Raw genomic sequence first — 92,553 nt, forward strand, 5'->3', positions numbered from 1 at the left:
CCTGGTCAGCCAAGCTAGGGCCCGGGCCTGCGTCCGTCTCAAGATCCACAAACCGCAGGCTACCGGCCCTGTCACAACCTAACCGACCAGCATTGGGGCTATGCCGTCCACAAGGACACCACGAACGACGACTCGTGCCCGTCCGGGTACAACTCGTCGTTCACGGCGCTGTCGACGTTCCTCGGCGCACAGAGTGACGGCGTGACGCTGTCACTGATCACCGGCTGAGAATCGCGGCCGGCCAGGTGCGATCCACCTGGCCGGCCGCGGGCTCCGGTCGCCCGACAGTCGGGCGGTCCGACGTCACGGGCGGCAGGTGATCGAGCCGGTCTGTCCACTGTATTCCGTCCATTGTGGACGAGCTGAAGGATGTCAGGTCGAGTGTCGTGTGTCGGACGTGCACTTCGTCGCGGTGCGGTGGTCGGCACGCGACAGAGCCGGTGCCGTGCGTGCCGGGTCGGCTTGTCCGAGAGCCGCCGCGATGCGTAGGCGCAGCAGGGCCGCCCGTGGGGTCGGTGTGGTCTCGGCGACCGATTCGCGGACCAGGTCGTGGATGAACCGGAACGAGAACGGGTCGGCGGGAGCCGAGCAGACAGAGTGCGTCGCCTGGGTTCCAGGCGGGCCAGACAGGTCCCGATGTCCAGGCCCGCGGCACGGGCGAGCAGGTCGAGGTCGACCTCGCGGCCGATGGACGCGGCGAGCCGGAGGAGCTCCCTGGAGTCGTGGTCGAGGCCTGCCATGCGGTCGCGGACGACGTCGTGCACGGTGGATGGCACGCCTGTGCTCGCGGCTTCCTCGGTGAGCACGGCGCGGCCCGCGAGCAGCCTGGACAGCTCCCGGACGAAGAACGGGTTGCCCGCGGTACGGGCGTGGATGGTGCGGGCGACGTCCGCACCTGGGTCCTTGCCGGTCTCGAGGCGAACGAGTTCGGCCACCTCGGCCTCGCACAGCGGCCCGAGCCGGATGCGGCAGTGGCCGGGCACCCGGCTGGCCGTGGCGAGCGTCCGCGACAGGTCGCCGCCGTGGGCGCTCACCCGGTCGCGGAGCACGCCGACGATCACGGTGCCGCGGAGCATCCTGGCTGCCAGACGATCGAACAGCCGCAGTGACGCCACGTCGGCCCGCTGCAGGTCGTCGATGACGAGAACCACCGGCCGCTCGGCCGAGACCTGGCCGATGAAGGTGACGACCTGCTCGAACAGGTCGAACCGCGTGCGGCGGGTGTCGTCGTCCGCTGGCGCCGGCGCGGTCAGGCCCATCGCGCGTTGGTCGAAGAGGTGGCGGAGCTCGCCGTCCTGCCACCTCTCCCGCGTGGTGGCGGGCAGGTCGTCGAGGACCGTGCCGAGCGCCTGCATCCACGGCCACATCGGCGGTGCCTCGTCGTCGTCGAGGCAGTGACCCCACGCGACGAGCGCGCCGCGCCGGTCCGCTTCGGCGGTGGCCTCCTCCAACAGGCGGGTCTTTCCCACCCCGGGTTCCCCCTCGACGATGACGAGTCCGGTGCCGCCGTCGAGCGCTTGGCTCGACAGCTGGTGAAGCACCGTGAGCTCCCGTGCCCGGCCGACCAGGGCGCTGACGGGCGGTGTCCTGGGGTCAGGGCACGGGCACCGCCGTCTGGCGCAGCACCCGCTGGTGCGCTGCCCGGAGTGCGTGGCCGGGTTCGATACCGAGGTCCTCGGCAAGGCGCGTGCGGATCGCGCAGAACACCGCGAGTGCTTCCGCTCGTTGCCCGGCGGCAGCCAGCGTGGCGACGAGGCTCGCCTGGACCGGCTCGTGCAACGGTGCCATCGAGCTGGCCAGGCGAAGCGCGGGCAGTACTCGATGTGGCTGTCTCAGGGAGATCGCGAGTTCCGCCGCGGCCTGGCATGCGTCGAGGAACTCGCCGTTGAGGGCGGTGAAAAGGGGCATCGCCGCTGATCCGTAGGTGAGTCCGTGGCCCGCGGGGCCGTGCCACAGGCCGAGGGCCGCGGTGTAGTGGTCGACGGCGGTGTTGGCGTCGGGGCGGGTCCTGGCGGTCTCGATGTGTTCGCGGAAGGTGATCAGGTCGAGCATGCCTCGGGTGGTGGTGAGCCGATAGCCGTTGCCGTGCCGGTGCAGGTACGAACCGGCTTCGCGGGGTAGGACCGTTGGTTCGAACACCCGGCGTAGGGCGCCGACGTACTTCTGGAGGACGTTGGTGGCGCTGGCCGGGGCGCCGTCGTCCCAGATCAGCTCGATCAGTTCGCTCGCACTGGTCGGACGGCCGCCGCGGGCCAGGAGCAGGGCGAGCAGGTAGGCCTGCTGGCGTGGGCCGGGGTCGAGCTCGACGCCGTCGCGGGAAAGTCGGAGGGGACCGAGAATCCGGAGATGTAGGGAGCTGTTCACGACCCGGGCCGAGCCGTCGTTGCCGGCGGTGGCGACGCGGGTGCTGTCCGAGCTGAACGCCAGCCGCCACACCGGGCCGCGATGACCACGCGACCGAGGAGATATGGATTCACTGACGCCGAACGGCGAAGTTCCATGATGCCAACGAGTTGAAGAACGGAGACGAACCACAGTGTGACTACTGCGGCGCGGACGTAGTGCGGCGCCTGTCTGAAGGGATATCTGTGGGCGGTGGACGTGGTAGCGGAAGTTGACTACAAGGCGTTGAGAAGTGCATCCTCGCAGGAGGTGTCCAACGGTCTTGTCGGTGTCGAAGAGGCGGGGTGGCTGTCGGGGGTGATGCCGGTGGTGTGCGCCGTCGGTGTTCGAGTGGCGCGACAGGTACCGAGGTTCCCGACCGGATTGGGTCATTGCGGCTGGGCGAGGGGCATGACCGTCAGCTGGGACAGGCACACGTGGGCGGGACGGCTTACCGCGTAACAGATCGCGTCGGCCACGTCGTCGGCGTTGAGCAGTCGCCCGTTCCTTGCCGCGGTCATCATCCCTTCGCGGAGGTCGGGATGGGTCGCGTGGTCGAACAGTTCGGTGGCCACGCCACCGGGTTTGACGTCGGTGATCCGCACGCCGGTCGGGGCGAGTTCCGCTCGGAGCGCCCGGGACAGGTAGCTGACCGCGGCCTTGGTCGCGCCGTAGACGGCGAACGCGGGGACGGCGGCATCGGCGCCGGTGCTGGAAAGGTTGACGATGTCCGCTGTCCGGCCTTCCGTCGCTGCCACAAGCAGGCCGGGGAGCAGGGCACGGGTGACGTGGAGCAGCGCGATCAGGTTGAGGTCGAGCATGTGCTGCCATTCCGTGCCGCGCCGGTCGGCGATCGGGTTGGGCAGCATGACGCCGGCATTGTTGACCAGCAGATCCACGGCACCCAGCCGGGCCGTGACGTCCTCGGCGATCCGGTCGATCGAGTCGGGTCGGGTGAGGTCGGCCGGCACCGCGAGGGCCTGTTCGCCGATCTCGCTGGCCAGTGCCGCCAGGCGGTCGGCCCGGCGCGCGACGAGGGCGACACACGCGCCGTCGGCGGCCAGGCGGCGGGCGGTGGCCGCGCCGATCCCGGAGGCCGCGCCGGTGACCAGAGCGACGCGGCCGGTCAGGGGCGCGGTGGAGGTCGTTGTCATGGCCCGGACTCTGGGCGTGACCGGCGCGACCAGCCAGAGGTCAGGCTTTCCTAGGTCGAATCGGACCACCCACCTGTTGCTACTCATCGGGCATGCTGGTGCCATGGCATCTGAGCTGGGACGTTTCCTGCATGCCCGGCGTGCCCGAACGCAGCCGGCCGACTTTGGCCTGCCCGCGGCCGGCGTGCGCCGCGTCCCAGGGCTGCGGCGTGAGGAGCTGGCGTCGTTGGCCGGGATCAGCCCGGACTACTACACCCGCATCGAGCAGGGCCGGGTCAGGCCACCGCAGCACACACTCGAGGCGCTGGCCGTCGCCCTGCGGCTCGACGACGTCGAACGCGAGCATCTGCGGCGGCTCGGCACCGTCGACCGCAAGCCGGTCACGACATCCCGTCGCCAGCCTCGACCCCGCGACGAGTCGGTGCGGGACGGTGTGCGCGCGATCCTCGACCGTTTCGCGGACCTTCCCGCCGTCGTCCTCGGGCGCCACCTGGACGCGCTGGCCTGGACCCCGGTCGGCGGTGCGCTGCTTGGCCTGCACGAAGCCGGCGAACGCAACATGGCTCGCCGGGTGTTCCTGCTGCCGGAGGCTCGAAGTCTGTATCCGGACTGGGACAGCGTCGCGGTGGAGATGGTCGGGCATCTCCGCCGAGTGTCCGTAGCACGTGCCGGTGAAATCGTTCTGGCACAACTCATCGGCGAACTGGCCATGGTTTCGGCCGACTTCGCGCGGCTGTGGTCGCGGCACGACGTGCACGCGGGTGTCAGCGACCACAAGCTGTTCCGCCATGCCCAGGCCGGAACATTCGAACTCGAGCCGGAAGTCCTCACGTTGCCCCGGGACCAGCAAACTCTGTGCGTCTACCGGGCCGAACCGGGCTCGACCGGCGCCGAGGCGTTGACGTTGCTGAACACGCTGGTCGCCTCGGGTCTGACTACCACAGGAGCCGGCGACGTACTGTCCTGTTTGGATGGATAGTCATAGTGGACGGTGGTAGATCGGCGACACCGCCGGTGCCTCGACCCGCCGGCCGGAGTCCGACCGTCCTGCTCCTCCTCGACCTGGCGGTCCACCTGCGTTTGGTGGCCTGCCGGAGCGGTCCTCGTCGTGGCCGGCCTGAAACAGTCGAGAAGGCCATGGACAAGCTGATCGGCCCGGTCAACCGGCGAAGGCGACGCCCGGCGTGCCGGTCACACCCAGGCCCGTCACGCGCAACACCGATCCGTCCGGTGTGTCGGCCGGGATGTCGAGGTCCTCCGAGGCCGACGTGACGAACAGGTTCGCGCCACCGAAGGCGCATGACGACGGTTGTTCGACCGGGACGGGGACGTGGGTCAGAGTTCGGCCGTGGCGGTCGATCCGCCGGAGCTCGTGGCCGCCCCACATGGCGATCCACAGCGTGCCTTCGGCGTCCACGCACATGCCGTCCGGTAGGCCGGCGTCGCCCGGGAAGGTGGTCACCACCCGGCGTGCACCCAGCTCGGCCGTGTCGAGGTCCACGTCGAATGCCAGGACCTGCCTCTCGATCGAGTCGATCAGGTAGAATTCCCTGCCGTCCTGGCTCCAGCCCATGCCGTTGGGCAGCGTGAGTCCGTCGAGGACGACGTGGGTGCGCCAGTCGGTGTCGAGGACGTGCAGCGCGCCACGTCCCGCCTCGAAGTCCACGTGCGTGCTGCCCGCCCACAGTCGGCCGCGCGGGTCGCACTTCGCGTCGTTCATCCGGTGGTGCTCGCTCAGGAGGTCGTGCCGTGGGCGGTAGGTGCCGTCGGTGTCGACCTCGGCGAACCCGCTCGCCGTCGCCGCTACGAAGCCGCCCCGCAGGCGGGGGACCGCGGCGCCGACCAGGGTCGGCAACCGGACCGTGCGGGTGACCCCGTCCGACAGGGTCGTCGTGTGGATGTGGCCGGCCAGGATGTCCACCCAGTACAGGCAGTTCTCCCGCTCGTCCCAGTGCGGGCCCTCGCCCACCCGCGCCCGGGCTGGGACGGCCACCTCGACGGTCACCAGCTGACCCCCGTTTCGTCGGTCGGGTCGGCCCAGTCGGTGTTGGGCACGAGGGGGTACCAGCCCGGTCGGCCCGGGTCGCGGTCGTACGGGTAGCCGCCCTCCTCGCGGTACCGCTCGGCGTACTCGGCGACCTTGTCGTGGTCGAGCCGCACGCCGAGGCCGGGGCCGCAGGGCACCTCGATCGCGCCGTCCGTGTACGGGAGCTTCCCGCCGGCGATGACGTCGTCGGTGAGGTGGTGGTAGTGGGCGTCCGCGGCGAAGGTGAGGCCGGGCACCACCGCACCGAGGTGCAGCATCGACGCGAGCTGGATGCCCAGCTCACCGGAGGAGTGCACGGCGACCGGGAGCTGGAACGTCTCACAGATCCCCGCGGCCTTCACACAAGCCCGGATGCCGCCCCAGAACGTGGTGTCCAGCAGGATGACGTCGACCGCGGGGGCGAGGACGTTGGCCGCGAGCTGTTCGAAGTTCACGACCAGGGTGTTCGTCGCGAGCAGCGGGCCTTTGCCACGCAGTGCGCGCATGCCGCCCATGCCCCAGGTCGGGTCCTCGAGGTAGTCGTTGTCGACGTCCGCGATCGCGTCGATCACCCGCATGCTCTGCCGCAGCGACAGCGCGCAGTTCGGGTCGTACCGGAACGTGTCGCCCGGCAGCGCCGCCGCGAGCGCGCGGTAGCACTCGACCTCGTAGCCGGGCTCGAACACGCCGCCCTTCAGCTTGTGCGACCGGAAACCGTGACGCGCCCTGAGTTCGAGCGCGTGTGCCACCAGCTGGTCCACGGTCCGCACCTCGCCGCTGCCGGTGGCCGGGTCGGCGTAGCGGTAGAACAGGTAGCTCGCGAACTCGACCCGGTCGCGGACCCGGCCACCGAGCAGGTCGTGCACTGGCACGCCGATCCGCAGCCCGATCAGGTCGAGGCAGGCGAACTCGACCGCGGCGTGCAGCTGGGTCCTGTTGTTGTACAGCGACGCGGTCGGGTTGCAGATCTTGAACCGCAACGCCTCGAGGTCGAAGGGGCTGTGGCCGACGAGATAGGACTCGAGGTCGCGGACCGCGGCGGCCGCCGACTCGCCCCCGCCGCCGAGCTCGCCGAGGCCGACGAGGCCGTCGGCCGTCTCGACCTCGACCAGGGTGCGGACGAAGCGCCCCCAGTGCGCGCCCGCGGCGTGCCGCAGCGGGGCCACCAGGGGTACCGACACCGTGGTCGCGCGGACGGCGCGAATGGTGAAGTCGTGGAACTCGCGCTGTGTCGACGGTTCGCTCACTCCGGCAACACCACGCCGGCGCTCGCCAGCAGACCACCGTCGACCGGAATGGCCGCGCCGGTCACGAAACTCGCCCGATCGCCGGCGAGGAACGCCACCACCTCGGCGACCTCCTCGGCGCGCGCGACCCTGCCGAGGGGATGGGCCGCCCCCCACCGCCCGATCAGCTCGGCCGCGCTCGCCGCGTCGCCCGCGAACAGCCGCGCGGCGTCGCGCAGCATCGTCGTGTCCACCGAGCCGGGACAGACGGCGTTCACCCGGATCCCGTTGGCCGCCTCGTCGACGGCGAGCGAGCGGACGAACCCCAGCAGGCCCGCCTTGCTGGCCACGTACGCCGCCACCGCCCGCTGCGAGACGAAGGCCTGCACCGAGGACACCACCACCACCGAACCTCCGCCCCTGGCACGCAGGTGCGGAACGGCGAACCTGGCGGTCAGGAAGCACCCGCGCAGGTTGACGTCGAGCACCTCGTCCCACTCCTCGGTCGTGGTGTCCGCCGCGGCGCCGTACCGCTGGACACCGGCTGACGCCACGACCACGTCGAGCCCGCCGCCGGGGCGCGCCGCCCGATCCACCAGCGCGCGGACCTCGGGCTCGGACCGGACGTCGACGGCGAACCCGGCCACCGTCCCGCGTGCCACCAGCGTGAGGTCGGCGACGGCGGCGTCGACCTCGGCCTGGTCGAGGCCGGCGATCGTGACGTCCGCGCCGCGCTCGGCCAGCATCGAACCGACCGCGCGGCCGATCCCGCTCGACCCGCCTGTCACCAGGACGGATTTGCCGGCGAACTCCATGTGTCCTCCGCGTCGATCTCGTGTTGGCATACTTGCATACAAGCCGCTGTGCTGTGACGATGTGCCGCATGGCGGGTTCGGACAGGCCGGGTGGCGAAGCGTGGTCCGCGACGGGTCTCGCGCCGATCGTGCGCGGCAGGGGTGCCAACCGCACGTCGGACCGCATCTTCGCCGAGCTCGAGGCCGCGATCTGCGACCTGCGCCTCGAGCCGGGCCGGCTGCTGTCCGAGACCGAGCTCGCCGGCAGGCTCGGGGTCAGCCGCACGCCGCTGCGCGAGGCCATCGGCAGGCTGGTCGACGTCGGTCTCGTCGACGTCACGCCCCAGGTCGGTACCCGGGTGGCGATGATCCGGGCGAGCGCGGTCGAGGAGGCGCGGTTCATCCGGGAGGCACTCGAGATCGCGGCCTACCGCGACGCCGCCGCGCTGCCACACCGTGACGTCGGCCGCATGCGGGGCCTGGTCCAGCTCCAGGAGTCGGCCGCCCGCACGCGGGACCTGGAGGCGTTCTTCGCCGCGGACGAGGCCATGCACGAGCAGGTGTACGTGCTGGGCGGCCATTTCGGCGCGTGGCAGGCGGTCCGGCGGATCAAACCCCAGCTCGACCGGGTCCGCAGGCTCGGCCTGACCGATGCCGGCCTGCTCGACACGCTGATCGCCGAGCACGCCGGCATCGTCGACGGTCTCGAGTCCGGCGACACCGAGGCCGGGGTGGCGCACCTCCGGACGCACTGCCGCCGCGTGCTCACCACGTTGCCCGCGTTGCGCGTGAGCCACGAGCACTACTTCACCGGCACCTGAGCCGCGGTCGGGGGACCGCCGCGGCACCGAACCACCGGAAGGGGCATCATGTCGCGCTTCGCCGACCAGACAGCCATCGTCACCGGGGCGGGCTCCGGCATCGGGCACGCCATCGCGGACTGGCTCCGGGACGAGGGCGCGACGGTGTTCAGCGCGGACCTCGACCCCTCGGGCGTCCCCGACGGCCCCCGTCCCGTCCGGCTCGACGTGTCGCGCGAGGAGGACTGGCCCGCGCTGGTCCCCGACGTGCTCAGGGCGACGGGCCGGATCGACCTGCTGTTCGACAACGCGGGCATCGGCTCGACCGCCGACCCGGTGAGCTGCGGCGTGCGGGAGTGGGACAGGCTCTTCGCCGTGAACGCGCGCGGCCCGTTCCTCGGTACCCGGGCGGTGCTGCCCACCATGCTCGCGCAGGGCCGAGGCGCGCTCGTGCACACCGCGTCCGTCGCAGGCTCGGTCGGGCTCGCCAACCGCACCGCCCACTGCGCGAGCAAGGGCGCGGTCATCGCGTTCAGCAGGCAGGTCGCCATCCAGTACGCCGGCACCGGCGTCCGCGGCAACTGCGTCTGCCCCGGGACCGTCGACTCGCCGTGGGTGGCGCGGCTGCTCGACGGCGGCCTGCTCGCGGGCTGACGGCCGGTCCCCGCATCCGCGGTCCGGCATCACAGGTTGGACCGGACGCCGGCCCGGAAGAAACGCTGGAACGCGAAGAACACGACCACGGTCGGCACGGAGACGAGCAGCGCCGCCGCCATCAGGACCGGGGGACTCGCCGCCGTGCCGTCGGTCTGCAGCCGCGCGAGCGCGGCCATCACCGGCTGCACCTGCGGCGAGATCGTCAGCGTGATGCCGAAGAAGAGCTCGTTCCACACCCAGACGAACTGGAACACGAACGCCGCCGCCATCGCGGGCCTGGCCAGCGGCAGGTGGATCGATGCGAACATCCGCGACCAGCTCGCACCGTCGAGGCGCGCCGCCTCGACGAGCTCCGGCGGCATGGTCACCAGGAAGTTGCGCACCACGAAGAACGCGAACGGGACGCAGATCGCGATGTAGACGACCGTGAGCACCGTCCAGGTGTCGTACAGCTCGACCGCCACCGCGCCGAGGAACAGCGGCCTGGCGAACACCTGCAGCGGCAGCAGGGTCCCGGCGTAGACGAACCAGAACCACAGCACGGGCCGCCGGATCGGCATGATCGTCACCGCGAACGCGGCGAGCGTGGCGACCAGCACGGCGACGCCCGCGCAGAAGATCGCGTAGTACAGGCTGTTGCGCATCGACGGGCCGAACCCGCCTACCTCCCACGCGGTCGCGACGTTGTCGAACAACGCGAAGCTGTGGGGCAGCCACAGCGGCGTCCCGGTGTAGTCCTCGGTCGCGGTCATCGCGTTCACGACGAGGAGGTAGGCCGGCACCAGCCAGAGCAGGGCCAGGACGACCAACGTCACGCCGCGCGCCCACGCCCCGAACGTCGAACGCCTCATCGGGGGCTCCTCAACTGCGAGCGCAGGTAGATCCACGAGCTGAGCAGGACGATGACGGTCAGCACGACCGCGAGGGCCGCGCCCGTCCCGGGGTTGTTCAGCAGGAAGGTCTCGCGGTACATCGACAGGGCGAGGGTTTCCGAGCTGCGGGCCGGTCCGCCCGCGGTGAGGACCCAGACCACGTCGAAGGCACGCAGCGCGTTGGCGAGGGTGATGCCGACGACCACCGCGGTCGCGGCGCGCAGCTGGGGGAAGGTCACGTACCAGAACCGCCGCCAGCCGACGGCGCCGTCCAGCGCGGCGGCCTCCAGCGTGTCGGGCGGTACCGCCCGCAGGCCGACGAGGAAGAGGATCACCGCGACGCCGGTGCTCTGCCACGTGTTCACCAGGATGGCGCTGATGGTGTTCAACGGCCATTCCAGAAGCCACGACTGCCGCCACCCGTCGAGCCCGAGCCCGCCGAGCGCGGAGTTCACCGCCCCGTCGGTGCGCAGCAGGAACGAGCCGATCACGGCGACCGCGGAGCCGGACAGCGCGTAAGGCAGCACGACCGCGAACTGAGCGACCCGACCCCACCGCGCGGTCGAGGTCAGCACCGCGACCGCGAGCCCGACCCCGACCGGCAGCAGGAGCGAGCCGACCACCCAGATCAGCGTGTTGAGCAGCGACCTCGCGAGGACCTCGTCGGCGTAGATGTTCCGGTACCCGTCCACGCCGGCGAACTCCGCGGCGGCCGTGTCGCCGAACAGGCTGCGCCACACGGTGACGCCCATGGGCACCAGGAGGACGACGGCCACGAGGCCGACCGCGAGGAACAGGTAGGCGGCGGTGGTGGCGCGGGGAACCGCGAGCCCCGCCCGCCCGTCCCGAGGGCGGGTCGGCGGTTTCGTCGTCTTCCGCGTCAGGACGGCGGAGCTCACCGTCCTTCGTCCTCCCACGCGGCCCATTCGGTCCTGGCGCGGTCCTGCATCTTCGACAGCAGGCCGTCGATGTCGCCCGGGTGCACCATGAACCCGCCGAGATCCTGCACGTTGCCCTCGACGAGGGCGGGCGGGCTCGCTTCCCAGTACCTGTTGAGCAGCACGGGGTCGGCCGTCGCGATCTGCTCCCTGACCGAGGCGAGCACCGCGTCGTCGGGGACCACGTCGGGGTTGGGTGAGTTGTCGCCGATCTGTTCCGCCCACACCTCCTGGACCTCGGGGGACAGCCAGTGCCGCAGCTGCTCGACCGCCGCGTCCCGGTTCGGCGCGTTCGCCGGGACGGCGAGCACGCCGCCCTCGACGAAGACCGACTGCGTGCCGCCCGGCTCGACCGTTGGCAGCAGGAACGCGCCGTAGTCCTTGCCCGGCACCAGCTTCGCCGTCTTCATGACGCCGTTCTGCCACGTGCCGGCGGTCAGGTGGGCCAGCTTGCCGGTTCTCATCAACGCGGCGGCGTCGCTCATGGCCGAGTCGGCCGGTGTCATCCACCCCGCGTCGATCCACCGCTTCCAGATCGTCATGGCCTCGTGGACCGTGGGATCGGTGTAGGACGCCTTGCCGGTGGCGAGCTTCTCGTAGAAGGCGGGATCCTGTTTGGCGACGAGGTCCTGGAACGGGATGAGCGGCGTCCAGCCGTCGGACTGCCCCGACCACATGGGGGTCACCCCGTTACCCTCGAGCACCTGTGCGTTGTGCTCGAACTCGGCGAACGTGGTCGGTGGCTTGAGCTTGTACTTTTCATACAACGGGATGCTGTAGAAGACGACCCAGTTGGACTGGTACGCGGGCAGCCCGTAGACCTTGCCGTCGTACTCGTACGCCTCGCGCAGCCGCGGGTCGACCCACCCGTTCTTCTCGGCCTGTTCCCACACCTCGGTGAGGTCGGTCAGATGGCCGTCGCGCGCGATGTCCTGGAGGCGGTAGCCGCTCCACCACTTGATGATGTCGGTGATGCTCGACGTCGGCAGCGCCGTGCGGACCTGCTGCTCGTAGTTGGTGGTCAGGGGGATGGCCCGCGGCTCGAACCCCCGCCCGGTGGTCTCGGCCAGCTTGTCGCCCACCGTGACGAACGCGCCCTCCCAGTAGGAGTTGTCGCTGTACACGGTGAGCGGGCCGTCGGCGCTGGAGCCTCCGCTCGACGGACTGGAACAGGCGGTGGCCACCAGGGCGAGGGCGGCGATAGCGGCGATGCGCTTGTCGTGCACGACGTCACACTCCTTCGGGCGCGTGGATGGTAACGATACCATCTGTCAAGTAACCCTCTGAGGAGCAAAATTCCCTGTCTGATCGCATTGTTGGTGGTGAGATCGATTCGGCATGCGGTGATATCGTTATCAATACGATCGAGGCCGAAGGAGACGCGGTGGCACCCGAGGAAGGCTCGTCGCGTACTCCGCGGCCGAGGATGGCCGACGTGGCCCGGCTCGCGGGCGTGAGCCCGATGACCGTCTCGCGGGTGCTCAAGGACCCGTCGAAGGTGTCGCAGGACGCCGTCGGCGCCGTGCTCGACGCGGTCGAGACCCTCGGCTACCGGCGCAACGAGAACGCCCGCAACCTGCGGCTCGGCCGGGAACGTGGGCTCATCGGCCTGATCGTCACCAACCTGACGAACCCGTTCTACGCCCAGCTCGCGGTCGGGGTGGAGTCCTTCGCGGGTGAGCTCGGCATGCGGGTGATCATCGGCAACTCGGCGGGCTCGGTGGCCAAGGAACGCCAGCTGGTCCACGACTTCGCCTCGCGAGGGCTGGGTGGCATCGTCGCCGCGCCGTGCAGCAGCGACCACCGGCACTTCGAGCCCAGCCTGCTCGCCGCGATGCCGGTGGTGTTCGTCGCGAGCCCCGGTCTCAAGGTCGCTGTCGACGAGGTGCTGCTCGACGACTTCGGCGGCACGTGGGAGATCGTCCGCCGCCTGGTGGACAAGGGGCACCGCAAGATCGCCTTCGTCGGGTTCTCCGGCGCGATGTGGACCGGCTCGGAGCGCTTCCGCGGCTACTGCATGGCGCTGGAGGAGGCCGGGATCCCCATCGACCCCCGGTACGTCGCCCGTCAGCCGGGCGACGAGCAGGCCGCAGCCGCCACGATCACCCGCGAGCTGCTCGACCTCGACGACCCGCCCACCGCGGTGTTCGCGGCGAACAACCGCAACACGGTCGGCGCCTACCGCACGATCGTCGAACGCGGCGCCGACGTCGAACTGGCCGGGTTCGACGACTTCGAGCTGGCCGACCTGCTGGCCCGACCCGTCACGGTCGTCCGCTACGACGCACACGAACTGGGCCGCTCGGCCGCGCGGATACTCCACGAACGCGGCGAGAACCCCCACGTCGACGACCGTTTCGGCGTGCGGCGGCTGGTGCTGCCCACCGAGGTCGTCGAGCACGGAGCCGTGCGGCGCTGAGCCGGCGTCAGCGTCCTGCCGGCCACAGCCCCACCGCGCCGGCGAACCGGGCCCTGGTGCCCAGGTCCTCCTCGATGCGCGGCATCTCGTTCCACTTCGCGGTGCGTTCGCCGCGGGTCAGCGAGCCGACCTTGACCCCGTCGGCACCCCAACCGACCGCCAGGTGGGCGATGGTGACGTCCTCCGTCTCGCCGGAGCGGGTCGAGACGACGGCGGTGAGACCGTGGGCCCGCGCCGCCTCCCTGGCCGCGTCGGTGACGAGGAAGTCGTCGCCGACGACCTGCACCCGCGAGCCGATCTCGGTGACGAGCATGGCCATGCCCTCGGCGTCGTCCTCGGCGAACGGGTCCTCGATGGACACGATCGGGAACCGGTGGGTCCACCCGACGAGCCGGGCGCACCACCGGTCCCTGGTCAGGGTCGCGCCGTCGTGCCGGAGGGGGTAGCCGCCGTCGGTCGCCAGCTGGGTGGCGGCCACGTCGATCGCGATACCGACCTCGGTGCCGGACCGCAGGCCGGTGGTGTCGCCACTCGCCACCACGCAGGTGGATCTCGGAGACCCAGTCCAGGGTCTCGGCGAACGACGACGCGCCGAACGGGACCACGAGCAGGTCCTGCAGGTCGATGCGTCCGGCCGCGTGCGCACCGCCGCCGAACACCTGCACCTCCGGTGTCGGGAGCCGGTCCGCCCCGGGGTCCAGAAGTGTCCACAGTGGCCGGTCGGTCGCGTCGGCCGCCGCGGCGACCGCCATCGATGTGGCGACGACCTCCACGGTGGGCACACCGCGGGAGTCCCACCGCCGATGCCCCCGGACGGCGACGATCTCGGTCCGGTCACCCACGGGGCCTTCTCGCGTCGAGGGCCGCGAGCCACCGGCGGCACGCGGTGTCGAGACCCGGCGCCGGTTCGACGACGCCGGCCAACGCGGTGGCACGGACGAACTCCTGGTCCGCCGGATCCGTCAGGTACTCGACGGGCGACAGTCCGTCGACTCGGGCGAGGCCGAGTGCCGGCAGGATCCGGGCCGCCCGCCCGTCCACGTCATCGGGCGGTTCCCATGCGACACCGGCGAGGTAGGCCGCCGCGAACCGGCCGGCGGCGGCGACCAGCCGCCCGGCCGTCGCGGCCCCGGCGATCACGGCCTTCAGCAGCAGGTGGTTCACGCAGAACGCCACGTCGAACGCGGGGTCGCCCGGCGAGGCGCACTCGGCGTCCACGAGCACCGGACCATCCGCACCCACCAGCACGTTCTTCGGGCTCACGTCACCGTGGACGAGGGTCACCGCCGAGGCGGCGAGGTCGTCGGCGATCGCCAGCAGGCGGTCGGCCACCTCGCCGTGCCGTGCCGCGGTGGCGCGCAGGTACGGCGCGATCCGCAGCGCCTCGAACAGGGGCCGCGCGTCCGACCACTCCGCACGGTCGTGGTCCACCGCGCCGGCGTGCAGCCGCACCAGCCGTTCGCCCAGCAGGCGCGCCGTCGAGTCGTCGACCTCGCCGGCCAGGAGCCGGCTCTTCCACACCCGCGCGTCGATCCACTCGAGGACGAGCACCCCCCGCTCCTCGTCGAACGCCAGCACGTGTCCCGCCGCGGCGGGGTCGATGGTCGCGGCCAGCCGCAGCCACGCCGCCTCCCTGCCCGCACGCGCGGTCGAGACGCGCCAGTCGCGGGCGACCTTCAGCTTCGACAGCGCTCGCTTCACGCACACGGGGCCCGAAGGCAGCTCCACCCGCCAGACGTCCGAGGACACACCGCCAGTCACCGGGACCCCCAGCACCGGGCCGGCCGGGTCACCCAGGCCGTGCGCGTCCAGTGCCTCGGCGAGCGGCCGGGGGAGCGGCCGGGCCGAGTCGTCCGCCTCGATGGTGGCGTGGTGGAGCATCGCGGTGGACAGCGTGCTTCCCGACACCAGCAGGTAGCAGTTCCCGTTGAAGAAGCTCGCCTTGCGGGCCGGCGCCGCGGGGTCGCGTCCGTCGATCCCGGTCCAGTGCGCCTGGCCGAACGGGCCCTCCCACGTCACCGCGCTGATGCGGCGCAACCAGTCGACGGTCGCGGCGCCGTCGCCGAAGCGGAACCGCACCTCGGCCGACAGCCCCGGCCAGCCGTCGTAGGCGCCGGTGGACTGGTGGTCGGCGCGGTAGGTCTGGAACTCCGGCAGCGCGGAGGTGAGGCTGTCCGCGTCCTTGGGCGACAGGGCCCGCATCCAGTCCGGGGTCTCGAGCTCCGCGACGAAGAAACGCAGCATCGCGCGCTTGTGCTCGTCGTCGAGCCGCTCGCCCAGATAGTGTCCGACGTACATGAAGTCCAGGCACGTCCGCACGACCCGCTCCCCGGTGGGGGTGACGCAGCGGAAAACGCCGTCGTCGAACAGGTCGAGGACCGCCCGCTCGACGGTGTCCGCCCTGGCCCGGTGCGTGCCCGCGTGTTCGGGGTCGAGCACGTCGGCGGCGTAGCGGTAGCACCAGGCGGCCAATGCGTTGAACGACGCGAGCCGGTGCTCGTAGGAGCTGACGCACTCGAGCACGTGGTGTGCCTCGCCGTAGTCCGCGAGCGCCTCGCCGTCCGCCAGCTCCTCGTGCCGCGCCACGTGGCGCAGCAGGTGTGCGCGCACGGTGGTGTCGCCGACGACGGTGTCCAGCCAGGACCGGTCGCCGGTGTGGTCGAGGTAGGCGGCCGCCGCGGTCACCACGGCGCCGTCGTTGATGCCGTACCACATGCCGACCCCGCGCCCGGTCAGGATGTCGATGCCCCAGTGCCGGTCGGTGCCGGCGACCAGGAACGCCTCCAGCTGGCGGCGCAGTACGTCGGGATCCAGCCGCGCCAGCAGGGGAGCGACGAGGTGGAGCTCCCACAGGAAGCTGGTCGTGGCCGCGCCCTCGGTCGCCCCGGTCGTGTACGCGGTGGTGAGCGGCGCGAGGTCGCTCGTCCAGATCGCCTGGCCACCGGTGGCGAACCGGGCCCTCGGTCCAGTGGGCGCGGGGGTCCGCCTGCCGTGCAGGAGCGCCAGCACGCCCATGTAGTACAGCCGGTCGAGGGCGCCGTTGCCGAACCGCAGCGCGGGCAGCGAGCCGGAGAAGTGCTCGTTGCCGGGGGTGAACGCGGCGGCCCACACCCGTGACCACGTCTCCTCGGCGTCGGCGTCGTCACCGCGTGGCACGAGCCCGGGGTCGGTGCCCTGCACGCCGGTCCACGCGACCTCCTCGCCCTCGGCCGCGTCGAACGACACCACGGCGAGGCGGCCGACGTGGCTGTCCTGGCGACCCGCGAGGAAGTCCTCGTGGCGGGTGTGGACCCGGACCCGTCCGCCGTCGGGCACGAAGAACCTCGCCAGCCCGAACGTCTTGTTGTCGCCCGTGCACACGGCCCCGTGCTCGAACCGGACGTTGAGCTGGGGGACGTCCTCCGGCGGCAGGTTCCAGTAGTCGGTGAAGCTCCACGTCCGGCACAGTCCCGTGAACACCAACGCGTAGCGCCCGGCGCGGTGGAAGGTCAGCCGCTCGGTCACCGCGGTGTCACCGCTGTGCAGCCGGGTCCTGGCCGACACGACCGGATGGCGCCTGCGGATCTCCCACGGCGACACCTGGTAGGAGGTTCCGGCTGGATCCACCTCGGCGGGCCTGCCGAGGCCGTCGAGCGCGTAGAGGCGCCCGGTCGGGGTCGGCAGGCCGGTCGGCGGTGCCAGCCAGTTCTGGATGCCGGCGGGACCCCAGCAGCACTGCACCGATCCGACGAAGTTCTGCACGACCGGGAGGGCGAACCGGTCCTCCTCGGTCGGAGCGAGCCAGCGGCTGGTGAGCTCACCGAGTGGTGGGGGAGTGCCGACCCTGGCGGACAGCCGATCCGGTGAGTTCACTGTGGACACCCCTCAGAACGTGGTGCCGCGGCGCGGCACGAGGTCGGCGTGCGGCGTGGCCTCGCCGGTCCGGGCAGCATCTCCGCCGCGGGTGGTCGAGGAGCACGGGCGCTCCAGGCGTCGGGGGAAGGGCTGGTGCTGGCTGGTGGCGAATACTAATATACTAGTATGGCGACTTCCCAACCGATCAACCGCGGACTTCGTGGCGATCTGGCTCGCAACCAGGTCTACGAGGTACTGCGGGAACAGATCGTGTCGCTGCGTCTCCTGCCGGGTGAGCGCGTGTCCGACGCCGCGATCGCCACGAGCCTCGGTGTCAGCCGCACCCCGGTTCGCGAAGCCGTGCTGCAGCTGGAGGACGAGGGACTGCTCCGGGTCGTGCCGCAGCTCGGCACGTTCGTCGCCCGCATCAGCGTGGCGGCCGTGCACGACGCCCAGTTCGTCCGCGAGGCACTCGAGACCGCCGCGCTCGCGCGTGCCATGGGCAACGTCACCGAGCACGACGCCGACCGGCTCACCGCCAACATCGCCGAGCAGCGGCGTGCGGAGGCGGCGGGCGACAACGAACGGTTCTACCGGCTCGACCAGGAGTTCCACCGGCTCATCATGGAGCTGAGCGGGCATCCCAGGGCCTGGCGGATCACGCAGCGGATCCGCGCCGACATGGACCGGGTCCGGCGGCTGAGCCTGCCGGAGCCCGCCGTGCTGTCGCACCTGATCGACCAGCACGAGGTCATCGCCGTCGGGCTGATCGACGGCGACCGCGAGAAGTCCGAGGCCATGCTGCGTGACCACGTCCGGCTGGTCGCGGTGACGCTGCCGCGGCTCATGGCGCGGTACCCCGACTACTTCGAGGAGTCGTCCGGACCGGACGCACCCTGACCTCCAGGAGGACCCGTGACATCGACGTCCGTCCGCGCCCACCTGCTCGCCGTGCTCGCCGTGGTGTCGCTCACCAGCAGCACCACGGCGGTGGCGGAGCAGACGCCGCCGGGAGCGCCCGTGCTCCAGAGCACCGGGGTGAGCGTGCTCCGGCCGGTGGAGGTGACGGCCTCGTCCGGCGACCGGGACGCCGGCGCGGCCAACGCCGTCGACCAGAGCCTCGACTCGGTGTGGCGGGCGACCACGGCAGACGCGTGGCTCGCGATCGACCTCGGCGGCCCGCGGAACGTGGTCAAGGTCCAGCAGACGTTCGCCGACGACGACGTGTGGCGGTTCGTCGTCGAGGGTTCCGTGGACGGTGGGGACTGGGCGGTGCTGGTTGACCGCGCGGCTGGGCGCGCAGGGCGGACGTTCGGCGACGGTGTCACCGGCGTCTACCGCCACCTCCGCCTGCACGTGCTGGGTTCGGCCGGTGGGCACGATCCGTCCAGTGTGGACTTCCGCGCGGTCGGGGCCCCACCGTCGACCGACCTCACGGCCGCCGCGACGGCCACCGCGTCCACCGCGCTCGCCGGTTACACGCCCGCCGATGCCATTGACGGCAACGTCTCCTCCTACTGGGTGGCCGCAAGCGGCAGCACCCCGCAGTGGCTGAAGGTCGATCTCGGCAGCCCTCGGAACCTGTCCGCCGTTCAGCAGAACTTCAAGGACGTCGACACGTGGCGGTTCGTCGTCGAGGGGTCGGTGGACGACCGGACCTGGACGCCGCTCGCCGACTACCGCGCCGGCGTGCGGGGGCAGTTCTTCCACCTGCCGGTCAGCGGTCAGTTCCGCTACGTCCGCCTCACCATCACCGCGTCCGCCTCGGGATTCTGGGCCGACAGCACGGAGTTCCGCGTGTTCGGCCCCGGCGGCGCCCCGACCGCCCGCGAACTCGCGGCGGGGACGAAGGCGCAGTCGTCGTCCCTGCGGCCGGGGCACGAGCCGTTCACCGCGGTGGACGACGACCCGCGCACGTCGTGGCAGGCGCTGGACACGACCTCGCCGCAGACCCTCACCGTCGACCTCGGCAACTCGAGCGTGCTCAGCAGGATCGAGCAGTCGTTCCCCGCGGCGGACACCTGGTCGTTCGTCATGCAGGTGTCCAACGACGCCGCGGCGTGGACGACCGTGCTGGACCGCTCGGGTGGCGCCACGGGACGGACGTTCACGGCCGACGTCGACGGCGCCTACCGGTACGTCCGGCTCACCGTGCCGCGGCCGTCGGCGGGCGGGCAACCGGCAGCCAGCCAGGACCTGACGGTCTACGGCATCGGCTCGCCGCTGCGGACCCGGTGGTGGGAGGACCGCTCCGGCGTCGCGCGGTTCTTCCCCGTCTGGCAGGGCATCACCCTCGACGAGATCCGCGCACAGCTCGACACCCTGAAGGCGGAGGGCCACAACGCGATCGAGCTCGCCCCGATCTTCGAGGGCAATCGGGACGTGTGGGCCGGCCTCGGCGTCACCAACCTGTACAACGTCCACCCCGACGTCGGCACCTTCACCGACCTCCAGGAGCTGCTGACCGCGGCGCACGCCCGCGACATGAAGATCCTCTTCTTCGCCAACCCCGGTTACGCGCACGAGTCCGCGCCGTTCTTCCAGAAGGCGCTGCGTGACTTCGCCGCCGGCGTCGACAGCAAGGAGCGCTGCTGGTTCGACATCCGTGCCACGCCAGGGGAGTACGACCGCTGGGTCTACAACGCGACCTACCACGCCTACTACTGGGCCCGCTGGGACGACGCCGCGCCGTCGTTCCACTTCGCGAAGCAGTGCTGGCGCGACGAGGTCCGGCGCTACGTGACGTTCTGGATGGACAAGGGCTTCGACGGCATGATCTTCGACGCACCGAACGTCTACCACCAGACGACGCTGGAGTACAACAACGTGGCCATCACCGACGTGATGCGCAACTACGACACGTTCATGAACGCCGAGGGCGCCGCGGAGCGCGGCTTCATCACCGACTGGCACTACAACAGCCTGCAGGACTACTCGATCACCCAGTGGGCGATCCCACCCGAGCCGGGTTCGAGCAGCGTTCTCAACGCGATCGACAGCGCCAACCCGAACGGCCTGGAGAACGTGCTCAAGGGCTACCGGGACGAGATGGTCGAGGCGGGCGGCATCACGCAGACCCCACCCAACTGGGGCCGCAGGAACTACCCGGTGAACAAGCGGCTGCTCGAGATCGCGACACTCACCACGATGGGCACGCTGTTCTACGTCCACAACGACTACTTCACGGTCAACCCCGTCGAACAGGAGTTCCCGCACTGGACCCAGGCCCAGCGCGACATGCTCCACACCCTCATGAAGGCCCAGAGCGGCTACGCCGCACTGGCGCCGTCCGGACTGCGGGTGAAGCTGGCGACCAACGACAACGCCAGGTACTACGCCTTCCTGCGCACGAACAAGGACGGCACGGTCAAAGCCGTGGTGGTACTCAACTTCCAGGCGTCGGCCGCCGACATCACCGTGGACCTCACCAACGTGGGCATCAGCACGAACCAGACGCCGATCAACCTCGTCACCGGCACGGCGGCGAGGCCGATCACCGCACCGTCCTACACCATCCCCGTCCCCGCCTACGGCGTCGCGATCCTGACCGTCGACTGACCCAGGAGGACAGTGGCCGAGAGGTGGTCGCGCACCGGAGCAGGCGGCTCACCCGCTCCAGCAACATCAGCCGGAGAGGCCCCTGATCTGGGCCCTGGACCTGGGACGCCTGGGGCTTTCGGCGCACGGCGATGGGCGAGATTGGGTACTGGTCTGCAGCTTGACCTTGACACAGGTGTCAGGGTGCTAGCTTCCGGTCATGCCTGTCGACATTCGGGAATGGAACCGTCGGATCGTGACGGAGTTTCGATCGAACGGGGGATTCGTCCGGTGGAGCACCGAGCAGGACCTGGCCCAAGGTCGTCCGATACCGCCTCTGTTGCCCGGTTTCGATCCGGACCAGACTGTTCCGATCATCCTGGTCAGCCACATCGGTGCGGTGACCAGTCGCCGACGTACGAACCCGTTGATGTACCAGGCGGTGGACGACGCCTTCGCGGTCTTCGCGACCTTCGGCGGGAGCCCGCGACCGCCCGCCTGGTACCGCAACGTCGAGACGAACCCCGAGGTGACCATCGAGGTGGGCTCCGACCTGACGCGGGCCATCGCCCGCGTCGCCCACGGCTCCGAACGTGACGCCATCTGGGATAAGCAGGTTCGCCTCATGCCCGCGTTCGCTGATTTCGAGAAAGCCGCCGGCCGGCAGGTACCGGTCGTCGTCCTCGATCGGGTCCAGAGTTCAGCCACTGCGGACCAAGTCGAAACACCGGAGTGACATGACACCTGCTGCCGATCATCGCGACGGGCTCCGCATCGGTGAACTCTCGCGCCGGACCGCGACCAGCGCTCGGTCTCTGCGCTACTACGAGCAACGCGGACTGATCACCGCCGACCGGGAACAAAACGGTTACCGCCGCTACGGGCCCGACGTCGTCAACGTGGTCAACAACATCCGCGTCCTGCTCAGCGCTGGCCTGTCCGTCGACGACATCGACCAGTTCGGCTCCTGCGTACGATCACCTGACCTGAACGCGGCACCCTGCACAGCGGCGCTCGACATCTACGAGCAACGCCTGACAACCCTGCGGACCAAGATCGACGCTCTTGAGCACCTTCACGCCACACTCGTCGAGCACACAAGTCGTCTTCGCGCACAGCTACGTGACTAGTGCGGTGAGCATCAACGTTCGCCGGGTCCGTCGGTCGCGGCGGAATGCAAGGAAGGCGTCCTTCACTGCACCCATGAGGGACTGCCGCAAACCCGCGACCGCCTGCTCGCCACCATCCGCCTCCCAGCAACCCGCCGCCGCCCTGAACGTAGTCGCCACTCTCGTCGAACAATTCCTCCTTACCCGACAACGACCCGGTATCGCCGACTGGTGACGCCGAGTGTTCACCTGCCGCGTCGTGGAGGTCATCAACACCAACCAGCTCCCGGACGACAGGCACCCGGCATCGCGCACGCTGGCCTACATCCCGGCGAGCGGCTCGCAGATGCAGGTCGCCCTCGCCAAGTGGGTCACCGCCGACTCCGGTGGTACGGGACGCGTGCTGATCAACCAGGGCACCGACTGCCCGGCCCCGGCCGCGTTCGTGGCCGCGGGCAAGGAGACCTACGAGACGGACTGCCCGGGCTGCGAGATCACGATCAACGAGATCTCGTCGGCGGACTTCGCCCTCATCCCGTCTTCCACCAGTGCCGCGCTGCTCAAGAACCCGAGTTCGGTTGGGAGCCGCGCGGCACGCACGCGGAGTGCGGCCTTGGTCTGCGGGTCAGGGCTCTGTGTTCGTCGCCTCGGGACTTGCGCAACGGGCCGGGACCGTCGACGTGTCGGAGCGCGATGCGGTCCGCCGTTCGCTCATCGCACGAGACCACGACACCGAAGTCGCGGACGACCTGGAACGCAACGCGGTCGAAGCAGTCGCTCGCCTGCGGCTCGACGCGGACGGGACCGTCAGGCTCGTGCCCGGCTCGGCGGGAATCCCCGCGCTCGTCGAGCGCGTGCTGACAGTGGTCTACGACGCACGACATGCCGGTGCCTGGCGACGCCTGAAGCTGTGCCGCAACCGGGCTGACGAACCCGAACCCCAACCTCCTCGTGCACCTGGCACGCACCGCTGTCGAAGCGGGGCGTGTCCGGTGCTGCGGAGCAGCGCGCGCTCAGCCAGCCCACCGTGTCGGCAGCGCTGCTCCGCCTGCGCAGGCACTCCGGTGATCCACGTCCCATGCGTGCAGGCAACCGCTACAGCATGACGCCCCTGGGCGGTGCTCCTGCGGTCTATCGTGTCGGACGCGATCGCCGGAACGGAGCGCGGTTTCCAGGCCGGCGATTGTGGATGCGGCAGGCCGTGCAACGCGCCCTCGGGGCGCGAGAGCACCGGATCTCCGGCGTACGGAGTGACGCCGCGTCGTCGGCGACGACAACGCCCGCGTCGGGAACGTCTCGCAATGTTCAGGCGCGCTGGAACTGACGAGTGGCCAGTGACACGACGAGCCCACCCAGAGCAAACCAGGGATTCCAGAGGATCAGGCTCCACTGCGTTTGCGATGGGCCCACCGCCGAGGCAACGCCGCCGGCCCCAGTCAACAGAACAACCTCGAGCAGTAGTCCACGGGCGAGCAGACCGATCCCACCCAACCAACCGAGGATCACCATCGCGCGGCGCAGGCGGCCAGTCAGCCGCCAGCACGTCGTTCCGACACTGAAAGCCGCCCCGGCGAGGAGCAGCAGTGCCACGCCCCACAGCCCGAGGAGCACGAACCATGGCGGTCGGTGAGCCGCGAGGTCGGCTCCCGCCGACGAAGCCAGCCCAACGGCCCCTCCTGCCGCCCAGTAGATGTGGAGCACCGCGAAGAGCACACACCACACGCAGGCGAGATATCCCCACATTCGCACAGCGGGGAGCGGGTGCGGCCGATCTGCTGACATCACATCGTGGGCAACGACGAACCAGACGACTGGGTTCCCCACCATCGATATGGCTCCGCGCAATGGGTCAGAGTTCGTCGATCCATCCGGCGATCGCGGCACGAGCGAAGGCCGAGGGTGGGGTGGTGGTGTGGGCTGATCAGACCGGGCTGCGATCGGACGCCGCCCCGCCTGGCCGGTCGTGGGCGCCGAAAGGACGCACGCCGGTTGTGCGGGTGACCGGCAAACGGCTACGCATCAACGTGATGTCCGCGGCCTCCGCGCAGGGCGCGTTGTGGTTCACCGTCTTCCTCGGCCGGTTCACCGCGCCGGTGTTTACCGCGTTCCTGGACCGCCTGGGCCGACAAGCTGGACGGAAGGTGCACGTGATCGTCGACCGACACCCGGTCCACCGCAGCAAGAACGTCCGCGACTGGCTCAACCAGCACAGCGGGCGGGTCGAACTGCACCTGATGCCCAGCTACAGCTCCGTGAGCAGACTGGTGAACGGACCGGGACGATCGGTCGGGTCGCTGACCAGTTCGGGGTGCATCGGGAGGCGTTGCGAACGTGGGTTCGGTGGGCTGAGGTCGATGGCGGGAAACGGGTCGGCACGTCGACCAGCGATGTTCAGCGGATCGCTGAGCTGGAGCGGGAAATCGTGAGCTGCGGCGTGCGAACGAGACTTTGAAGGCCGCGTCTGCGTTTTCGCCCGGGAACTCGACCCGAAACCGCCGCGCTGGTCGGGTTCATCGACACCCATCGCGAACGGTTCGGTGTCGAGCCGATCTGTGCCGTGCTGGACACTCATTGATCACGTGGGATGGACCCGCGACCCGTGCGTCGCGCGGCTGCTCGGCGAATTCGGCTGCTATGGAACAAGAGTACTCGCCGCGCTGCGCGTCCCGACGCTGTTCTCCCTGTGGCCGGCCGACCACCGCCTGCGGTTGTGAACTGCTCGACACCGCGGGCGTTCGACCACGGTTTGTCGGGATGGCCGTAGCCAGGTGACCAGAGCCTGCCACGCACTTCGTGGACCTCGGGATCACCACGGCATAGCCGAGGCGTGGACGGGTGAGGGACGCCACCAGCGCATCAGGCTTGCGCTGATCGACATGCCGCCGCCGAAGCCGGCGAGTACGACCAGGTCGCCGTCGGCGACCGCGTCGGAGCGGTTGGCCTCGTCGAGGGACACGGGGATGGCCGCGCTGCCCGTGTTGCCGTACTTGTGCACCGTGCGGTGCAGTCGCGCGTTGGTCAGGCCGCAACGCTCGGCGAGCTCGTCGATGAGCCGGCCGTTCGCCTGGTGGGGTACGACATGCGCATCCTGTTCACGACGATCTCGGAACACTCCCACATCCTGGCGCAGACGCCGATGGCGTGGGCGCTCGCCACGGCGGGGCACGACGTCCGCCTGGCCAGCGCCCCGGCCATGACCGACGTGATCACCTCGGCCGGCCTGACCGCGGTGCCGGTCGGGACCGACCACAACATGCACGAGATGCTCGCGCAGCTCAGCCAGCAGGGCGCCGGCTCGATCGAGAACGAGCTGTCCGACTGGAGCGAGCCGTCCGTGGACAAGCAGACCTGGCAGGGGATCCTGTTCAAGTACCAGGTGACCGTCCCGATGGCGCTGGCGCCCTACAACGACCCGATCGTCGAGGAGCTCGTCGAGTTCGCCAAGTCCTGGCGTCCCGACCTCATCGTGTGGGACCCGCTGACCTACGCGGGCGCGGTCGCCGCCACCGTCATCGGGGTGCCCCACGCCCGTCTGCTGTGGACGGTCGACATCTACGCCGCCATGCGCGAGGCGTTCCTGGAGCTGCGTGACCAACAGGCGCCCGCCATGCGGCAGGACCCGCTGGCCGACTGGTTGGGCAACCAGCTCGCGGCCCACGGCAAGGAGTTCACCGAGGAGGTCGTCACGGGGCACTTCACCCTCGACCCGATCCCCGACAGCATCCAGCTCCCGCCGACGGGCAACCGCGTCCCGCTGCGCTACACCCCGTACAACGGCCGGTCCGTGGTGCCGAGGTGGGCGTGGGAGGAGAACGACCGGCCCAGGGTCGTCGTGACCTCCGGCTCGTCCTTCGAGGCCGCGCTCGGCGCCACCTTCCTGCCGTTCTCCGACGTGCTCGCCGGGCTGGCGGACCTGGACGTCGACGTCGTCACCACGCTGAGCGAGGCGGAGAAGGACAAGCTCGGCACGCTGCCGGACAACGTGCGCGCGGTCGGCTTCGTGCCGATGCAGGTGCTGCTGCCGACGTGCTCGGCGGTCGTGCACCACGGCGGGTTCGGCACCTGGAGCACAGCGGCCCTCGCCGGCGTGCCCCAGCTCGTCACGACCATCCGGCACGGCGACCTGTGGCTGCGCGCGCAGCGCACCGAGGAGATCGGCGCGGGGCTGAGGCTGCACGGCCCGTCGGTGACGCCGGAGAGCGCCCGCGCCGCCGTCGTCCGGCTGCTCGAGGAGCCGGGATTCCAGGCGGGCGCGGCAAAGCTGCGTGAGGAGGTCCTCGCCATGCCGACCACCGCCAGCGCCGTGGCCGACGTCGAGCGGCTGACCAACGAGCACAGAGCGGTCCTGGTGTGAAGGCGCGCCGGCTCGCCGTCGAAGGGGCGTTCGAGTTCACCCCGGACGTGCACTGCGACAACCGCGGCCACTTCGCGTCTCCGTTCCAGGAGCCCGCGTTCGTCGAGGCCACCGGGCACACGTTCACCGTCGCGCAGACCAACCACAGCAAGTCCGCGCGTGACGTCGTCCGGGGCGTGCACTTCACCACGACACCGCCCGGGCAGGCCAAGTACGTCTACTGTCCCAAGGGCAGGGTGCGCGACCTGGTGCTCGACGTCCGGGTGGGGTCGCCGACGTTCGGCGTGTGGGACGTGGTGGAGCTCGACGAGGACTCCCTGCGCGCCGTGTACTTCCCGCTGGGGGTCGGCCACGCGTTCCACGTGATCGAGGACGGCTCCGTCATGGCCTACATGGTCTCCACCGGTTACGTGCCCGCGCGGGAGATCTCCATCAACCCGTTCGACCCGGCGCTGGACCTGCCGTGGCCGATCGGTGCCGACCTGGTCGTGTCCGACCGGGACCGCGTCGCACCCACGCTCGCGCAGGCACGGGAGAAGGGCCTGCTGCCGGTGTACTCCGACTGCGTGGCCGACTGATTGGAACACCATGCCCATCCACAGCGCCATACCAACCCAGACCGAGAAGGACGTTCCCCGTGTCGCCGTCGTCGGCGGCACGGGGAGCGTGGGCCGCCACGTCTGCGCGGCCTTCGCCGACGAGGGCCACGATGTCGTGGTGATAGCCCGAAACCCGTCGGCCGAGAGCGCGGGCCACGGGTTCGTGGCCATGGACGTCGCCGCGTGCGATCCGGCCGACCTCACCGCGGTGCTGGCGGAGAACCGGATCTCGGTCGTCGTCAACGCGGCCGGCAGCTGGTCCAACGACGAGGACGAGCTGACCACCGCGCACGTCCGGCTGCTCGTGAACCTCGTCGCGGCGGTGTCGGCGACGCCGGGGAGGCCGAGGCTGGTGCACGTGGGCACCGTGCACGAGTACGGCCCGCAGCCTCCCGGCACCTCGGTCACCGAGACCACGGTGCCCGCCCCGATCACCGCCTTCGCGCGGACCAAGCTGGCGAGCTCGCAGCTGGTCCTCGGCGCGGCGGGCCGGGGCCAGGTCAACGCCGTCGTCCTCCGGGTGTCCAATGTGTACGGACCGGATCCGGCGAAGGGCAGCTTCCTCGGGTTCCTGACCGAGAAGCTGCGTGACATCGATCCCCGCGATCCGGACGCGCGACTCGAGCTGACCATCGCCGACGCCCGCCGCGACTACGTCGACAGCCGCGACGTGGCCAGGGCGGTGCTGCAGGCCGCGCGCCTGCCGGTGTCCGGTCAGGTGTTCAACATCGGCAGCGGCACCGCGGTGAGCATGCGCGAACTGGTGTTCGCGATGGTGCGGGCCGCCGGCCTGTCCCATTCGGTCGTGCGGGAGAAGGCGGCCGCCGTGCGGAGCAAGGGCGGTGACTGGACGAGGGTCGACGCGAGCATCGCCCGCGTCGCTCTTGGCTGGCGCCCGAGACACACGCTGGCGGAGTCCGTGCGGGCGATGGTCCCGTCGAGGGAGATCGTATGACCGACGTGTCCGGCCTGGTGCGCACCAGCGACGTCACCCTGCCGATCCGGATCGCCGGGGCGGCGCTCGCCGCATCTCCCCGCCTCGAACAGATCGCCGAGTTCGACAAGTGGTTCGCCGACAGCGCCGCCCGCAACCTGACCACGGTCACCCCCGTGCCGCTCGAGGAGCTGGCTGGCTGGTCCTTCGACGAGCGCACCGGCAACCTCGCTCACGAGAGCGGGAAGTTCTTCACCGTCGAGGGCCTGGACGTGCGGCAGCCGGGCGGACGGGTACCGCACTGGACGCAGCCGATCATCAACCAACCCGAGATCGGCATACTCGGCATCCTGGTGAAGGACTTCGGCGGTGTGCTGCACTGCCTGATGCAGGCCAAGGTGGAACCGGGGAACTGCAACGGAGTGCAGATCTCCCCGACGGTCCAGGCGACGCGGAGCAACTACACCAGGGTGCACAGGGGGAAGCCGGTGCCGTACCTGGCGTACTTCACCGACACCGCGCGCCACCGGGTCATCGCCGACGTGCTGCAGTCCGAGCAGGGGTCGTGGTTCTACCAGAAACGCAACCGCAACATGATCGTCGAGGTCCGCGAGGACGTGGAGGTGCTGGAGGACTTCGCCTGGGTGCCGCTCAACCTGGTGCACTGGTTGCTGTCACACGAGAACGTGGTCAACATGGACGCGCGCACCGTGTTGTCCTGCCTGCCGTTCTCCGGCATGGACCTGGTGGGCCTGTTGCCTTCCGGCGACGACGACTTCCGCGCGTCCCTGGTGCGTTCGTGCAGTGAGCTGTCCGGGAGCCGGCACGGCACGGACACGATCCTGAGCTGGATCACCGAAGCCCGTGCCCGCGCGGACACCAGCGCGTCACGCATCCCGCTGCGCGACGTCCGTCGGTGGGTCCGCTCGCCGACCGGTATCGCCCACGAGACGGGGCTGTACTTCGGCATCATGGGCGTGGACGTGCACGCCTCCGGTCGCGAGGTGGCGCGGTGGTCCCAGCCGATGCTGCGCCCGTCAGGCGACAGCCTCGCGGCGTTCCTGGTCAGGCGGATCGACGGCGTGCTGCACGTGCTCGCCAACGCCCGCGTCGAACCCGGCTACTTCGACGCGGTCGAGCTGGCGCCAACGGTGCAGTGCACGGTCGGCAACTACGCCGACGTGCCACCGGCGGACCGCCTGCCGTTCCTCGACGAGGTGTTGACCGCCGACCCGTCACGGATCCGGTTCGACGCCACCCACTCGGAGGAGGGCGGCCGCTTCTACCACGCGAGAACCCGTTACGTCGTCGTCGAGACCGACGCCGAGCTGGCACCGCGCGAGTACCCGGACCACCGGTGGCTGACGTTGAACCAGCTCGTCGGCCTGCTGCGGCACAGCCACTACGTCAACGTGCAGGCACGCAGCCTCGTGGCGTGCCTGCACAGCATGTTCGGGCGCGAGTGGCAGCGCCCGAACGTCATCGTACGGTGAACGACACCACGGGGGCGGCCGCGTCGCCCAGCTCCGGCAGCCGGACCTCGACGTCGTCGCAGGAGACCCGCCAGCTCACCTCGTCGCCGGTGCCGAGCACCGTGGCGCGGGCGCCTGCCGGCGGGCGGCACTTCACGCGCGAGTGCGGTGGCTCCTCTACGTCAGGCTGTCGGGGTCCAGTGCTCGGAAGGGTGCGGCCACACCTGCCTCGCCACCGCGTGGGCGTCCCACTCGGCCTCGGCGTGGAGGATCAGGCCGTCGGCGGCGAACGTGAAGGTCTCGGTGCCGGAGAACCTCGCCGGCGTGTTCATGTGCGAGACCGCACTCATCCGCCAGGTCACCTTGGCGTGCCCGATCTCCATCCGGTCCACCGTGTAGCTCGGCTCGATTTCGTGGAAGGAGTCGAACAGTGAGTTGACGAAGATCGCCAGCTTCTTTCGCCCGACGACGGGCCGGGTCCCGTTGATGTCGACCAGCACCCCGTTCGCGGGGTCGAACAGTGCCGTCCACGCCGAGGCGTCGCGGTCCCTGAACGCCTGGAAGTACGCGTCGATCCGGGTTCGCACCGTCTCGTCCGGACAGCGCTGGGGTGTGGCCCGCGGCGGGTAGGGATGCAGCCCGGCGTCACGTTCACCGTCGAGAACCATCCTCCCGGACACCGCCCCGTAACGGATGCCGGCGATCAGGGCGAGGTCATGACGTGCCTGGTCGAGCTCGGGCAGCAGCGGCCTGACGGCGTGGGTCGCCAGTCGTTGGACCTCGTTGCCCAGAGTTCCTCTCGTGTTCGTGCCGAGCACCTCGAGCACGAGCTGGTAGTGGTGCAGGAGAAACGTCTGGCACCGCTTGGCCAGGCTCGCGACGGCACGGAGGTACCGGTAGGCGACCGGATCCGTGCCGGGATTGTCGAGAAGGGCCACCAGCGGCAGGTCCTTGCCGGCAAGGAACTCCCGCAGGGCGGAGAGCAGTGTCACCGGTCGGCGGAACATCTCGTGCACCGCCCTGGAGTGGGCGGCCGTGCCGTCCCGGAGGCGAACCCGCAGCGGGTGGAAGTCGGCGGGAACCATCAGCTCCAGCATGTCGTTGTTGAAGATCACGAGCTCGACGGCACGGGTGGCCAGGTCGACGTCGCGTGCCGCTTCGACAAAGCCGCCGGCCGCCGCCTTCACCGCCGCGTCGTCGATCTGGTGCAGAGCGATGCGCAGCCAACATTCGGTGAACTGGTGCACCGTCCGGAACAGTGCGTCCTCCGGCTCCTGCCAGGGATTCGCCCGCAGTCCGAGAACCACCTCGACACGGGCCCGGTGCTCCGGCGTCAGCCGTGGCCAGGGGACCGCCGTCAGCGCGGCGCCGAGCGCCTCGGCGTGCCGGGTCGGCAGCGCGCCGAGAATGCGCTTTCCTTGCGCGGTCAACGGTGGCGTGGACCTCGGCGTCGGCGTCTCGGCTGCGTCGCCGAGGAGCTCGGCGATCAGCGCGCACGAGTCGACCGCACAACGCACGACTCGGGACAGTCGTTCCTCGGCACAGGCTTCGGCGCGGTTGTCGTCCAGGACGTCTCCCGCCAGCCGCAGGCAGAGCTCGACCGCCTGCAGACCCGCGATGACGACCGATCGGTCCCGACCATCGCCATCTGACTGCCATGTCGCCTGCAGCTGCGGCAACATCACGTAGACCTCGTACGGTGACACAGCGGTTGGCGAACTCACCGATCGCTCCAGTCGTCGAGATGCTTCACCACGATTGCGGGTACCCGTGTGAAGACCAGCGCTACGGTGTCACTGGAACCCGGTGTTGCCGCCCCGCGCGGAATGTGGTGTCGGGAACGGGATCTCTATGATCATCAGCCTAGTGCATCGGTGCCGCGCCGGGCAACGGTCTCGTAGCCCGACGCGGCGGCGTCGCCGTCACTGTGGACGTTCGGCGGTGACCGTCCACCGCGGTGTTCGACACCAAGCTCCACGTGCCACCCAGCAGGGCCCGCCCGGTCATGGGCCCTCACCCCTCTCGCGCTCGACGTGTGCGACGACAGTGCCACGAACCAGGCTGTGCGGCCAACGAAACTGCGCGTTCTCGCAGTCGTCACGCCCTTTTCACCACGGCCCCCCGGCGTGACGGCGGGTGCCGCGCTCGCGAGCTGTCGCGGCGGTTGCGCACACCGTCGGGTCCGGAGGTCTTCTGGGCAGACCGCCAGCACGAAGACGCCTCCCAGTGGATCGAGTGCGGCCCGACGGCGAACACTCGTCGTCACTACGTGGCGTTCGGGCGCCTCCTCCGGGCGTCCCTCGTCCTCCTCCGCCGACCAGAACGGATCAGACCCCAATGGACAGACGGGTAGTCGTCACCGGCTTGGGGGCTGCCAACTGTCTGGGTGGCACTGTCGACCACATCTTCGCCACCCTGATGCCCGGGCGCGGCGGCGTGGTTCCCACGATGCGGTTCGACGCGGCTCGCTGCCCGGTGAGGGCCTCCGGCGAGATCATGGACACCGGACCGGTCGACCGCGGGATCAGCGAACAGGATCTGCGTACCCTGGAACGGCACCAGCGGTTCGCGCTGGCCGCCTCCGACGCGGCGCTCACCGGCGCCGGCCCGGACCCGCCCCGCATCGACGTCGTGGCCCGTCGGAAGTCGCCGCGGCGGTTCGACCGCTACGGCGCCGCCATCGGAACGTCCATGTCCAGCACCGAGGTGGCGGAGCACGGCTCCCGAGTGGGGTCGCCCCGGCTGTTCGACATGACCTGCCCAACGCGGCGACCTCGCTGCCGTCGGTGCGCCGTGGACTGTGTGGCCTGCTGGTCGCCGTCTCGGGTGCGTCCTCGGCCACGCACCGGGACCTGTCGCCCGTTCGACAGCGAGCGCCACCGGCGCGTCGGGTGCCTTCGAGGTCATGCCGGCACTGCTCGCCTCCTGTCGCGACGAGGTGCCGCCGACCAGTGGGCCACGTGCGCCCGATGCGGCCTGTGAGCTGGGACATGCCATCGGCCGCGGGGTCGGCACCTCCGTCGGCGTGGCCATCTCCACGAGCGTGGCGATGGGCGGCAGCCACTCCGCGATCGCGGTCCGGGGCGCCTGAGGTCCGCACACGCCCGCTGGTCAGCGGAGCGGCTGACCGCTTGATGCCGGGAGGAGTGCGGTCGTGACGAATCTGCCCGACTTCCTGCAGGAGTTGTTGTTGGTGACGGTGGGGATGCCGTGGCCGGAGGGTGACGAGAAGGACCTCGAGGCGTCGTCGGATGCGTGGATGGCCTTCAAGGGGGACGTCGCGGACGTTCAGGCCCGGTACCGGGCGGTCGCCCGGCAGTTCGACACGGTGATGGCGGGCACGACCGCCGAGCAGGTCGTCGACCTGTACGGGTCGATGGTGCCGTCGCAGCTGGCGCAGGTCGTGGACGCTGCGGACAGGTTCGCCGCCGCGATGCTGCGTGCCGCGGCCGACTTCCAGAAGACCAAGATCATGGTCGTCGCGATGCTGGTGATGTTGGCGGCGGCCATCGCGGAGCTGTTGGCGTCGTTGTTCGGCGCGTTCCTCATCCCGGCGGTGGTGGCGGTCTTCCGGCTGGGTATCGCAGTGGTGTTGCGTCAGCTGCTGGTACGTCTGGCGTCCTTCGGCTTCCGTGAGCTGGCGTTGCGGGTCACGACCAGGAGCGGGCTGGCTCAGCTCGGTCGGCTGGGGCTGCGTGCCGGCGGCCAGCTGGCGGTGGATGTCGCGAAGTACGGTGCGATGGGCGCGGCGTTCATGGGTGGTCTGGACATCGCTGTCGACGGTGTGCAGAACACGATGCACACCGCGGGTGGCCAGCAGTTGCGGGAGGGGGTGGACTGGACCGCCTTCGTCATGGCGTCGGTGCTGGGGGCCCTGGGCGGCGGGTTCTTCGGGGTGGGCCGGTCGATCGGTCGTGGGCTGGATGTCGTGTCGCGTGACTTCCGGCGGGCCGTCGGTGAGGAGATCGAGGCCATCGCGGGCCGGGAGGTGCGGTCGCGGGCCGCGCGCGGGTTCCAGGGATTCGCCGATCTCGGGTATTCGGGGATGCAGGTGGGGATCGGCGGTGCGGCGGCCAACCAGGCCATCAACGTGACGCAGGGTCCGCTGGCCGAGGCGTTGCGGCAGCTGTTCCCGCCTGCGGACGGTGCGTCGGCGGACAGTGGTGCGCCGATGCCGATGGCCGCGGCGACCGACGGTGCGTTGAGCCTGATGTCGAGGGCGCAGGGTGCACGGTTGTCCACACCGAACCTGTCGGTGGGTGACCTTTCCCTTGGCGACCTGTCCATCGGCGATCTCACGTTGCACGACGTCACGACCGCCTCCCCGGGCGTCGCCACCACAGCGACCGGTGCGGCGTCGACGGGACAGGCCGGTGTATCTGGCGACTCGCCGGCCTCGCCGGGGCAGAAGGGCGCCGACGCCGGGCAGGGCGATGGCGGACGAACCGAGGCGACACCGCGAACCGTCTCCCAGGAACTGCATCAGCCCGCCGAGCCGCTCGCCTCGATGGTCGACGACGTGCCGGTTGTGGGGGATGCGCCGGCTGTCGAGAGTGCCTCGGCTGTCGGGAGTGCGGCGGTTGTGGAGGGCGCATCGGTCGTCGAGAACGCGCCGGCTGCCGGGAGTGCGTTGGCTGTGGAAGGTGCGGCGGTCGTGGGGCGGGCGGCGACTTCGGAGGGTGCGACGGTCGTTGGAGGCGCATCGGTCGTCGAGGGGGCGGCGGTCGTGGCGACCGCATCCGGCGTGGAGAGCGTGGGCGGGACGTTCGGCGCGGCTGACCCGGTGGCCCACGACGGTGACGACAGGTCGTCCGAGGCGGTGGGCACCGGCGGCGTGGCAGCGCTGGCACCGGCTCCGGTGCTGCCGGTGCAGCCGCCTCGTGTCGAGGTGTCGCAGGACTTTCTGGCGTGGCGGCCGAGGTTTCCCGGTGAGACGCTGGGGATGTTCGTTGGTGTCGAGGAACTGCCGGCCACCAGGAGTCGGACGGAGTTCCCCGCCTTCGCCGCGGCGGACGGCGCCTCGTTCGCCCGTGACGGCAGGGCGCTCACCGACTCCCGTGCCGTGAGCCACCTCAAGCAGTGGGTCGTCGAGAAGGCCTGGCAGTCCCAACCGGACGGGACCGCGCTCTACGGCGCCGGGCACGTGGCGGACATGGTCGGTCCGGAGGTCGCCACCGATGAGGTCGTTCAAAGGTGGTGGGCCGAGGCCGGGTTCACGCAACCGGTGCGCGCCTCCCTCGAGAGCAGGTCCGCTCAGGTCCCGGTGGCCCGGCTGATGTCGTGGGTGAACGGCCCGAACGGCTCGCTCGCCCAGTTGACCAGGCCGGATCCGCAGCGCCCTGGAGCTGGGACCTACCTCGGCCCGCAGGAGATCGCACTGGCCTACGCGCTGCTGCCCGTCGAGACCAGTCGGCTCACTCTCACGCAGTTGGCGGACGAGATCGTGCTGGAGCACGTCGGCAAGCGCTCCGCCGGCCGGCCGGTCACCTTCGCCGGTGGGGCTGGTCCACGCCAGGAACACGGTCCGGGCGCTGGTGAGTCCTCACGAGCGGTCTGGTCGACGGAACTGCCCGACGACTTCTCCGCCGAGCGTTTCGCCGCACTGCCGGACTCCGTTCTCCCGGGGGTGCCGGAGACCTCGGTTCGCGTCGGACCGGTGGTCGTGTGGCGGCCGAGGTTCCCTGGCGACACCCTGGCGACCTACGTCGGGCCGCGACGCATCCCGTTGCCTGGCGGAGTCGCGCCGGACTTCGCGCCACCGGTGGAGCTGGCGTTCGTCCGCGACAGCACCGGTTCCTTCGTGGACCCGGACGGTGAGGCGTTGGTGTACCGGTGGGTGGTCGGGATGTTCGGGGCGGTCAACCCGGACAGCGGGTTCCTCTACACCCCCCAGGAAGTCGCCGCCCTGTCCGGGCTCGTGGACGCCGGCACGGTGACGGCGTGGTGGGGCGCGGCCGGTCTGCCCGTCGAGACCCGCCACCACCTCTATGGGGCGGCGCCGTTGCCGGTCGCTGTGGTGGTGTGGGAGCCGGTCGCGGACGAGGACACGCTGACGACGGTCTTCGGCCAGGAGTTGTCCAGGTACGCGGTGATGGCCTGGGCGATCGCGATGGCCACGAAGATCGACGAAGCCACCGGGCTGTTGTACACGCCCGAGGAGGTCGTTCGTTTCTCCGGCGGTCGGGTGCACGAACGCCTCCTGGCCGTCTGGTGGTCGAGCGCGGGTTGGTCCCCCGAGGCGCGGCTGCTGTTGCGGGAGCAGCTCGACCGGGAGGTGCCGGTGGAGGTCGAGACGTGGCAACCCCGGTGGCCGGGCGAGACGCTGTCGATGTTCCTGGGGCAGGACCCGCCGCCGGCGCACCGGCAGGCGGATCACCAGCCCTATCCGATCCCCGCGAGGCTGTCGTTCGCCCGTATCCAGAAGCGGCACTTCGTGAACGGCCGTGCCAGGCACTGGGTGCGGACCTGGGTGGTCAGGCAGGCCCTCGGCGTCCTCGGCTCGGAGGAGGCGGCGCGGCGGTCCGGTTTGGTGTCACAGCGAGCGGTGGAGATCTGGTGGGAGGAAGCCGGGTTCCCCGTGAACGTGCGCCGGGACCTGCTCAACCGGCGCGTCGAGGCGCTGCGGCTGGTCAACGCGCGACAGGGCGAGGCCGGCGGGTTCACCGGCGCGGTGGCGTACCTCAACCCGGAGGATGTGCACCAGATCTTCGTGCGGCTGGGGGCTGAGGCGGACGGCCTGTCCGTTCAGCAGCTGGCCGACCGGATCGTCCACGAGCTGCCGGCCGCCAGCGGCACCGACCAGAGCCGGTCGTCGGGGAAGCGGCGGGTCGACCGGGTCGACGACCTCCCGAGTGGACGGTCGCGGCCCCCGATGCCTGACGCGGCGGTGTCCGTCCAGACCGCAGGGACCGTCCCGGGTTCCCGTCGGGTGGACTGGCTCTGGCCGCCGGACGGTGGTCGCGAGGTGGTCGAGGCATGGGTGCGTGGTCAGGCGGCGGTGTCAGATGGCCGCCTGCGGCAACTCGGCGCGCAGGGGTGGGAGGGTCACCTCAACGCCGCGACCGAGGTGGTGTCGCGGTACTACCGTGCGCCGCTGGCGATCGAGGGGATTGGTGGCGGTCCGGGCGCCGGGCGCCTGCGGGGCCTGGTCGCCGACGTCCGCGTGCTCGTCGCACATCAGCTGCTGGACCACGGTCCCGTCGCGGCGGAGGAGTTGGCGAGGGTGGTCGCCAACCGGTTGATCGGGCGGTCCGGCGAGCCGCCCGGGGTGGACGACGTGGTGGCGTGGCGACCGAGGTTTCCCGGAGACACGCTGGCCTCGTTCGCGGCCGAGCTTGGCGTCGTGTTGTCCGGAAGCGCCGTGCGGGCGTGGGTGGTCGAGATGGGTACGGCGATCGACAGGGAGACCGGGGCGCTGTACGGGACCGAACAGGTCGCGTCGCTGTCGGGGTCGGTTGCCGAGGATGTGGAGCGGTGGTGGGCCGAGGCCGGGTTGACCGAGAACCTGCGTGCGCAGTTCTTCGGCGCGACCACGTTGGACCAGAACGTGGTGCGGTGGACGCCGAGGTTCCCCGAGGAGACGTGGGGGATGTTCGTGGGCGTCGAGGAGCTGCCGGCGGGACGGACGAGACAGCAGTTCCCGGTGTACGTCGTGCCGAACGTGTCGTTCGCCAAGCGCACCGATCGGCGATTCGTCGACCCGGCGGCCAGGGAGCTGTTCAGGGCGTGGATTCTCTGGATCAGTGGTCAGTACCACAAGGGACGCCTGGTCCCCATCCACGAGATAGTGCGGCTCGCCGGTACGGTGACGAGCTTCACCACGGTGGACAAGACGCGGGCCGAAGCCGGGTTCTCCCAGGCGCCACGCGTGGAACTGGCCGCGGCGGCCAACCCCGCCGCGGCGGGGCTCCGGCTCGGTGACGACGTGCTCCGAGAGTTCGCGGCCTGGGAGCGGAGATTTCCCGAAGAGACGCTGAAGATGTTCGCCGGCCTGGCCGATCCGCCTGCCTATGTCAGTGGTTACCGGACGTTCTCGGCGGCGGGGGAGATTTCTTTCAGCCAGGTCAGCAACAAGCACTTCGACGACCTGCGTGCGAGGGCCCTGCTGAAAGCGTGGGCGGTCAGGATGGCCTGGGACGTCGCCGGACCGCTGAACGCCACCCTCGGCCAGGACTCCGTGTTGGAACAGATGGGAGAGCTGATCAAACGCAGGACGTTGAGGGACTGGTGGAACGAAGCCGGGTTCACCTCGGACGTGCGTGCCATCCTGACGGCCCGGTCGGCCGACCTCCCGGTGCGGGACCTCGTTCCGTGGGTGAGCGGTCCCCAGGGTTCGCTGGCGCGGTTGTCCGCCAGTGGCCGGACATCTGCCGCTCCCGAGGAGATCGCGTTGGCGTACGCGCGGTTGCCCGACGCGGTGACGCGAATGACCCTTGCGCAGGTGGCGGACGAGATCGCCGTGGAGATCGTGACGAGGAGGTCCGCCGGTGGGTCCGCCGCGCTGGCCGGTGCCGCCGACCTGTACCGGGGCGAGCCGCCGCCGGACAACCGGCCGACGGGTGGTGAACCGTCCTCGGGGCCGCGGCACCGGGACGGGGAGGCGGGGGCGTCGCGATCGGACACCATGTCGGTGGTGCGGGACACGCACGGCCGCGACACCTTCTTCGTGTTCGGCCACGGCACGGACCTGGCCCGGTCGTTGCGTGCGGTGGCGGCGGGCGGCGACGCCGCGACGAAGCTCGTCCTCCGCTTCGAGCGGGACGATACCGCGGGTCCGGTCCGCGAGGCCGCGCCGTGGAGCGTCTCGTTCACGGATGGTCGCACCCCGCCGTTGTTCCTGTTCCTGACCGTGCGGGACGGGCGGTTCGTCGCGGACGACGGCGAGTCACCGCGGACGATGTCGGTGCGGGAGGTCGCCGAGGCGGCCGTGAGCGCCACGAGTCCCCGAGTCGACGGCACACGGCGTGCCGTGCTCAGGCCGTTGGTCGTGTTCACCACCTACCGCGCCAACGAGCGGAGCGGGCGTGCCGATGCCGAACGGCTCACCGCCGAGGTGGTCGAGTCGATGGCGGGGCTCACCGGCGGACCGTGGCCGGGGTTCCACCACGTCGGCACACGCCCGCCCGTCGCGGCGTGGGAGGGCGGGACGGTCCTGGCGACACGGGGCGAGCCGTTCGTCGAGCACGGCGTGTTGTCCATCGACGACGTGATGATGACCGCTCTGGGCCGGGTGGCCGCGTTCCCGACGGACCCGGCGGCGATGGACGTGCTGACCGCGTTCGTCGAGCGCGGGGCGCCGGAGCTGTTCCGCCTGCCGGGACTGGCGGGCGTCCACGACCCGGTGGTGGTCGTGCTCGACGGGCACGACGGCGGTGGCCACGTCCGCCTCGCGCTGGCGGCGGGGGAGTCCACTGTGGAGCTCGGCGGCGGCCGCCTCGGCGAGATGTTCCTCCGCTCGGACGACTTCCGGGAGATGCTGGGTGCACCCGGCCGCACCGTGGTGGTGGTCGTGCGCAACCCGTCGCGGCGGGTGGGGCGGGGAGGCGTCGGCTACGACCTGGCGACCGCGTTGCGGCGGGCCGGCTTCGACAACGAGGTGCTCGTGCTGGCCGGCGACCTGCGCGTCACGTCGGACGGCCCCCGGTTCGGGCCCGGCGCCGACTTCCGGCGGGTGTCGGTGCGCACCGTCGACGAGGGATCGGCGGCACTGGCACGCGAGGACGAGGCCACCTACCGGAAGGCGATGACCGATATCGCCGCCGGGCGCCCACCGGTGGAGTTCTTCGTGGACGGTGTGCCGGATGGCGTCAGCTCGCGGGAGGGGACGCGGATCGGGCTCGAGGTCGAGGTGCGCGTGGCCACCCGTGGCGGCGTGCCCGACACCGACGCGTTCGACGCGGTCGTGCAGGCGATCGGTGCCGACGCGCGGGACGCGGGGTTGATCGACTGGGTCGACGGGCAGGCGCTGCCGGACGGCCACCAGCCCGCCACCGACAAGTGGCTGATGACGCGCGAAATCTCCGACGTCAACGGGTTGGAGTTCACGACGCCGGTGCTGGCTCCGGAACACCGGCCGTGGCATCAGCTCGTAAACCTGTTGTCACTGATCGACCACGACGACGTCGACACCACGACGATGGGCGGGCACGTGAACACGAGCTTCGTCGGCCACACCGAACCCGCGACCTACGCGTGGGTCAGCAGGCTGGTGAAGGCGTTCGAGGCGACCCTGTACCGGCTGGCCAACGTGCCCGGCGGGCTGGGACACCGCCGTGTACGTGTCGTCGGACCGAACCCGTTGCCCCTCGACCCGGCCGAGGTCCACACGGCGGACGACGTCGCGAGGCTGAGCCTGAACAAGTACGACGCGGTCAACTTCACACACGTGCGGGGGGACGACGTCACCGACCGGCTGGAGTTCCGGTTCTGGAGCGCCAGCAAGGAACCGGCGGTGTGGCAGGTGCGGACGGAACTGAGCCTGGCGATCCAGCGTGCGGCGCAGAACCCGGCCAACCACGAGCGGCTGACGGAGCTAGCCGAGGAGCCGGACCTGTTGTGGCACCCCGGGATCGAGCACGTCACCGACGAGGTGCGGTGGCAGCGGTTCCAGGAGTTGCTGAGCCTGCTGGACCTCAGCCCGGCGGCACGCCGGCAGGCGGTCCAGCTGTACGCGTGGACCCAGCCGTGGCAGCGCACGCCCGAGGTCGACCCCACCCTGCGGTCGGTGTCCGTCGTCGCGTCCGACGAACGGGTGTACTTCCCGGCCCCCGGCGAGACCGTGGCCGACGCCGTCACCGCGGTGACCTCGCTTCCCCACCTGCCCGAGGTCCAGGTCGTCAAGGCCACCGTGGCGTCGGAGGTCCGGCTGTGGGACGGCGGCACGGTCAGCTTCCGCACGTTCGCTGAGGCGCTTGACTCGCGTTTCGACCGCCGGGCGGAGACCTACGCACTCCTGGTGCCTGGCGCGAACGTCCGACCCGAGCCCGAGGAGCTGAGCCTGGCCGAGACCATCGTGGACGAAACGCGTGCGGCGGTGCTCGTGCCGGCCGGCGCGATCGTGGAGACCGCGGACGGGCGCGTGCTCTCCACCGGCGGGTGGCTGCTGGTCGACGTGTTCGCACTCGACGACGGGGCCCGCCACCTGCCGGCCGAGGACCTCGTGGACGCCGTGCTCGCGGCCTCGGTCGAGGAACCCGAGGGCTCGGACGGTGTGGACGACTGGGACGGGCCGGAGAGCTGGCTGCTGGAGGAGACACGATGACCGGGACGATGACCGGGACAATGACCGGGACGGTGACGGCGCCTGTCGCCGCGATGCACGGGTTGCTGTTGCGCATGGCGGCGTTCACGCGGGACGAGGTGCTGGTGGCCGCGCGGCGCCAGCTCGCGGCCGGGTCCTCGGCAGGAGCGGCCGAGGCCCTGCTGGCCGAGCACGCGACGCTGCCCCTGACGCTCGACGACCTCGGCGTGCTGTCGGCCACCGGTGTGGCACCGGGCGCGGTTCGCCCGGTGCCCTCGGAACCGCCGGTGCCCTGGCGGTTCCGCGCGGCCCCGGGCGACGGCGCGGCCGACGTGCGGATGACCGCGCTGGTCGGCGCGGTCGGCGGGGAACCAGCCGTGCACGGGCTCTGGCGTGCGCTACGGCTGCCCTGGAAGGCCTCGGCGACCACCACCGCACGCCTGGTGCACGTGGTCGAGGCCGGTGACGGTGATCTCGCCGGCCTGACGGGGCGGTTGCAGCTGGCGCTGTCCCAGGCGGGTGACCCGGTGCCGCTGGTGGAGGTCGTCGCCACCGGCGCGCAGGCGCCTGCCTACCAGCGGATGGCCCGCGCGTACGGCGCGCTCGTCTGGGCGGCGACGGCGGAACCGGAGATCGTCGTGGTGCACGCGCCGACGTTCTCGCCGGACCACCCGGTCCTGGCGGCCGACGACCGCGACCGCGTGCTGGCCTACCTGCGCGCGGGCACGGTGCTGCTGCGGTCGTCGGCCACCGAGACGGACGTGCGTGATCCCGGGCTCGGCCCGGTGGTGCCGTGCGGCTACCGGACCGACGGGGTCTGGATCTGGTCGGACGCGGTCACCCACTACCTCGACCGCCACGGGTTGGCGCCGGATCCGCGACTGCTGGACCGGATCCGGTCCGCCCGCACGGAACCGCCGGTGCTCGACGCGGTCGCCGTGCACCGGGCGCTGTCCAGGGTGCTCGCCTCGGCGTCGTCGCGCTGAGGCGAGCACCCGGGAGTCACGCGGACTCGTCGCTCACGGGCGGAAGACGACGGGCATGCTCGACCAGCCGTTGCGGATGAGGTTCGTGACCGGCGTCGGCTCGCCGGCCAGCTCGACCCCGGAGAAACGGTCGAGCAGCGCGTCGAGCACGATCGGTGCCTCGGTGCGGACGAGGCGGGCCCCGGCGCACAGGTGGATGCCGACGCCGAACGCCAGGTGCCTGCCGCTCTCCCTGCGCCTGATGTCGAACCGGTCGGGATCGGGGAACACGGACTCGTCCCGGTTGGCCGCCATGTACATCAGGTACACGTGCTGTCCCTCGCGGATGAGCTGGCCGTTGATCTCGACGTCCTCCGTCGCGGTCCGCAGCATCGCACGTGCCGGCGTGACGTAGCGCAGTGTCTCCTCGATCGCCTGCGGCATCAGCGAACGGTCACCGCGGAGCAGCTCCCACTGCTCGGGGTGCCTCGCCAGCTCGTGGACCAGACCGGACAGCAGGGACCGGGTCGTGTCGTTGCCCGCGGCGAGCATGGTCATGGCGAACATGACGACGTTGGCCTCGGACACACCCTTGGCGTCGAGCTCCGCGGACAGCAGGGTGGTGAGGAGGTCGCCGTCGCCGGGAACGCGACGCTTGGCCTCCATGTTCTCGACGATGAACCGCTGCAGGCTCTGGAACTGCGCCGACGCCGCACGAAGTTCCTCGAACGTCAGGTCCCCGCCCAGCTTCTCCAGCTCGTCACTCCAGAACCGGACGCGTTCCATCTCGGTGTCGGGCAGGCCGATCAGCTCGATCGCGGCGCGGATCGGCACCAGGTCCGCGTAGGACACCCAGTCGGCCGGGCTGTCCGGGACGATCCCGGCCACGAGGTCGCGGACGTACCACACGAGCGACTCCCGCACCCGCTTCAGTGCCTCCGCCGAGAAGGCCGGCGCGATGACGCGGCGCAGCTCGGCGTGCCGAGGCGGGTCCGTGGTGCCGACCTGCTCGCCGCACTTGGGGAAGAAGCTGTCGGTGATCAGCTCGTCGCCGGCCTGAGCCTGGTACTTGACGTCGTTGAGGAACAGGCCCTTCGAGTTGACGAACACGCTTGGCCGGCCGGCGACGGCCCGCACGTCGGCGTGCCGGGTCACCACGAAGGTGTCGAGCGGCTCGTAGAAGTAGAACGGCGCCTCGGCCCGCATCCATGCGAACGTCGGCCACGGGTCGTCGAGGTAGAACTCGGGGTCCTCGATCGGGATGGCGGGCGAGCTGATGGTCATCGTGACACTCCTGTGAACCTCGGTCGTTGACCCACGCGCGCCCCAGGATGGTGGAACGGACTTCACAACCGCTCCATTCGTGTCAGCGACGAGACGGGAAAGTGTTCCCCCGGTGAAGACCTTCGCCGGGACGTGCGGCCGGTGATCGAAGTCCTTGACATCGACCGGGCCGGAGCCGCATCCTTGCTGCGGCGACCTCGCTTTTCGTTCGAGGAGCCCACTTCTGCGAGTCACGAGTTCGTGCGCAACTCATTTTCCTTTGCTGGCATGCGAAAGCGGCGGCGGTGTGCGGTCGGCGTCGCCTTGGAACAGAAGACGCGGGAGTACGGGATGGCTGAACGGGTGCTGGTGACGGGCGCTTCCGGCTACATCGCGGGGCACGTGATCGCCGAGTTGCGGACGCACGGGTACGAGGTGCGCGGCACCGCAAGGCGGCTGGTCGACGGGCTCGAAGACGTCGTAGCGGTGGACCTCCTCCGCGACGACGGGTGGGCCGAGGCGGTCGAGGGGTGCGACTACGTGCTGCACGTGGCCTCGCCGGTGCCGCGTGGCGTGCCCAGGTCCGACGACGAGGTCGTCCGGCCGGCCGTGGACGGCACGCTGCGGGTGTTGCGAGCGGCGGCCGACGCCGGGGTGAGACGGGTCGTGGTGACCTCGTCGGTCAACGCGGTGACGACCGGACTTCCGGACGACCGCGTGCACACCGAGGCGGACTGGTCCGATGTGGACCGTTGTCCGCCGTACCAGAAGAGCAAGACGCTCGCGGAGCGTGCCGCGTGGGAGTTCGCCGAGTCCACCGGGCTCGAGCTGGTCACCACCCAGCCCGGCACGGTGGTCGGGCCGCTGCTCGGCCCGGCGGCGGTGTCGTCCGCGGGCGTGGTGCTGTCGTTGCTGGCCAGGCAGTTCCCGGCGGTGCCGAACATCGGCTCCGCGATGGTCGACGTGCGGGACGTGGCGGTCGCACACCGGTTGGCGATGACGACACCGGCGGCGGCCGGGAACCGGTACATCCTCGCCGGTGAACACCTGTGGCTGCGCGACATGGCACGGTTGTTGGCCGAGGTGTACAACCCGCGCGGCTTCCGGGTACCCACCGGCGCGATGCCGACCTGGCTGCTCTGGTTGGTCGGCCGGTTCGACCAGACCGCCCGACAGGGCATGCAGTTCGTGGACCGGCGCGAGCTGGTGAGCGCGGACAAGGCGCGGCGCGAGCTGGGCTGGACCATGCGTCCCGTGCGCGAGAGCATCCTGGCCACGGCCGAGAGCCTGATCGAGCACGGGCTGGTCGGTGTTCCGGCGGTGCGGGGTGGGGAAGCAGTCGAGGGCGGCGAGCTGCTGGGGCCGGCCGGGGCGGTGTAGTCCGGGGTTCGGCCAGAGGTGTCGCGACAGGCCTTGACCCAGCCCAGGTTTCCCGCCCCCGATGCGCGACCCACTGACCTTCGGGCACCTTCGGTGGAAGAACGTCACCACTTCGGTCCGCCGTGGACTCCTCGCGCCATACGCTGCTGACCGCGGGACCGCGTGCGAGTCGGTTCGGGCGCCATCAGATCGTCGACGACCTGAGAGGTGTGTCATGGAACAGCCCGTTGCCCAGGAGTCCGAACAGGACGCGCTGGGTGTTTTCGCGTTGAGCGAGGCCATGTTGCCGTCGCGCGCTCTGCACGTGGTGGCCGAACTCGGCGTCGCGGACCTGTTCGGCGGCGCGCCTCGGGCGGCGGCGGAACTCGCCGAGACGGCCGGCGCCGATCCGGTCGCCCTGCGGATCGTGCTGCGGCTGCTCGCCGGGCACGGCCTGTTCCACGAGCCTACGACGGGAGTCTTCGAGCTGACCGGTCGTGGTGAGCTGCTGCGGTCGGACCACCCCCGGTCGTTGCGTGCGTTCGTCCGGACCCAGGGCGCGGTGTTCGACGCGGTCGGTGCACTCGAACACAGCGTGCGCACGGGTGAGGTCGCGTTCGAGCACGTGCGCCGACGGTCCTACTTCGAGCACCTGCGGGAGAACCCCGACCAGGACGCGTTGTTCAACGCGGCGATGTCCGACCTGAGCCGGTTCGACCAGGACTCGATCGTGACCGGCTACGACTTCTCGCGGTACTCCCGGATCGTCGACGTCGCCGGTGGTGACGGCACGCTGCTGAAGGCGATCCTCGCAGGCCACCCCGGGCCGGTGGGGGTCCTGTTCGACCAGGAGCACGTCACCGCGACCGTCGCGCCGACCGACCGGATGACGGTGGTGGCCGGCGACTTCTTCGGCGACATCGTGGCAGGCGGTGACCTGTACCTGATGAAGAACATCATCCACGACTGGGCCGACGACGACGCGGTCGCGATTCTGCGCGCGTGCCGGAAAGTGGTCCCCGACCACGGACGCCTGGTGCTGTTCGAGCGCATGATGGCGGCCAACGAGGGGCCGACGCAGAACAACCGCCTCAGCCTGCTGATGTACGTCACCTTCGGGTCGCGTGAACGTACCCGCGTGGAGTTCGAGGAGCTGTTCGCGGCGAGCGGGTTCGCACTCGACCGCACTGTCGCGGTCGGGCCCGTGACACACGCCGTCGAGGCCGTGCCCGTGTAAGGGTGGTTTCCCTGGGGATCTGGTCCCGCGGTCGGCGGCTCCGCCGGAACGGACGCGTCGCTGGTTACCGTCGAGGCTCGCGGTCGGTCGGGTGCGGAGGAGTTGGGGAGCGCGGGTAGTGACGGACTTGCCTGACTCTTTGCAGACGCTCCTCAAGGTGACGGTGGGGATGCCGTGGCCGGAGGGCGACGAGGGGGACCTGGCGAACTCCTCCGACGCGTGGATGGCATTCAGGGAGGCGTTGGAGCAGGCCAGACAGCGGTTCGAGGCCATAGCGGGACAGGTCGACTCGGTGATGGCGGGAGAGACGGCCGACCAGGTCGTCGAGCTCTACCGCGTGACGGTGCCGGACTCCCTCGCGCAGATGATCGACGCGGCCGACCGGTTCGGGTCGGCGATGTTGCAGGCGTCGGCCGACTTCCAGAAGACCAAGATCATGGTCGTCGCGATGCTGGTGATGCTGGCGTTGGCGATCGCGGAGTTGTTGGCGTCGCTGATCGGGGCTTTCCTGATCCCGACCGTGGTCGCCGTGGCACGGTTCGGGATCGCGGCGGTGTTGCGACAGCTGCTGACCAGGTTGGGGAGCTTCGGTTTCCGCGCGTTGGCGGTGAACCTCGCGACCCGTGAGGGACTGGCCCAGCTCGGTCGGCTGGCCCTGCGCGGTGGCGGGCAACTCGCGGTCGACGTCGCCAAGTACGGCGCCGCGGGTGCGGCGTTCATGGGCGGGTTGGACCTCGCCATCGACGGTGTGCAGAACACGTTGCACACGGCGGGTGGGCAGCGGTTGCGGGAGGGCGTGGACTGGAACGCGTTCTTCATGTCGTCGGTGTTGGGTGCGTTGGGCGGTGGGCTGTTCGGGGTCGGCCGGTCCATCGGGCGGGTGGTGGACCTGGGGTCCAGGGAGTTCCGGGCGGCGGTGGGCGCGGACCTCGAGAAGCTCGCGGGGGCGGAGGTTCGAGCGAGGGTGGCGCGGGGTGGGCGGGGGTTCGCCGACCTGGCCTACTCGGGGATGCAGGTGGGGATCGGCGGCGCGGCGGCGAACGCGTTGATCAACGTCGCCCAGGATCCGTTGGCGGCGGCGTTGCAGAAGCTGTTCCCGCCCAAGGACGGCGCCTCCGCCGACAGCGGTGCGGCCCTGCCGGTGGCGGCGGCCTCGGACGGCGCGTTGAGCCTGTTGAGCAGGGCGCAGGGTACGGCCAATCGTGGGGCTACCGCTGATCTGTCCGTCGGTGACCTGTCCGTTGGTGACCTGAGCCTCGGTGACGTGGGTCTCGGTGACGTGAGCCTCGGTGACGTGGGTCTTGGTGACGTGAAGGTCGACGCGAAGTCGGGTGGGGAAGCGGCTGGTGGTGTCGATGTGAAGTCGGGCGGGGGTGTCGGCGGGGAGGCCGGCAAGGGTGTCGTCGCTGCCGAGGAGAAGCCGGTCGAGACGTCGACCGATGGGTCGACCGGTTCTCCGGGGTCCGGCACCGTGGAGGCGCCTCCACGGTACAGCGTTGTCGTGGCAGAACAGTCGACCTCGGTGGGGGTCGGGTTCACGGCTGCGGCGCCACCGGTCTACTCCCCGACGGCGATGTCCACAGAGGACGGTGGAGTCGCCGTCACCGCGGTGGCGGCGGGCGCCGCGCCGCTCGCGGACTTTCTCGGCGAACAGCCGTCCGGGGGGTTCGTCGTTGGTACGGCCGGGTCCAGCGGCCAACCGGCCGGGATGACGCAGAGCCCGACCACGCAGGCCAACATCCCGGCCGTCCAGGGGCGACCGACAGTCGTTTCCGGCCCGCTGGCGCAGTCCGGGGTCGCCACACAGTCCGGAGTCGCCACACAGTCTGGACCTGCCACGCAGTCAGGAGTCGCTGTGCGGTCCGGGCCGGCGACCGGGGCCGGGTCCGAGGCCAAGGGAGCGGCTGCTGACCGGACCGTGGTGGTGGCCGAGGCCGGTCCGGGTGAACGCCGTTCGGGTGATGGTGTCCAGGACAGCCACCCACCCGTCCCACGCGAGATGTCCACTCCTCCCGACGTCGACGCGTTCCACGAGATGGCCGACGTGCAGGTGTCCCCGCTCCTGGACAGCGCCGGCAACCCGGTCGGGGCGGCGTTCCTCACCCCTCGGGAGGCGGACGTCGCGGCGACGGTGTTCGCCGGGGAGCGGCCACACGCCTACACGTTCGCAGCGCACCACGACGCTCGTGGGTTCCGGATCCCGCTGCGCTCCGGTGGGGAGCGGTTCGTCGACGTGGGCGGGTTCATGCGGTTGGCGAGCACACTGGACACCGCGGGCTACGGCGACTGGCGTGCCGGCGGCCGGCTGATGGTCGTCGCCTGTGGGGTCGGTGTGCCCGAGCACGCGGCGTTGGACCGGCTCGCCAGGGAGTCCGGGTACCGAGGACGCGAGGTCGAGACCTTCGACGGCCGCACCGAGATCGCGCCGGGGGTCGGCGTACAGGCACTGCCTGACGGACAGCGGGCCACCCCCGGCGGAGTCGTGCTGGCGCCCCGGGAGATCGTGCGGATGACGCGGGACTCGCAGGGCCGGCCGACGTTCTTCACGTTCGACGGCACCGACGAGATGATGCGCCGCTTCGAGACGTTGGGGCTCACGGGTGAGGCGGGTACGCGGAAGATCGTGAAGTCGACCCGCGACCCGAGCGGCAGGCTCGACCACCGGCTGCTCGCCGCGCCGTGGGAGGCGTGGGCCGCGGACGGGCGGCTACCTCCGGTGTTCGTGTTCCTGGAGACGCGGCACGGACGGTTCGTCCGGACGGAGGCCGGACACGGCCGGGCGATGACCGTGCAGGAGGTCGCCACCGCGTTGGTGGGTCGCATGTGGCAGTCGGGTGACGGGTTGGCGGACCCGGTGCGGCGCCCGCTGGTCGTGTTCACCCTCTACACCCCGACCGATCCGAACGGGCAGGCCGGGGCGGAACAGGCGACGGTCGAGCTGGTCCGGCTGATGGGTCGGCTGACGGGTGGTCCCTGGCCAGGGTTTCGCGAGATCAGCGAGAACGGGTCGCTGCAGTACCTCGACGAGGTCGACAGGAAACTCGACTACACGGCGATGGTCACGTCGGGCGACCCGTTCGTACGCCACGGTGCCCTGTCGATGCGTGACGTCGTGGCCACCATGTCAGGGCAGGCGGCCGCCTTTCCCGTCACGCCTGCGGCGAGCCAGGAGTGGGGCGGGTTCGTGGCCAACAACGTGCCCGGCCTGGCGGGCGCGGCGGGGCTGGCCGGGGTCGTCGACCCGATCGTGCTGGTGGTCGAGACGCACGGCGGCGGCAGGTTCGTGCGGATGGCGTTGCCGCCCGGCACCATGATCGCCGACCGGTTGGTGGAACTGGGCGGTGACCAGGTCGGCCGGATGTTCCTCGACACGCAGGGGACCATCGCCCTGCTGCGGGCCGGTCATCCACTCGTGGTCGTCGCGCTGGAGAAGGGCGGTCGTACCGAGGGCGACCGTGCCGTCAGGGGGATGGTCGGGTTCGACCTCGCGTCCGTGCTCCGGAAGGCCGGCCACTTCACCGACGTGTACGAACTGGCCGGTGCCGCACGCGTCGAGAACGGGCGCCTCGAGCTCGCGCCGAACGCACGGTTCGAGCTCGTCTCCGTGCCGCGTGGCGCGGACGTGCGGCTCGAGATCCTCCGTGGCGGCGCGGGAGAGCCGGTCGGGGCGTTCCTCCGGTATCCCGGCGACGACCAGATGTGGAACCGGGCGCGGGCCTGGGCACAGCGGCTCACCCCGGCGAGCATGGCCACCTACCACCACAACGGGGTCGCGCGGTCGAGTCCGTGGCACGTCCGGCCGTTCACCGTGTTCAGCGGCGGCACGGCGATACGCCGGGACGGCCGGCCGGTGGCCGTGTCGAGCGCGGACATCGGCCGGGTCATCGCCGACGACCGCACCGCACAGACCGACCTGGACCCCTTCTCGACGACGCAGCACGACGTCGCGTGGGGACGGGAGCCGTCGGTCCTGTGGCTTTCCGTCGACGACGCCGCGCAGCCGGCCGCGACCGGGCACGGGCTCGTGCCGGACCCCGCGTCCTTCTCGCGTGAGATGCTGCGGGGCGGCTACTGGCGCAGCACGCTGACCGTGCCGTCCGGGGTGACCTGGGAGCTGACCGCGGCGGGCGCCATCGTCACGACCGGCCCCGGCACGAACGGGCTCGACCGGACCGGGCCACCGCGTCCCGGCCCCGACGACGTGGTCACCTACGCGCTGGCCAACCAGCGACTCGGCACGTTCGGCCAGTTCAACCCCACCGACCACGTGCACGAGCTGGCCATCTCGGGCTTCGCGGCCACCGCGTCGGCGTTGACCCGACGCCTGTACATGGCCGGGGTCGAGCAGAACAGGCAGGTGAGTTTCGCGGACTACCTGAGCCTGGCCGACTGGTCGCCGAGCGCGTGGACCCACGTGCAGCACGGCCACCCCGACGGCACCGGTTTCGTCTACCGCCTGCGGTCCCGTCGACTGGACCGGCCGGGCGACGAGATCCTGCTGTCCGGGGACGACGCCTCCCGGCTCCAGTTCGCCTCCGCCCTCCTGCGGGACGCGCACCCGGTGCCGACCAACCCGCTCGAGATGGTGCTGGTGGTGTGCAAGACCGAGCTGACCCCGCCGGGCGGTGGTCCGTCCCACGCGCAACGGTTCCGGGCGGCAACGGCGACGCGAGGACCGGCACGGGTCTGGGCGACCGGGGTCACCGCCCTCACCTCCTCGAACGAAGGGCTGCCCGGCACCGAGCTAGGGGGCGTGTTCGACGACGGTGGCGGCGGTGGCGGGCAGCGGCCACGCATGTTGACCGACTTCGCGGCCGAGCACATCGCCCCGGCCGCGTTGTCCGTCCCCCGGGCCGGCTCACCCGCCGACGCGGCCCGGTTCGAGGCGGGCGTGCGCGACACGGCCCGGCTGGCGACCCGCGCCCAGGCGTGGCGGCTGCGCCTCAACCAGACGACCCGGGCACAGAGCCCGGTCGGGTCGCTGACGGTCCGGATCGAGGGGAGCGGCTTCGGGTGGCTTCACGGTGCCCAGATCGCGGCTCGGATCTTCGCCGACGAGGTGGCCGTCGAGTCGGCCGCCCTCGCCGGCTGGGGGCTGCCCATCTCGCCTGCCGACCTCCCGGTGCGCACGGCCACGCAGTACGAGGGGTATCCGAGCAGGCCGGACGGCCGCGGCGAGGTGGGCCTCACCGTCGACATACCACCCGGCGACGTCGGCCTGGCCGTGCTGACGAACACCGCCGGCCGCGACATCCGTGCCGTCGAGGCCGCGTTCGCGGGCCTGCTGCCCGCACTGACCTCTGCCGACGTCCACGTGTCCGCGCTGGTGAACGCCGCGGGCACCCTCGTCGGCGCGGCGTTCCTGTCGCCGGCGGAGGCCGAGCTGGCGAAGGACGTGTACACCGGCGCACCCGGTCCGTACACCTTCGTCGTGCACCACGACGAGCGCGGGTTCCGGATCCCGTTGCGTTCGGGTGGGAACCGGTTCGTGGACGCGGCCGGGTTCATGCGGTTGGCGGGCACGCTGGACGCGGCGAGCTACGGCGACTGGCGCGCCAGCGGCCGGCTGATGTTCGCGGCCTGCTGGGTGGACGCCCCCGAAGGGGCGGAGCTGGACCGGCTCGCCCGCGACTCCGGCTACCGGGGCGGTGGTGTCGGTACGGTCGACCAGCGGATCGAGATCGTACGCGGGGTCGGTGCGCGGCCACTGGCCGACGGGGAACTGCCGACGCCGGGCGGACTCGTGCTGGCGCCGCCCGGTCACCAGGGGCCGGTGCTGTCGCAACGGGACTCGCAGGGCCGGGCGACCTTCTTCACGTTCGACTACGGCGACCGTTTCACGCAGTGGTTCCGGGAGTTGCCGAACGCGGGCGACGCGGCGACGAAGATCATCCTGCGAACGGCACCCGACGGCACCGGCGTGGTCCACAGTGGACTCGATCACACCCCGTGGGCCTCGTGGACCGAGAACGGCCGGGTGCCGCCGGTGGTCGTGTTCCTGGGGATGAGTCGCGGGCGGTTCTTCCGGCTGGAGGGCGGTGCCGGCCGGCCGATGCCACCGCGGGAGGTCGCCTCGTCGATCGTGGCCTCGATGGGGCTGCCGGGTGACGGGGTCGCTGCCCGGGTACGGCGTCCGCTGGTCGTGTTCACCTCCTATGGCGTGTCGGACCCGGACGGTCCCGCCGTCGCGGCGCGGGCGACGGTCGAGGTGGTCGAGGAGATGGGTCGGCTGACCGGTGGTCCGTGGCCCGGGTTCCACCACGTCAGCGCGAATCCGCCGATGGCCGACCTGGACAGGCTCGATGTCACCCTGCCGAAGGTCGTGCTGGCGACAGCGGGTGAGCCGTTCGTCCCCCACGGTGCGTTGTCGATGGACGACGTGGTGGTCACCGCGGCGGGACACGTGGCGGCCTTCCCCGCAGGGCCCGCGACCGGACGGGAGATGGCCGCGTTCGTGGCCGCCGGCGCCCCCGGTCTGGGGAACGTGGCGGGGCTCGCCGGTGTCGTCGACCCGGTGGTGGTCGTCGTGGAGACGCACGGCGACGGCAGGTACCTCCGAATGGCGCTGCGTCCCGGCACCATGCTCAGGGACCGGCTGGTCGAGCTGGACGGCGACCAGCTCGGCCGGATGGTCCTCGGTGAACCCGCTGTCGTGTCGCTGCTGGAGAGCGGTCGTGCCCTCGCGGTCCTCACGCTCGGTGTGAGCGGTCCCGCTCCGCGCGGCCGCGCCGGCATGGTCGGCTTCGACCTGGCGACGGTGCTGCGGCAGGCCGGTCACTTCAACGACGTGTACGTGCTCGACGGCGCACGCATCGAGAACGGTTGGCTGGCGCCGTCCCAGGACGCACGGGTCGAGCTGGTGTCGGTGCTGCGTGCGGGAGATGTGCGACTGGAGGCGTTGCGGACCGCCGACGGGCACCCGGCCGGCGTGTTCCTGCGCTACCCCGGTGACGAACACATGCTGGCCCGGGTGCTGGACTGGGCGCGGCACGTCACCGACGCCAGCATGGACGGCCACGACCACAACGGGCTGGCGGAGCGCGGACAGTGGGACCTGCCACCGTTCGTCGTGGTCAGCAGTGACACGGTCATCCGGCGGGACGGCCGGGCTGTCCCCGCGTCGGGTGCGGACATCGGCCGGGTCGTCGCCGACGACGACACCACACACCTCGGACTGGACCCGGTCTCGGCGCCGATCTTCGACCCCGGCCGGGGCGATGAGCCGTCGGTCCTCTGGCTCACCACCCACAACGCCGAACCGCCGGCCGGCGTGGCGACCCTGCCCAGCTCGGCGGACTTCACGGCCGAGATGCTGCGGGGTGGCTACTGGCGAAGCACCCTCACCGTGGCGGCGACGGCGCGGTGGCGGCTGACCGCGTCCGGCGGTATCGCGACGACCGGCCCGGCCGGCACGGGCGGGCTCGACCGGACGGGGCCGCCGCGGCCGGGACCGGACGACGTGGTCACCTACGCCCTGGCGAACGAACGACTCGGCACGTTCGGCCAGTTCCACGCCCCGAACGACCTCGCCCACATCCTGCACGTCTCGGGCTACGCGGCGCGGATCACCGAGTTCGCGCGCCGCTACTACCTGCGGGGGTGGGACGGGGACCCCGCGACGAAGGGGGAGGTCGCGACTCTGGCGAACTGGTCTCCGCAGGTGTGGACGCACATGCAGCACGGCGACCCCCAGGCCGAGGGCTTCGTCTACCGCCTGCGGTCGGGTCAGGCCGGCAGGCCGACGGACCGGGTCGTCCTGACCGGCCAGGACGCGAGGAGGCTCCAGGACGGCTCGGCCCTGTTCCGTGGCGCGCACCCGGAACCGGCGAACCCACCCGAGATCCTGCTGGTGGTGTGCAGGGCCGACGACGTGCCGTTCGACGGCGGCGACACCCACGCAGACCGGTACCGGACGGGATCCGCGGCGCCCGTGTGGGCGACCGGGACCGACGCCGTGACCACCACGTTCGGCGAGGTCGGCACCGACCCGGGTGGCGTGTTCGACGACGGCACCGGGCCGGCGCGGCGGCCGCTGGCCGACTTCGCGGCCGAGCGGATCGACACGGTCACCCTGCCACTGCCGCGGACCCGGTCGGCCGCCGCGGCGAACCAGTTCGAGTCGGGGGTGCGGGAGGTCGCCCGGCGGGCGACGCGTGCCCAGGCCTGGCGGCTACGGCTCAACCGGACGAACGCGGTCGGGCTGCTCTCCGTCCAGATCCAGGGCACCGGCCTGGGTTGGCTCGACGGCGCCCAGCGTGCGACCGAGATCTTCACCGACGAGGTGGCCATCGAGTCGGCCGCGCTCACCGGCCTTGGCCTGCCCATCACCGCGGCGGACGTGCCGGTCCACACCGACCCGGGGTTCTCCGGCTACCCGAGCAGGCCCGGGGGCGCGCGGGAGATCGGCATCGCCGTCGACCTACCGCCGGGTGACGTCGGCATGACGGCGCTGCGCAGTGGCGACAGAACCGCGATGGAGACCGCGTTCGGCGGTCTGGTGCCGGACGTCACGCCGGCCGACGCGCATGTCTCACCGTTGCTGGACGGTGCGGGCAACCGGGTCGGCGCGGCGTTCCTGTCGCCTGCCGAGGCGGCGGTGGCGACGGCCGCGTTCGCCTCGGCAGGCCAGCCGGGTCCGTTCACCTTCGTGGTGCACCACGACGAGCGCGGGTTCCGGATCCCGTTGCGCTCGGGCGGGAACCGGTTCGTGGACGCGGCCGGGTTCATGCGGTTGGCGGGCACGCTGGACGCGGCGAGCTACGGGGACTGGCGCGCCAGCGGCCGGTTGATGTTCGCGGCGTGTTGGGTCGGTGCCCCCGAGCAGGCGGCGCTGAACCGGCTCGCGCGGGAGTCGGGCTACCAGGGGAGTGACGTGGTGGCGCTCGACCAGCGCGTCGAGATCGTCGCGGGGCCGGTGGTGCGTGCACTGCGTCCCGACCAGTTCCCCACGCCGGGGGGAGTCGTGCTGTCGCCGCCCGGTCACCAGGGGCCGGTGATGTCGCAACGGGACTCGCAGGGCCGGGCGACCTTCTTCACGTTCGGCCAGGGTGTCGAGTTCGCCCGACGGTTCTGGGCGCTCACGGACGCCGGTGACGCGGGGCTGCGGCTCGTCGTCCACGCGTCGCAGGACGAGGCGGGGCAGCTCTACCGCCGTCTCGAGCCCGCCCCGTGGGCGTCGTGGGCGGAGGGCGGCCGCGTGCCGCCGGTGTTCGTGTTGCTCACGTCGAGCAACGGGCAGTTCGTCGGGCTGGAGGCCGGTGCCGACCGGACGATGTCGCCGGCCGAGGCCGCCTCGTCGGTGGTCGCCTCGATCGGCTCGGGGGCCGACCGCGTGCGGCGCCCGCTGGTCGTGTTCACCCACTACGACGACGGGGACGCGGGCGGGCACGCCGCCGCCGCGCTGGCGACGGTCGAGGTGGTCGAGGAGATGGGCCGGCTGACCGGTGGCCCGTGGCCCGGGTTCCACCACGTCAGCTCGCGTCCGTTCATGCAGGACCTCCAGGACGTGAACCCGGTGACGGTGGGCACGGGGTTGACGACCTGGGGCGAGCCGTTCGTCCCGCACGGCGTCCTCTCGGTGGCCGACGTGGTCGCCACGGCGTCATGGCGGGTGGCCGCGTTCCCGGCGGACCGGGGATCCCGCCACGAGTGGGCCGCGTTCGTCGCGGGTGGCGCCGTGGGCGTGGCGGGCGCGGCTGGGCTGACGGGCGTCGTCGACCCGGTCGTGCTCGTGGTCGAGACACACGGGGGCGGCAGGTTCGTGCGTGTCGCCCTCCCCTCGGCGCACGACACACTGGTCGAGCTGACCGGCGACCAGCTGGGACCGATGTTCCACGACGCCCCCGGCACGGCGTCCCTGCTGGACGGTGGCCATGCCGTCGTGCTCGTCACGCTCGAGGCGGACGCCCGCGTCACGGGCAACCGTGCCTCGGGTGGGATGGTCGGGTACGACGTGGCGTCCGCGCTGCGCGAGGCGGGGCGCTTCAACGACGTGTACGTGCTCGACGGCGCGGCACACCTTCAGGACGGCCGCCTGGAGTTGGACCCGAGCGCCCGGTTCGAGCTGGTGTCCGTGCTGCGCACCGGTGACGTCGAGGTGGAGCCGCTCCACAACGACGACGGGCAGCCGGTCGGCGTCTTCCTGCGTTATCCCGGTGACGGTCCCCTGCTGGCCATGGCCATGGGGTGGGCGAGGAACGTCACCGCGGCCAGCATGGCCGACTACCACCACGACGGGGCACCGAAGCGGTTGTCAGGCATTCCGCCGTTCGTGGTGTTCAGCAGCGGCGTGGTGGTGCGCAAGGACGGCAGGCCGGTCCACGCCTCGGCCGCGGACGTCGGCCGCGTCGTCGCGCACCACCCCGTCACGCACGCGGTGCTGGATCCCGAGTCGAGGACGACCCAGTTCCTCCCCTGGGGGATCGAGCCGCCGGTCCTGTGGCTCACCACCCACAACGCCTTCCACCACGAGGCCGCCGTCACCGAGCCCTGGCGCGACACGGACCGGTTCGCGACCGAGATGCTGCGTGGCGGTCACTGGCGCAGCACGCTGACCGTGAACCCGGCGGCGAGCTGGTACCTGCGGGCCGACGGCGCCGTCGCGACGACCGGACCGGTGGCGGACGGGCTCGACCGGACCACACCACCGGTGCCCGGACCGGACGACGTGGTCGGCCACGCCCTCGCGAACGAACGGCTGGGTGTCTTCGGGCAGTTCTACCCGTCGGACCACAACCAGCACATGGCCGACTCGAACCACGCGGTGCGGGCGACCGAGCTGACACGGCGGCTGTACAAGCAGGGCCTGTACGGGCTCGGGCCGGTTGCGAGCACCCCGGTCCTGGGCAACTGGTCGCCGACGGCATGGGTGCACATGCAGCACGGCGAGCTGCTGAGCAACGGTTTCTCCTACCGCCTGCGGTCCGGTCACGGCGGACGGCTCGGTGACATGGTCATCGTGTCCGGCGAGGACGCCGCCCGGCTCCGGTTCGGCTCCGCCGTGTTCCAACGCGCGCACCCGGATCCGGCGAGCCAACCGGAGACGCTGCTCCTGGTGTGCTTCGTCGAGTCGGCCCCGTCCCTGGGTGGTGTGTCCCACGCGGAGCGGTTCCGCACGGGCGGCCCGACGGGGCCGGTGCGTGCCTGGGCGACGGCGACCGACAGCTCGGTCTTCAGGAGCGGCATGGCCGGCACGGTCTTCGGCGGCGTGTTCGACGACGGCACCGGGACCCCGGTACGCCGCCTGGCCGACTTCGCGGCGGAGCGGATCGACCCGGTCACGGTGACCGTCCCGCACAGCGGGTCGGCCGACGGGTGGGACGCGTTGGCGGCGGGGGTGCGGGCCACGGCCCAGCTCGCGACCCGCGCCCAGGCCTGGCGGCTGATGCTGAACCGGTCGCGCCCGGCGGGACTGCTGACGGTACGGATCCAGGGAAGCCTGTCCCACGGTGTGCGGTACGTGGCCAACCAGTTCGCCGCCGAGGTCGCCGCCGAGGCCACCGCCCTCACCGCACTGGGTCTGCCCGTCACCACCGGCGACGTGCCGGTGCACACGGAGGTGCGGCCGTCGGTCGCCCCGGACCCGGAGGTCCGGCTCGCCGTCGACCTGCCGCCCGGCGACGTCGGCATGTCGGCGCTCCGAACCAACGACCCCCGGCAGTGGGAGGGCACGTTCGGGAGCCTCGTTCCCGCGCTGACGGTCGCCGATGTCCACGTGTCGCCGCTGGTGGACGCGAACGGCGTCGCGGTCGGCGCGGCGTTCCTGTCGCCCGGGGAGGCCGGCATCGCCCGGTCCGCCTACGCCACGACCACCGCCACCCCGTACACGCTCGCGGCACATCACGACGAACGCGGGTTCCGGGTCCCGTTGCGGTCGGGTGGGCACCGGTTCCTCGACGCGAGCGGGTTCATGCGGCTGGCCGTGACCCTGGACGCCGCGGCGTACGGCGACTGGCGCGTGGGCGGCCGGTTGCTGTTCGCCGCCTGCCGGGTGGGCGCGCCCGAGCACGCGGCGCTGGACGACCTCGCACGGAACTTCGGCTACCGGGGACGGGACGTCGAGGCGACCGCCAGCCGGGTGGAGATCGTGCCGGGGATCGGCGCGCGGGTACTGGCCGACGAAGCGCCGCCGACACCGGGAGGTGTCGTGCTGGCCCCTCGGGAGGTTCCGGCCGGGGCGGTGCCGATGCATTTCGTGCGTGACTCGCGGGGCCGGCCGACGTTCCTGACCTTCCACTACGGCGACAGGTTTCGGAAGTTCCTCCAGCGGCTGACGTACACGGGACACGCGGCGCTGACGACCATCGTCCGGGTGACCCGGGACAGCAGCGGTAGGCAGACGGGGCGGCTGGAGGCCGCGCCGTGGGCGTCGTGGATGCGGCACGGCCGCGTCCCCCCGGTGTTCCTGCTCCTGGTGGCCGAGAACGGTCAGCTCATGCGTCCTGACGCGACTGCCGGCCAGATCTCACCGCGAGACGTGGCCACGTCGGCGGTGGGCACCATGGCGCTGTGGGGAGACGGGGTGGACGACCCCGTGCGTCGCCCGCTCGTCGTGTTCACCCAGTACCGCGGCGCGGATCCGGACGGCGCCGCCGCGCGGGTGACGGCCGAGGTGATCGAGGAGATGGGCCGGCTGACCGGCGGCCCATGGCCCGGTTTCCACCACGTCAGCGCGAACCCGGCCCTGGTGGACTCGTCCACGGTGGCCTCGACGCGCTTCCCGGCGCTGCTCGCGACGTGGGGTGAGCCGTTCGTCCCCCACGGCGCCGTGTCGATGGGCGACGTGGCGATCACCGCGTCCAGGCGCGTGGCGGCGTTCCCCGTGGATGCGGCGACCGGGCGCGAGTGGGACGCGTTCATGATGGGAGACGCGCCCGGCGTGACGGGTGCGGCCGGGTTGGCCGGGGTCGTCGACCCGATCGTGCTCGTGCTCGACGGGCGCGGCGGTGGCCGGTTCGCACGCCTGGCGCTGCCGCCGGGCACCCTGATGGAGAACCGGCTGGTGGAGCGGGACGGCGACCAGCTCGGCCGGATGCTCATGGCCGAGGGCGGGTTCATGAACCTGCTGCGGCAGGGGCGTGCCATCGCGGTCGTCACGCCGGGGACGGACGGCCGGGCCGCCGGGACGGGCCGCGATCCCGCCGTACGCGGGATGATCGCGTTCGACCTGGCCGCCAGGCTGCGGCAGGCGGGCCACTACAACGACGTGTACGCGCTGCGCGGTGACGCACGCATCGAGAACGGCCGCCTGGAGCTGGCACAGGACGCCGCGTTCGAGCCGGTGTCGGTGCTGCGCGGCGGGGACGTCTCGTCGGAGGTGCTGACGGGCGCGTCCGGCCGCTCGGTCGCGGTGTTCCTGCGCTACCCCGGTGACGAGAACGCACTGGCGTCGGCCCGCGACTGGGCGCGGAACGTCACCGACACCCGCCTGGCCACCTACCGGCACAACGGGGTCGAGCAGGCCCCGCCGTGGGGGTTCACCCCGTTCGTGGTGTTCAGCGGCGGCACGGCGATCCGGAAGGACGGTCGGGCGGTCCCCGTGTCGGACGCGGACGTCGGCCGGGTCGTCGGCGACGATCCCGCCGTCCACGCCGCGCTCAACGCCAAATACACCTTCGTGAACGTCGGGTTGGTGGGGACCGAGCCGTCCGTGCTGTGGCTCACCGTCGACAGCGCCTCGACCCCCGAGGGCCCGGTCTCGGACCGGTTCACCGTCGAGATGATGCGGGCCGGCCACTGGCGCAGCACTCTCTCCGTGGCCGCGGCGACGAGCTGGGAGCTGGTCGCGGGCGGCATCGCGACCGTCGGTCCCCGGGACTCGACCGGGTTCGACCGGACGGGCCCGCTGCTGCCCGATCCGGACGACGTGGTCACCGAGGCACTCGCCAACGAGCGGCTCGGCGTCTTCGGTCAGTTCCACGCCACCGATATCGGCCACTACGTGAGCCAGTCGGTGTTCGCCGCTCAGGCGAGCGAGTTCACGCGACGCTGGTACCGCGTGCTCGGCGACGTGCCTGCCGAGTCCCGGCTGGCTCTGGCGAACTGGTCGCCGAACTCCTGGACGGTCGTGAACCACGGCGACGGCGGTGGGATCGGCTACCGCCTGCGACGCGGTGTCCACGGCGGGTACGGGGACGTGGTCTACCTGTCCGGCGCGGACGCGGCCCGGCTCCAGCTGGGCTCGGACCTGTACCGGCGCGCGCACCCGGACCCGGCGGACCCACCCGAGACACTGCTGGTGGTGTGCCGGGCCGCCCTGACGACGTCACCCGGCCAGGAGTCCCGTGCCCACCAGTTCCGAACCACGACCGGGGCACGGGCGTGGGCGGCCGAGACCCTCGTGTCGATCTCCGCGTCCGGGGAGCTGGAAGTGCCCTCCTCGGGTGTGCTCGACGACGGCACCGGGCGTGCGCTCACGCCGCTGAACGACTTCGTGGCCGAGGAGATCGAGCCGGTCGCACTGGCCCTGCCGGCCGACGACCGGACCCCATTCGAGTCGGGTGTGCGGGACATCGCGCGGCTGGCGACCCGCGCCCAGGCCTGGCGGCTGCGGCTGAACCAGTCGGCGCGGAACCCGGTCGGTCTGCTGACGGTCCGGATCAGCGGCAGCGGGCCCGGCTGGCAGGACGCCGCCGGGTACGCCGGCCGCGTGTTCACCGACGAGGTGGCCGTCGAGGGCGCCCTGCTCGCCGACCGGGCACTACCCGTCGGCCCTGCCGACCTACCGGTGGACATGGCGACGACCGACCCGGCACAGCAGGTGCGTGCCGACGGCGCGGGGGAGGTCCGGATCGCCGTCGACATCCCGCCGGGTGATGTGGGCCTGCGGGCACTGGAAAGCCACGACGAAGGCAGGATCCGGGCCGCTCTCGGACCCCTGGTGCCCGAGCTGCTGCCGGTGGACGTCCACGTGACCCCGCTGCTGGACAGCGCGGGCAACCCGGTCGGTGCGGCGTTCCTGCCGCCTCGGGAAGCCGCCGTGGCGGCGACCGTCGTCGCCGCGGATGCCGTCCTCCCGGGCCGCTACGTCCTCGCGGTGCACCACGACGTGCGCGGGTACGTGATCCCGCTGCGCTCGGGCAGGAGGCGGTTCGTCGACGCCGAGGGGTTCATGCGGTTGGCCGGCATGCTGGACGCCGCGGAGTACGGCGACTGGCGCTCCAGTGGGAGGCTGCTGATCGCCGCCTGCTGGGTCGGCGCACCGGAACACGCCGTGCTGGACCGGCTCGCCAGGGACCACGGCTACCACGGCAGTGCCGTCGAGACGTCCCACCGCCGGGTCGAGATCGCACCGGGGGTCGGCGTGCGAGCCCTCGCCGGCAACGAGTTCCCCACCCCCGGCGGGATCGTGCTGGCCCCCGGCGCCGATCCGGAGGCGGTGCGGTGGGTGCGGGACTCGCGGGGCCGCGACTCGTTCTTCGCCTTCGACCACGGCCCCGACTTCACCCGCCACCTGGAAGGGCTCGCGGCCACGGGCGACGCCGGGATGACGACCATCACGTGGGCGACCGCGACCGCCGGCGGACAGGTGCGGGGACAACTGGTGGCCGCCCCGTGGGCGCAGTGGACCGAACACGGCCGAGTCCCCCCGATCTTCATGTTCCTGATGGTCGGGAACGGTCACCTCACCAGACAGGAAGCCGGTGCCACCCTGCTGATGTCCCCGTTCGACGCCGCCGCGTCGATGGTGGGCAGCATGCGGCTGCGGGGTGACGGGGCAGGCGACCTCGTGCGGCGCCCGCTCGTCGTGTTCACCAGCTACGACGGCGCGGACCCGAACGGGCAGGCCGGCGCGGCGCGCGTGACAGGCGAGGTCGTCGAGCTGATGGGCAGGATGACCGGCGGTCCGTGGCCCGGCTTCCACCACGTCAGCGCGTTGTCCCCCATGCGCTTCCTCAACGAGATCGGCTTCCCGTTGGGTGGTGCGGCGATGCTCACCTGGGGCGAGCCGTTCGTTCCCCACGGCGTCCTGTCGATGCGTGACGTGGTGACCACCGAGTCCGGCCTGATGACCGCGTTCCCGGTGACGCCGGAGGCGAGCCAGGAGTGGGGCGAGTTCGTCGTCTACGACGGTCCCGGCCTGGCGGGCGCGGCGGGGCTGGACGGGGTCGTCGACCCGATCGTGCTGGTGGTCGAGACGCACGGCGGCGGCAGGTTCGTGCGGATGGCGCTGCCTCCCGGCACCGAGGTGCGGGACCGGGTGGTCGAGGTCGGCGGCGACCAGCTCGGGCTGGCGTTCTTCACCGAACCAGGGACCGTGTCCTTGCTGGACAGTGGGAAGGCCGTCGTGATCGTCGCGGTCGAGGCGGGCGGTCGTGCCACGGGCAACCGCGCCGCCGCGGGCATGGTCGGGTTCGACGTCGCCTCCGCGCTGCGCATGATGCGGTACTACAACGACGTGTACGTGACGGACGGCGGCGCACGCATCGAGAACGGGCGCCTGGAGCTGGGCAAGGACACCCGGTTCGTGTCCGTGTCGGTGCTGCGTTCCGGCGACGTCCGCGTCGAGACGCTGACGAACGCCGACGGCCGCCCGGTCGCCGCGTTCCTCCGGTATCCGGGGGACGAGACCGTGCTCGCGGAGGCGAGGGCGTGGGCGCGGCAGGTCACCGACACCAGCATGGCCACCTACCACCACAACGGGGTCGAGCAGCGGGGGCAGTGGCACGTCCGCCCGTTCGTCGTGTTCGGTGGCGGCACGGTGACGCGCAAGGACGGCCAGCCGGTCGCCGCGTCCGGCGCGGACCTCGGCCGGGTCATCGCGCAGGAACACGTCACGTTCGCCGCGCTGAACACCGCCGCGTACACCATCGGCGACCCCGCCTGGGGTACCGAACCAGCGGTGCTGTGGCTCACCGTGCCCGCCGCTGGACCCGCGCCGGACCCGGGTTCGATCACGACCGAGATGATGCGGGGCGGCTACTGGCGCGGCACGCTGACCGTGTCGGCGACGGCCACCTGGCACCTGACCGGCAGCGGGGGCGTCGCGACGACCGGCCCGGGGGGAACGGCCGGGTTGTCCCGGACCGGCCCACCCCGGCCAGGACCGGACGACGTGGTCACCTACTCGCTGGCCAACGAACGGCTCGGCACCTTCGGTGAGTTCCACCCCAGTGAGCTGTTCGGGCAGTTGGCGGTCTCGAACTACGCGGCGAACGCGACAGAGATCGGCCAGCGCGTGTACCTGATGGGCTTCGGAACCCCACCGCAGGGAACCTTCGCCGACTACTTCGCTCTCGGGAACTGGTCGCCACGGGTCTGGACGCAGCTGCAGCACGGCGACCCGGACGGCAACGGTTTCAGGTACAACCTGCGGGCCGGCAACACCGGGCGGATCGGGGACCTCGCCGTGGTTTCCGGCGCGGACGCGGTTCGTCTGCGGTCCGCTTCCGCCGTCTTCCAGGCAGCTCACCCGGATCCGGCGAACCCACCGGAGACCCTGCTGTTGGTGTGCAGGGCCGACACGACACCGTCGCAGGGCGGCACGTCCCATGCCCACCGCTTCCGCGCGGGCGGACCGGCGGGACCCGTACGTGCCTGGGCGAGCACCACCAACAACATGACGATGCCGGACGGTCTGGTCGGTACCGTCCCAGGAGGTGTGTTCGACGACGGCACCGGGCTTCGGCAGGTGCCACTGTCCGAACTCGCGACCGAGCACATCGCTCCGGTCAGGCTCCCCGGCCCCGGTGCCGCGTCGCACGCCGCGTGGGCCCGGTTCGAGTCGAGTGTGCGGGAGACCGCACGGCTGGCGACCCGCGCCCAGGCCTGGCGCCTCCGCCTCAACCGGTCGACCCGGTCACAGAACCCCGTCGGCCTGGTGACGGTACAGCTCCGGGGAAGCGGCTCCGGCTGGGCGGACGGCGCACAACGCGCGACCCGGATGTTCACCGACGAAGTGGCCACCGAGTCGGCTCACCTGACCGCTCGGGGACTACCCGTCACACCCGCCGACGTGACGATCCACACCGCCGCACCTCCTGGCGTGCCGCACGGCCGTGGCGAGATCGCCATCGAGGTCGACCTACCCCCGGGGGACGTCGGCATGCGGGTCCTGTCGACCGGCGGCATCGAGGACGTGGCGGCCACGTTCGGGGCCCTCCTGCCTGACCTGACACCTGCCGACGTCCACGTGTCGCCGCTGCGGGACAGCGCCGGTGACCTGGTCGGCGCGGCCTTCCTGTCGCAGGGCGAAGCCGGCATCGCGACGACGGTCTACGCCGCCGGCACCCCCGGTCCGTACGCCTTCGTCCTGCACCACGACGAGCGCGGGTTCCGGGTTCCCCTGCGGGCAGGGGGGAACAGGTTCCTCGACGAGGCCGGCCTCCTGCGGCTGGCCGCGTCCCTGGACGCCGCGGAGTACGGCGACTGGCGGGCGAGCGGCCGGTTGATGTTCGCGGCCTGCCGGGTCGGCAGTGCCCAGCGGGCGGCGCTCGAACGACTCGCGCGGGACGTCGGGTTCCGGGGTACCGCCGTCCTCGCGGTGGACCAGCGGGTGGAGGTCGCTCCCGGGGTCGGGGTGCGACCGCTCCTCGACGCGCAGACTCCCACCCCTGGTGGGATCGTGCTCAGCTCTTCCCCACGAACGGAACGAAAGGATGGTTCTCATGACGGACGACGACGTGGCCGGTGACCCCGGTGAGGAGACGTGGATGGTGCTGATGGACCCGGCCTGGCGCCAGGAGAACGAGAACGACCCGCCGCCGCTGCACGCGGTCGTGGGTCTGTGGCCGGTGGCACCGGACGGCGCGGTCGGCAAGTTCCGGTCCAACCCGGACTACGAGCCGTCGGACGAACAGTCGCCGACCGACCCGCTCGACGCGGTGTTCCGGCTCGTGCTGCGCGGCCCGGGGAAGATCGGGCAGATCCAGGTCGTGCTCCACGACGTCCTGTTGGACGTGGCCCTCAACGGCGACGGGCGCCCGCTGATCGTCCGCGCGCCGGACGGGCTGCCCTGCGTCGTGGCGACCAGTTCCGTGCGCCACCAGACGAGCACCAGCGCGTTCGACTGGCAGCGGCTCGACCTCGACGCCATTCTGGGCCTGCTGCCCGACGACGTCGACGTCCTGTTCAACCCGGGCGCCTCGGCGTCGATCCGGCTGACCGGCGACTTCCTGCGCAACACCGCCGCGATGGGCGACGAGGAACTGGTCGCACTCCGCGCGACCTCCTACGACACCGACGACATCCTGTTGTCACGCTGGCACGCGGCGGCACCGGAGCGGCCGGCGCCGGCCACCTGACGTCGTTGCCCGGCAGGAGGTTTGCCCGATCGCCCGCATACCCGACGACTACGGGCAGAGTTCCCGGCCCACCCCTATCGCCACCACCGGCCGGTTCGTGACCATTTTCCCAGTGGACGAAAGGGATGGCCATGAACACGCCTGTCGCGATCATCGGGATCGGGTGCCGCTTTCCCGGCGGTGTCGAGGATCCACGCAGCTTCTGGGAGCTGGTCTCCTCCGGCACGGACGCGGTCGGTGACATCCCGCGTGATCGTTGGCGGGCAGGGGACTTCTTCGACGCGGACGCCTCGACGCCCGGCCGGATGGTCGTTCGCCAGGGCGGCTTCCTCGACACGCCGGTCGACGCGTTCGACGCCGGCTTCTTCGGGATGGCGCCGCGGGAGGCCGCCGCGCTCGACCCGCAACAGCGCCTGCTCCTCGAGGTCACCTGGGAGGCGCTCGAGGATGCCGGTATACCACCGAGTTCCACGTCGGCCGCCGACATCGGGGTGTACGTCGGCGGCTTCACGTTCGACGCCGCGACCCTGCAGCTGACCGACGCGAACCAGCACCTGGTCGGCGCCGCCACCCCGACCGGCGTGAGCATGACCATGCTGGCGGCCAGGTTGTCCTACACGTTCGACTGGCACGGGCCGTCGTTGACGCTCGACACCGCCTGTTCCTCGTCGCTGGTGGCGATCCACCACGCGTGCGCGGCACTCGCGCGTGGCGACTGCGACCTCGCCGTGGCCGGCGGGGTGAACGTGATGGTCAACCCGGTCACGTCGATCCTGATGTCGAAGGGCGGGTTCCTGTCGCCCGACGCACGCAGCAAGTCCTTCGACCACCGCGCCAACGGTTACGCCAGGGGCGAGGGGGCCGGTGTCCTGTTGTTGAAGCCGCTGCACTCGGCGGTGCACGACGGCGACCACATTCACGCCGTCGTGCGGGGCACCGCCGTGAACTCCGACGGCCGCACGCCCGGCATCACCGTGCCGAGCGTCGAGGCCCAGCGCGTGCTGATCCGGCGCGCGTGCCGGGTCGCGGACGTCGAGCCGGCGTCGGTCGGGTACTTCGAGGCACACGGAACCGGTACCGCGGTGGGAGATCCGATCGAGGCCACCGCCATCGGCGAGGTGCTCGGCGACTCCGGCCACACGCACTGGCTCGGCTCCGTCAAGTCGAACATCGGGCACACCGAGGCGGCGGCCGGGGTCGCCGGGGTGATCAAGGCGGCGATGTCCCTGGCACACGGGGAAGTTCCGCCGAACCTCCACTTCGAACGGCCGAACCCGAGGATCCCGTTCGACCGGCTGCCGCTGCGCGTGCCGACGGAGACGGTCCCGTTCCCGGAGCTTCCCGGACCCAGGCGGGCGGCCGTCAACTCGTTCGGGTTCGGCGGCACCAACGCACACGCCATCCTCGAACACTGGCCGACCACGCGGACCATGGCACGTGACGACGACGGGCCGGTGCTCCTGCCCCTGTCGGCGCGGAGCCCCGAAGCGCTCCAGGCGCTGACGGAGTCCTACCAGACAGTGCTGGCGCAGCCCACGTCACTGCGGCGGATCGGCCGGGCCGCGGCACGGCAGCGCGACCACCATCCACTGAGGACGTTCGTGGTCGCGGCGGACCCGGCCGAGGCGGTGGAGAAGCTGCGCCGGCTCACCGTCTCGCCGGTGCGGGCGACGCCCAGGAAGATCGCCTTCGTCTACACGGGGATGGGCCCGCAGTGGTGGGGAATGGGCCGCGAGCTGCTGGACGAGCCGCGTTTCGCCGAGGTGGTCGCCGCGTGTGACGACGTGCTCGCCCGCTTCGATCTGTCCATAGAGGACGAACTGCGCCGCGACGAGGCCGGGTCGCGGCTGACGGGCACGCTGTACGCACAGGTCGCGAACTTCGCGGTGCAGGCGGGGCTCACCGCGCTGTGGCGTGACTGGGGCATCGAACCGGCCGTGATCGTCGGGCACAGCGTCGGCGAGGTCGCCGCGGCGTACGCGGCCGGTGTGTACACACTCGACGACGCGCTGACAGTGAGCTACCACCGGGCGAGCCTGCAGGCCGGACTCGCCGGACGCGGCGTGATGGTGGCGGTCAACGTGCCGGCCGACACGGTCACCCGCCACCTCGTCGACGGCGCGTCCGTGGCGGCCGTCAACAGCGCGCACGCGACGACGATCGCCGGCGACCGCGACGCCGTGGCGGAGGTGGTCGGGAGGCTCAGGGCGGAAGGCGCCTCGGCCAAGGCGCTGCGGGTCGAGGTGGCCTACCACAGCCACCAGATGGACGAGATCCGCGAACCGCTGCTCGCGGCGCTGCGGGACGTCCGGCCCCGCACCGCGCGGGTGCCGCTCGTCTCGACCGTCACCGCGGGCGAGGTCGACGGGCCCGAGCTGGACGCGGAGTACTGGTGGCGCAACGTGCGTGAACCGGTGCGCTTCGCCGACGCGTTCCGGCGCGTGCTCCGCCACACCCCCGGGGCCGTGCTGGAGGTCGGGCCGCATCCCGTGCTGGCCACCGCCATCGACGAGGCGTTGACCGGTCGTGCCGACGACGTCGTGCGCCTCGCCTCGCTGCGCCGCGACCGGCCGCAACGCCGCCAGCTCCTCGAAACGCTGGGTGACCTCTACGTCGCCGGTGTCGATCCCCGTTGGGAGAACGTGCATCCGGGGCCGCGTGAACACGTCGAGCTGCCGAGGTACCCGTGGCAGCGCGAACGCCACTGGGTCGAGTCCGCCGCGTCCCGGGAGCGGCGGCTCGGCACCGACGGCCTGCGCCTCGGTGGCCGCACGGTCTCCTCGGTCACGCCGGTCCGGGACGTGGCGCTGTCCACGGCCGCGTTCCCGTACCTCGGCGACCACCGGATCGGTGAGACGGTCGTGTTCCCCGGCGCAGGCTATGTCGAGGCCGCGCTGGCCGCCTTCCCCGGCGACGAACCGTGTTTCCTCGACGACGTCGTCTTCCACCGGCCGCTCGTGCTGCCGCCGTCGTCGGTCACGACCCTGCGGACCGGCTACGACCCGGCTCGCAGGCTCCTCACCCTGCACAGCCGCGGCCAGTCCGACGACGCCACCTGGACGCCGCACGCCGAACTGCGGCGCGGGTACGTCGCGAAGCACGCTGCTCCGGCGCCCCGGCCGGACCTGGACACCGGAGGACTGCCTCGGCTCGACCACGAGGACGTGTACGCGCGGATGACCGGGTCGACGCTCGACTACGGACCGACCTTCCGTGCCGTGGAACGGTTGTGGTGGCGGCGCGAGACACGCGAGGTCGTCGCCGACCTGTCGCTCGACACCGTGGACCTGGCAGGCCACCGGCTGCACCCGGCGCTGCTGGACGCCGCGTTGCAGGCCGCGATCGTCGGTGCGCTGGTGCTCGACGATGCGCTCGCCACGAACACCTATGTGCCGGCCAGGATCGACTCGTTCCGGTTCTACCGCTCGCCGGGCACCCGGCTGCGGGTGTACGGCCAGGCGCACGAGGGCACCGGACCGGACCAGGTCGAGTGCGACCTCACCCTCGTCACGGACGACGGCGAGGTGGTCGCGGAGGTTCGGGGCCTGCGCGCCAGGAGGCTCGCGGAGGCCACGGAGGAACCGGCGGAACTCCGCTACGACACCGTGTGGCGGCCGGAGCCGCTGGACGCCGCGACCACCGCCGAGGGCCGCTGGGTCGTCGTGGGCTCGTCGGCCACGGCCACCGCACTGGTCCGCGGACTGTCCGAGCTGGACGGTGAGGTCGTCCACGCGGCGACCACCGAGGACGCCCTGGTGGCCGGTTGCCGCGGCGTGGTCTACGTCGACGACGGGGAGCACGATGACGGGGAGCACGATGACGGGGAGCACGATGACGGGGAGCACGGCGACGGGCCTGCCTGCGGGCCGGTCGCCGTACCGCTGCGGCTCGTCCAGGAGCTGCCGGGCGGGACGCTGTTCATCGTCACCACCGGCGCGCAGAGCGTCGCCACCGACGACCCCACCACCAGCCCGTCCGCCGCGGCGCTGTGGGGCTTCGGGCGCGTGGTCGCCGCCGAACGGCCGGAGCTGCGCTGCCGTCTCGTCGACCTCGCGCAGGACACCGAGGACAAGCTGCTCGACGCGCTGCTCGCCGAGCTGACCCACGACCGCCTCGACGAGGTCGCGCTGCGCCCGCACGGCCGGTACGTCCGGCAGCTGACGCGTGCCGCACCCGGCCAGGTCGTGGCCCGCACCGACACCACCCCGGTCCGCCTGAGCGCGGCAGGCGACGAGGTCCGGTTCGTGGCGACCACGAGACGGCCACCCGGCCCCGGCGAGGTCGAGGTCGAGGTCGCGCACGTCGGGCTCAACTTCAAGGACGTGCTCAAGCAGACCGGGCTGATCTCGCCGCACGCCGTCGAGGGCAGCCATTCCGGCGAGACTCTCGGGCTGGAATGTTCGGGCACCGTCGTGCGGGTCGGCGCGGAGGTGGCGGACCTCCAGGCGGGGGACCGGGTCTTCGCGCACAGCAGGGACCTGTTCGCCTCCCACGTGACGCTCGACGCCGTCCGGGTGGTGCCGACCCCTGCCGCGCTGTCCGACGCGCAGGCCGCGTCGCTGCTGCCCGTGGTCACCGCGCACCTCGCACTCGTCCGCCTCGCCGGGGTCGGTGAAGGGGAACGGGTGCTCGTCCACTCCGCGGCAGGCGGTGTCGGGCTTGCCGCGGCACGCATCGCGACCTGGCTCGGCGCCGAGGTGTTCGTCACCGCGGGCAGCGAGCGGCGGCGGGAGTTCCTGCGCAGTGAGGGTTTCACCCACGTCGCCGACTCGAGGTCCACGTCCTTCGCCGACGACGTCCTCGGCTGGACCGGCGGCGAAGGCGTCGACGTCGTCGTCAACTCGCTGCCCGGCGAGATGATCCAGCACAGCCTGCGGGCGTTGCGCACGTTCGGGCGCTTCGTCGAGCTGGGCAAGCCGGGGGACGTCGCGGACCACGCGGTGCGGCTGGCCTCCACGAAACGGGCGCTGTCGTTCCACTCGCTGGACTACGACCAGATGATGGCGCTGCGCCCCGAGGACGTCCGGGAGTGCATGCGTGCCGTCGCGGACCTCTTCGAGCGGTACGTGATCACCCCGCTGCCGCTCACGGAGGTGCCCGCGGACGAGGTGGACCGGGCCTTCCGGACCATGGCGAGCCCCGACCACCTCGGCAAGGTCGTCGTCCGGCTGGCCGGCGAGGCGGTGACCGTGCCCGCAGCCTCGGTCCCGGGCACACCCGTCCGGCCCGACGCCACGTACGTCGTCACCGGCGGGCTCGGCGGTCTCGGCCGGACGGTGGCGCGTTGGCTCGCGGACAGCGGCGCCCGCCACCTGGTGCTCGTCGGCCGAGGCGGCGCCGTGACCGCCGACGCGGCACAGCTGGTGGCCGACCTGGTCACGCGCGGGGTCGACGCGCGGGTCGAGCAGGCCGACGTCGGCGACCACGGTCAGGTGCGCTCACTGCTCACCCGCGTGCGTGCGTCTATGCCGCCCGTCGCGGGGATCGTGCACGGCGCCGCCGACTTCGACGACGTGGTGCTCGCGGACACCGACGCCGCCCGGCTGCTCGCCGCGACCCGGCCCAAGGCGGACGGTGCCTGGCACCTGCACCGGGAGACCCTGGCCGACCACCTCGACTTCTTCGTGCTGTTCTCGTCGTTCGCGGCCCAGCTCGGCGCGGCCGGCACGGGCGCGTACGCGACGGCCAACGAGTACCTCAACGGGCTGGCGCGGTACCGGCACGCGCGGGGCCTGCCCGCGACGAGCGTCGGCTGGGGGATGGTCGACGACGTCGGCGTCGCGGTCAGCCGCGACGGCCACGTCGGCGACGTCCTGCGGCGTGCCGGTCACGTCGGCATGGCACCCGCCCGCCTCGTCGCCGAGCTGGCGACGCTGCTGCGCACCCGGCCCGCCGAGGCCTCGGTCGCCGGCATCGACTGGGTGCGCTGGTCGCGGGTCAACCCGCAGCTGGCGTCCCTGCCGACGTTCCGTGCCGTGGTACCGGCGAGTGCCGAGGAGGGCGGCGACGACTCGGTCGCCGGGCGCCTGCGGGACGCGAGCCCCGCGGACCGCGCCGCGATGTTGCCCGCGCTCGTCGTCCCCGTGCTGTCGCGGACGACCGGCCTGACCGGGCAGCAGCTCGACGACGGGCAGGCCGTGGACGTCGACTCGCTCACCGCGGTCGAGCTGCGGGTGCTGCTGCAGAAGCAGCTCGGCGTCACGGTGCCCGCCGTGCGGTTGCAGCGGAGCATCGGCGTCGCGGTGCTCGTGGAGCTGCTCGCCGAGGAGCTGACGCGGTCCGCGCCGGCCATCACCGCACACGAGATCGTCTCGGCCGACGGGCTGGTGATCCACGGCCACCTCAGCCTGCCGACCGGTCCGGGACCGCACCCGGCGGTGGTGGTCTGCGCGGCGGGCGAGGGCGGGGCGCTGGACGCCGACGGCGAGTACGCCCGCGTCAGCGAGCACGCGCCGCTGCGTGCGGCGGGGTTCGCCGTGCTGACCGTGGACCAGCGTGGCGCGCCCGGGCACGGCCCCGAGTTCAGCGCACGGGCCGAGATGGGCGGCGGCGAGGTCGACGACGTCGTGGCCGCGGGGCGGTGGCTCGCGGGACGCGCCGACATCGACGAGACGCGGGTCAACATCGTGGGCACCAGCAGGGGCGCGTACGCGGCACTCCTGGCACTGCAACGACGGCCCGAGCTGTGGCGGCACGGAGTGTTGCTCATGGGCTTCTACGACCCGGCCACGCTGGTCGCCGCCGAGCGTGTCCAACCGGGATCGCTGCTAGCGGCCAGGATCGACGCCACCCCGGCCGAGGTCGACGCCTACTTCGCGGCGCCGGAGCGACGGCCTCTCACCGCGCTCGACCGCGTGGCCGCCCCGCTGCTCCTGGTGCACGGCGACGCGGACCCGGTCATCCCCGCCGCGCAGTCCGAGGAACTGGCGGCCAGGCTGCGGCAGGCGGGTCGGCCGGCACGACTGGTCACGGTGCCGGGCCTCGCGCACGACAGTGACCACGGCAGCGTGGTCTGGCGTGCGCTGTGGCCCGAGATCGGCGGCTTCCTCGGCGAGGACTCCCCGCCGGCCACCTGGTGATCACCTCGACATCACCGCGAAGGTCCACTCACGACACTCGAGCTGCCCGAACACTCGGCGACGTCGAGTACTGAGGGCAGTGATCGCGGGCGGGTTGGTCTGAACCAACGGTCAGATCCGTAAGTTCGTGCTCGCGGAAACAAGGGCGTAACACGGTCGCTGGCACTGTGCTTGGAGGGCGTAGGAATGACCGCTCAGCTCACCCCCGACTCGCTCCTGGTCGAGAGCGGCACCTCACCGGAGGCGGCGATCATCTGGACGGATCCCGTCACCGGGCACCGGGCCTACCTCGTCATCGACCGCCTGGTCCGAGGGCTTGCCAGTGGCGGGCTGCGGATGCGGCCTGGCTGCACCTTCGAGGAGGTCCGCCAGCTCGCCGCCGCGATGAGCGTCAAGGAAGCGTTGCACTACAACCCGTCCGACCGCTACATCCCGATGGGCGGCGCCAAGGGCGGCATCGACTGCGACCCGGCCGGCGCCGCCGCGCCCGGCGTGCTCTACCGGTTCCTCCGGTTCATCCGGCCCTACCTGGAGCGGAACTGGGCCACGGGCGACGACCTCGGCACGTCCAGCGAGACCATCGACGTGACCCTCGCCGCACTCGGTGTCGCCAACTGCGTGGCCCCCGCGCTGCGGGTGGTCGACGACCCGGTCGCCGCACTGCGGCGGTTCACCGGCGCCTTCGCCGTCACCGTCGACGGCATCAGGCTCAGCGAGCTGGTCGGCGGGTGCGGTGTCGCCGAGTCCGTCCTCGCCGCGATGGACCTCGACGGGGTCGACCGGGTGGGTGCGACGGCGGTCGTGCAGGGCTTCGGCACCATGGGCGGTGCCACCGCGCGGTTCCTGGCCGAGGCCGGCCTGCGGGTGGTCGCGATCACCGACGCGTTGGGCACGGTCGCCAACCCGCACGGCCTCGACGTCGAGGCCATGCTCGCCGCCCGGCTGCCGCTCGGGCTGATGGACCGGTCGAAGCTGCGTGCCGGCGACCAGCCGCTCGGCGTCGACGCGTGGCTGGATGTCGAGGCCGACGTGCTGGTGCCGGCGGCGACGTCGTACTGCGTCACCGAGGAGAACCAGCACCGGATCAGCGCCAGGTACATCGTGGAGGCGGCGAACCTGCCGGTGACCCGGTACGCGGAGCACCACCTCGCGGCCAGGGGTACCGTGACACTGCCGGACGTCGTGGTCAACTCCGGCACGAACGCGTGGTGGTGGTGGACGCTGTTCGGCGACGTCGCCGCCGACGCGGGGGAGTCCTTCGCCAAGGTGCGTTCGTCGCTGCGGGCGCTCGTCCAGGAGACCCTCGTCCTGGCCAGGCAGGAGCAGGTGCCGCCGAGACAGGCGGCGCGGCTGATCGCCGACGCCCGGTTCGCTCGCCTGTCCGAGCGGTTGAACGACACCGAGGCGGCCTAGTGGTCGTCGTCGTGTTCGCCGCCCTCGCCGCCGCGGGGTGGGGGACGGCGGACTACCTCGGCGGCAAGGCGAGCCGGCACGCGCCCGCGACGGCGGTGTTGCTGTTCTCCCAGGTGCTGGCGCTGCCGGTGCTCGTGGGGTGGCTCGTCGTGACGTCACCGCCCGGTCCACAGTGGTCCGGGTTCGCCTGGGGAGCCATGGGTGGCGCCTGCGGGTTCATCGGCATGGTGCTGTTCCTGAAGAGCCTGGCGAGCGGGGCGATGACCCTCGTGGCCCCGGTGGTGGCGGTGGCGGTGGCCGTCGTGCCGTTCGTGCTGGGGCTGTTCATGGACGTGTGGCCGAGCGGGCTCGCGCTCGGCGGCGTGTGCTGCGCGGTCCTCGCCATCGCGCTGGTCAACCGGGGCGGTGGGCGGGTGCGGTTCTCGTTGCCTGCCTTCTGGACCGCGCTGGCCGCGGGTTGCGGGCTGGGGATGCAGCTCGTGTGTGTCGGCGGTCCGGCGGCGAACGCGGGCCTGTGGCCGCTGGTAGGTGCCCGCACGACGTCGATCCTGTGTGCCGCGGTGGCCGTGCTCGCCGCGCGCCAGGGCGGTCTCCGTGCCGTGCCGTGGGGTCTGGTCGTGGTCGCCGGCGTCCTGGACACGAGCGGGTTCGCGTTCTACCTCTTCGCGCTCGGCAGCGGCCTGCTCAGCGTGGTGGGCCCGCTGACCGCACTGGCTCCCGCCGCGACGATCGTGCTCGCACTCATCGTCGACCGGGAACGGGTGGCACGCACGCAGCTCGCCGGTCTCGGCCTCGCGGCGGGCGCACTGGTGCTCGTCGCGGTCTAGGGCCTGTATCGAAGTGGTGACCCGCTGAAGGCTGGATGATGAGGGGCTGTTCTGGCGTGTCGTTGATCAAATAGATGAGGTGGACACCCTAGCGGTGACGAGGCGGTTCGACATGACCGACGCGCAGTGGTCGTTGCTGGAGGGGCTGGTGTCCCAGCCTGTGCGGTCGGGTCGGTCGTCGTCGTGGAACAGACGCCTGTTGGTGGATGGGATTCGGTGGCGGGTGCGGACAGGGTCGCCGTGGCGGGACATGCCGAGCGTGTATGGGTCGTGGTCGGCGGCGTATGCGTTGTTTCGGCGGTGGCAAACGCAACGGCGTCTGCAGCGGTTGGTGATCGCGTTGCAGGCCTTGGCCGACGTTGGCGGGCGGATCATGTGGGGTGTCAGTGTTGACATCGCCGCCATCAACGAATGGCTCTGACCAACTTCGATACAGGCCCTAGAGGTGTGTCGGCGCGAACATGCGCGGCGTGGCCGGCAGGACGACGACGCTGGGGCCCGTGGCGGCCAGTGCCTCGGCGAGGTCGGTGTGGAGGGTCTCCGGGCTGCTCAGCACGGCCGGCACACCGAAGGACGCCGCGAGTGCCACGAAGTCCGGGCTGGTCAGCTCGGTGGCGAACGCCGAGCCGAACTCGTCGGTCATGTACTCGCGGAGGATGCCGTAGCCGCCGTCGTCCACGACGAGCCACGTGACCGGCAGGTCGTGCTGGCGCAGGGTCGCCAGCTCCGACAGGGAGTACATGGCGCCGCCGTCGCCGGAGACGGCGAGGACCGGGCCGCCTCTCGCGACGGCGGCGCCCAGCGCGGCCGGCAGCCCGTACCCGAGCCCGCCGGCGCCCTGCCCCGAGTGCTGCCCGCCGGTGCGGGGGTCCCAGGCGGACCAGGCCCAGTAGCCGAGGATCGTCATGTCCCACACCGTCGGCACGTCGTCGGGCACCGCGGCACGCACCGACGCCAGCACTCCTTGCTCCAGCTCGAGGTCCTGCTTCGCCAGCCGGTCTTCGACCAGTGCCAGCAGTGTCCGCACCGACTCCTCGGCCCGGCCGTCGGCCGCCCGTGCCGGCACGGCGTCGGCCAGTGCGTGCAGGGCTTCTCGGGCGTCCGCGTGCAGGGCGAGTGCCGGATAGTTGGCGCCGAGCCTGTCGGCGTCGGCGTCGACGTGGACGAGGTGGCCACGCGGGCGGAAGGTGCGGTAGTTGGTGGACAGGTCGCCGAGGCCCGAGCCGGCGACCAGGAGCACGTCGGCGTCGGCCAGGAACTCGGTGGTGTGCCGGTCCTCCAGGAACGAACGAGCGGAAAGCGGGTGGTGCCAAGGGAAGGCGCCCTTGCCGCCGAACGTCGTCACCACCGGGGCACGCAGTCTCTCCGCCAGCGTCAGCAGCTCCGCCGTCGCTCCACTTCGGACGACACCGCCGCCCGCGAGGATCACGGGCCGCTCGGCCCGCGCCAGCAGCGCCGCGGCCTCGTCGAGAAGTTCCTGGCGCGGCAGGAGAAGGCGTGGTCGCACCTCGACCGGCCGAGGGGCCGGGAGGTCGGTGTGTTCGAGCAGCACGTCCTGCGGGATCTCCACCCACACCGGCCCACAGGGCGCGGTCGAAGCCGCTTCCCACGCCTGCGCGAGCACGGCAGGGAGCTGCGCCACCGAGCGCACCACGCGGGCGTACTTGACGACGTCGCGGAAGCTCGCGAGCTGGTCGGTCAGCTCGTGCAGGTAGCCGCCCCGCACGCCGCCGAGTCCGGCCCTCGGGATCTGGCTGCTGATGCCGAGCACCGGCACCGAGGCCGCGGCGGCCTCCTGCAGGGCGGCGAGCGTGTTGAGCGCACCGGGGCCGGTGGAGACGATCAACGGCGTCACCGCACCGGTGACCCTGGCGTGGCCGTCGGCGGCGTACGCCGCGTTCAGCTCGGTCCGCCCGCCGACGAACCGCAGCGGCGACCGGGCCAGCGCGTCGAACAGGGCGAGCGCGTGCTGCCCCGGCACACCGAACACCGTCCGCGCACCCAACGCGGTCAGGGTCTCGACCGCGAGCGCACCGCCGTTCCTCGACATGGACATGCGAACCCCGTTCACAGGACGGCGAGTCGGCGCCATTCTAGCCGCGTCGATCGAATCATCCACTTGCGACGATCGCGTTCTGCCCGATCACTCGCGCGATGCGGGTACTACGGGCAACGATCATCACCGGGGCTGGCCTGAACCGCCCTCCTCCTCCGTACATTCGACCCCGAGTCCTTGACAGTGACGTCGATTCCCACCCACATCGGCTGATAGGACGACGACAATGCGTCACGTTCGGTTGGGGCGCACGGGTTTGAAGGTCTCACCCATGTGCCTGGGCACACTGTCCTTCGGTTTGCAGAGCGATGTCGGTGCGGCCCAGAAGATCATGGGTCGCGCGGCGGACGCCGGTATCGACTTCTTCGACACGGCCGACGTCTACCCGGCGCTGCTCGCGCCGGAGGACGAGTTCGCCGACCACGTCGGACGAGCAGAGGAGATCGTCGGCGACTGGGTCTCCGGGCGGCGCGACGAGTACGTCATCGCCACCAAGTTCCGGTACCGGACGGGACCGGGGCCGAACCAGCAGGGCGCGGGGCGCCGGCACATCATGGCCGCCGTCGAGGCGTCGCTGCGGCGGCTGCGCTCGGACTGGATCGACCTGTACCAGCTCCACGCCCCCGACCCGGACACCCCGATCGACGAGACGCTGTCGGCGCTCGACTCCCTCGTGCGGTCGGGCAAGGTCCGGTACATCGGCTGCTCGAACTTCCTCGCCTACCAGCTGGCGAAGGCGCTCGGCCGCAGCGAGGTGCTCTCCCTCGCCCGCTTCGACAGCGTGCAGCCGCGGTACAACCTGCTCTTCCGGGAGGCGGAACGGGAGCTGCTACCGCTGTGCGCGGAGGACGAGGTGGGTGTGCTCGCCTTCAACCCGCTCGCCGGGGGACTGCTGACCGGCAGGCACGATCGCGGCCGTGCGCCGGACGGGGACTCGAGGTTCGCCCTCGGGCAGGCGGCGAGCATCTACCGCATCCGGTACTGGCGCGACGCCGCGTTCGACGCCGTGGCCGAGATCGGCGCGCTGGCCGGCGAGGCGGGCCTGCCGCCCGCGACGCTCGCGGTCGCCTGGGTGATGGCGAACCCCGCCGTAACGGCGCCGGTCATCGGGGCGAGTCGCCCCGAGCAGCTGACGGACACGCTCGCCGCGGCGGACGTGGTCCTCGACGACGGTCTGCTGTCCCGGCTCGACCGGATCACCAGGAGGTTCCGTTGGGGGGACGCCGTCTCATGAGCACGCTCTTCCGCGACGTGCGGGTGTTCGACGGCGCCGAGATCCTGGACGCGGCCTCCGTCCTCGTCGAGAACGGGCGCATCGCACTCGTCGCGCCGCCGGGGGCCGACGTCCTGGCGCCCTCGGACGCGGTCGTCGTCGAGGAACCCGACGCGACACTCCTGCCGGGACTGATCGACTGCCACGTGCACGCCGAGCCGGGCGCTCTCCGGGAGGCCATCACGTTCGGCGTCACGACCGTGCTGGACATGATGTGCCCACCGGAGCTGCACCGCGAGCAGCGTGCGACGGCGCGGCGCGACCTCGGCATGGCCGACGTGCTGTCGGCGGGCATCGGTGCCACCGCACCGGGTGGCCACCCGAGCCAGCTGGTCGAGTCGGTCGACTGGCTGGACGAGTTCCCGACGCTGTCCACCCCGGGGGAGGCGGCGGACTTCGTGGCCCGGCGGATGGCCGAGGGGTCGCAGTACCTCAAGATCTTCGCCGGCCGGTTGACGCCAGGGGACGGGCGTCCCTGTCTGGACACCGACACGGTCGCGGCCCTGGTCGAGGCCGCGCGGACCAACGGGGTGCTCTCGATCGCGCACGCCGTGGACCAGGCGGCCGCGCGGGCCGCGGTCGCCGCCGGGGTCGATGGGTTGGCGCATCTGTTCGTCGACGAGAAACCGGAGCCACCGTTCATCGACGAGATCGTGTCGGCCGGGGTGTTCGTGGTGCCCACCCTGACGATGCTCGAGTCGCTGTGTGGCCGCCCCAGCGGAGCCGAGCTGGCCCGGGACCCGCGGATCACCCCGTTCCTGTCGGCGTCCGCGAAGGCGAGGCTGGAAAGCGTGCTCGGCGAGAACCCTGAGCTCGACCTGAGCCATGCCCGCGAGGCGGTGGCCATGCTGGCGGCGGCGGGCGGGACGCTCCTGGCGGGCACCGACGCCATCGCCCACGGCACGGCACACGGCGCGAGCCTGCACCGCGAGCTGGAGCTGCTCGTCGAGTGCGGCATGAGCCCGCGCCAGGCCCTCGCCGCGGCGACGTCGGCGCCCGCCGGCCGGTTCGGACTGTCCGATCGCGGGCACGTGCGCGGCGGGCTGCAGGCCGACCTCGTCCTCGTCCGAGGCAACCCCGCCGAGGACATCACCCGTACTCGTGACCTGATCGGCGTCTGGCGGCGTGGACAGCGCGTCGAACGCCGTCGTCAACCGGCAATCGTGGACAGAGAAGGGTAGTGAGCTCGATGAACGCCGCCCCTGCCGTCGCGGAGTCCGCCACGGGAGAGACCATGGAGATCAGGTGGAGCACCGTCATCGATGCTCCCGCCGACGAGGTGTGGAGCTACCTGCGTAGTTTCGGCAACCTCGCCGACTGGATCCCGACCATCGACAGCTGTGAGATCGAGGACGGTCACGACGACACGGTGCCCGGGGCGGTCCGGGTGATCCGGCACGGCCGCAACGGATCCCGTGAACGGCTGCTGTCCAATGACGACTCGACCATGACGCAGACCTACGAGCAGCTGACCGGCACGCTCCCGGTCCTCGACTACCGGGGCACCTACCAGGTGTGGCCGGTGTACGACACCGACAGCGCGTTCGTCTTCAGGTCGTGCACGTTCGCCCTGACCCCGTCGGTCACCGACCCGGAGGCGTTGGCCACCCTCGTCCGGGTCCACGTGTTCGCGCCGACCATGGAGGCGTTGCGCAGGAAGCTCTCCAGGGGCTGACACCACCATGTTGGTCCCCCCTGGTGAAGGCAGGCGGGCCGGCGTGCCGCCGTTCGGACTCCGGGTGAAGATCTCGAGCGAGCGGTCGGCCGCCGGCTCGCTGTTCGAGGCCGCCATCCCGGTCGGGTTCGACGTCGGCGCGCACGTGCACCGCCGTAGCGAGGAGTTCTTCTACGTACTGCGGGGCGAGGTCGAGATCTTCGCCTTCGAGCCGGTGGCGAGAACCGGCGACGACTGGCACGCGTGGCGCTCCCCCGAGGGTGAGGGAGTCGTCCGGGCCGCGGCGGGCACGGTCGTACACGTGCCACCCGGGATCCCACACGGGTTCTCGAACCCCGGCCCGGAGCCGGCGCGGCTGTTGCTCCACACGGCACCGCCCGCCCACCACGAGGACTACTTCGACGAACTGTTGGCACTGCTCGCGGCGAGGCGCGGTGACACGACCGACGAGGTACGCGCGTTGCGGGAGCGCTACGACATCGAGCAGCTCACCCCGCTCCGCTCGGCCAGGACGTGACCGGAGGAGGCAGACGTGGCATCGCACCGGATGGCAGCCGTGACGCTGGGGGGTCCCCGACCCGGCCTCGGCGGCGGCGTACTACGCGGACTTCGGGCTCACGCCCGGCACCGGCGGCTGGTTCAGCACGCGGGACGGCGGCCCACAGCTCCGGCTGGTGGCCGCACCCAGGCGCAGGCTGGTGGACATCACCGTCGGGGTGGACACCCCCGACGACATCGGCGCCGCACGCACCCGGCTCACCGCGCTGGGGTTCGAGTGCGCGGTGACCCCGGGCTCGCTGCGCGCTGTGGAGCCGGTCACGGGCGTCCTCACCGTGCTCCGCGTCGAACCCAGGGTCGTCCAGCACCCGCCAGAGCCGGTGCCGCACAACGCTCCCGGCAGGATCGACCGGCCCGATCGCAGGGCGCCAGGAGTCCTGCGAGCCGACCGGGTGCGGCCGAGGAGACTCGGACACGTCTCGCTCGGCACCACCGGGTTCGAGACCACACTGTCGTTCTTCCGCGACGGGCTCGGGTTCAGGGTGAGCGATCTCGTCGGCACCCGGGGCGCGTTCCTGCGCTGCTCCACCGAGCACCACAACGTCCTGTTGCTGGGCGCTCCGGTGTCCTTCCTGCACCACACGTCCTGGCAGGTCGACGACGTCAACGAGGTCGGGCGCGGTGCGTCGGCGATGTTGCGGGGACACCCCGACCGCCACGTCTGGGGGCTCGGGCGGCACCACGCGGGGTCGAACTTCTTCTGGTACCTGAGGGATCCGGCCGGCAACTTCGCCGAGTACTACTCGGACATGGACACCGTCCTCGACGACCAGCTGTGGAAGCCGGAGGTGTTCACCGCCGCCCGTGCCGTGCTCAGCTGGGGACCGCCGCCGCCACCGTCGTTCCTGCGGCCGGACGACCTCGGCGCCCTGATGGCGGGAGCACACGCGGATGCCTAGCGCGGTGGTCACCGGCATCGGCGTGCGCACTCCCGGCGGGAACGGGCTCGAGGAGTTCTGGCACACGCTCACGTCCGGCCGAACCGTGACCCGGCCGATCTCCTTCTTCGACGCGGGGGAGTTCCGGTCGCGTGCCGCGGGCGAGTGTGACTTCGACGCCGAGGCCGAGGGGCTCACGCGGCGCGAGGTCCGTCGCATGGACCGGGCCACGCAGTTCGCCGTGGCGTGCGCCCGCGACGCGATCGCCGACAGTGGACTCGACCTCGACCGGCTCGACCCCCACCGGACGGGCGTCAGCCTCGGCACCGCACTCGGCTCGATCAACAGCCTCGAACGGGAGTACGTGGTGCTCTCCGACGGCGGCCGGGAGCGGGTGGTCGACCCCGCCTACGCCTCGCCCCACCTGTACGACTACCTGACCCCGTCGACCGCCGCGGTGGAGGTCGCCTGGACCGTCCGCGCGGAGGGGCCCGTCTCCCTCGTGACCGACGGCTGCACGGCGGGTCTCGACGCGGTCGGACAAGCGTTGCGGATCATCCGGGACGGGGCGGCCGACGTGGTCGTCGCGGGGGCGACCGAGGCGGCGGTGACGCCGATCGTCGTCGCGTGCTTCGACGCGATCCGCGCCACCTCGACACAGGGTCGCTGCCGGCCGTTCGACCGTGCCAGGGACGGCATCGTGCTGGCCGAGGGGGCGGCGGTGCTCGTGATCGAGAGCGATGAGCACGCCCGCCGCCGTGGTGCGCGGGTCTACGCGGAGCTCTCGGGGTTCGCGACGAGGTTCAACGCCTTCCACATGACCGGGCTCACACCGGAGGGTCCGGAACTGGCCGAGGCCGTCCGCGCCGCGCTCGCGGACGCACGCGCCGACGTCGACGACATCGACTACGTCAACGCGCACGGCACCGGCACGGCCCAGAACGACCGACACGAGACGGCCGCGATCAAGGCCAGTCTCCTGGACCGCGCCAGGAGGATCCCCGTCAGCTCGATCAAGTCGATGATCGGGCACTCCCTGGGTGCCGTCGGATCGATCGAGCTGGCCGCGTGCGCACTCGTCCTCGACCGGGGAGTCGTCCCGCCGACGGCCAACCTCCACGATCCGGATCCGGACTGCGACCTCGACTACGTGCCGCTCACGGCACGAGAACACCGCGTCGGGACGTTGGTGAGCGTGGGCAGCGGCTTCGGCGGGTTCCAGAGCGCGGCTGTGCTCCGGCGGCCGTCATGACCACGTCCGTCGTCGTGACCGGGATCGGGGTGGTCGCGCCGACCGGCACCACGGCGGCCGAGTTCTGGGCAGCCACCCTGGACCGGCGACACGGCATCCGGGGGATGGCGGACGTCGTGGACGCGCGGTACCCCGTGGCCCTGGCGGGCCGGGTGGCCGGCTTCGACTCGCGCGTCGGCGAGCTCCCGCTCCGGTTCCTGCCCCAGACCGACGTCTCGACGCGGTATGCGCTCGTGGCCGCCGCGGAGGCGTTGGACGACGCCGCGGTCGACCCGACGCTGCGTGCGGAGTACCGCGCCGGCGTGGTGACCGCGAACTCCTCCGGTGGCGCGGCCTACATCCACGACGACTTCCGGCGGTTGTGGGCACAGGGCCCTCGGGAGGTCAGCGTGTACGGGAGTATCGCGTGGTTCTACGCGGTCAACACGGGGCAGATCTCGATACTGAACGGACTGCGCGGTGCCGGCGGGACCGTGTCGGCCGAGCAGGCGGGCGGGCTCGACGCCCTGGGTGACGCGCGGCGTCTGGTGCGCGCCGGTACGCGGCTCGTGGTGTGCGGCGGCGTCGACTCCGCGTTCGACTCGTGGGGCTGGCTCGCCCACCAGACCAGCGGAAGGGCCAGCAAGGCGAACCGGCCGGACCGCGCGTTCCTGCCCTTCGACAGCGCGGCGAACGGCCACGTCCCCGGCGAGGGTGGCGCGTTCCTCGTGCTCGAGGACCATCGAGAGGCACGCGACCGGGGACAGGCGGCCTACGGGGAGATCGCGGGCTACGCCGCCACCTTCGACCCCAGGGACGGGACCGGCCGTCCGCCGGGACTGCGCCGGGCCGCGGAGCTGGCGCTCGACGACGCGGGACTCACCGCACGGGATGTCGACGCCGTGTTCGCGGACGCGGCCGGCGTCCCCCGGTTCGACGCCGAGGAGGCCGACGTGGTCCGCGGCATGTTCGGCCGGAACGGGGTGCCCGTGGCCGTCCCCAAGTCGGGCACGGGGCGCCTCCTCTCCGGTGGCGGACCGCTGGACGTCGTGGCCGCCCTGCTCACGATCCGCGACCAGGTGCTGCCACCCGCCGTGCACACCACCGACGTGCCGGCCGAGTACGGGATCGATGTCGTCCTCGGTACGCCGAGGCCCGGTCGCGTGGACGTCGCGCTCGTCCTCGCGCGCGGCAAGGGAGGGTTCAACTCCGCGGTCGTCGTCCGGGGAGTTGGCTGAACAGCTGTTTCGGAGAACGGAGAGACACACATGGACGCGATCACCATCGACAACGTGCGGCAGGCCCTCGTCCCGGTTCCTGACGAACTGCGTGGCGACATGGAGTTCGACGAGCAGGGCTACGACTCGCTGTCCCGCATCTCGGCCTTCGCCAAGCTCGAACGTGAGCTGGACATCAAGATCCCGGACATCGAGTTCGAGGGACTGACCGTCCCGGACCGCCTTGTCACGCGTGTCAACGAGCTGCTGCGGGCCCGGCTCGGATGACCACCGCTTCAGGGTCGCCCGTCTCGGCCACCTCGTGCCTCCAGCGGGGCGGTTTCGGGTAGCCGGGGTGATCCCTCGGGCAGTTGTCGCCCCGGACTGCCGCTGGTTCCCGGCTTCTCGGTCGTCGGTGGTGCACTGTGGACACATGGCGGGGACGAGGAGCCGACACGAGGAGCTGGTGCGGTCCATCTACGACGAGCACGGCAAGGCGATGCTGTTCTACGCGACCAGGTTGACCGGCAATGTCGCGGCGGCCGAGGACGCCGTGCAGGAGGCGCTCGTCCGTGCCTGGCGCAACTCGGAAAGCATGGCCAACGGTAGGGGTTCTGTTCGCGGCTGGCTGCTGACGGTGGTGCGCAACATAGTCATCGACACCGTGCGGGCGCGCAGGGCACGGCCGACCGAGCTGCCCGAGCTGGAGGACGGTGGACCGATGACCGACGATCACGCCGACCAGGTCGTCGACTCCGTGGTGGTGCTCGACGCGCTCGCCCAGCTGTCCGCCGACCACCGCGCCGTGCTGCGGACCCTGTACTACGAGCGGCAGACCGTGCGAGAAGCCGCCGTGACACTGGGGATCCCGGAAGGCACGGTGAAGTCCCGCTCGTATCACGCCTTGCGTGCACTGCGTGACGTCATGCCGAGCCTGGAAGGGGCGGGTTGAGGACCCGGCCGCGACCACGGCTCGTCGGTCCCGTCTCTTGGTGTCGTCGACTGCCAGCCTACGGCTCGGAACTGGGGCGACACAGGGACGTGGGGTCGTTCATGCACCGCACTTGCCCGAAAGTCGGGGCGGGTGAACCGATCTCGACACGAGCCACGTGTGTGGGCCCGAGGAGGTTCGGAGAGTCCGAACCACCACAGGTCCTGGGAGGGGATTTCATGTCTCACAAGCGTCTTGCGGCTGTCGCCGCGTTGTTCGCCGCCGGCACGGTGCTGTTGTCCGCGTGTGGCGGGGAGGACGGGGGAACACAAGGGGCGGCGGAGGCCGCCACGCGGACCTTCTCGTTGCTCGGTGGCACGGCCAAGTCGAACAACGCGACGCCGAAGACCGGCGACTGGGCGACCGGCGCGGACGGCACGGCCAACACGGCGCAGAAGTCGGTCGCGCAGAAGTGGGTCCAGCTCGAGGCCGGCGCGGCGGGCGACCTCGACCCCGTGGTCGTCAACGGTGCGGGGCTGACGCTGTACCGGTTCGACAAGGACACCGCCAGCCCGTCGAAGTCCAACTGCGACGGTGACTGCGCCGTGACGTGGCCGCCGGTGACGGTGGCGAAGAACGGCAGGATCTTCATCGACGGCGTGGAGAAGTCCGCGGTGGGCGTCGTCGAACGTGGTGACGGGAGCCTGCAGGTGACCATCGGCGGCTGGCCGGTCTACCGGTTCGCCAAGGACACCAAGCCCGGTGACACCCTGGGCCAGGGCGTGGGCGGCACGTGGTTCGGCGTGACCCCGGACGGCCAGAAGGCCGGCGCGGACTCCGGCGACGCGGCGGAGCCCAGCGAAAGCGTCGTCGTGCCCCAGGGCGACGGCCAGAAGGCCACGAGCGCGATCCTGTTCGACGAGCCCGGGTTCAGCGACAGCGGCGCGTCGCAGGGTGTCTCGGGCCAGGGTTGCCAGAACCTCGCCCGGCCGAACCTGACCTCCTCCATCAGGGCCGAGGGGTCGCTGAAGATCTGGTCCGAGAAGGACTGCACGGGTGAGTCGACGGTCATCGACGGTGATGTCGAGGACCTGTCCACCATCGGGTTCGACGACACCGTGGCCTCCGTGTTCCTCGGCTGACCCCGGCGTGCCCGGTCCACGGTGTGACCGTGGACCGGGCACGTTCGCGCAGACCTGTTTCCTCGATCGGCACGACACGCGTCACGCGCGTCTCGACCTCCTACCGTCGGTGCGGTCGGCCGCGCGGGAACGACTCCTCGCGGGGCACCGCATGTCACACAGGAGAAGGGACAAGCGCGTGAGCGATCTTTCCGACGAGGTGCGCGAGTTGCTGGTGACGAGGTTCGAGGTCGAGGCGGGTGATGTGGCCATGGACGCGTCCCTGGACGACATCGGTCTCGACTCCCTCGCACAGATCGAGTTCGGGGACGTGCTCGGGCAGAAGTACGCCGTCACGATCACCGACGACGAGATGGTGAACCTGCCGACGCTCGGCGAGGTGATCTCCGCTCTGCGGGCCAAGGGTGCCACCGCGGCGGCGACCTCATGACCCGCACCGTGGTGGTGACCGGACTCGGTCTGGTCACCCCCGCGGGCGTCGGTGTCGAGGACAACTGGTCCCGTGTCCTCGCCGCCCGCCCGACCGCGGCGGTCCAGCCCGAGCTGGCCGGCCTGCCCGTCGACTTCGCCTGTGTGGTCCCGGATCTCGACGGGGCCACCCGGCCGGGCACGCGCCGCGGCGACCGGTTGGACCGCTTCCAGGTGCTCGCGTCGGTCGCGGCGCACGAGGCCGTCGAGGACGCGAAGCTCGACCCCGCCAGCTGGGACGACCACCGCGTGGCCGTGGTGGTCGGCACGGGGGCGGGCGGAGTGGCCACGCTCGCCGCCCAGTCCGCCGTTCTCGGCGAGCGCGGGCCCGCCGCGGTGTCCCCGTTCACAATGACGATGAGCATGCCCAACATGGCGGCGGGCCAGCTGGCGATCGAGTTCGGCGCGCGAGGCCCGAGCCTCGGGGTGAGCACGGCCTGTGCCTCGGGGGCGACCGCTGTCGGACTGGCCAGGGACCTCATCCGGTCCGGCGCCGCCGACATCGTGATCGCGGGCGGCGCGGAGGCGGCCGTCACGCCACTCCACGTCTCGGTCTTCGCGCGGATGCGGGCCCTGTCCAGGCGCGGGGTCGAGCCGTCGCTCGCCTCGCGGCCGTTCGACGTGGACCGCGACGGGTTCGTCATGGCCGAGGGGGCGGGAATGCTGGTCCTGGAGGACGAGCGGCACGCCCGCGCCCGCGGCGCACGGGTCCGTGCACACCTCACCGGTTACGGCGCGTCGACCGACGCCCATCACGTGTCCACTCCGGACCCGACTGGTGGTGGGGTCGAGCGGGCCATGCGGGCGGCGCTGGCGGACGCCGGGGTGACCCCCGCCGACATCGGCTACGTGAACGCACACGGCACCTCGACCCCGCTCAACGACGTGATCGAGGGCGAGGCCATCGCCAGGGTGCTGGGGGCAGGCGCGGTCGTCAGCTCGACCAAAGGGGTCACCGGACACACCCTGGGCGCCGCGGGGGCGATCGAGGCCGGCTACACGGTCCTCGCCGTCGAGCGTGACCGGCTGCCGCCGAACGCGAACCTGCACCGGCCCGACCCCCGCCTCGATCTCGACTTGCCGACGGTGGCCAGGGACAGCGCGGTCCGGGCGGCGATGAGCAACTCGATCGGCTTCGGCGGCCAGAACGCGACCCTGGTGGTGACGGCACCGTGACCGCGACCAGGAAGCCCATGGAGGCCGAGTACACCGAGGAGGATCGGGCGGAGCTGGTGGCGCTGGTCTTCGACGGGTTGTACGAGAGCCACCACCGGCGGCTCGCGGAGCTCGTACGCGACCCGATCTTCGACCAGCGCGAGGGTCTCGACATGGTCGAGGCGGGAAGGCTTTCCTACGAACGGATCCGGCACGTGCACCGGGCGCTGGGCCCGGCGCGGGACGTCGCCGCCGACCCCTGGACGCTGTTCGCGGTTGGCGAGTGGTCGTGCCTGCTCGACAGCACGACGCTGCCGCTCTCGGCCGTGCACTACAACCTGTGCGTCGGCACGATCCTCCGGTTCGGGGCCGGACGCCCCGAGCTGAAGCCCTATCTCGACGAACTGGACGACATGTCGGCGGTCGGCATGTTCGCCGCGACCGAGATCGGCTTCGGCAACAACGTCTCCGCGCTGGAGACGGAAGCAGTGTACGACCAGGCGACCGACACGTTCGTGCTGAACACCCCGTCACCGAGGGCGCAGAAGTTCATGCCCTACTGCGGGATCACCGACATCCCCAAGATCGCGGTCGTGCTGGCCAGGCTCGTGGTCGACGGCCGGGATCAGGGCGTGTTCCCTTTCCTGGTACGGATCACGGACGCGGACGGCCCGTGCCCCGGTGTGGTGACACACAGGTGTCCCGACAAGCCGGGGCTCGCACTCGACAACGGGGTGACCTGGTTCGACCACGTCCGCCTGCCCCGGGCGAACCTGCTCTCCGGGGACTTCGGCGAGCTGTCCGCGGACGGTGTGTTCATCAGCCCACTCAGCAGGCGTGGCCGTTTCCTGCGTTCGTTCGACCGGGTCCACGCCGGCAGGATCAGCCTGGCGGCGGCGCTGGTCGCGGCCTCACGAGCGGCGGTGTACCTGGCGGTGCGGTACTCGTGGCGCCGGGAGACCGCCGCGCCGGGCCGCGGCACCGTGCAGGTCATGTCCCTGCGCAGCCAACAGGTCGCGCTGCTCGGTGCGCTGTCACGGGTCTACGCGATGACGGTCTTCCTCAACGAGGTGAAACGGGACTACGTGCGGGGGGAGGCGCCCGAGGGCCTGCACCGGAAGATCGCGATCGCCAAGGCACTGTCGAGCTGGGAGATGACCGGCGTCATCACCGTGTGCCGCGAACGGGTCGGGGCGCAGGGAGTGTTCTCGGTCAACAGGATCGCCGACTACGTCGCCATGGCACAGGGCGTGGTCACCGCGGAGGGCGACAACCTGCCGCTGCTCCTCACCGTGGCGGGCGAGCTGCTCGCACCTCGGGGTGCCGGCGCGACCAGGCCGGACCCGGACGGACAGTCCCTACTGGACGGGCGGTTCGTGATGGACCTGTTCTCCTACAAGGACGAGACGCTTCGTCGCGAGACGCGGCAGCGCATGGACCGGGCGCCGTTCTCCTCGGCGTGGAACGACAACATGAACCGCGTGCTCGACATGGCGGAGGCGTACGGGACGCATCTGGTCCTGCGTTCGTTCTGGCAGGCGGTGGACGGCGTCGAGTCGGGCGCGCTGCGGACGCCGCTGCGCCTGCTCGCGTCCCTCTACGGGCTGCTGCACCTCCGCGACGACGCCGGGTGGTACCTCGCAAGAGGGTGTGTCACTGCCGAGCAGGTCATCGCCCTGCCGGACCTGGTCGACACGGTGTGCGAGCAGCTCGCCGGGTCCTCGCACCTGCTCGTCGACGGGTTCAACCTGTCGCCGGAGCTGTTGCGGGCACCCATCGCCCAGGATGACCCCGTGGCGGCGGTCGACCGGTACGTCCGGTCGATCCGCCGCTGACCATCGGGACCTCACCGACCGGCCGTCACTCGGTGGCGGCCGGTCGTGGCGTGAGTGCGGCGGCCTGGCTCAGCACCGGCCCGGTCGGCAGCAGGGCCAGTAGCTGGTTGGGCACGTCGACCGCCGCGTTCTGGTCGTAACCCAGTGTCTCGGCCACCGACTCGTCCAGGAGCGGGAACTTCACACCGAGGTCGGTGATCAGGTAGACCGCACCTGTCCTGGCGCCAGTGGTCGGGAGGTCGCCTGCCAGCACGCCGGTGCCCTTCGGAATGGCCAGATGGTCCACAGTGGACCCGTCGGACGGGGTCTCGACCGCGCGCAGGGTGATCGCCGCCGTCGGCATCGTGGTGAACGTCGTGACCGGGGCCTTGCCCTCGGCCGACAGGGCGAAGTGCGCACAGGGCGACGCCCCGCTGTCCAGCGAGCCGTTCACGAGAGCCGGTGGCGGCGACGGGTACCCGGACACGAGGTCGGTCCTGCCGGACACCGGCACGTCGGCGAGCGATCCCGGCTGGACGGGGATCACGTGGACGTCGCCGTCCGGGTAGGCGTCCTTCGTGGACGGAGCGGACAGCAGCAGTGCCTCGGTGGTCCGGTTGAGCCGCGACAGGCCGTCCTCGCGGACCACGTACGTCTCGTCGCCGTTGGTCGCCGGGTTGTGCACCTTGTACAGCTGGCCGATCAGTGTCGGCTCGCCGTCGATCACCGGTCCCCGCGAACCGGTGCCGGCGATCACCGGCACCGTGATATCCCGGCCGACCGGGATCGGGCTGAGCCAGCTCGCCGGCACCGCGAGCGGGGCCACCCCGCCGTAGCCGAGCGCCCGCGCCGCGACGTCGCCGGCGAACCGGTACCGGTGCCCCTGCCACAGCAGGTACTGCGACCCGTTGGGGCCGGACACCAGGATTCCCTGCCGCGCGTCTAGTTTCCTGCCGGTCTCGCCGGTCATCATCAGCGTGACCGACGGCGAGGCCCGCGTGTCGTCCGGCAGGCCGAGGCACACCGTCCACGGCCCGGAGCGCATGCTGCCCGCGGCCGGCGGCGCGTCCGGTGCGCCGGGGATCCCGATGGTCGCGCCGACGGGCGTGCCCGCGAGCGACTTCGCCGACACCTGTTCCACCGCACCGGACCCGTCGGAGCCGACGGCGAGGCGCGCCGAGGTGTAGTTGAGCACGGGCCGCAACTCCCCGTCCAGGTACAGGTACCGCGCCCCGGTGTCCTCGTCCATGATGATCGTGCCCGGTTGCTGCCAGGTCGTGCTGGTGGTCGGCGCGTAGATGCCGATGATCCAGAACGCCCCGACGAGCACGACCGTGAGCAGGACACCGATGATGCCCGCCGTGCTGAAGCGCCGGTTCGGTGGTTCGAGGATGTCCGGTCTGCCGTGGGTCAGCGCCGAGACGAGGCGGCCGACGACGAAGAAGTACGCGTGGACCTGGTCCCGCCGTGACTGCATCAGGATCCCAACTCTCGCATGGTGTTGTAGACGTCCAGAACGCCGAGGAGCAACGGGAACACGGCGACCGCCGTGAGGGACTCGAGGATGTCGACACCCCTGAGCCAGTAGGGCTTGAGCCGCCTGCCCGGCAGCCGGGTGCTCAGCAGCAACAGCACGACCCCGGCGGTGAACACCGGGAACCACGCGTGCAGCAGCACGCCGGACGGACTGTCCTCACCGGACACCCGTCGCACGACCACGGACACCGCCGCGAACGCGCCGGGCACCAGGACGGCCCACCGCTGCACGGCACCGCTGAGGTGCCTGGCGCGGAGGAACAGCAGGAGGGTGACCGCGATGGTGAACCAGAACGCGAACGCGCCGTCCTCCGTGAGGAGGAAGGCGAGCAGCACGCACTGCGCGATGCCCAGGCCGGTGTGCAGGCCCTTCAGGTACCGCAGGGTGTTCGCGCCGCGCTCCACGACTGTCCGGTGTGGCAACGGTTCGATGTCCTCGCGGAGCTCGTCGGCGTTGGTCGGGAGCAGCGGCAGCGACAGTCCGCCGAGCCGGAACGCCGAGCCCGGCACGAAAAGCACCACCACCAGCGTGACCGTGAGCCCGATCGCCGCGGCGTGTGGCGGGCTCGCCGACCCGAGAGCGACGAGCGTGATCGGGATGAGCAGCATGACGATCGTGGTCAGGGCACCCGCGAACACCGGCGCCGCGTGCGCGGCACCCGCGAGCCCGGCACACACCGCGACCGCTGCCGCCGCCGCTGCCGCCGCCCACTGCGCGGCCCCCGAGGCCACGGGATGCGTCGCCATCACCATGAGCCAGCCGGAAGACGCGGCGTAGCAGGTCGCCACCGCGGCCAGCAGCGTCGCGGTGCGCCTGCTCCGGCCGGACCAGCTCGCGACCCCGGACGCGACGAGGAGCAACACGGCCGAGACACCGGACACGGGGATCTGCACCGTCACGGGCGCGCTCGTGAGCAGCACGACGAGGCCGGCGAGCAACGCGGCCGTCACACCCAGCTGCCGGGCCAGGATCGCGTGTGCGGCCGACCACAGCGGCAGCCGCCCGGCCGCCTCCACGCCCTCGGCGCCGGGGTCGTCCGGTGCGGTGACGGCCAGCGGCGAGTCGCCCGGTCGCAGGTGGATCCACTCGCCGTCGAGCAGGCCGAGCTGGGTCGAGGTGCGTTCCTGGTCGAGCGGGGTCTCACCGAGCCGCTGCGCGACCCACCAGCCGGCAGGGGCCGGCGGGACGCGGAACTGCGCCAGGATGGCCGTCAGCACGTCCGCCAGCGGCACGTCGGCGGGCACCGCGATGTCCACGGCGTCGGCGCCGAGGACGAACCGCAGCCGTCCCGGTGCGCCGACGCGTTGCTGGGCCTGCTCGTCAACTGCCACGTCCCGTTCCCTTCCCTGGTGGGGTGACTACCAACGTAGGGACCGGCCGTCGCGGGTAGAGGTGGCGAGGGCCGGTGCGGACGTGCTCCTTGGGAAACCACTCACCGGCGGCGGTCGCCCCGTGCGTACGGCCCGCTGGGAGGGCGCTTCGGGGCACAGTGGACGCGGCACCCGGCGGTGCCGTGCGATGCTCGGCCCATGGCTGATGACGCCCGGCGGGAGATGGTGGTCCTGATCGACCCGGAATGGTCGCCCGCGCGCGAGGGTGACGCGCCACCGCCCGAGGCGGTCCTCGGCGGCTGGCGCGCCAGTGCCGACGGTGACCGGTTCGAGCCGAGCCCGCGCTACCGGCCGACACGACCGGACTCGCCGACCGATCCCGCGGACGCCGTGCTGCGACTGGTGGTGCGTGGCGACGCCGACGGCGACCGCCTGCTCGCCGTGCTGGACGACGTGTACCTCGGCGTGGCGGTCGACGAGGCCGGTGCCGCGGTGATCGCGCCGTCGCCGGACGAGGTGCCCTCGATGCTGGTCGTCACCGCGCCGGCGCACCGGGTGCGGGTCGCCGCGCCGAGCTGGCTGGAGATGGTGACACTGCGGGACCTTGCCGGGGTGCTGCCGGACGACGGGGTCGACGTGTTGGTCAATCCCGGTGCGCCGTACTCGATGCGTGTGCTGGCCTCGGCGATCAAGGAGTTCGTGGCCAGGCCCGAGGGCGCCGCGGTTGATGGAGCGGACGTGAAGTAGCCCCGCGCACACTTCCACCGCGGACATGGTGTCGCGGTGGAACGGAGTGGCGGGAGGCTCCCATGCGAACAGAACAGTGCGTCCGAGTCGTCGTGTTGGCGGCGGATGTCCTCAGCTGTGCGGGACTCACCCGGTACCTGGAGTCGCTGGCCGAGGTGACGTTGCTGGAACCCGACCGCCGAGCGGAGGCGGACGTGGTCCTGTTCGCGCCGGAGTGCCTGAGCCCCGGGACGTTCGCCGCGCTGCGCAGGGAGTCGCGGGCGGGCAAGCCGATCGTGCTCGTGGCGAACGACGTGAGCGAGGCCGACCTGCTCGTCGCCGTCGAGTGCGGGGTGCGGGCGATCCTGTCGAGGGCCATGGCGACCGGCGATCGGTTGCGGCAGAGCGTGGTGGCGACCGCGGCCCGTGGTGGCCTGCTGCCGCCGGACCTCCTCGGCGAGGTCCTGCACCACGTCAACTACCTCCAGAACGACGTGCTCAGCCCGAAGGGCCTGAACGCGGCTGGCCTGAAGTCGCGGGAGATCGATGTGGTGCGGCTGATGGCCGAGGGGCTGGACACCGCGGAGATCGCGAGTGAGCTGTCCTATTCGGAGCGCACCGTCAAGAACATGATCTACCGCTTCACGAGCCGCCTGCAGCTCCGCAGCCGGCCACATGCGGTCGCCTATGCGCTGCGCGCAGGGGTGATCTGACCGTCGTGACGGACCTGCCGGACTCCTTGCAGAAGTTGTTGTTGGTGACGGTGGGGATGCCGTGGCCGGAGGGTGACGAGAAGGATCTCGAGGCGTCGTCGGACGGTTGGATGGCGTT

At 71.5% G+C, this 92,553-nt stretch carries 60 protein-coding genes and 2 pseudogenes; 42 read left to right on the top strand and 20 right to left on the bottom strand.

What is annotated here, in order from left to right:
• Positions 1-98: 98 nt before the first annotated feature.
• The 3 genes from CLV71_RS48970 to CLV71_RS43840 all read right to left on the bottom strand — a co-directional run bounded on the left by CLV71_RS48970 (position 99) and on the right by CLV71_RS43840 (position 3,536).
• Positions 99-1,682, bottom strand: coding sequence for an ATP-binding protein (locus CLV71_RS48970; RefSeq protein ID WP_279588799.1), 1,584 nt, complete (start codon positions 1,680-1,682; stop codon positions 99-101).
• Entirely contained in the window at positions 1,594-2,436 is an 843-nt protein-coding gene (locus CLV71_RS48975) for an AfsR/SARP family transcriptional regulator (protein WP_208298024.1), read from the bottom strand. Before CLV71_RS48975 ends, CLV71_RS48970 begins: the two co-directional genes overlap by 89 nt.
• A gap of 335 nt (positions 2,437-2,771) precedes the next feature.
• Entirely contained in the window at positions 2,772-3,536 is a 765-nt protein-coding gene (locus tag CLV71_RS43840; protein WP_133908896.1) for an SDR family oxidoreductase, read from the bottom strand.
• Between the two features lie 103 nt (positions 3,537-3,639).
• On the opposite strand from CLV71_RS43840, the gene CLV71_RS43845 reads away from it, so the two are divergent.
• Positions 3,640-4,515, top strand: a complete 876-nt coding sequence (locus tag CLV71_RS43845) for a helix-turn-helix domain-containing protein (RefSeq protein WP_133908897.1) — start codon at positions 3,640-3,642, stop codon at positions 4,513-4,515.
• Between the two features lie 180 nt (positions 4,516-4,695).
• Here the strand turns inward: CLV71_RS43845 and CLV71_RS43850 are convergent, their stop codons facing one another.
• From CLV71_RS43850 to CLV71_RS43860, 3 genes are read right to left on the bottom strand one after another with little or no spacing between them, the layout of a single operon-like run.
• Complete coding sequence (locus CLV71_RS43850) at positions 4,696-5,541, bottom strand: SMP-30/gluconolactonase/LRE family protein (RefSeq protein ID WP_166664500.1); 846 nt, start codon at positions 5,539-5,541, stop codon at positions 4,696-4,698.
• Entirely contained in the window at positions 5,538-6,809 is a 1,272-nt protein-coding gene (locus CLV71_RS43855; RefSeq protein ID WP_243867385.1) for an enolase C-terminal domain-like protein, read from the bottom strand. The genes CLV71_RS43850 and CLV71_RS43855 overlap by 4 nt, the downstream gene beginning before the upstream one ends.
• Complete coding sequence (locus tag CLV71_RS43860) at positions 6,806-7,603, bottom strand: SDR family NAD(P)-dependent oxidoreductase (protein WP_133908899.1); 798 nt, start codon at positions 7,601-7,603, stop codon at positions 6,806-6,808. Before CLV71_RS43860 ends, CLV71_RS43855 begins: the two co-directional genes overlap by 4 nt.
• 68 nt (positions 7,604-7,671) lie before the next feature.
• Here CLV71_RS43860 and CLV71_RS43865 point away from each other — a divergent pair, with 68 nt between their 5' ends.
• Both CLV71_RS43865 and CLV71_RS43870 read left to right on the top strand, forming a co-directional pair.
• Positions 7,672-8,403, top strand: a complete 732-nt coding sequence (locus CLV71_RS43865; RefSeq protein ID WP_133908900.1) for a GntR family transcriptional regulator — start codon at positions 7,672-7,674, stop codon at positions 8,401-8,403.
• 48 nt (positions 8,404-8,451) lie between these two features.
• Positions 8,452-9,036: an SDR family NAD(P)-dependent oxidoreductase gene (locus CLV71_RS43870; protein WP_208298025.1), complete on the top strand. Its 585-nt coding sequence runs from the start codon at positions 8,452-8,454 to the stop codon at positions 9,034-9,036.
• A 29-nt stretch (positions 9,037-9,065) separates the two neighbouring features.
• Here the strand turns inward: CLV71_RS43870 and CLV71_RS43875 are convergent, their stop codons facing one another.
• Genes CLV71_RS43875 through CLV71_RS43885 form a run of 3 tightly spaced genes read right to left on the bottom strand, consistent with a single transcriptional unit; the run spans position 9,066 to position 12,075 of the window.
• Positions 9,066-9,890: a carbohydrate ABC transporter permease gene (locus CLV71_RS43875; RefSeq protein WP_133908902.1), complete on the bottom strand. Its 825-nt coding sequence runs from the start codon at positions 9,888-9,890 to the stop codon at positions 9,066-9,068.
• The gene (locus CLV71_RS43880) at positions 9,887-10,810 is read right to left on the bottom strand and encodes a carbohydrate ABC transporter permease (protein WP_208298026.1); all 924 of its coding nucleotides are present in this window, start codon (positions 10,808-10,810) and stop codon (positions 9,887-9,889) included. The genes CLV71_RS43875 and CLV71_RS43880 overlap by 4 nt, the downstream gene beginning before the upstream one ends.
• Complete coding sequence (locus CLV71_RS43885) at positions 10,807-12,075, bottom strand: ABC transporter substrate-binding protein (protein WP_166664501.1); 1,269 nt, start codon at positions 12,073-12,075, stop codon at positions 10,807-10,809. Before CLV71_RS43885 ends, CLV71_RS43880 begins: the two co-directional genes overlap by 4 nt.
• A 158-nt stretch (positions 12,076-12,233) precedes the next feature.
• On the opposite strand from CLV71_RS43885, the gene CLV71_RS43890 reads away from it, so the two are divergent.
• A complete protein-coding gene (locus tag CLV71_RS43890) occupies positions 12,234-13,268 on the top strand; it encodes a LacI family DNA-binding transcriptional regulator (RefSeq protein WP_208298027.1) in 1,035 nt (344 codons plus the stop codon).
• Between the two features lie 7 nt (positions 13,269-13,275).
• Here CLV71_RS43890 and CLV71_RS43895 read toward each other — a convergent pair whose 3' ends face one another.
• From CLV71_RS43895 to CLV71_RS43905, 3 genes and pseudogenes are all read right to left on the bottom strand, one after another.
• Positions 13,276-13,806, bottom strand: coding sequence for a phosphopyruvate hydratase family protein (locus tag CLV71_RS43895; protein ID WP_208298028.1), 531 nt, complete (start codon positions 13,804-13,806; stop codon positions 13,276-13,278).
• Positions 13,807-13,825: 19 nt separating this feature from the next.
• Positions 13,826-14,020, bottom strand: a pseudogene (gene eno, locus CLV71_RS50845) (phosphopyruvate hydratase); the annotation flags it as partial.
• Positions 14,021-14,102: 82 nt separating this feature from the next.
• A complete protein-coding gene (locus tag CLV71_RS43905) occupies positions 14,103-17,120 on the bottom strand; it encodes an aminoglycoside phosphotransferase family protein (RefSeq protein ID WP_133908906.1) in 3,018 nt (1,005 codons plus the stop codon).
• Positions 17,121-17,288: 168 nt separating this feature from the next.
• Here CLV71_RS43905 and CLV71_RS43910 point away from each other — a divergent pair, with 168 nt between their 5' ends.
• From CLV71_RS43910 to CLV71_RS43925, 4 genes are all read left to right on the top strand, one after another.
• On the top strand, positions 17,289-18,002 hold the full coding sequence (locus CLV71_RS43910; RefSeq protein WP_133908907.1) for a GntR family transcriptional regulator: 714 nt from the start codon (positions 17,289-17,291) through the stop codon (positions 18,000-18,002).
• 15 nt (positions 18,003-18,017) lie between these two features.
• Positions 18,018-20,660, top strand: coding sequence for a discoidin domain-containing protein (locus CLV71_RS43915; protein WP_133908908.1), 2,643 nt, complete (start codon positions 18,018-18,020; stop codon positions 20,658-20,660).
• Between the two features lie 199 nt (positions 20,661-20,859).
• On the top strand, positions 20,860-21,375 hold the full coding sequence (locus CLV71_RS43920; RefSeq protein WP_133908909.1) for a nitroreductase/quinone reductase family protein: 516 nt from the start codon (positions 20,860-20,862) through the stop codon (positions 21,373-21,375).
• A gap of 1 nt (position 21,376) precedes the next feature.
• Entirely contained in the window at positions 21,377-21,769 is a 393-nt protein-coding gene (locus tag CLV71_RS43925) for a MerR family transcriptional regulator (RefSeq protein ID WP_133908910.1), read from the top strand.
• Positions 21,770-23,053: 1,284 nt separating this feature from the next.
• On the opposite strand, the gene CLV71_RS43930 is transcribed toward CLV71_RS43925, so the two are convergent.
• Positions 23,054-23,575, bottom strand: coding sequence for a DUF3995 domain-containing protein (locus CLV71_RS43930; protein ID WP_133908911.1), 522 nt, complete (start codon positions 23,573-23,575; stop codon positions 23,054-23,056).
• 17 nt (positions 23,576-23,592) lie between these two features.
• Between CLV71_RS43930 and CLV71_RS50850 the strand changes: the two genes are divergently transcribed.
• From CLV71_RS50850 to CLV71_RS50325, 3 genes and pseudogenes are all read left to right on the top strand, one after another.
• Positions 23,593-24,174 carry a transposase gene (locus CLV71_RS50850; RefSeq protein ID WP_424923961.1) on the top strand — a complete coding sequence of 194 codons (582 nt, stop codon included), beginning with the start codon at positions 23,593-23,595 and terminating at the stop codon, positions 24,172-24,174.
• Positions 24,167-24,320, top strand: a pseudogene (locus CLV71_RS49880) (IS3 family transposase); the annotation flags it as partial. The gene CLV71_RS50850 and the pseudogene CLV71_RS49880, both read left to right, overlap by 8 nt.
• Positions 24,321-24,327: 7 nt before the next feature.
• Positions 24,328-24,462 carry a hypothetical protein gene (locus CLV71_RS50325; RefSeq protein ID WP_279588800.1) on the top strand — a complete coding sequence of 45 codons (135 nt, stop codon included), beginning with the start codon at positions 24,328-24,330 and terminating at the stop codon, positions 24,460-24,462.
• Between the two features lie 92 nt (positions 24,463-24,554).
• On the opposite strand, the gene CLV71_RS43940 is transcribed toward CLV71_RS50325, so the two are convergent.
• Positions 24,555-24,860 (bottom strand): 3-oxoacyl-[acyl-carrier-protein] synthase III C-terminal domain-containing protein, encoded by a 306-nt coding sequence (locus CLV71_RS43940; protein WP_243867389.1) that lies wholly within the window; start codon positions 24,858-24,860, stop codon positions 24,555-24,557.
• Between CLV71_RS43940 and CLV71_RS43945 the strand changes: the two genes are divergently transcribed.
• The 4 genes from CLV71_RS43945 to CLV71_RS43960 are packed head-to-tail and all read left to right on the top strand — an operon-like array spanning position 24,828 to position 29,128.
• Complete coding sequence (locus tag CLV71_RS43945; RefSeq protein ID WP_133908913.1) at positions 24,828-26,102, top strand: activator-dependent family glycosyltransferase; 1,275 nt, start codon at positions 24,828-24,830, stop codon at positions 26,100-26,102. The genes CLV71_RS43940 and CLV71_RS43945 overlap by 33 nt on opposite strands.
• On the top strand, positions 26,099-26,680 hold the full coding sequence (locus CLV71_RS43950) for a dTDP-4-dehydrorhamnose 3,5-epimerase family protein (RefSeq protein ID WP_133908914.1): 582 nt from the start codon (positions 26,099-26,101) through the stop codon (positions 26,678-26,680). Before CLV71_RS43945 ends, CLV71_RS43950 begins: the two co-directional genes overlap by 4 nt.
• Before the next feature lie 10 nt (positions 26,681-26,690).
• The gene (locus CLV71_RS43955; protein ID WP_133908915.1) at positions 26,691-27,656 is read left to right on the top strand and encodes an NAD-dependent epimerase/dehydratase family protein; all 966 of its coding nucleotides are present in this window, start codon (positions 26,691-26,693) and stop codon (positions 27,654-27,656) included.
• Positions 27,653-29,128 (top strand): NDP-hexose 2,3-dehydratase family protein, encoded by a 1,476-nt coding sequence (locus CLV71_RS43960; protein WP_133908916.1) that lies wholly within the window; start codon positions 27,653-27,655, stop codon positions 29,126-29,128. The genes CLV71_RS43955 and CLV71_RS43960 overlap by 4 nt, the downstream gene beginning before the upstream one ends.
• Here CLV71_RS43960 and CLV71_RS48210 read toward each other — a convergent pair.
• Both CLV71_RS48210 and CLV71_RS43965 read right to left on the bottom strand, forming a co-directional pair.
• Positions 29,115-29,264, bottom strand: a complete 150-nt coding sequence (locus tag CLV71_RS48210; RefSeq protein WP_166664504.1) for a hypothetical protein — start codon at positions 29,262-29,264, stop codon at positions 29,115-29,117. The genes CLV71_RS43960 and CLV71_RS48210 overlap by 14 nt on opposite strands.
• Positions 29,265-29,289: 25 nt before the next feature.
• A complete protein-coding gene (locus CLV71_RS43965) occupies positions 29,290-30,831 on the bottom strand; it encodes a nuclear transport factor 2 family protein (RefSeq protein ID WP_133908917.1) in 1,542 nt (513 codons plus the stop codon).
• Between the two features lie 613 nt (positions 30,832-31,444).
• On the opposite strand from CLV71_RS43965, the gene CLV71_RS50855 reads away from it, so the two are divergent.
• The 4 genes from CLV71_RS50855 to CLV71_RS43980 all read left to right on the top strand — a co-directional run bounded on the left by CLV71_RS50855 (position 31,445) and on the right by CLV71_RS43980 (position 41,332).
• Positions 31,445-32,089: a beta-ketoacyl synthase N-terminal-like domain-containing protein gene (locus CLV71_RS50855; protein WP_133908918.1), complete on the top strand. Its 645-nt coding sequence runs from the start codon at positions 31,445-31,447 to the stop codon at positions 32,087-32,089.
• On the top strand, positions 32,013-32,198 hold the full coding sequence (locus CLV71_RS48215) for a hypothetical protein (RefSeq protein ID WP_166664499.1): 186 nt from the start codon (positions 32,013-32,015) through the stop codon (positions 32,196-32,198). The genes CLV71_RS50855 and CLV71_RS48215 overlap by 77 nt, the downstream gene beginning before the upstream one ends.
• Positions 32,199-32,261: 63 nt before the next feature.
• Positions 32,262-40,367: a WXG100-like domain-containing protein gene (locus CLV71_RS43975; RefSeq protein ID WP_133908919.1), complete on the top strand. Its 8,106-nt coding sequence runs from the start codon at positions 32,262-32,264 to the stop codon at positions 40,365-40,367.
• Positions 40,364-41,332, top strand: coding sequence for a hypothetical protein (locus CLV71_RS43980; protein ID WP_133908920.1), 969 nt, complete (start codon positions 40,364-40,366; stop codon positions 41,330-41,332). The genes CLV71_RS43975 and CLV71_RS43980 overlap by 4 nt, the downstream gene beginning before the upstream one ends.
• Before the next feature lie 33 nt (positions 41,333-41,365).
• Here the strand turns inward: CLV71_RS43980 and CLV71_RS43985 are convergent, their stop codons facing one another.
• Positions 41,366-42,595 (bottom strand): cytochrome P450, encoded by a 1,230-nt coding sequence (locus CLV71_RS43985; protein WP_133908921.1) that lies wholly within the window; start codon positions 42,593-42,595, stop codon positions 41,366-41,368.
• Between the two features lie 330 nt (positions 42,596-42,925).
• Here CLV71_RS43985 and CLV71_RS43990 point away from each other — a divergent pair, with 330 nt between their 5' ends.
• The 8 genes from CLV71_RS43990 (at position 42,926) to CLV71_RS44025 (ending at position 74,151) form a co-directional block, all read left to right on the top strand.
• Positions 42,926-43,954 carry an NAD-dependent epimerase/dehydratase family protein gene (locus CLV71_RS43990; protein WP_133908922.1) on the top strand — a complete coding sequence of 343 codons (1,029 nt, stop codon included), beginning with the start codon at positions 42,926-42,928 and terminating at the stop codon, positions 43,952-43,954.
• Positions 43,955-44,168: 214 nt separating this feature from the next.
• The gene (locus CLV71_RS43995; RefSeq protein WP_133908923.1) at positions 44,169-45,170 is read left to right on the top strand and encodes a methyltransferase; all 1,002 of its coding nucleotides are present in this window, start codon (positions 44,169-44,171) and stop codon (positions 45,168-45,170) included.
• Positions 45,171-45,288: 118 nt separating this feature from the next.
• Positions 45,289-63,801, top strand: a complete 18,513-nt coding sequence (locus tag CLV71_RS44000) for a WXG100-like domain-containing protein (RefSeq protein ID WP_133908924.1) — start codon at positions 45,289-45,291, stop codon at positions 63,799-63,801.
• Positions 63,776-64,411 carry a type VII secretion system-associated protein gene (locus tag CLV71_RS44005; RefSeq protein ID WP_133908925.1) on the top strand — a complete coding sequence of 212 codons (636 nt, stop codon included), beginning with the start codon at positions 63,776-63,778 and terminating at the stop codon, positions 64,409-64,411. Before CLV71_RS44000 ends, CLV71_RS44005 begins: the two co-directional genes overlap by 26 nt.
• Before the next feature lie 131 nt (positions 64,412-64,542).
• On the top strand, positions 64,543-71,490 hold the full coding sequence (locus tag CLV71_RS44010) for a type I polyketide synthase (protein ID WP_243867391.1): 6,948 nt from the start codon (positions 64,543-64,545) through the stop codon (positions 71,488-71,490).
• A 186-nt stretch (positions 71,491-71,676) separates the two neighbouring features.
• Positions 71,677-72,903 carry a Glu/Leu/Phe/Val dehydrogenase dimerization domain-containing protein gene (locus CLV71_RS44015; RefSeq protein ID WP_133908927.1) on the top strand — a complete coding sequence of 409 codons (1,227 nt, stop codon included), beginning with the start codon at positions 71,677-71,679 and terminating at the stop codon, positions 72,901-72,903.
• Positions 72,903-73,730 (top strand): EamA family transporter, encoded by an 828-nt coding sequence (locus CLV71_RS44020; RefSeq protein ID WP_133908928.1) that lies wholly within the window; start codon positions 72,903-72,905, stop codon positions 73,728-73,730. Before CLV71_RS44015 ends, CLV71_RS44020 begins: the two co-directional genes overlap by 1 nt.
• Positions 73,731-73,842: 112 nt before the next feature.
• Positions 73,843-74,151, top strand: a complete 309-nt coding sequence (locus tag CLV71_RS44025; RefSeq protein WP_133908929.1) for a transposase — start codon at positions 73,843-73,845, stop codon at positions 74,149-74,151.
• An 18-nt stretch (positions 74,152-74,169) separates the two neighbouring features.
• On the opposite strand, the gene CLV71_RS44030 is transcribed toward CLV71_RS44025, so the two are convergent.
• Entirely contained in the window at positions 74,170-75,780 is a 1,611-nt protein-coding gene (locus CLV71_RS44030) for a thiamine pyrophosphate-binding protein (protein WP_208298029.1), read from the bottom strand.
• Positions 75,781-76,057: 277 nt separating this feature from the next.
• Between CLV71_RS44030 and CLV71_RS44035 the strand changes: the two genes are divergently transcribed.
• The 13 genes from CLV71_RS44035 (at position 76,058) to CLV71_RS44095 (ending at position 88,149) form a co-directional block, all read left to right on the top strand.
• Positions 76,058-77,020 carry an aldo/keto reductase gene (locus CLV71_RS44035; RefSeq protein WP_243867393.1) on the top strand — a complete coding sequence of 321 codons (963 nt, stop codon included), beginning with the start codon at positions 76,058-76,060 and terminating at the stop codon, positions 77,018-77,020.
• Positions 77,017-78,240, top strand: a complete 1,224-nt coding sequence (locus CLV71_RS44040) for an amidohydrolase family protein (protein WP_133908932.1) — start codon at positions 77,017-77,019, stop codon at positions 78,238-78,240. The genes CLV71_RS44035 and CLV71_RS44040 overlap by 4 nt, the downstream gene beginning before the upstream one ends.
• An 8-nt stretch (positions 78,241-78,248) precedes the next feature.
• Complete coding sequence (locus CLV71_RS44045; protein ID WP_133908933.1) at positions 78,249-78,734, top strand: SRPBCC family protein; 486 nt, start codon at positions 78,249-78,251, stop codon at positions 78,732-78,734.
• Between the two features lie 7 nt (positions 78,735-78,741).
• The gene (locus CLV71_RS44050; RefSeq protein ID WP_133908934.1) at positions 78,742-79,251 is read left to right on the top strand and encodes a cupin domain-containing protein; all 510 of its coding nucleotides are present in this window, start codon (positions 78,742-78,744) and stop codon (positions 79,249-79,251) included.
• Positions 79,252-79,408: 157 nt separating this feature from the next.
• Entirely contained in the window at positions 79,409-80,191 is a 783-nt protein-coding gene (locus CLV71_RS44055; protein WP_243867395.1) for a VOC family protein, read from the top strand.
• The gene (locus CLV71_RS44060; RefSeq protein ID WP_133908935.1) at positions 80,184-81,422 is read left to right on the top strand and encodes a beta-ketoacyl-[acyl-carrier-protein] synthase family protein; all 1,239 of its coding nucleotides are present in this window, start codon (positions 80,184-80,186) and stop codon (positions 81,420-81,422) included. Before CLV71_RS44055 ends, CLV71_RS44060 begins: the two co-directional genes overlap by 8 nt.
• On the top strand, positions 81,419-82,639 hold the full coding sequence (locus CLV71_RS44065) for a beta-ketoacyl synthase N-terminal-like domain-containing protein (protein ID WP_133908936.1): 1,221 nt from the start codon (positions 81,419-81,421) through the stop codon (positions 82,637-82,639). Before CLV71_RS44060 ends, CLV71_RS44065 begins: the two co-directional genes overlap by 4 nt.
• Positions 82,640-82,669: 30 nt before the next feature.
• The gene (locus tag CLV71_RS44070) at positions 82,670-82,906 is read left to right on the top strand and encodes an acyl carrier protein (protein ID WP_133908937.1); all 237 of its coding nucleotides are present in this window, start codon (positions 82,670-82,672) and stop codon (positions 82,904-82,906) included.
• Positions 82,907-83,051: 145 nt separating this feature from the next.
• Positions 83,052-83,570 carry a sigma-70 family RNA polymerase sigma factor gene (locus CLV71_RS44075; RefSeq protein WP_133908938.1) on the top strand — a complete coding sequence of 173 codons (519 nt, stop codon included), beginning with the start codon at positions 83,052-83,054 and terminating at the stop codon, positions 83,568-83,570.
• Positions 83,571-83,788: 218 nt separating this feature from the next.
• Positions 83,789-84,691: a hypothetical protein gene (locus tag CLV71_RS44080; protein ID WP_133908939.1), complete on the top strand. Its 903-nt coding sequence runs from the start codon at positions 83,789-83,791 to the stop codon at positions 84,689-84,691.
• Between the two features lie 178 nt (positions 84,692-84,869).
• Entirely contained in the window at positions 84,870-85,121 is a 252-nt protein-coding gene (locus tag CLV71_RS44085) for an acyl carrier protein (RefSeq protein WP_243867397.1), read from the top strand.
• Entirely contained in the window at positions 85,118-86,335 is a 1,218-nt protein-coding gene (locus tag CLV71_RS44090) for a beta-ketoacyl-[acyl-carrier-protein] synthase family protein (RefSeq protein WP_133908941.1), read from the top strand. Before CLV71_RS44085 ends, CLV71_RS44090 begins: the two co-directional genes overlap by 4 nt.
• Positions 86,332-88,149, top strand: a complete 1,818-nt coding sequence (locus CLV71_RS44095) for an acyl-CoA dehydrogenase family protein (protein WP_133908942.1) — start codon at positions 86,332-86,334, stop codon at positions 88,147-88,149. Before CLV71_RS44090 ends, CLV71_RS44095 begins: the two co-directional genes overlap by 4 nt.
• 25 nt (positions 88,150-88,174) lie before the next feature.
• Here CLV71_RS44095 and eccB read toward each other — a convergent pair whose 3' ends face one another.
• Positions 88,175-89,605 carry a type VII secretion protein EccB gene (eccB, locus tag CLV71_RS44100; protein ID WP_133908943.1) on the bottom strand — a complete coding sequence of 477 codons (1,431 nt, stop codon included), beginning with the start codon at positions 89,603-89,605 and terminating at the stop codon, positions 88,175-88,177.
• A complete protein-coding gene (gene eccD / locus CLV71_RS44105; RefSeq protein ID WP_133908944.1) occupies positions 89,605-90,996 on the bottom strand; it encodes a type VII secretion integral membrane protein EccD in 1,392 nt (463 codons plus the stop codon). Before eccD ends, eccB begins: the two co-directional genes overlap by 1 nt.
• Before the next feature lie 198 nt (positions 90,997-91,194).
• On the opposite strand from eccD, the gene CLV71_RS44110 reads away from it, so the two are divergent.
• Both CLV71_RS44110 and CLV71_RS44115 read left to right on the top strand, forming a co-directional pair.
• Positions 91,195-91,743 carry a type VII secretion system-associated protein gene (locus CLV71_RS44110; RefSeq protein ID WP_133908945.1) on the top strand — a complete coding sequence of 183 codons (549 nt, stop codon included), beginning with the start codon at positions 91,195-91,197 and terminating at the stop codon, positions 91,741-91,743.
• A 62-nt stretch (positions 91,744-91,805) separates the two neighbouring features.
• Positions 91,806-92,435, top strand: a complete 630-nt coding sequence (locus CLV71_RS44115; RefSeq protein WP_133908946.1) for a response regulator transcription factor — start codon at positions 91,806-91,808, stop codon at positions 92,433-92,435.
• Positions 92,436-92,553: the final 118 nt, after the last annotated feature.

Origin of the sequence: Actinophytocola oryzae (assembly GCF_004364325.1) — a bacterium.
GTDB classification, from domain to species: Bacteria; Actinomycetota; Actinomycetes; order Mycobacteriales; family Pseudonocardiaceae; genus Actinophytocola; species Actinophytocola oryzae.

Coding starts and splice junctions, on each gene's coding strand:
- CLV71_RS44065 (WP_133908936.1), top strand. CDS start 81,419: ATGACCACGTCCGTCGTCGTGACCGGGATCGGGGTGGTCGCGCCGACC.
- CLV71_RS44035 (WP_243867393.1), top strand. CDS start 76,058: ATGTGCCTGGGCACACTGTCCTTCGGTTTGCAGAGCGATGTCGGTGCG.
- CLV71_RS44075 (WP_133908938.1), top strand. CDS start 83,052: ATGGCGGGGACGAGGAGCCGACACGAGGAGCTGGTGCGGTCCATCTAC.
- CLV71_RS43875 (WP_133908902.1), bottom strand. CDS start 9,890: ATGAGGCGTTCGACGTTCGGGGCGTGGGCGCGCGGCGTGACGTTGGTC.
- CLV71_RS44050 (WP_133908934.1), top strand. CDS start 78,742: ATGTTGGTCCCCCCTGGTGAAGGCAGGCGGGCCGGCGTGCCGCCGTTC.
- CLV71_RS43840 (WP_133908896.1), bottom strand. CDS start 3,536: ATGACAACGACCTCCACCGCGCCCCTGACCGGCCGCGTCGCTCTGGTC.
- CLV71_RS44110 (WP_133908945.1), top strand. CDS start 91,195: ATGGCTGATGACGCCCGGCGGGAGATGGTGGTCCTGATCGACCCGGAA.
- CLV71_RS44070 (WP_133908937.1), top strand. CDS start 82,670: ATGGACGCGATCACCATCGACAACGTGCGGCAGGCCCTCGTCCCGGTT.
- CLV71_RS44005 (WP_133908925.1), top strand. CDS start 63,776: ATGACGGACGACGACGTGGCCGGTGACCCCGGTGAGGAGACGTGGATG.
- CLV71_RS48215 (WP_166664499.1), top strand. CDS start 32,013: ATGCCGGCACTGCTCGCCTCCTGTCGCGACGAGGTGCCGCCGACCAGT.
- CLV71_RS43860 (WP_133908899.1), bottom strand. CDS start 7,603: ATGGAGTTCGCCGGCAAATCCGTCCTGGTGACAGGCGGGTCGAGCGGG.
- CLV71_RS44090 (WP_133908941.1), top strand. CDS start 85,118: ATGACCCGCACCGTGGTGGTGACCGGACTCGGTCTGGTCACCCCCGCG.
- CLV71_RS43945 (WP_133908913.1), top strand. CDS start 24,828: ATGCGCATCCTGTTCACGACGATCTCGGAACACTCCCACATCCTGGCG.
- CLV71_RS43920 (WP_133908909.1), top strand. CDS start 20,860: ATGCCTGTCGACATTCGGGAATGGAACCGTCGGATCGTGACGGAGTTT.
- CLV71_RS43995 (WP_133908923.1), top strand. CDS start 44,169: ATGGAACAGCCCGTTGCCCAGGAGTCCGAACAGGACGCGCTGGGTGTT.
- CLV71_RS43955 (WP_133908915.1), top strand. CDS start 26,691: ATGCCCATCCACAGCGCCATACCAACCCAGACCGAGAAGGACGTTCCC.
- CLV71_RS44080 (WP_133908939.1), top strand. CDS start 83,789: ATGTCTCACAAGCGTCTTGCGGCTGTCGCCGCGTTGTTCGCCGCCGGC.
- CLV71_RS43930 (WP_133908911.1), bottom strand. CDS start 23,575: ATGGTGGGGAACCCAGTCGTCTGGTTCGTCGTTGCCCACGATGTGATG.
- CLV71_RS43925 (WP_133908910.1), top strand. CDS start 21,377: ATGACACCTGCTGCCGATCATCGCGACGGGCTCCGCATCGGTGAACTC.
- CLV71_RS44030 (WP_208298029.1), bottom strand. CDS start 75,780: ATGTCGAGGAACGGCGGTGCGCTCGCGGTCGAGACCCTGACCGCGTTG.
- CLV71_RS43990 (WP_133908922.1), top strand. CDS start 42,926: ATGGCTGAACGGGTGCTGGTGACGGGCGCTTCCGGCTACATCGCGGGG.
- CLV71_RS44115 (WP_133908946.1), top strand. CDS start 91,806: ATGCGAACAGAACAGTGCGTCCGAGTCGTCGTGTTGGCGGCGGATGTC.
- eccB (WP_133908943.1), bottom strand. CDS start 89,605: ATGCAGTCACGGCGGGACCAGGTCCACGCGTACTTCTTCGTCGTCGGC.
- CLV71_RS50850 (WP_424923961.1), top strand. CDS start 23,593: ATGGGTCAGAGTTCGTCGATCCATCCGGCGATCGCGGCACGAGCGAAG.
- CLV71_RS43865 (WP_133908900.1), top strand. CDS start 7,672: ATGGCGGGTTCGGACAGGCCGGGTGGCGAAGCGTGGTCCGCGACGGGT.
- CLV71_RS43870 (WP_208298025.1), top strand. CDS start 8,452: ATGTCGCGCTTCGCCGACCAGACAGCCATCGTCACCGGGGCGGGCTCC.
- CLV71_RS43985 (WP_133908921.1), bottom strand. CDS start 42,595: ATGACCATCAGCTCGCCCGCCATCCCGATCGAGGACCCCGAGTTCTAC.
- CLV71_RS44025 (WP_133908929.1), top strand. CDS start 73,843: ATGACCGACGCGCAGTGGTCGTTGCTGGAGGGGCTGGTGTCCCAGCCT.
- CLV71_RS43910 (WP_133908907.1), top strand. CDS start 17,289: ATGGCGACTTCCCAACCGATCAACCGCGGACTTCGTGGCGATCTGGCT.
- CLV71_RS44010 (WP_243867391.1), top strand. CDS start 64,543: ATGAACACGCCTGTCGCGATCATCGGGATCGGGTGCCGCTTTCCCGGC.
- CLV71_RS44060 (WP_133908935.1), top strand. CDS start 80,184: ATGCCTAGCGCGGTGGTCACCGGCATCGGCGTGCGCACTCCCGGCGGG.
- CLV71_RS44040 (WP_133908932.1), top strand. CDS start 77,017: ATGAGCACGCTCTTCCGCGACGTGCGGGTGTTCGACGGCGCCGAGATC.
- CLV71_RS44045 (WP_133908933.1), top strand. CDS start 78,249: ATGAACGCCGCCCCTGCCGTCGCGGAGTCCGCCACGGGAGAGACCATG.
- CLV71_RS44015 (WP_133908927.1), top strand. CDS start 71,677: ATGACCGCTCAGCTCACCCCCGACTCGCTCCTGGTCGAGAGCGGCACC.
- CLV71_RS43980 (WP_133908920.1), top strand. CDS start 40,364: ATGACCGGGACGATGACCGGGACAATGACCGGGACGGTGACGGCGCCT.
- CLV71_RS43845 (WP_133908897.1), top strand. CDS start 3,640: ATGGCATCTGAGCTGGGACGTTTCCTGCATGCCCGGCGTGCCCGAACG.
- CLV71_RS43960 (WP_133908916.1), top strand. CDS start 27,653: ATGACCGACGTGTCCGGCCTGGTGCGCACCAGCGACGTCACCCTGCCG.
- CLV71_RS50855 (WP_133908918.1), top strand. CDS start 31,445: ATGGACAGACGGGTAGTCGTCACCGGCTTGGGGGCTGCCAACTGTCTG.